Below are 115343 nucleotides of genomic sequence, written 5' to 3' on the forward strand. Positions count from 1 at the left end.
TCTGGTTGATCCGCGCCCTGCGCCGTTGGCTGGACAACGAGTTCCTGCCCAAGACCGACATGGACCCGGGCATGTGCGCATCGCTGAGCACGCTGTTTTCCAATATCGGTTACGCGTTGGTGATCTTGCTGACACTGTCGTCGCTCGGCGTGCAGTGGACCAATCTGGCGTGGATCGTCAGCGCACTGTCGGTGGGCATCGGTTTCGGTTTGCAGGAGATTGTGAAGAACTTCGTCTCGGGCCTGATTCTGCTCACCGAGCGCCCGGTGAAGGTCGGCGATTTGATCAGCATCAGCGGCGTCGAGGGCGACATCCGCCGGATCAATGTGCGCGCCACGGAAATCCAGCTCAGCGACCGCTCGATCGTGATCGTGCCCAACTCGCAACTGATCTCGCAGAACCTGCGCAACGTCACCCTCGGCGGCAGTGCCCAGGGCGTGGCGTCGCTGGAGTTGATGTTCCCGCTGGATATCGATCCAGAGGAGGTCAAAGAGCTTCTCCTCAACACCTACTGCGAGAACGAAAACATCCTCGACAAGCCGGCGCCGTTTGTGCGCTTCAGCCATTTGTCGCCGGACGGGATTACGTTGACGGTGACGGGGTATGTCGGCAGCCCGAGGATTGTCGGGGTGACCAAGAGTGATTTGCTGTTCGAGGTGCTCAAACGGTTGGGCGCGGCAGGGATTGCGTTGGCGAAGCCGGCGTCGAGTGCTTGATTACAGATTCCCGGATATTTAAAGAATCTGCGCCAGACGCCGATCACTCTAGGAGTGAGCCTGCTCGCGGTGAGGGCATTTAGCGGCTGGGGCCAGCTCCGCAGTCCATCGGGGGATGAATCCTCGCCACAACGCGGACACGAATAGAAATAATCACGCGCATTTTGTCCTTGTGGCCCGTAATCACCAGCCCTTATAAAACCAGCCTTTCCGTAACGAAATATTAGGACACGAACATGAGCGACACCTGGAACGAAGGGTATTTCACCGACGAAGGCTACACCTACAGCTATAGCCGGGAAATCAATCCTGTCTTCCAGCGTTATTGCTTGTTGCTGCGCGGCTTTGCCAGCCTGGAATCGAGCGAAAGCTATCATTGCGAACTGGGCTTCGGCCAAGGCGTATCGATCAATATCCATGCCGCCGCCAACCCCGGTTCCTATGTGGGTACAGACTTCACACCGTCCCAGGCCGCCTTTGCCAGTACGCTCGCCAGCGACTGGAACAGCGATGCCCGGCTGTATGACGACAGCTTCGCGCAACTGCTGGCCCGCAATGACTTGCCGCAATTCGACAGCATCAGCCTGCATGGCATCTGGACCTGGGTCAGTCGCGACAACCAGCAACTGATCGTCGAGTTTGCCCGTCGCCATCTGAAACCGGGTGGAATGCTGTACGTCAGCTACAACTGCTTCCCCGGCTGGTCGCCCGCAGCGCCACTGCGCAACCTGTTCAGCCTGCATGATCGCTTCACCAAATCGGCGTCTGCCGGCCCGGATCAGCGTATTGACGCCGCTCTGCAATTCTCTGAAGCGCTGTTGGCCGCTAATCCCAACTACGCCAGCGCAGCGCCGAACCTGGATGCCAAACTTCAGAGCATCAAGGGGCAGAATCGTCAGTACATCGCCCATGAATACTTCAATCGCAGCTGGGATTGCATGTATTTCACTGACGTGGTCGACGCCATGGCTCCCGCCAAACTTGACTACGTCACCACCGCTGTGCCGCTGGATTCGGTCGACCCGCTCAACCTCAGGCCCGAGGGCATGGATTTCCTGGAAGGGATCGAGCATCCGATCATGCGCGAACAAGCGCGTGACTATTTCGTCAATCAGAGTTTCCGACGTGACCTCTACGTGCGCGGCGCCACCCGGCTGTCGACCGCAGAGCAGCGCCAGGCATTGTTCAATACCCGTTTCATCCTGCTGCAAGCGCCAGAGAGCGTGCCTGTCCACGTTCGCGGGCCTGCGGGTGAAGCCTCGCTGCAGACGGAGATTTACGGCCCGGTACTTGAAGCGCTGACCGCCAACAACTATGCACCGAAAACCTTGCGCCAGTTGTCAGCCGCCGCGTCCTCGCTGGCATCTGACGATGTGCTACAGGCGCTCAACGTGCTGATCGGCATGAATGCCGTGGCACCGTGCCAGAGCGAAGCTGCAGAGAAAGGCGTGCAGGCGCGTTGCAACGACCTGAACCTGGAGCTGTGCAAGCGCTCGCTGTTGAGCGACAAGATCCAGGTGTTGGCCAGCCCGGTGACCGGCGGCGGCATCACCGTCAGTCGTTTCGAACAGCTGTTCCTGATAGCGATCAAGCATGGCCAGGAACACCCCGCCGAATGGGCACAACTGGCGTGGGCTATCCTCGGCGAACAAGGCGAGGTCCTCGTCAGGGACGGCGCGCCGCTGGCGAGCGCCGAAGAGAACATCGCTGAGCTGACGCTGAGTGCCCAGGTATTTGCCAGTAACAAACTGGTGATTCTCAGAGCGTTGAACATCGTCTGACAGGCACACGCGCGCAAAAGTATCGCGCATGAAAAAACCGGCTGAAGAGGCCGGTTTTTTTTGTCACTACAGGCTCGGTTTCATTCGCGGCAACCGCATTAGCTTCTTCGCAGCTCAAATCATTTGCACTTGGCCAACACCACCTGACAAGTATTCGGCGTGCCGCCTGAGCGACCGGCATAGCGAATACAGTTGTTCATGGATTTCTGCCGCGCCATGTTCAGGCTGGAGCCCCAGGCCAGACCGCCCTCGCCGACCGTCGGCATCGCTTTTGCGTAGCAACTGTCGCCTACGCCGGAGGGCGGATAGTGTTTGCGGTTCGAGCAGCCGGCGCTCAGCGTCAGGCTGAAAACGATGAGCGCAGGCAAGAGCCACTGCGAGCATCGGTGCCAAGGTGTTCCGATCATCGCGTTGCTCCTGTCGCATGAGGTTTGTGACTCATTCAGTCTAGCTGCACTGAACACGCCCCACTGTAGGAGCTGCCGAAGGCTGCAATCAAAATCTAAAGATCGCAGCCTTCGGCAGCTCCTACAGGGAGGTCGTGGCCTGGCGATACTGGCGCGGGGTGAAACCGGTCGAAGCCTTGAACTGGCGGGTAAAGGCGCTGTGATCGGTGTAGCCACATTGCAGTGCAACCTCGGTGATCGGCAGGTCGGTGTGCAACAGCCGATGCGCATGTTCCAGCCGTACTTTCTGGATCATCTGTCGTGGCGTCAGGTGGAATACCCGTTTGCAGTAGCGCTCCAGTTGCGCCACTGAAATGCCCGCAATGCGAGTGAGTTCGCCCAGCGTGACGCGCCGATTGAAGTGCTTGCGGATGTGGTCGTCGACTGCGGCAAGTCGCTGGAATGCCGGATGCGTTTCACTGGCCGACTGCAAATCGACCGAGATTCCGGCCAGCCCGATGATCGCGCCATCACCGTTGTACAACGGGTGTTTATGGGTCAGGCACCAACCCGGTTCGCGGCTGCCGTACAGATGCAGCTCGAGCTGATCCTCCAGCACGAAGCCCTCCTCCAGCACTTTGCGATCCTGTTCCGTGTAGCCCGGCCCCAGTTGCGCCGGGAAGACCTGCGCGCTGGTTTTCCCCAGCATTGGCCGCAGATCCTTCAAGCCACAACGCTGCACCAGCGTGCGGTTGGCCAGCACATACCGGGCCTTTACATCCTTGATGAAAATCGCCGCATTGGGAATCAGGTCGAGCATCGGCAACAGCGGCGCCGCGCCGGCCAGGAGCGCTTCCAGCGTTTGCGGGCGATTGCCTTGACCCTCCTGGCACAGGATTGAAAGCGCGTTGTACATCGAAGGTTTCTCCCTGTTCGCAGGTCGGCCGTGGGGCAGCCGCCTGCAGATTGCAGCAACGTCTGCGCCGTGTCGAGTGACGCCGTGCATCCACGCAACTGTGCCGATTTCGTCATCAATCGCACCGCAAAACATCAATCGCGCCAATGCCGATGAGTTCAAAGTCTGGCCGTCCCAGTGACACAACTGCCTATCCAATAACTCACAAGAAGGCAACGCCATGTCTGGTCAAGGCAAGTTCAAAAAACAGCTATCACTGATTGATCTCACGTTTATCGGCCTCGGTGCGATTTTCGGCTCGGGCTGGTTGTTCGCGGCCAGTCATGTGTCCGCCATCGCCGGGCCGGCGGGGATTTTTTCCTGGCTGCTGGGCGGCTTCGCCGTGTTGCTGCTGGGCATCGTTTATTGCGAACTCGGCGCCGCACTGCCACGCGCCGGCGGCGTGGTGCGTTATCCGGTTTACTCCCACGGGCCGCTGCTCGGTTACCTGATGGGCTTCATCACCCTGATCGCGTTTTCCAGTCTGGTGGCAATCGAAGTGGTTGCCTCGCGCCAATACGCGGCGGCGTGGTTTCCCGGTCTGACCAAAAGCGGCAGCAATGACCCGACCTTGCTCGGTTGGCTGGTGCAGTTTGGCCTGCTCTGCCTGTTCTTCGTGCTCAACTATCGCAGCGTGAAGACATTCGCCAAGGCCAATAATCTGGTGAGTATTTTCAAGTTCATCGTGCCGCTGCTGGTGATCGGTGTGCTATTCACTTTCTTCAAACCGGAGAACTTTCAGGTACAAGGTTTTGCGCCTTTCGGCCTGTCGGGTGTGGAGATGGCGGTCTCGGCAGGCGGGATCATCTTTGCCTATCTTGGGCTGACTCCGATCATCTCGGTGGCCAGTGAAGTGAAGAATCCACAGCGCACGATTCCCATCGCACTGATCCTTTCGGTGTTGCTGTCGACCCTGATTTACGTACTGCTGCAAATGGCCTTCCTGGGCAGTATCCCGACAGAAATGCTGGCCAACGGCTGGGCTGGTGTCAGCAAGGAATTTGCCCTGCCGTACCGCGACATCGCGCTGGCACTGGGCGTGGGCTGGTTGGCCTACCTGGTGGTCGCCGACGCGGTGATCTCGCCAAGCGGCTGCGGCAACATCTACATGAACGCGACGCCACGGGTGATCTACGGCTGGGCGCAGACCGGTACATTCTTCAAGGTCTTCACCCACATCGATGAAAAGTCCGGTATTCCGCGCCCGGCGCTGTGGCTGACGTTTGCGCTGTCGGTGTTCTGGACCCTGCCGTTCCCGTCGTGGGAAGCGTTGATCAACGTGGTCTCCGCCGCATTGGTGTTGAGCTACGCCGTGGCGCCGGTGACGGTGGCGGCGCTGCGCCGCAATGCGCCGGACATGCCACGACCGTTCCGGGTCAAGTACATGGGTGTGCTCGGGCCGGTGTCGTTCATCATCGCTGCGCTGATCGTCTACTGGTCTGGCTGGAACACCGTTTCGTGGCTGCTTGGCCTGCAAATCCTGATGTTTGTCGTGTATCTGCTGTGCGGCCGCTTCGTGCCAACCGCGCACCTGAGCCTGGCCCGCCAGGTCCGTTCTTCTGCGTGGTTGATCGCCTTTTACGCAGTCACCATCGTGCTATCGAAGCTCGGCACCTTCGGCGGCCTGGGCATTCTCGCCCACCCTTTCGACACAATCGTCGTGGCCGCGTGTGCCACCGGTATTTATTACTGGGGCGCCGCCACGGGCGTGCCGGCACACCTGCTGCGTCTTGAAGAAGACGATGAAGAAAGCGAAGTCGCCTCCCCCGCTACCACCGTGAACGCGCGCCCTGCCGGCGCCTACTGAACTCAGCCAACGGGACACCTCTCATGAAACGAGTACACGTCATCGATTCCCACACGGGTGGTGAACCCACGCGCCTGGTGATGAACGGCTTCCCTGAATTGCCCGGCAGCACCATGGCGGAAAAGCGCGATGCCCTGCGCAATCAGCATGATCAGTGGCGCCGCGCCTGCCTGCTGGAACCGCGCGGCAACGATGTGCTGGTCGGTGCGCTGTATTGCGCGCCGGCGTCGGCGGACGCCACCTGCGGCGTGATCTTCTTCAACAACGCCGGTTATCTCGGCATGTGCGGCCACGGCACCATTGGCCTGATCAACTCGTTGCAGTACCTGGGGCAGATCACTGCGGGCGTCCACAAGATCGACACACCCGTCGGTCCGGTCAGCGCGACGTTGCATGAAGACGGCATGGTCACGTTGGGCAACGTACCGTCTTACCGCTACCGCAAACAGGTGCCGGTGGACGTGCCCGGTTTCGGCCGCGTGTCTGGCGATATCGCCTATGGCGGCAACTGGTTTTTCCTGGTGTCCGAGCACGGTCAAAACCTGTCGATGGACAACGTCGAGCACCTCACCGACTACACCTGGGCGATGCTCAAGGCCCTCGAAGATCAGGGCATTTATGGTGAAGACGGTGCCGTGATCGACCACATCGAACTGTTCGCCGATGACCCCGACGCCGACAGCCGCAACTTCGTCATGTGCCCCGGCAAAGCCTATGACCGCTCCCCTTGCGGCACCGGCACCAGCGCCAAACTCGCGTGCCTGGCCGCCGACGACAAACTGCAGCCCGGCGAGCGCTGGGTGCAGGCGAGCATCACCGGCAGCCAGTTCGAAGGCCGCTTTGAATGGCAAGGCGACCGCATTCGCCCGTACATCACCGGCCGCGCCTACATGACCGCCGACAGCACACTGTTGATCGACGAAACAGACCCGTTCGCGTGGGGCATCTGAGCCACCGCGCCGACTTTTCAAACCCATCCGAATGATGTGCCAAGGAGTTAAAACAATGAGCGACAACATCTTCACCGGTTGCATGCCGGCCCTGATGACCCCGTGCACCGCCCAGCGCAAACCGGATTTCGACGCACTGGTGGCCAAGGGTCGCGAGCTGATCGATATCGGCATGAGCGCTGTCGTGTACTGCGGATCCATGGGTGACTGGCCGCTGTTGACCGAAGCCGAGCGCCAGGAAGGCGTGGCGCGGCTGGTGGCCGCGGGCATTCCGACGATTGTCGGCACCGGTGCGGTGAATACCCGAGAGGCCGTTGCCCATGCAGCCCACGCGGCAAAAGTCGGCGCGCAGGGCTTGATGGTGATTCCACGCGTGCTGTCGCGAGGCGCTTCGGCCGCCGCGCAAAAGGCTCACTTCGCCGCAATTCTGCAAGCCGCGCCGAACTTGCCGGCGGTGATCTACAACAGCCCCTACTACGGCTTTGCCACCCGCGCCGAGCTGTTCTTCGAACTGCGCCGCGAGTACCCGAACCTGATCGGCTTCAAGGAATTCGGTGGCGGCGCCGACTTGCGTTACGCCGCCGAGAACATCACCTCCAAGGATGACGACGTGACCCTTATGGTCGGCGTCGACACTCAGGTGGTGCATGGCTTCGTCAACTGCAACGCCACCGGCGCGATCACTGGCATCGGCAATGCTCTGCCCCGCGAAGTGCTGCAACTGGTGGCCCTGAGTAAGCAAGCGGCGAAGGGTGATGCCAAGGCGCGGCGTCAGGCGCGGGAGCTGGAATCGGCACTGGCAGTGCTGTCGTCGTTCGACGAGGGCTGCGATCTGGTGCTGTATTACAAACACCTGATGGTGCTCAACGGCGACAAGGAATACACCCTGCATTTCAACGAAACCGATGCGTTGAGCGACTCCCAGCGCCGCTATGCCGAAAACCAGTACGCGCTGTTCCGCCAATGGTACGAAAACTGGTCGGCGGAGCAGAACTTCGCCTGACCCCAGGCTTTGTTTTCTTGCCCGCCGGGTTTGCGGCGGGCGCTTTTTTCTCATCAGGAAGACACCATGACTCTGACGGGCAACATGCTGATCGGGCAGCAACGTATTGCGGGCAATCGTGAAGCCATTCGCGGGATCGACCCGGCCACCCATACCGTGCTGGAACCTGCCTATGCCGGTGGATCGGCCGCGCATGTCGAACAGGCCTGTGCCTTGGCGTGGGCGGCGCTGGACAGCTATCGCGAAACAACGCTGGATGCCCGCAGCGAATTTCTTGAAGCCATTGCCCATGAGATCGAAGCCCTTGGCGACGAACTGATCGACCGCGCCGCCGCAGAAACCGGTCTGCCCCGTGCGCGTCTGCTCGGTGAACGCGGGCGTACTTGTCAGCAACTGCGTCTGTTTGCGCGCACCGTGCGCAACGGTGAATGGCTGGACGTGCGCGTCGATACCGCACAACCGCAGCGTCAGCCGCTGCCGCGTTCGGATTTGCGGCAACGTCAGGTACCGCTGGGCCCGGTGGCCGTGTTTGGCGCGAGCAATTTTCCGCTGGCGTTCTCCGTCGCCGGGGGCGACACGGCGTCGGCACTGGCCGCCGGTTGTCCGGTCATCGTCAAGGCGCACAGTGCGCATCCGGGCACCAGTGAGCTGATCGGCCATGCGCTGGCGCGGGCGGTAAAAGCCTGTGATCTACCGCCGGGCGTGTTCTCGTTGCTGTACGGTTCCGGGCGCGAAGTGGGCATTGCGCTGGTCACCGATCCACGCATCAAAGCCGTGGGTTTTACCGGTTCGCGCAGCGGTGGTCTGGCGCTGGTTCAAGCGGCGCAGGCAAGGCCGGAGCCGATTCCGGTGTATGCGGAAATGAGCTCGATCAATCCGGTATTGCTGTTTCCGGCGGCGTTGCACAATCGCGCGCAAGCGCTCGCTGAAGGGTTCGTTGCTTCACTGACGCTAGGGGCCGGGCAATTCTGTACCAATCCCGGGCTGGTGATTGCGCGTAAGGGCCCCGCGCTGAACAGCTTTATCGCGGCCGCTGCCGAACGGTTACGACACAGCCCGGCGCAAACGATGCTGACGCCCGGGATCTTCAATGCCTATGAGGCTGGCGTGACTGCGTTGCTTGAAAACCCGCGCGCGCAACTGTGCGCTGAGGGCCTGATGAGCACAGGGCCAAATCAGTGTCAGGCCCGGCTGTTCGTCACTCAAGCCGGGGATTTTCTCGCCGATCACAGCCTGCAGGCCGAAGTGTTTGGCGCGGCGGCGCTGATTGTGCAATGCAGTGATGACGATGAAATCCGTCAAGCAATCGAACGCCTGGAAGGCCAACTCACCGCCTCGTTGCACCTTGACGACGAAGACCTTGAGCAGGCCCGCGCATTGTTGCCGACACTGGAGCGCAAGGCCGGTCGCTTGCTGGTCAATGGCTGGCCTACCGGCGTCGAGGTGTGTGAGGCGATGGTTCACGGCGGACCGTTTCCGGCCACGTCCGACTCGCGCACCACGTCGGTCGGCACCGCAGCGATCCACCGGTTCCTGCGCCCGGTCTGTTATCAGGACTTCCCCGACAGCTTGCTGCCCGGCGCGCTGAAACAGGCCAATCCGCTGCGGTTGCGACGCTTGCTCGACGGGCAAAGGGAAGCGCACAACAATGCCCAATAACGCCTCGCACGATATCGCCGTGGTCGGCGCCGGCATCATCGGCGTTGCCTGCGCATTGCGTCTGGCTCGCCAGGGGTTGCGAGTTGTCGTCATCGACCAACAGGAACCGGGCCACGGCGCATCGTTCGGCAATGCCGGGCATCTGGCGACCGAACAAGTGTTTCCGATTGCCGATCTGTCGATACTCAAGCGCCTGCCGGCCATGTTGATGGACCCGATGGGGCCATTGCGCCTGGACTGGAAATACATGCCCCGCGCCCTGCCCTGGTTCACACGGCTGTTATTGAATCTGCGTTCGGAACCCTTTCAGAAAACCGTCGCCGGACTGCGTGCGCTCAACGAAGGCAGCCTCGAAGCCTGGCATCGCTTGCTCAGCGACATCGAGCGTCCTGACCTGCTGAAAGTCGACGGTTCATTGCTGGTGTTCGAACGTGCGGAATCACTTCAGGCCATCGAAGCGCTTCAGGCACGCTTGCATCAGCAGCAGGTCCCCGTCGATTTCTGGGAGGCAGATACGATTCGCGACACCGCACCGCAACTCAGCGAGCGGATTCGGGGCGGTTTGTTCTTTCCCCGCACCGGGCATTTCATCGATCCTTATCGCGTGGTTTGCGAGTTGGTCAGCGCAGCCAAGGCCAGCGGCGTGCGTTTTGAGAAGCAGCAGGTTCAGGGCGGATATGTTCAGGAGCACGGTGTTTCACTGATCACCGGAAACGGTGGTTTGACCGCGAGCCGCGTCTTGATCGCATGCGGCGCGCACTCGGCCAAACTCACGGCCGCGTTGACCGGTAAAACCGTGCCACTGGACACCGAACGCGGCTATCACTTGATGCTGCCCCAGGAACACGACCGCCTGCCCTTCCCCGTCACCTCCATGGAACGCAAGTTCATCATGACGCCGATGTCCGAGGGACTGCGGCTGGCCGGTACCGTTGAGTTCGCAGGGCTTGAACAGCCGCCGAAGATGGAACGCGCGTGGCAGTTGCATCGGTTGAGCCAAGGGCTGTTCCGCAAAGATCTGAGTGCTGAAGCGGCGACACCGTGGATGGGGTTCAGGCCGTCATTGCCGGATTCACTGCCAGTGATTGATCAGGTGTGCGGTGGCAAGGTGCTGCTTGCGTTTGGGCATCAACATCTGGGACTGACGCAGGCGGCGGTCACCGCAGACATGATCGTGCAGATAGCGGGTGCGGCAACCACAAACCTGCCCAAAGACCTGCCATGCAGCGAGGCCTATCGACTGGCGCGCTTCTGACCTCGCGTCAAATGCGCTGAAGCGCGTCGCCTTGGTGCAGTGATCTTCGCTTTTAAACCAAGGTGTTTAAATGACACCTGAGGACACGGATCCGAGGCTACGCATCCTTGCGCAATTGCCTACAGCTAAGCCAGAATCCGCCGGCTTGTACGCCTTGAGGGCGGGTTCTATTGTGGTGCGGTCGCTGACGAATCAGTGATCGGGTTTAGCAGCTCGCCAATTTTCAAGGCACGTAAGTCCCGCCATTTCCCTATGGCGGCTTTGCGTGGGGCACTTCGGTGCGCCGGGATCCTTGAGCCTGGTCTGCTAACCCGCGCACAGCCGCCACCCTCTTCGTTTAGCAGCGAAGGCTGACGGCTCCATTTCTCAAGGAGCTTCACCATGATCAAACCAACACCAAACCCGCCCGAAACCGACCCCACCTCCCCCTACGAATCCCTCGATTCAAAAAAACTGAACGAAGCTGCCGACCGCGCCCTCGATCACTACCTCTGCCCGCCTGGCTCCACCCCTGCGCCACGCAAAACCCGCAGGATGTACGCCGTTAACGCGGATTTCAAAAACGAGGAACTGCTGGTCGATGCCTGCGAAACGCTCGCCTCGGCGAGAACCATCGCCAATGATTTCGCTGCTTTGGTGCCGGCATCGCAGCGTCGGACGCTGGTGGGGATTACGCAGTTGATCATGCTCGGGGAGCTGGCGGTGAATCGGGTGCTGGATAATCTGGAGTTGCCGGGCTGACAATCGCGGTCAATATCCGCAGCGTTATCCGGGGCCAATTCTGGCCCCTTCGCGAGCAGGCTCGCTCCCACAGTTGACCGCGTTCCAATGTGGGAGCGAGCCTGCTCGCGAAGGCTGACGAATAAGCAACGCAGTGTCATCAGGCAAAAAAACCGCCGTCCCGATCAACCAGGACGGCGGTTTTTTGTGACCGCATTGGAATTATGCGTCGTAGAACGGGGCGACTGAGACGCGACTGCCGACGAAGAAACTATCCGCCACCAGCCGCAGTGGCTGAAGGTCGAGGTCGCTGGCCTTGTCACCAATCAACTGCTGAAAGTGCCGATAGACTGCCGCATATTCACCCTCCTGCGAAACGGTCTGGCGCACACCGTCGATACTCAACAACGCGCCGCCGTTGTCCAGTCGCAACACCCCTTCGGCGCAACGGATCTCGATGCTCCAGAGTTCGTCGTGGCCGTGGTCGAAGTCGAACTCGGCACGTACATCAAGGTGGCGTGCATCTGACATTTTGATCGACGCGGCAATCGGTGACTGGCAGTTTTCGGGAACGCGCAGTTCGGCGGACTCGACAAACAACGGCAGCGCCAGCAAGTGCGTGACGATCGACAAGGCATTGATGCCCGGATCGAAGACGCCGAGACCGCCCGGCTGCCAGATCCAGGTCTGGCCTGGGTGCCATTTGCGCACGTCTTCCTTCCAGTCGATCTGCACGCTTTGCAGGGTGCGCGTGGCGAGCCAGTCGCGGGCGGCGGCAATGCCGGGGGCGTAGCGCGAATGCCAGGCGAACAACGCGCTGACGCCTTGCTGCCCGGCCAGGCTGACCAACGCCATGGCCTCGCCTAATGTGGCGCACGGCGGCTTTTCCACCAGCACATGTTTGCCAGCAGCCAGCGCCTCTTGCACCAAAGCAAAGCGCCCTTGCGGTGGTGTGCAGAACGCGATCGCATCAACCTGCGGGCCGTTGGCGAGCAGTTCGCTCAGGGACTGAAAGTTCTCAACGCCGGCGCAAGGCTTGCCCTGTGTGGCAACAGACACCAACTTGAATGCGGGATTGGCGTTGATCGCCGGGACGTGTTGATCCTGGGCAATCTTGCCGTAGCCCACCAGACCGAGACGGATCGGTTGCATCAATGACTCCTGTTTTTGTCTTGTTTTAGTCAGCGAGCCGGCAGATTACCCGCAATCACCGCGTTCGTCTGTCGGTGCAACGTCACAACGACGCACAGAATCAGGCAAGCATTGCACAGGATTGCACTACTTCACGGCAGCGCAGAACAGCAAAAATGGACGTCCGAAAAATTCATTGAGGACGTTCCCATGCTTGTACAAGCCTACGGTGCCCACGCTGGCGACAAACCCCTTGAGCCCATGCAGATCAACCGCCGTGCACCCGCGGCCCATGACATCCAGATTGATATCGCCTTCTGTGGCATCTGCCATTCGGATTTGCATCAGGTGCGCGCCGAGTGGGCAGGCACACAATTCCCTTGCGTGCCGGGCCACGAAATTGTCGGTCGGATTTCGGCGATCGGCGCGCATGTCGCGGATTTCAAGGTCGGTGATCTGGTCGGTGTCGGCTGCATCGTCGACAGCTGCAAACACTGCGACGACTGTGAAACCGGTCTGGAAAACTACTGCGACGGCATGATCGGCACCTACAACTTCCCGACGCCGGACGCACCGGGCTGGACGCTGGGCGGCTACTCGCAAAACATCGTCGTGCATGAACGCTATGTGCTGCGTATTCGTCATCCCGAAGCGCAACTCGCGGCCGTCGCGCCGCTGCTGTGCGCGGGGATCACCACCTACTCGCCGCTGCGTCACTGGAACGCCGGCCCGGGCAAGAAAGTCGGTGTGGTCGGCATCGGTGGCCTCGGTCACATGGGCATCAAACTGGCCCACGCGATGGGCGCGCATGTTGTCGCGTTCACCACCTCTGAATCGAAACGCGAAGCGGCGAAGCAGCTGGGTGCCGATGAGGTCGTGGTATCGCGTAACCCCGAAGAGATGGCGGCGCACGCGAAGAGCTTTGACTTCATCCTCAACACGGTTGCCGCACCCCATGATCTCGATGCTTTCCTGGTGCTGCTCAAGCGTGACGGTGCGTTAACGCTGGTCGGCGCGCCCGCCTCGCCGCATCCATCGCCCAACGTGTTCAACCTGATCATGAAGCGCCGCACAATTGCCGGTTCGATGATCGGCGGCATCCCCGAAACCCAGGAGATGCTGGACTTCTGTGCCGAGCACGGAATTGTTTCCGACATCGAACTGATCCGCGCGGACCAGATCAACGAATCCTACGAGCGCATGCTCAAGGGTGACGTGAAATATCGCTTCGTGATCGACAACGCGACGTTGGCCGGTTAGTGGTTTGACCCGATGGCGGCGCTGGCAAAACCGGCGCTGCCAGCGGATCGCAACGCGGCCCTTATCACGGGGATTTGACAGGCAACGCATAGCTCGACAAAGTCGCACCCCTTTTGCGGCCACCAGTGCCGCAAGTCAGTGTTGAACAGGGGTTGTCGTTGAACGAACACACATTGTCCATGCGCCTGGAGCGCGTGGCGGCGCACGTGCCCGCCGGCGCGCGACTGGCCGATATCGGCTCGGATCACGGCTATCTGCCGGTGGCGCTGATGCGCCGTGGCGTGATTGCAGCGGCAGTGGCTGGCGAAGTGGCGTTGACGCCGTTCCGCTCGGCTGAACGCACGGTGCGCGAAAACGATCTTGAACAGCACATCACCGTGCGTCATGCCAGTGGTCTGGCGGCAATCGAGCCTGGCGACGCAATCACCGCGATCAGCATCTGCGGCATGGGCGGCGAGACGATCCGCGACATTCTTGACAGCGGCAAAGCGCGGCTGAGCGGCGCCGAACGCCTGATCCTGCAACCCAACGGCGGCGAGCAACCCCTGCGCCAATGGCTGATGGATAACGGCTACTGCATCCTCTGTGAAGAACTGCTGTGGGAGAACCGTTTCTACTACGAAATCATCGTCGCCGAGCGTGCAGATTCCGTCGCCTATACGGGTCCGGAATTGTACTTCGGGCCACTGCAAATGCAGGCGCGCAGCCCGGCGTTTCTGAGCAAGTGGCAGCGCATCCTTCGTGAGAAACAAAAGACGCTTGGCCAGTTCGCCCGAGCGCGGCAGGCGTTGCCCGAAGCGAAAGTGCGAGAGATCACGCAACAAGCGCAATGGATCACCGATTTATTGGCTTGAGCGGCGTACGCCTGATCGTAATGACCGCTTCGCTTCAACCCCCAGCGCACATCCGTTGCGACCTAGGCTCCTGAACAACTTCCCCGTCAGCACCCTCAGTGGAAGGATCCCACAGGGTTCGCCCCTTTCGATTTGATACACCACATCACAAATGAAGTACCTCAAGGCGTATTTATCAATCGCGCGCCACTTCTTAAAGTTCACTTCAACAGCAGCCCATCATCCCGACAGGCTGGCTAGTGGAGTTACTCCAATGCCTTTCATCAGCGTACGCATCACCCGTGACGGCGTCACTCGCGAGCAAAAAGCCCAGGTGATCAAAGAGATCACCGAAACGATGGAGCGAGTACTCAACAAGGACCCAAAACTCACGCACATCGTGATTGAAGAAGTCGACACGGATAACTGGGGTTACGCCGGTATAACGACCACCGAGTACCGCCAGCAGCTAGCGGACGAACAGTCATGAGCCGCACGGTAAAAATCGACTTTGTCTCGGATGTGGTCTGCCCGTGGTGCGCCTTGGGCGCTACGGCCCTTGAGCAAGCGATTGCGAATCTGGCCGGTGAGATCGATGTTGAACTGACCTACAAACCGTTCGAGCTGAACCCGGATATGCCGGCCGCAGGTGAGCACGCCGTCGAGCACATGATGCGCAAATATGGCCGTAGCGCTCAGCAAGTGGCGGAACGAAACGCGATGATCATTCAACGCGGCAAAGACATCGGCTTTAGCTTCGACCTGGAAAAACGCAGTCACTTCTTTAACACGTTCAATGCACATCGCCTGTTGTTCTGGGCACACATGGAAGGCCGGCAACGTGAACTGAAGCAAGCCTTGTTACGTGCTTACTTCACCGACGGCAAGAATCCGGATGACACCCAGACGCTGTTGAAGCTGGCGGGCGAAGTCGGCCTCGACACCGGGCGTGCGCAAGAAGTGTTGGCGAACGGCGAGTTCAGTCAGGAGGTCCGCGAGCTTCAGCAGTTTTATCAGGCGCGAGGCATCAACTCGGTCCCGGCGATGGTGCTCAATGACCGAGAACTGATGTCCGGATCGCACTCGGTCGCCGAATACCAGCAAGCGTTACGGCAGGCGACACGAGAGACCTCTCACGCCTGATTTGCAGATTTTTCTACTCAATCTCTATCGATTCAATGAGGAATTCATCATGAGCACTTCCAATAAAGTCGTAGTGGTCACCGGCGCCTCGCAAGGCATTGGCGCGGGCCTGGTCAAGGGTTTTCGCGATCGCGGGTATCAGGTTGTAGCGACGTCTCGCTCCGTCAAACCGTCGTCAGACCCGGATATTCTGACCGTCGCAGGCGACATCGCTGATCCGCAAACCGCCGAGCGGGTGATCCGTGAAGCCGTTGCACGCTTTGGTCGCATCGACACACTGGTCAACAACGCGGGCATCTTCGTCGCCAAGCCGTTCACCGATTACAGCAAAGAAGATTACGCCCAGGTCGTGGCGACCAACATGAGCGGCTTCTTCTACATCACCCAACTGGCCATTGCCGAGATGGAAAAAAACCGTAGCGGCCACGTCGTCAGCGTTACCACCAGCCTGGTCGACCACGCGATTGACGGCGTGCCTTCGGTGCTGGCTTCGTTGACCAAGGGTGGCATCAACGCGGCAACCAAATCGCTGGCCATCGAGTACGCCAAGCGCGGCATTCGGGTCAACGCGGTTTCGCCGGGCATCATCAAGACGCCAATGCACGGCGTGGAAACCCACGAAGCGCTGGGCAATCTCCACCCGGTTGGCCATATGGGCGAGATTGATGACATCGTGCAAGCGATCCTCTATCTGGATAACGCGAACTTTGTCACGGGCGAGATCCTGCACGTCGACGGTGGCCAGAGCGCGGGTCATTGATCCAGCCGCTGTCCTCGCCACAACAAACGGCACCGTCGGTCTATACCGGCGGTGCCGTTTGTTGTGGTAAATACCGGAATGAAAGATCCGTTGAGCCTCGGTGTAATCGATTATGAAGCGCCACTTTGAAGACTTGCAGTTGGGCAGTATCGAACTCTTTTGCCTCGCCGCCGAAGCGGGCAGCTTCACCGCGGCCGCGCAACTCGCCGGGGTGACACCGGCAGCGGTGAGCCGGTCGATTCTGCGTCTGGAACAACGGCTCGGTGCTCGGCTCTTTGCGCGAACCACGCGCAGCATTCGCTTGACCGAGGCCGGTAGCAACTTCTTCGTCCAGTGCAACCAGGCGCTGACCCAACTGGTTGAAGCTCAACAAGAGGTCATGGGCGCACAGACAAGTGCGTCAGGAAGATTGCGCATCAGCCTGCCCACCACTTACGGGCATCACCGCATCCTGCCGCTGCTGCCAGAATTTCGTGCGCTGTACCCCGACGTCACCGTCGATATCCACTTGGGTAATCGCAACATCGACTTCGTCGCGGAGGGCTACGACTTGGCGATCCGCGTCCGCGCCCAACCGGACTCAACGATGATTGCGCGCCTGCTGGAGGACGCCAAACTGGTGGTGGTCGCCTCGCCCGAGTATCTGCGCAAGGCCGGTACGCCGCAGACGCTGGAGGATCTGGTCGAACACGAGTGCATCCAGTTCGAACTGCCCAGCAGCGGACGGCGGATTTCATGGCTGTTTCAGGAAAATGGCAGCGATCGAGAGATTATTTCGGACGGCGGTTATTCCTGCTCCGACGATGTGCTCGGTGGCGTGACCCTGGCCAAGCACGGTGCCGGGGTGTTCCAGACCTACAAATTCATTGTCGAGCAGGAATTGGCGGACGGCCGACTCGTCGAAGTCCTGCAGCCCTATAAAGGTCGTTCCCGGCCTTACACCTTGCTGTATCCGCACGGGCGCTACGTGCCGCAACACGTGCGGGCCTTCGTTGATTTTCTGCTGCAATACCGCGATCAATGGGCGGCGCTTTAGCCGACCGCCGAACTCAAACGCTGAGCAGTTGCCGGGTGGTCGCCATCGACGTGTTCAGCGACTGCCCGGTGCGCTGCAACTTGTTAAGAAGACTGGCGCCCAACCACATCTGGTACAAGGTTTCCGCCAATTGGCGAGCATCGCCGTCAGGAAGGCTGTTTTCAGCCTGGCCCTGCTCGATGCACAGGGTAATGCGCGACACCACTTGTTCGGCGCCATCACGCAAAGTGAGGCGCATCGACTCGGACAGGTCGGCGACTTCGGCGCTGAGTTTCACCACCAGACACTCATCGCCATGCCCTTCGAGCGTGCAGCGGTTCTGCCAGCCCAGCCAGTAATCCATCAACCGCTCATAGGCCGTAAGGCCCGGCAGCGTCAGGCGCCGCTCCATGTCGGCGAGATAACCGACGAAGTAATCCTCGAGCAAGGCCTGGCCGTAGAGCTCTTTGGATTTGAAATAGTGATAGAACGAGCCCTTGGGCACGCCAGCGGTTTGCAGGATTTCATTAAGGCCGACACTGGTGAAGCCCTTCTCAGCCATCATCCGGTGGCCGGTATCGAGCAAGTGTTGGCGGGTGTTGTCGTAGGTCGGTTTCATGGGGCGCAAATTACCAGACAATAGACCAGTCGTATATTTCCAGGGAACGGGAGTTTGCCATATCTGTCAGTGAAAAACCTGCGTAGAAAAAACTACTAGACGACTGGTCTAATTGGAATCTATGCTGCGCTCCGACAACTCATCTCCCGGTGTCGGCGTTTCGCAAATCCGTTGCGCAGCGACGCCACCTGATCAACCAAGGGTGCTTTATGAAAATCTTGATGGTTCTGACTTCGCACGATCAACTTGGCGACACCGGCAAGAAAACCGGCTTCTGGCTCGAAGAGTTCGCCGCTCCTTACTACGCCTTCAAGGACGCCGGCGCCGACGTCACGCTGGTGTCCCCGGCCGGTGGCCAGCCACCTCTGGATCCGAAAAGCGACGAGCCAGACGCACAGACCGCCGAGACCGATCGCTTTCGCAATGATCCGGCCGCCCAACAGGCACTGGCCAATACCGGGCGTCTGGCGGATGTTCGGGCGGATGATTTCGATGCGGTCTTTTACCCAGGTGGCCACGGCCCATTGTGGGATCTGGCCGAAGATAAACAGTCGATCGCTTTGATCGAAGCCTTCGACCGCAGCAACAAGCCGCACGGTTTCGTTTGCCACGCACCGGGCGTACTGCGCCACGTTTTGAATGCCGAGGGCAAACCGCTGATCCAGCATCGCCAGGTCACCGGTTTCACTAACGCCGAAGAGGCCGCGGTCGGTTTGACTGATGTCGTGCCGTTCCTGATCGAAGACGAGTTCCAGCGTCTTGGCGGTTACTACTCCAAGGTCGCCGACTGGCAAGTGCATGTGGTGGCAGATGGGCAATTGGTCACTGGCCAGAACCCTGCCAGCTCCGCAGCGGTCGCCGAAAAACTGCTGAAGATGCTCGGCTGATTTCTCAGGCCAAGCCCTTCGGGGGAAAAACCACCCGAACGCCGTGCGCGTCATGCACGGCGTTTTTTTTACGCTCACTCAATAGTTGACTGGTCTAATAAACCAGTAAAAAAGGTCATTCATGAACAACAGCAGTTTCTTCACTCCCACCCAATTGGGCCTGCACACGCTGAAAAACCGCATCGTCCTGCCGCCTCTCACGCGCCAGCGCAGTACCCAACCGGGCAACATCGCCAATGAATTGATGGCCGAGTATTACCAGCAGCGCGCCGGCGCGGGTTTGCTGGTGACCGAAGGCACGCAGATCGAGCCGCGGGGCCAGGGTTATGCCTGGACGCCGGGCATTCACACCCCCGAGCAAATTGCCGGATGGCGCAAAGTCACCGATGCCGTGCATGCCGTCGACGGGGTGATTTTCGCCCAGCTCTGGCACGTCGGCCGTGTGTCGCACAGCGCGTTGCAACCTGGCGGTGCGGCGCCGGTATCGGCTTCCGCCGTGGCGACCGACCGCGTCAGTGTGTTCATCGAAACCGCGCCAGGCAAAGGTGAGTTGGTGCCGCCGTCCGCACCGCGCGCGTTGAGCACTGATGAAGTTCAGGAGCTGATCCAGCTCTATATCCAGGCAGCACGCAACGCGATGGAGGCCGGTTTCGACGGCATCGAACTGCACTGCGCCAATGGCTATCTGGTCAACCAGTTCATCTCCGCCCACAGCAATCTGCGCACCGATCAATACGGTGGTTCGCTGCACAATCGCCTGCGTTTTCTGCGCGAAGTGGTGGCGGGCGTCGCCGAGTGCATTGGCAAGGAGAAGGTCGGCGTGCGCTTCGCACCGCTGTTCACTACCACCGATGAGGCGCGCACGTACCTGGGCCTGGTCGAGGAAGATCCGCACACCACCTATATAGGAGCGATCAAGGTGCTGGAGGACGTCGGCATTGCTTATCTGTCCATCGCCGAAGCCGATTGGGACGACGCGCCAGCGATGCCGCAAACCTTCCGCCAAGCGGTGCGCGATACCTTCAGCGGCGCGATCATCTATGCCGGGCGCTACAACGCCGAATCCGGTGCGCAGTTGCTCGACTCCGGTCTCGCCGATTTAGTCGCTTTCGGTCGGCCGTTCATGGCCAATCCGGATCTGCCTGCGCGAATCGCCAACGGCTGGCCGCTGAATGCGCTGAACCCGGCCACGGTGTATGGCGGCAGCGCTGAAGGTTATATCGATTACCCGGTGTACCCCGGCTAGCAAAAAAACCTATACAAAACCAACTTTCCGTACAACTATCTGAGTAAGGACTTTCCCACCACTGGCTACCTCTATTGCCTCTCATCAGGCTGATTGCGTTCGAATGAAGACTGTTAACCGCTTGTGCCTGGTCCTTGGTGACCAGTTATCTTTCGATCTCGCCTCGTTGCAAGGGCTTGATCGCGAACGCGACACCGTCCTTTTGGTCGAGGTGATGGAGGAAGCCAGTCATGTTCCTCACCATCCGCAAAAAATCGTTCTGGTGTTCAGCGCCATGCGTCATTTTGCTCAGGCGTTGCAGGAGCAAGGCTTTCAGGTGCAGTACGTCAGGCTCGACGATCCGCAAAACACCGGCGCTGTGCCGAGTGAGTTGCAGCGCTGGCATGCGCTTCTAAAGCCGGACGAGTTGCACCTGACCGAATGCGGCGACTGGCGTTTGGAGCATTCGCTGCGCGATTGTGGTTTGCCCATCCATTGGCACAGTGACAGCCGTTTTCTATGCACCCGCGCCGAGTTCGCCGATTGGGCGGCCGGTAAAAAGCAGCTGCGCATGGAGTACTTCTACCGCGAGATGCGCCGCAAAAGCAGGCTGTTGCTCAATGGCGACGGCACTCCGGTGGGTGGCGCTTGGAATTTTGACGCCGACAACCGCAAGTCGCTGCCCAAAGGCGTGAAGCCGCCCTACCCGCTCAACTTCAGCGCGGACCCTGTCACTCAGCAAGTCCTCGCTTTGGTGCGCGAGCGTTTCGCCAGTCACTACGGCGCTGTGGACGACTTCAACTACCCGGTGACCCACGCCGACGCCCAAGCGCTGTGGCAATACTTTCTGGATTTCGGCCTGGCCGGTTTTGGTGATTATCAGGACGCCATGGCCAGCGACGAGCCGTTTCTGTTCCATGCGCGCATCAGTGCCGCGCTCAACATCGGCTTGCTCGATCTGCGGCAACTGTGCAACGACGTCGAGTCGGCCTATTGGGCGGGCAGCGTTGCCCTGAACGCCGCCGAAGGCTTCATTCGGCAACTGATCGGCTGGCGTGAATATGTGCGCGGGGTCTACTGGCTGAAAATGCCTGACTACGCCGAAGGCAATTCATTCGGTAACACCAGGCCATTGCCGGAGTTCTACTGGACCGGCGAAACACAGATGAACTGCATGCGCCAGGCCATCGGGCAAAGTCTCAAACATGCCTATGCACACCACATCCAGCGGCTCATGGTCACGGGCAATTTCGCCTTGCTGGCCGGCATCGCGCCGAGCGAGATCTGCGAGTGGTATCTGGCCATTTACATGGACGCGTTCGACTGGGTCGAGTTGCCCAACACCCTGGGCATGGTCATGCACGCCGATGGTGGATACCTGGGCTCCAAGCCTTACTGCGCCAGCGGCCAGTACATCAAGCGAATGTCCGATTACTGCCGCGATTGCGCCTACAAGGTGAGTGAAAGCACCACCGACAATGCCTGCCCGTTCAATTCGTTGTACTGGCATTTTCTGATGCGCCACGGCAACCTGCTGCGCAGCAATCAGCGCATGGGCATGCTCTACAAAAACCTCGACCGCATGCCTGAAGCCAAACAGCAGGCCCTTTGGCAACGCGGGCAAATGCTGCTCGACACGCTGGATAACGGGCAGTCGTTGTAGATCCGCAAGCGCCGTCCTTCAAGGCTGCAACTTATGTAGGTCGCGCCGTGTCAATGGGTGACCCGTAGTGTTCGTTTGCAGCACGCTGAACGAGTCCGGACCACAATAATCAATCAGGCGTGAGTGGTGAAAATCCTGAAACATCTTACCCGCGAAGCGCTTGAGTCAGAGGTCATGCGCCTGCGCCAGGCGCTGGAAACCAGCGCAGGACAAACACTCGTCAACGGCGCACAGCACGATATCGCCGCGCAACTGGCCGCCAGCCGTGCGGCGCTCGCCGCCAGTGAAGCGCGCCAGCGTGCGATCTTCGAGTGCGCGATCGATTTCGCCATGGTCGCCACCGATCCGCGAGGCAACATTACCGAATGGAACGCCGGCGCCGTCAATGTCATGGGCTGGACCGCCGAGGAAATACTCGGTCAGAGCGCGGCGATTTTTTTCACGCCGACGGATCGCGCCACGGGCCGCGTTGAAATGGAAATGCAGCGCGCTCTGCTTGAAGGGCGCGCCTCCGATGAGCGTTGGCACCTGCGCAAGGACGGCCAATTGTTCTGGGCGTCGGGCGAACTGATGCCGCTCTATGCTGACGATCAATCCCATTTGGGCTTCGTGAAAATCCTTCGTGACCGCACCCAGGAGCATCTCGCTGGCCGTGCACTGTTCGAATCGCAAGAGCGCTATCGCCTGGCGCTCAAGGCCACACGCGATGCGGTCTGGGACTGGGATTTACAGACCCGGCAGATTGTCTGGAACGAAGCCCTGCAACAGGCTTATGGATTCCCGTGTGCGGCCATCGACTCGACGAGTGAATGGCGCTTTGCCCAGATCCATCCGCAGGATCGCGAACGCGTCGAGGAATCGATACGCTCGGCCATCGACGGCAGCGGATCGACCTGGAGCGCCGAGTACCGCTTCCGCTGCCAGGACGGTTCCTACGCCGAAGTGCTCGACCGCGGCCACTTGATCCGCGACGCCGACGGCCGCGCCGAACGCATCATCGGCGCGATGCTTGATCTGACGCGCTCGCGCAGTGCCGAAACGGCGCTGCGCCTTAGCGAAGAGCGCTTCAGCACCATTCTGGAAACCATCGAAGCCGCATTTGCCATCGTCAAGGTCAAATTCGACGCCGACGATCGTCCGGTGGATTACTACTTCGTCGAGGCTAATCCGGCGTTCGAACGTCAATGCGGGGTCAATCTACGGGGTAAATGGGTGACCGAGTTCGCACCCAACCTGGAAAAGTTCTGGTTCGAGACCTACGGGCACGTAGCCAAGACGGGCGAACCGGCGAACTTCGAAAGTTACGCCAACACCTTTGAGCGATGGTTCGACGTACGTGCCATACGAGTCGGCGATCCTGCCGACCGGCAAATTGCGATCCTCTTTAATGACGTTACCGAACGACGCGACGCCGAAGAGCGCCTGCGCGTCAGCGAAGCACTGGCGCGTGAAAACGTCGAGCGTGTACAACTTGCCCTCGCCGCCGGCGCCATTATCGGCACATGGCACTGGGACCTGCCGACCGATAGCTTTACCGTGGATGAAGCCTTCGCCAAGGTTTTCAATCTCGACCCGGCTCTGGGCCGCACCGGTCTGAGCCTGGAACAAGTGGTGACGACCGTCCACCCCGACGACCGGGACGGACTCATCGGTGCGATCAACGAAGCGATTGCCCGCGGCGGCGCCTATTCCCATCAGTATCGGGTGCGCGACGCTGATGGCAAATACAATTGGCTCGAGGCCAACGGGCGCGTCGAGTGCGCCGACGACGGTACGGCGCTGCGCTTCCCCGGCGTGCTGATCGATGTGGAAGAGCGGCGCAGTGTCGAGGCCGAGCGCGATCGGGCCAACGCGGCACTGCGCGCGCTCAACGACACCCTGGAACAACGTGTAATCGCGCGCACTGCCGATCTCATGCAAGCCGAGGAAAAGCTGCGGCAATCTCAGAAAATGGAAGCCGTCGGGCAACTGACCGGCGGCCTCGCCCATGACTTCAACAATCTGCTGGCCGGCATTTCCGCCGCCCTGGAGCTGATGCAAAAACGCATCGCTCAGGGCCGCTTCAAGGACGTCGACAAGTATTTGGCCACCGCCCAAGGCGCGACCAAACGTGCGGCGGCGCTCACCCATCGATTGCTGGCGTTCTCCCGGCGCCAGACTCTCGATCCGCGGCCAACGGACGTCAACACGCTGATTGTCGGCATGACCGAGTTGATCCAGCGCACCGTCGGCCCGAGCATTCGCCTGAAGACGTTGGTGGCACCCGATCTGTGGCCGGCGCTGGTCGATGCCAGCCAGTTGGAAAACGCTCTGCTGAATCTGTGCATCAACGCCCGCGATGCCATGCCGGATGGCGGCAGCATCACGGTGGAAACCGCCAATCGCGCCGTGGCCGTCGAGTCGGTTCGCACGCTGGACATTCCCGAGGGCGAGTACCTTTGCCTCTGCGTGACCGACACCGGCACCGGCATGAGCACTGAAGTTATCGCCAAGGCCTTCGACCCGTTTTTCACCACCAAACCGCTCGGTCAGGGCACAGGTCTGGGGCTGTCGATGATCTATGGCTTCACCAAACAATCCGGTGGCCATGTGCGCGTGCATTCGCAAGTCGGCCAAGGCACCACGATGTGCATCTACCTGCCACGCTATCGCGGCGAAGCCAAACAAAATCACGACGCCACCCGCAGTACGACAGCACCGCTGGTAAAAGCAGGCGAGACCATCCTTATCGTCGACGACGAACCCACGGTGCGCATGCTGCTCAAAGACGTGCTCAGCGAACTCGGCTATACCGTGCTGGATGCGGCTGACAGCATCGAAGGCCTTGAGACGTTGCGCTCCAACGCGCAGATCGACCTGCTCATCACCGATGTCGGCTTACCGGGCGGCATGAACGGCAGGCAAATGGCCGACGCGGGCCGGGAAATCCGCCCGAAACTCAAAACCCTGTTCATCACCGGTTACGCCGAAAACGCCGTCATCGGCAGCGCTCAACTAGGGCCGGGCATGCAAGTGCTGACCAAGCCTTTTGCGGTCGATACCCTGGTGTCGCGAGTCAGTGATTTGCTGTACGAAGCGAAAATGCCGTAACCCTCAACCGACCCGTGCAGGCGCTGCGGCATAGGCTTTGATTCTGCCGTTGAGCGCCCCGTGATCTCGGCTATCAACATGCCAGAAGCGCCTGCATCTTCAGAGGGGTTAGCAGATGTATCCAACCACGCCTGACGGCCGTTATTTCGTGGTCAAAGAACGGCTTTGGCGATGCAGTAACCCGTCTTTGGACCCGCAACAACGCCAGCATCTGGTCGACGACTTGATGACTGCGCGACGCGAAGTCAAAGCGGCGAAGTCGCTGGATGCCCCGCAAGAATTGAAAACAGCCAGGGCGCATGTGCAAGCCGCCAAAGTGGCACTGGGCGAACGTGGCCCGGTCTGGTGGGAGGATGGCAGTGCGGATTACAACCGATACAAAGTGAGCAACACGCCGTATGCCGAGTGGTATCAAACGCTGAAGCCGCAAAGCGATTAAAGCGTTCGGCACCTGCGCAATGCGTGCTGTTTGCCTTCGGCGAAAACAGTGATCAGGCGTTCATGCTGCTCATCCGTATCAGACGAACAAAAGCCTGCTGTTGAGGGCAGGCTTTTAGTAAGTCAGCGTCGACTTATTTTTGCTGCGCCGTCAGCGCCGCATAACCATTCATCAAGTTGCGATAGTTCGGAATCCGCTGCGACAGCAGATTACCCAGTCCTTCGATGTCGTTGCGCCAGTCGCGGTGCAGCTCACAGGCTACCGAGAACCAGTTCATCATCTGTGCGCCGGCCTGAGTCATGCGGCTCCATGCGGCTTGTTGCACCGTGGTGTTGAAGGTGCCGGAGGCGTCGGTGACCACGAACACATCAAACCCTTCGGCCAGTGCCGACAATGTCGGGAACGCCACACAAACATCGGTGACCACGCCGGCAATGATGATCTGCTTGCGGCCGGTGGCTTTGATCGCCTTGACGAAGTCTTCGTTGTCCCAGGCGTTGATTTGGCCTGGGCGGGCAATATAGGGCGCATCCGGGAACATCTCTTTCAGTTCCGGCACCAGTGGGCCATTCGGGCCTTGTTCGAAACTGGTGGTGAGGATGGTCGGCAATTCGAAGAACTTCGCCAGATCGGCCAGGGCTAAAACGTTGTTCTTGAACTCGTTTGGCGAGAAGTCCTGCACCAGAGAAATCAAACCGGTCTGGTGGTCAACCAGCAGTACTACGGCGTCGTCTTTGTTGAGGCGGTTGTAGGTTGGAGTATTCATCTGTGCAGTCCTTTTTAGTTGGGGAAGTTCTTGTTGCGTTCAAGATGGGCACAGATTACTGACACTCCAGCGCTGGATAAATCGGCTGAAAAGCGTTTCACCGTCAACCCAAAAAGGACAATCACGCGACACTGATCAAGGATTTCGCGGCGATCCCGACCTTCGCGGCGATCCTTGTCATACTGTTACCCGCTTCACGTGTGCAATAAACCCAAGGAGATGTTCATGCTCGGACGCCACTCGCCAGAGCGGAACACAAACAACCCCGCATCTCTACTCAGGCATCGCGCAAGTGCGCGCCGTCGTCGACGACACCGAGCGTTTGTATGGCTATCGCGCCCTCACGACCTATCCACTGGTGGTCGAGGCGGGTCTGTCGCGTGATTCAATCATCGAACCCTGGCAGCAGGATTTGCTGAAGAACGGCTTCGTGCTGGTGTTTCTGACTCTGGTGCTGAGCTGTTTCGGGCTCATCGTCCTGAGCCAGTTGCGCCAGCGTATGGCGATGGAACGACAAATCCGCCACGCCCATCAGACCATGCGCGACATGGCATTGACTGACGCCCTGACCGGGCTTGGCAACCGTCGACGCCTGGACAATTCGCTGGCCGATGAAATTCGATTGGCCCGTCGCCAAGGCTCGGCGCTGTCGTTGATCATGCTCGATGTCGACCACTTCAAACGCTACGACGACCAATACGGGCATGCGGCGGGTGATGATTGCCTGAGCGTGGTCGGGCAGGCGATCCAGCAAGCGGTCAAACGTCCGGGTGACCTGGCCGCACGCTATGGCGGCGAAGAGTTCACCGTGTTATTGCCCAATACCGATAGCGCTGGGGTGATTCAGGTCACCGAGGACATTTTGCAGAGTATTCGTGCGCTGAAGATGGAACATGCCGGACATCCTCTGGGGAATGTCACAGCCAGTGCCGGCATCACCACGCGTCATCCCGTCGACGACACTTGTCTCTACGAGGCCAAGCAACAGGGGCGCAACCGTTGGTGTTTGAGCGCAGCGGTTATGAGCCAATAACGCCTTCATCACGCCATCGCTCGCGCTGGTCACTTTTTCTTACACCTTTTGTCGCCCTGCGACACCCTGTCAGCCGATCGAAAACCGACTCGCCGGTTCAGTTTGTTATCATGCGCCGCTTTTACGGTTAACCCACCCCGCCGGTCCTGCCGACTGACGGGCTGCAAAAGGCGGTATTAGATGACGGCTTTGTTGACTCGCCGCAAGGTACTTGCGGGAATGGGCGTACTCGGGCTCGGCCTGCTCGCCGGCTGCGACACCCGCGGCCAACTGTCGTACAAGTACGGCAAGGATCTGAGTAACAAGATCATGGGCCGCACTTTCAAACTGAAGGACACCGACGGCGACACCATGACCCTGTCGAGCTTCCGCGGCCTGATGCCGATGGTGTTCTTCGGCTTCACCCAGTGCCCGGCGGTCTGCCCGACCACCCTGGCCCGCGCGGCAAAAATCAAAAAACTGATGGGCAAGGACGGCGATCGCTTGCAGGTGATCTTCATCACCCTCGACCCCGAGCGCGACACGCCGCAAATCCTCGACGCCTACGTCAAAGCCTTCGACCCGACGTTCGTCGCGCTGTACGGCACGCTTGAGGAAACCAAGGCCACGGCCAAGGAATTCGACGTGTTTTTCGAGAAGGTGCCGGCCGGCGACACCTACACCATCTCGCACACTTCCACCAGTTACGTCTTCGACTCGCGCGGCGAGCTGCGCCTGGGTCTGTCCACCTCGCTTTCGGCAGAAGAATGCACGGAAGATTTGCTTACTGTTATGGAGGTTTGCTAATGCAACCGGTTCTGAACAACATCAAACGTGCGGTACTCGGTCTGTCCCTGCTGGGCCTGGCCTTTCAGGTTTCGGCGCAGACCAAGGTCGACGATGCGTGGGTGCGTGCAACCGTGCCGTCCCAGTCCGCCAGCGGCGCGTTCATGACCCTCACCGCCGACAGCGACAGCAAGCTGCTCAGCGTCGCGACCCCAGTGGCCAAAGACGTGCAGATTCACGAAATGAGCATGAAGAACGACGTCATGAGCATGGGCCCGGTCAAATCGGTCGACCTGCCGGCTGGTAAAGCCGTCAAGCTTGATCCGAACGGTTACCACGTCATGCTGATGGGCCTGACCGGTCAGTTGAAAGAAGGCGAATCCGTGCCGCTGACCCTTACCGTGGAAAACGCCAAAGGCGAAAAAGAAACCGTTGAAGTGAAGGCCAGCGTGCGTTCGCTGACCAACATGGAAGGTCACGATCACAGCAAAATGCATTGACCTGACTAAGCGGTAACAAAAAAGGGGCGGCCTGATCGTTGATCAGTCCGCCCCTTTTTTAGCTTTAGCTGTGCACCGCATCAACGCTTGCGGGCCAATGCGTTGCGCACGCTCTCTCGTGACATACCCGATCCGGAACGGGGCACGGCTGGAGCTGCGGTTACCTGAGCCAGCTGTTCCTTGCGCTTTGCCACCTGGCGCCACTGGTAACCGAAATATCCGGCTGCAACGAAAAACCCCAGCCAACCGAAAACCGAACCGACGAAGAACCACAGCCCGAGGGTGATCAGCACGGTTTTCCAGGTGAACAACTTCAAGCTGTCATCGGCAGGCACGGGTTCAACCGGCGTCTGGTGCGCCACCGGTATTTTTTGCACTTCGTTCAGATCAAAGCGCAGCGCGAAGTCCGCGCCGGGAACCTGGACGTCTAGTCGATCGCCGACAGCGGAATGCACACGCACCTCGCCATTGACGATCGACACCGAGCTGAAACTGATCTGGCTTTCGTAGTGAATCTCGCCGTTGACCAGCGTCACGACCGTCCGTTGTTCGGCCTTTGGGGTTTCGCGCATGTCGATTCCTTGAGAATTGCACGTCGAAGGATGTGCACAGGGAAAGTCCGTTGAGCGCAAATGCTACTGAGTGGCCCTTACCCTGTCCAGAAAGCAAGACGTTAAATGCCAGGGATAAAGGGCTGTTGCCAAGCTGATCGAAAGCGCTGGGCTTCGCGGTTGCCGCTTCAGCGCTGCTGACCTTCAGCAACGGCTTTTTGGAAAACGTCGGCGCGCCGCACATCGCGTGGACTTGCGTGTGGCCAGTTATGGGCTTGATGTGGATCCTCGGCCTTCCAGATTGCCCGGGCGTTTGAGCTGTCGATTGAAAGCATTTTTGATGATGGCTTGAACTGAGCAAAAGTCGGTGCAGGCGGATCCCAGTTTCGGTTAAACAGCCTGAAACAAAAAAACGCCTGCACCGATTCGCCTGCCGTATTCCGGTTAATTGTCAGACACCCGCCCCTGACTGGGCTCCAGCTCGGTGCCCACGCTTACAAGTGCTCCCGACACCGGATCACCTTCAAGTTTTAAAAGGCGATCAGACAGCTCACCCTTGGTATCATCACCCACACTTTTTTGACGATTTAATGACTGGAAGGTCTTTTTTTGTGAGCGCTCTTTTTCGCTGGTTGCGGCAGCCGCATGCCCGCCTGTTCTCTCTGATTCTGCTGGTACTGATCGTGCCGGTGTGCCTGCGCGCGACGCTGGGCTGGTCGACACCGCTGGGTTATCTGTCGGACCTGGCCATTGGCAGTCTGTTGGTGGTTCTGCTGCATCGCCGGGCATGGTGGCTGGCGATGCCGGTGCTGGTGTTCTGGGCGCTGCTGGCGGTGGCAACGGCCGAGTTGGTCAGCGCTGTTGGCCGTTTGCCGAATCCTTCCGATCTGCATTACCTGATTGATCCGCAATTTGTCGAAAACTCCACCGGCGGTGGTTTGGCGCATCCGGCGCTGGGCATCACATTGCTGCTGGCCTTGGCGTTCTGGCTGCTGACGCAGTTCACCGGTCGCGGCATTGTCCGCCCACCCCTGCCCCGCGCGGTCTGGAGCGCGCCGCTGGTATTTTTCGCCGCGCACTGGGGCGCGCAGAATCTGTGGCCGAGCGAGGACGATCCGTGGCGCGCGTACAACCTGCCGCATCAATTGCTCGCCACTCAGGTCGCCGATATTCAGATTCAAGCCGAGGAATGGCTTGACGGTGATGTCGAAGAAGCCACACCGGCGATGGCCGGGCTCACCGACGTCGACCTTAACGGTCAAAAACTGCTGGCCGCGCCGGGGCAAGCACGCAACGTCTTGATCATTGCCCTGGAAGGCATTCCCGGGGCTTACATCCGCGCCAATCGCGAAGCCATCGGCAGCCATTATCAGGAAGACCTTATGCCCAACCTCAGCCGCTGGGCCGAGCGCGGCATGAACACTCCGGATTACGTTCTGCACACGCACCAGACCATTCGCGGTCTGTACGCGATGCTCTGTGGCGATTACGACAAACTCAACAACGGCACGCCCAAAGGCGTGGAAATGCTCACCCAGAAGGAACGCAATCAGGCCTGCCTGCCGGCGCAGCTGCGCGAACATGGCTTCAGCACCCACTACCTGCAAGGCGCCGGCCTGCGCTTCATGGCCAAAGACAAGATCATGCCGCACATCGGTTTCGATGCGACTCATGGCCTGGAATGGTTCACCAATGCCAACTACCTGGAGTTTCCGTGGGGCAAGGATGACAAAGCGTTCTTCGAGGGTGCGCTGGATTACGTCGGCCAACTGAACAAGCAGAAACAGCCGTGGATGCTGACGTTGTTGACGGTCGGCACTCATCAGCCCTACTCCGCGCCGGACGAATACCTGGAGCGCTACGAGACACCCAAGCAGGCCGCCGTCGGTTATCTGGACGATGCGCTGGACCAGTTCCTCGCAGGGCTTGAGCGCCAAGGTGTGCTCAAAGACACGCTGGTGGTGATCACCTCCGATGAATCCCACGGCATCGACGGCGTACGTCTGGCCTCGTCGTGGGGCTTCAATCTGACGCTGGCGCCGGAGCAACCACAACTGCCGCGACTAAATGCCGGGGTCTATGGTCATGTGGATCTGAGCACGTCGATCCTCGACTACTTCGACCTGCCCGTGCCCTCCGCGCTAAGTGGCCGTTCGCTGTTTCGCAACTACGATTCCGGTCGTGAAATCATGTCGTACACCAACGGCAAACTGCGCTATCACAACGGCCAGGGCATCTTTTCCGAATGTGACATGCCGCGCCGCTGCCGCTACTACGAAAGCGCCGGCTTCATCGCCGAGCGCGCCACGTTCAAGGGCAGCTACAGCGGCCAGCGCGCCCGGCAAGTCGCCGCCCGCGCCTCGGCACTCGACCTGTCGCTGCTGCGCACCCCACTCAACCATCGCTATCAGTTCGGCAGCACCAACGTCATTGCGCTGCAAGCACAAATCAACGACGACTGGGCCGACAACCTGATCGGCGCGCAATACCTGGAAATGCCCAAGGGCTCGCACACCCGCGTGCGCCTGACCGTGCGCTCTGTCGATCCGCAACAGGCGGCGTACATCCAGCTCAAGGCCAAGGAGTTCGAGCAGGACGTGCAACTGGGCTTGCCAGCAGAAATGGTCGCCACGGCGGATCAACCGCTGGAGATGGATTTCAGCTTTGATAACCCGCAGCAGCGCAAGGCGTTCTCGTTCCATTTGCTGGGTTATGGACTGGGCGCGGTGGAGGTTACGGATTTCAGTGTGATTACTGAAATACCGGGACAAGAGGACATTCTCGACGACGTGCTTGAGGACGAGGCCGCGCAGTCGAGTTGACTGCGCAATCCCGTGTAGGAGCTGCCGCAGGCTGCGATCTTTTGATCTTGCTTTTTAAAGACCAACGTCAAAAGATCGCAGCCTTCGGCAGCTCCTACAGGGGGTTATGCGCTATGCCGAGTGAGGGTTTTGCAGCAACATCTACGGTAAAAGACTCTGCCTATCAGCGTCCAATAGTCGGGCTATTAGCCGACTCGCCAACTCGGGTCTAGCCTTACAAGTCCGAAGTCGGCACGAGCCGGCCGTCGCAGACCTGATAAGGACCCGAACATGGCAAATGAATCGAAATGCCCGTTCAACCACGCCGCCGGTGGTGGTACGACGAACCGTGACTGGTGGCCGAATCAACTCAACCTGAAGATCCTGAGTCAGCACTCGCCCAAGTCCGATCCGCTGGGCAAGGACTTCGACTACGCCAAAGCCTTCAAAAGCCTGGACTTCCAGGCGCTGAAACAAGACCTGCGCGCACTGATGACCGACTCCCAGGACTGGTGGCCGGCAGACTTTGGCCACTATGGCCCGCTCTTCGTGCGCATGGCCTGGCACAGCGCCGGCACCTATCGCACCGCGGATGGCCGCGGTGGTGCCGGCTCCGGCCAGCAACGTTTTGCCCCGCTCAATAGCTGGCCGGACAACGTCAGTCTCGACAAGGCCCGCCGCCTGCTGTGGCCTATCAAACAGAAATATGGTCGCAATATTTCCTGGGCTGACCTGATTGTTCTCACCGGTAACGTCGCGCTGGAATCCATGGGCTTCAAGACCTTCGGCTTCTCCGGTGGTCGCGCGGATGTCTGGGAACCGGATGAGGACGTGTACTGGGGCTCGGAAAACGAATGGCTGGGCGGCGACAGCCGTTACGGCAAAAGCAAGGAGCCGATGCAGGAGCCCGGTGACGGTACGCTGGTCGCCGAGCCGGATTTGCATGGCAAAGAAGAAAGCCGCACCGACCAGGGTGAACGCAATCTGGAAAATCCGCTCGCCGCGGTGCAGATGGGGCTTATTTATGTGAATCCGGAAGGCCCCGAGGGCAATCCGGACCCGGTAGCGTCGGCCCACGACATTCGCGAAACCTTCGGCCGCATGGCCATGAACGATGAGGAAACCGTGGCGCTGATCGCCGGCGGCCACGCTTTCGGCAAAACCCACGGCGCCGGCCCTGCCGATAACGTCGGTGCTGAACCGGAAGCCGCCGGGCTGGAAGAACAAGGTCTGGGCTGGAGAAACAGCTTCGGCACCGGCAAGGGCGCTGACACCATCACCAGTGGCCTCGAAGTGACCTGGACCACCACGCCAACCCAGTGGAGCAACAACTACCTGGAAAACCTGTTCGGCTTCGAGTGGGAGCTGACCAAAAGCCCGGCCGGCGCGCACCAGTGGAAACCAAAAAATGGCGCGGGCGCTGGCACCATTCCCCATGCCCATGACCCGAACAAACGTATCGACCCGACCATGCTGACGTCTGACCTGGCGCTGCGCTTCGATCCGGCTTACGAGCAGATCTCCCGGCGTTTCCTGGCCAATCCCGACCAGTTGGCCGATGCATTTGCCCGCGCCTGGTACAAGTTGATCCACCGCGACATGGGCCCGCTGTCACGCTACCTCGGCCCGGAACTGCCGAACGAGGAGCTGCTGTGGCAAGACCCGATTCCCGAGGTCACTCATCCGCTGATCGACGATAACGATGTGGCCACGCTGAAAAGCAAAGTGCTGGCATCGGGGCTTTCCGTCTCGCAACTGGTTTCGACCGCCTGGGCGGCGGCGTCGACGTTCCGTGGTTCGGACAAACGCGGTGGCGCCAACGGTGGTCGCCTGCGTCTGGCACCGCAGAAGTTCTGGCAGGCCAACCAGCCTGAGCAATTGGCCAAGGTCCTGCAAACCCTCGAAGGGATTCAGGGCGAGTTCAATGGCGGCGCAACCGGCAAGAAAGTTTCGCTGGCCGACCTGATCGTGCTGGCGGGTAATGCCGGGGTCGAGCAAGCGGCGAAAAATGCCGGCCACGCGGTCACCGTGCCATTTTCGCCGGGACGTACGGATGCGACTCAGGAGCAGACCGACGTCGAGTCATTCGGTTTTCTCGAGCCGATTGCCGATGGCTTCCGCAATTACAGCAAGGGGAAATACACCGTAGCGGCCGAGGCGCTACTGATCGACAAGGCGCAATTGCTCACCCTGACCGCGCCGGAAATGACCGTGTTGCTCGGTGGTCTGCGGGTGCTGAACACTAACGTCGGGCAAACCCGCCATGGCGTGTTCACCAGTCAGACCGAAGCGCTGACCAACGACTTCTTCACCAACCTGCTGGACATGGGCGTGGAGTGGAAGCCGACCTCACCGGACGCGGACGCGTTTGAAGGCCGCGACCGTAAAAACGGTAGCGTGAAATGGACGGCGACGCGGGTTGATCTGGTGTTTGGTTCCAACGCGATATTGCGGGCGGTCGCGGAGGTGTATGCGAGTGCGGATGCGAAGGACCAGTTTGTTAAGGACTTCGTCGCAGCGTGGACGAAGGTGATGAATCTGGATCGGTTTGATTTGAAGTAACTGAAAAAACGCAAACCCCCTGTAGGAGCTGCGGCACGCTGCGATCTTTTGATGTTGATTTAAAGATCAGATCAAAAGATCGCAGCGTGCCGCAGCTCCTACAGGGTTTTGTGTTTGCCGAAGATATTGATTAGGCGAGCATTACGCCAGGCTCTTGCTCACCACCTCATACACATCACTGGACAGCGACCCCGAAGCCAGAATCCGCTCCAGTTCGCCTTTCATCAACGCCTGACGGGCGCTGTCGTATTTGCGCCAGCGCGTCAGCGGTGCCAGTTGGCGCGAAGCGATTTGTGGGTTGAAGCCATTCAGCTCGATCACCAGATCCGCGAGGAAGCGATAACCGGAGCCATCCGCCGCGTGGAAGTTGATCAGGTTCTGCCCGGCAAAAGCCCCCACCAGCGCACGCACCTTGTTCGGGTTCTTGATGTTGAACGCCGGGTGCTGCATCAGCGCTTTTACCCGCGCAAGACCGCCCGGCAACGTGCTGCCGGCCTGCACGCTGAACCACTGATCCATGACCAGCGGATTGTCCTTGAAGTGCTCGGCGAAACTCGCCAGCGCCAGGTCCTTCTGCTCATCAAACGGCGAGTTGACCAACACTGCCAGCGCGGTCAGGCGCTCGGTCATGTTGTCGGCCGTTTCGAACTGCTCCAGCGCCGCTGCCAGCACTTCCGGCTTGCCGCTGAGCATCAGGTACGACAGCGCGATGTTCTGCAGCGCACGACGGGCAAAGTGTTCGGCCTCGGCCACGTACGGGGTTTTCTTCGACAGGTCGCGGTTGGCCTGATAACGCAGCCACAGCGCCTCGAACAACCCTTCAGCCAGTTGCTTGCGGGCAAACTCACGCGCGCTATGGATGGCATCAACGTCTGCGACTTCGCTGATTTCGGTGAGGTACGCCTCACCCGGCAGCGAGAGCATCTCGGCAACCATCGCCTGATCCAGCGATTCATCGGACAGCACCGTGCGCAGTGCCGACACCAGACGCGGGTCGAGCTTCAGGCTTTCGCCCTTCTGCTGCTGGCCGATCAGTTCTTGCAGCACCTGTACCGACAGTTGCTGACCGGCATCCCAGCGGTTGAAACCGTCGCTGTCGTGCTGCATCAGGAACATCAGTTGATCGCGGTTGTACGGGAAGCTCAGTTTCACCGGCGCCGAGAAACCGCGCAGCAAGGATGGCAGCGGCTGTTCAGCGATATCGACGAAGGTGAACGTCTGCTCAGCCTCGGTCACCGAAATCACGCGGGTGGTGCCTTGGGCCGACGCTTCGCCGCTCAGACGCAGGGCAATCTCATTGCCTTTGCTGTCGAGCAGGCCCAATTCAACCGGGATCACGAACGGCAGTTTTTCCACCTTGTCCGGGGTTTCCGGGCAGCTTTGGCGGAAGGTCAGGCTGTAGGTTTTCGCCGCAGCATCGTAAGACTCGCTCACTGCCAGACGCGGCGTGCCGGCCTGGCTGTACCAGCGTTTGAACTGGGTCAGATCAACACCGTTGGCGTCTTCCATGGCCTTGATGAAGTCATCGCAGGTCACGGCTTGGCCATCGTGACGGTCGAAGTACAGATCGCTGCCTTTGCGGAAGCCTTCGGCACCCAACAGGGTGTGGATCATGCCGACCACTTCCGAACCCTTTTCGTACACGGTCAGGGTGTAGAAGTTGGAAATCTCGATGAAGCTGTCCGGGCGCACGGCGTGGGCCATCGGGCCGGCGTCTTCGGCAAACTGGTGGGTGCGCAGGTAGGCGACATCCTGAATGCGCTTGACCGTGGCCGAGTTCATGTCGGCGGAGAAGCCCGAATCGCGGAATACGGTGAAGCCTTCCTTGAGCGACAGCTGGAACCAGTCGCGGCAGGTCACGCGGTTGCCCGACCAGTTGTGGAAGTATTCGTGGGCGACGATCGCTTCGACCCGCTGGTGTGCGGCATCGGTGGCGGTTTCGGCACGGGCCAGCACGGCGCTGGAGTTGAAGATGTTGAGACCCTTGTTCTCCATGGCGCCCATGTTGAAGTCATTCACGGCGACGATCATGAAGATGTCCAGATCGTACTCGCGACCATAGACCTCTTCGTCCCAGCGCATCGACTTCTTCAGGCTGTTCATGGCGTGCTGGCATTTGTCGATGTTTTCCGGTTCGACGTAGATGCGCAGCGCGACTTCGCGCTCGGTCATGGTGGTGAAGGTGTCTTCAACGCACCACAAGTCACCGGCCACCAGCGCGAACAGATACGCCGGTTTCATGAACGGATCTTCCCACGTTGCCCAGTGCCGGCCGTCTTCGCCTGGCCCCGAGGCAATCGGGTTGCCGTTGGACAGCAGCACCGGATAGCTGTGCTGTTCGGCCACCACGGTGGTGGTGAACTTGCTCATCACGTCCGGGCGGTCGAGGTAATAGGTGATTTTGCGGAAGCCTTCGGCCTCGCATTGGGTGCAGAACATCGCGCCGGACTTGTACAGGCCTTCCAGCGCAGTGTTGGTTTCCGGGTGGATCCTGACGCTGGTGTCGACCGTGAAGGTTTCGCTGGTCGGCTGCAGGATCAGGTTGTTTTCGCTGAGCTGATAAGCGTCGGCACTCAGTTCCTGATCGGACAGCGTCACCGACAGCAGTTCCAGTTGCTGGCCATCAAGCACCAGCGGCGGCAGGCCCGCGCCACGCGCCGGGTTGCGGCGCATCACCAGTTGCGCATGGACCAGGCTGTGGTCCTCGAACAACTCGAAGGTCAGGTGCGTTTCGTCAATCAGGTACTCGGGCGCCTGATAGTCCTTGAGGTAAATCATCTTCGGTTGTTCGGTGCGCATGCTGGAATCCTTATTGATGCACGGCGAGCTGATAAGCCGTGTACTTGCGAATATTGATCACGCCGGTGTCGAAGATCAGGTACTGGCCCTTGATTCCCAGCAGCGTGCCTTCGGCAATGGGGTTCTTGTCCAGGTTGAAGCTGACGATTTTGGCCGGGTATTGCTCGACCGGATAGCGGATTTCGAGAGGTTCTACATCGGCAATCGTCTGAATGGCTTGTAGGCCGAATCGCTCTTGCAAGCCTTGCAGACCTTCGGCGCAGCTTTCAAACAACTGATCACGCACCTGCGCCAGATCCACAGACACCGCATCGCCCTTGAGCAGCGCACGCCAGTTGGTTTTGTCCGCCACCTGACTGCGGAACAAGTCTTCAACGAAGCCCGACTGCTGCCGCGTGGACACACGCATGATGGGCAATGCCTGACTGGCGCCCTGATCAAGCCAGCGCGTCGGCAATTGGGTAGCACGGGTAATGCCGACCTTAATGCCCGAGGAATTGGCCAGATAGACCACGTGGTCGGTCATGCAAAACTGCTGGCCCCACACCGGATCCCGGCAGGTGCCCGCATCAAAGTGGCAACGCTCCGGGCTCATGATGCACAGATCGCACTGCGCCAGTTTGGTCATGCACGGGTAGCAATACCCCTGGCTGAAACTGGTTTTGGTCTTGCGCCCGCAATGGGTGCAGTGGATCGCCCCCAGATACTCCAGACGCACCGTCGTGCCGATCAACGGATTGACCGGCACCTCGACGTCATCCAGACGAAACGCATATTGCACGTTCGGCCCGTCAAGGCGCGCCGACATTTTGCTGATTGCACCGCGGCCAATCTCAATCAATGGATGGCATCCGACTTGAACAGGATGTTCGGCACTTCGATCGACTTCGACGCACATTCTTGCGGGCCCATGTAACCGGTGCGCTGATCTTCAGGCAGGTTCTGGATTTCCCAGGCGATCATTGCCTGCAACGACAACTCGCGCTGTTCGGCGGTGAGCTTGCCACCGTCGGCCCACTTGCCGATTTCCACGGCCAGTTTCAGGCTCTCGTAGATGTCCGGGGTGATGTTCTTGATCATGTCGTTAAAAGAGGACATCTGGGTCTCCGTGCTCTTTATCTACAAACTAAAATTAGATGGCCAGTTTACGGCGGTTATACAAACCACCCAACAAACCGGTGAAGCATCCGATGAGTAACCCGCTGACATGCGCGGCGTTGGCGATTTCGCCGAAACCGATCATCGAGATCAGCCCGGACATGCACACCACCAGCCACACCAGCATCATCACCAACACGCCGCGCGGCAGGCGATAAGCCGGGTTCGGCGCCAGCAACTGGAAGATCCAGCAATGCCCGAGCAAGCCGTAAAGCACGCCGGACAGGCCGCCGAACAGGGTCGCGCCGCTCCAGACAAATTGCGCGTAGTTGGAAACGAGGCTGAACAATAAGGTCAGGCCGATCAGGTTGATGCTGCCCTGACGCGACTCAATGCGCCGCCCCAGCTCCCAGTACCACATGCCATTCATGGCCAGGTGCAGGATGCCAAAGTGAATCAGCATCGGCGTGACCAGACGCCACCACTGCCCCGCCGCGAGGCTGTCGGCCAATGGTGTGAAGTGGATGTACTCGCCGATCACGCGAAAATCGAGAAAGGTCAGCCAGCGAAGGGTTTCAAGATTTTCGCCGAGGAAGGTCAGGCCGCCGACGATCAGGCTCAGCAGCAGGATGAACCCGGTAGCCTTGGCATGCTTCAGTTGCTCGACAAACCCGGGGCGCTTGAAAGTCTGCGCAACCGGGATATCCAGCTGCTGATCGGGATCGCCCGCCGGAAAACGCTCGTACAGCGAACGCACGTCGTCGCTGATCTCCGCAGGTGCCCACAGCACCTGTTCGCCCGCCTCTTCACTGACTCGATGGGGCACTTGCATGCGTTGCAACAGCGTGACGAAACCGCTCAGATCCACCGCCAAGGGCAGACGCAATACCGCTACCGAACTCATTGCAGCACCTCCGGCCGCTCGACATCGACCCAGACAAATTTATGCGGATCCAGACGCGTTTCCTGATCCAGACGATAGGCGACGAGTTTGCCGTAGAGCACCGCGCTGTAATCCAGACACGCGAGGTTCGGGCGGATCGGCGCCGGTTTGCCGCTGCGCCAGTAGTGGCCGACGAACAGCAATGGCTCATCGACACCGTAGCGCAGCAGGGAATTCTTTTCCGTTGAAGTCAGCGGGGTTTGCGCCACCGGCTCCGGCAGTGCATCGGGCTGGAAGACAATGTCGCCGTAGGTTTTCGGATCGTCTTCCCAGAACTTGGTGCGGAAGAACGAACGCACCAGACCATCGCCACTGGTCATGGTCTGGCCGTCGGGCAGGCGCATGTCGGTACCGCGCAGCAAGCGGTCGAACACGGTGCAGGCGAAACTGCCCGGCACTGCCGAAGCCTGGAGGAAGTGTTCATCGATGCAGCCGTCGGGGAACAACGCGCGCAACGGCTCGATCAGGCCGGCATCCCAACAGGCATGCACCACGCGAAAACGTCCGGCATCAACGAACAGCGGCAGTTGATAGAACCACTGCTGGAAGTCATGCCAGTCGCCCGGATGATCTTCGAATTGCGTCAGGGTTTCATGCAGCAGGCGCGCATGGCGCGGCGTGTGTTCGCGCACAAACTGCTTGCCGCTGCCCGGTGGCGCCGGGGTGCTCCAGCCCAGAGCGTTGAATTCGTGGTTGCCCATGATGCACAAGGCCTGACCAGCCTCGACCATGTCGTGGACGATGTGCAGCGCCTCGCGAATCCGCGGGCCACGGTCGATGATGTCGCCGACGAACACGGCCATGCGCGATGGATGCCGCCAGACCCCGCCCTGCTTGTGATAGCCGAGGCGATCAAGCAAGTGTTCGAGGGTCAGCGCGCATCCGTGCACGTCACCAATCAAGTCATAACTGCGCGCGGGATCGAGCATCAGTCGCCTCCACCACCCAACTTGCTGCCCCAGCCGAGCTTGGTCCGGCAGACTTCGTAGTAGTTGTGGTCGAGCGGGTGAATCAGCCGCAGCTTTTGCGCTTTTTTGCTGACAGTGATGGTGTCGCCCGGCGCGCAGGTGAAGTGGTTCTGCCCGTCGCAGGAGACTTGCGGGTAGATCTGCATATCTTTGGACACGACGATTTTCAGCTCACTGTTGCCATCGACCACAATTGGCCTGCTGGACAACATATGGGGATACATCGGCACGATCACAATGGCGTCGAGCTTGGGATGCATGATCGGGCCACCGGCAGACAGCGCATACGCGGTGGAGCCGGTCGGTGTGGCGACGATCAGGCCGTCGGCCTTTTGGCTGCAGACGAACTGGCCATCGATGTACAGCTCGAACTCGATCATTCGCGTCGACTTGCCGGGGTGCAGCACCACATCGTTGAGCGCGTCGCCCTGTCCGATGGCCTCGCCGTGGCGGCGAACTTCGGCTTGCAGCAGAAACCGGTTTTCCACCAGGTAATGGCCGTCGAGTACTTTGGCGACTTCGACTTCCAGCTCATCCGGGCGAATGTCGGTGAGAAACCCGAGGCTGCCACGGTTGATCCCGAGCACCGGCGTATTGTGTTTGGCCAGCGCTCGGGCGGCGCCGAGCAGGCTGCCGTCGCCGCCGACAACGATGACCATGTCGCAGACTTCACCGAGCATCTTGCGCGACGAGGTTTGCAGGCCATGCCCTGGCAGGACTTCGGCGATGGTGTCTTCGAGGATCACATGCAGGTGACGATCGAGCAGAAACCGTTTCAGTCGGCGGACGGTATCCAGCACCTGAGAACTGCCCAGGCGACCGATGATGCCGATATTACGAAATTGCTCCATGGGACCTCTGCGGACAATCGAAAACGCGAAAAACCCGATTATGGGCGAAAGCCGCCGTTAGACAAAATCCTTTCAGCCTCAAGGGAGGGCGCGTGTTTAAGGCTATGCTCGCAAGATGATCCTATTTCCCGACCTGCTGCAGCTACCCCACCGATTACGCCATCCGCACGTGCGCGATCTGGCGTGGGTGATCCTCGCCCCGCCGATGCTCGCGACCACGCCGTGGCCGCAGCGCCATCCGCTGGCGGGCAGCGACTGGGTCAGCGATCCCGGGCGACTGGAGCAATGGCTGCGTCAGCTCGATCACGACAGCAGCGGTTTGCTGCACTGGTTGTCCCAGGCACGCACGCGGCGCCTGGGTTTGTATTACGAGCGACTGTGGCAGTTTGCCGTGCAGCACGCGCCAGGCATTGAGTTGATCGCGGCCAATCTGCCGATCCGGCGCCAGGGGCACACCCTTGGCGAGCTGGACATGCTGCTGCGTGATCGCGACGGCGTGCATCACCTGGAACTGGCGATCAAACTCTACCTCGGCCCGCAAAACGGCGACGGCCAGGATCCGGCGCAGTGGCTGGGGCCAGGTTGCCATGATCGACTGGATCGTAAACTGGCGCACTTGGCCGAACATCAACTGCCGATTTCGGCGCGCCCGGAAAGCCGTGAAACCCTGGCGGCACTGGATATCGAGGCCTTCAGTGCACAACTGTGGCTGGGCGGATATCTGCTGTACCCGTGGCCCGGCAAGTCGCAATCGCCGAATGGCGCGCATCCGCAGCATTTGCGTGGCAGTTGGTTGCATCAGAAAGACTGGCCGGCATTCCTGGCGCAGCGTCCGCCGGGACGTTGGCAACCCCTGCCCCGCCATGCCTGGCTGGCGCCAGCGCATTACCCGGCGGATCAGACCTGGAGCCGTGAGCATTTGCAGATGTGGCTCGAGGCGCTGGAACCCTTGGCGCCAGCGCAACTGATGGTGCGCCTGACCGAGAATGCGGGAGGGGAATGGGAAGAGGCGGAGCGGCTGTTTCTGGTGTCCGACCTTTGGCCGAATGTCCCCGGGCAACCCTGAGATCTGTGGTGTTCATACCGGCAACATCGCTGGCAAGCCAGCTCCCTCGGGTTCTTTGTGCACCGCGAATCCTGTGGGAGCCGGCTTGCCAGCGAACGGGTCAATCGGTCAAAGGGATAAGCGCAATGCCAACGCCGCCAACGTCACCAGCAACACCGGCACTGTCAGCACAATCCCCACCCGGAAGTAATACCCCCAGCCAATCCGGATTCCCTTGCGCTCCAGCACATGCAGCCACAGCAAAGTGGCCAGACTGCCAATCGGCGTGATCTTCGGCCCCAAGTCGCTGCCGATCACGTTGGCGTAGATCATCGCCTCCTTGACCACCCCGCTCGCCTGACTGGCATCAATCGACAAGAGCCCGATCAGCACCGTCGGCAGGTTGTTCATGATCGATGACAACAGCGCTGTCAGCACGCCGGTTCCGAACGCCGCGCCCCACACGCCATATCCGGCGAAACCATCGAGCCAGCCAGCCAGATACCCGGTCAACCCGGCATTGCGCAGGCCGTAGACCACCAGATACATGCCCAGCGAGAAAATCACGATCTGCCACGGCGCCTCTTTCATCACTTTGCGCGTGGAAATCTTGTGGCCACGGGCGGCGATCGCCAGCAGCAGCGCCGCGCAGACAGCGGAAATCGCGCTGATCGGAATGCCCAGCGGTTCCAGCGCGAAACAGCCGATCAGCAAAATCACCAACACCGCCCAACCGGCATAGAACGTGGCTTTGTCGTGGATCGCGGTTTCTGGACGCTCGAGCTGTTCGGGGTCGTAAGCCGCCGGAATATCGCGACGGAAAAACCACATCAGCATGCCCAGCGTCGCGGCCACACTGACGAAGTTCACCGGCACCATCACCGCCGCATAGCGGTTGAAGCCGATGTTGAAGAAGTCCGCCGAGACGATGTTGACCAGGTTCGACACCACCAGCGGCAGGCTTGCGGTGTCGGCGATAAACCCTGCACCCATGACGAACGCCAGGGTCGCTGCGGGCGAAAAACGCAGCGCCAGCAGCATGGAAATGACAATCGGCGTAAGAATCAACGCCGCTCCATCATTGGCGAACAGCGCCGACACCAGCGCGCCGAGCAGCACCATGAAGGCAAACAGCTTGCGCCCGCTGCCCCGCCCCCAGCGCGCCACGTGCAATGCGGCCCAATTGAAAAAACCGGCTTCGTCGAGCAGCAGACTGATAATGATCAGCGCGACAAAAGTGCCGGTGGCGTTCCAGATGATTTGCCACACCAGCGGGATATCACTCAGGTGCACGACCCCAAAGATCAGCGCCAACACCGCGCCCAACGTCGCACTCCAGCCGACACCTAGGCCTTTGGGTTGCCAGATCACAAGGGTAATGGTCAGTAAAAAAATCAGTGACGCAAAGAGCATTCGTAACAACCTTCAATGGGGGAAATAAGCCAATCCACAAAACCTGTGGGAGCGAGCTTGCTCGCGAAGAGGCCTTCAGCCACACATTATTGGTGATTGAAGGTCCGCCTTCGCGAGCAAGCTCGCTTCCACAGGGCTTCGGTTAAGAGGTCTTTACTTTTTGTGTTGCTCGACGAACTGGCCGTAGGCATCAATAAACTTTTGCAGGAACGGCTTCACCGACTCGCTCAATTTACCCGCCTCGTCAAATGCCGAGCCCGCGCCACCCAAATAGGCTTCCGGTTGCTGCATGCAGTGAACATCAAGAAACACAAACGACTGGCGCAGATGCTGGTTCGCGCCAAAACCACCGATTGCCCCCGGCGATACGCTCATCACCGCGCCCGGCTTGCCGCTCCAGGCGCTCTTGCCGTAAGGCCGCGAGCCGACATCGATGGCGTTCTTCAGCGGTGCCGGCACGGAACGGTTGTACTCCGGCGTCACAAACAACAACGCGTCGGATGAACCCACTTTTTCACGGAAAGTGCTGTAGGCTGCGGGCGGTGAATCACCGTCGATGTCTTCGTTGTACAGAGGCAGGTCGCCAATCTCGACAATCTCAAGCTTCAGGTTCGCCGGCGCCAGCTCAGCCAGTGCCAAAGCGACCTTGCGATTGATCGAAGCTTTACGCAGGCTACCAACCACTACTGCGACGTTGTAGACATTGCTCATGGAAACTCTCGACTGTCAGTGGGGGAGCCACTAGTTATAGATGATCCGATGACGATTTCACCAGCAGAGGAGGGAAATTCCCGCCTGCTGATTATTTTTTTCCTGTAGGAAAACTTACAGCACTTGATGACGGTCTACCAAGCCGCAAATCAAGCGTTTTATCTCCAGAGGTTCTAAGCAGATGGCAGCAGTACTCGTCGGTCAGTTCCATGCAAGAGATGCGGAAGGCCGCGTTTATTCCGTGCATGAGTTCCAGGAATCCACTCCGTCGGCGGACGGAATCACCGGCAAGGAGCCCGTCACCACTTACAAACTGGCGATTGGCGATCGCATCGAGAAACTTGATGACGCTGAATTCAAGCTGGTTCAGTCGGGCATTATCCTGACGCGCGAACCTGAGCCAATCGTCGCTTCATAAGCGTGCGTTATGAGCAGAAGTCATATGCGCAGACTTGGGGTAGGATTCGGCCTCTGACCCCACCTGCTGAACATGGACTTCACGCATGCGTTTACGCCATATCGAAGTGATTCAGGCGCTCTTGCAGACTGGTCACATGGGCACCGCCGCCGAATGGCTGCAGTTGCCGGTGACCGAAGTCGAAGAGCGTTTGCGTGAAGCCGAGAGTCAATTGGGGTTCATGCTGTTCGCCAGCGTTCGCGGGCGCCTGCAATCGACACCCGAGGCGCGGGCGTTGCAGGTGGAAATCGCGCACGTTTACGAAGCGCTGGAGCCGGTGCAACGCCTGGCCAGCAGCCTCAAGCAATACCTCGCACCGCCGCTGCGCATCATCGGCACCCCGCCGCTGGCGCAACAATTACTCCCGCACAGCCTGGCCGCCCTGCGTCGACGCCTGCCAGATGCACCGTGCAGCCTGCTCAGCGCGCCGACCCGCGACATCGTCCGCAGCTTGCTGCTGCGCGAAAGCGATCTCGGCTTGAGCCTGCATGATCCCGAACACCCCGACATTCATTGCCAGCCACTGGCCCAGAGCAAGCTGCAACTGCTCGCGCCGCATGGCTGGCTACAACCCAGACAAAAGTACATTTCCCTACAGGATCTGGCGGGCCAGGCGATGGTCGGACTCGAGGGTCAGGACCCGCTGAGCCCGGCGCTGGATAACAAACTCCAGGCCGTGCGCCCGGCGCCGAGTATCCAGACCCGCGTGCAAACCCACCAGATGATGCGCAGCATGGTCGAGGCTGGCGAAGGGCTGGCCATCGTCGACCCGTTTACCGCGCTCGGTGCACGTGCGACCGGGCTGGATGTCTGCCCGCTGTCGCCTGCCGTGCCGATCAGCCTCTACGCCCTGACCTTCAAACACGCCGCCCCCTCATCGGCGATTCAGACGTTACTGGCGATCATCACGGAACAAGCCGAGGCGATGTTGTCGAACTGAGCGGATTTTCCAGCGGGTTATCGAACAATCGATACCAGAACAGCGCCTCTTCGGCGGTGTTCGGATCAATACCGCGATAACGCAACTTGTCGACGCCGCCAATCACATACCCGCATCGCTCATACAGCCGACAGGCACCGAGGTTGTTGTTCTGGGTTTCGAGCATGATGCCCGGCAGCTTCTTCTTGCGACTCCAGAACTGCGCCACATCCAGCAATGCCTTGGCCACGCCATGGCGACGGGCCGGCGCGTGCACCGCCAGTTCATCGATATGGGCGAAGCCGTTCCAGTTGGTGCTGATCACCAGATGGCCCACTGGCTCATCATCGAGGTAGGCCATGAATATCGCGCTGTCGGCAGCTTTGTGAAAGCTGCTGAATTCCTCGGGATCAATACCATAGCACTTGCGGTACGGCACGATGGGCGTCACCCGCCACTGGTCGACGGGTTTGCCGATAACAGCGACACCATACGCCGCGACTTCAAAACTGAAGTCGCTGCCCCAGATATAAGGCGCAAAACCTTCATCGGCAACCCGCACCGACAGCCCTGGGTGTTTTGGATTCATGACCGGTTGCATGCTCGCGAAGCTCCTCATTCCTTGACGCAATCGACGGTGTAATGCCGCCCATTGCCTTCGTCTTCATGTTGCAGTCCATGTACATCGGCAACGAAACCCTGGAAGCTGCTATCGAACGTGCGGGCAAATTTCAGGTAATCGATGATCGAGCGAGTCGACTCGGTAAAGCGCTCACCCGGCATGATCAACGGAATGCCCGGCGGGTACGGCACCAGCATCACGGCGGCAATTCGTCCTTCCAGCTCATCGATCGGCACCGCCTCGACTTCACCGCGCACCAGATGATCGTATGCGTGGGCCGGCTTCATGGCGATTTCCGGCAGCACCGTGTACATGCGTTTGAGATGCCTGGCGGTGGCATTGCTGCGATAACAGGCGTGCAATTGATCGCACAAATCCCGCAGGCCCATGCCGCGATAGCGTGCGGTATCTTGCTGGGCGACACACGGCAGACACGTCGCCAGACTTACATTAGCGTCGTAACTGCGCTTGAACTCCAGCAACTCGGTGAGCAACGTGCTCCATTTGCCTTTGGTGATGCCCATGGAGAACAACACCAGAAACGAATACAGCCCGGTCTTCTCCACCACCAGCCCACGCTCCCAGAGGAACTTGCTGACCACCGCCGCCGGGATGCCCTTCTCGCTCAACGCGCCACCGGCGTTCAGGCCCGGCATCACCAGCGTGACCTTGATCGGATCGAGCAACACGTAATCGTCGCTGACCTCGCCGAAACCATGCCAGTCGGCGTCGGGCTTGAGCAGCCAGTCCTCGGTGTGGACGCGGTCGATGCCTTCGACACCCGGCGGCTGCCAGATCGAAAACCACCAGTCATCCGCCGCGATGTGCTGACGCAGATTGGCCAGCGCACGGCGAAAACTCAGGGCTTCGTCGAAGGTTTCCTGCAACAGCGAGCGCCCGGCCGGGCCTTCCATCATCGCCGAAGCCACGTCCAGCGAGGCGATGATGCTGTACTGCGGCGAGGTCGAGATGTGCATCATGAATGCTTCATTGAAACGATCACGATCCAGTTGCCGCGCGCCGCCGTCCTGCACATGAATCATCGAGGCCTGACTGAACGCCGCCAGCATCTTGTGAGTGGAATGGGTGGTAAACACCAGAGGGCTGTCTTCGCTGCGCGAAGTGTCCATGCCATAGCGCCCGGCGAAGAACTCGTGAAACGCCGCATAGGCGTACCAGGCCTCGTCGAAATGCAGTACTTCGACGCTGTTGCCCAGGCTTTGCTTGATCAGTTCGGCGTTGTAACAGAGCCCGTCGTAGGTCGAGTTGGTGACCACCGCCAGTTTCACTTTCGGCGCGCGCCCCTTGGTCAGCGGACTGGCGTCGATCTTGGCCTGGATCGATTCGCGGCTGAATTCGCTCAGCGGTATCGGGCCGATAATCCCCAGTTCATTACGCTCCGGGCACAGGTACAGCGGGATCGCGCCGGTCATGATGATCGCGTGCAGCACCGACTTGTGGCAGTTGCGATCCACCAACACCAGATCATCGCGAGCGACCATCGAATGCCAGACGATCTTGTTGGCGGTCGAAGTGCCGTTGATCACGAAAAAAGTGTGGTCGGCTCCGAAGTTGCGTGCTGCGCGGGCTTCCGCCTCGGCGAGCGGGCCGGTGTGATCGAGCAGCGAACCGAGTTCGGGCACCGACACTGACAAGTCGGAGCGCAGAGTGTTTTCACCGAAAAACTGATGAAACGCCTGCCCCACCGGACTCTTGTGATACGCCACGCCGCCGCCATGGCCGGGGGTGTGCCAGGAATAATTGGAGTCGGCGGTGTGTTGCACCAGCGCCTTGAAAAACGGTGGCAGCAAACCGTCGAGATACTTGCGCGCCGCCCGCGCCACTTGCCGGGCGAGAAACGGTACGGTGTCTTCGAACAGGTAAAGGATGCCGCGCAGTTGATTGAGCTCGGCCATGGCGTCGGCGGGGGCATTTTCCAGGGTGACTTGCTCGCCCAAGGCGAAGATCGGCAGATCCGGCGCCCGCACCCGTGCGAGGCTGATCAGTTCGGCCATGTTCTGCAAAAGATGCGAGTCGGTGCTGGCGTCCTCAGCGGCAATCAACACGCATGCCAGACCATGATGGGTCGAAGCCACCAGACGCCCTTCTGCGTAGTCGGTGGCCGAAACGATACTGAAACCTTCCTGCTCCAACTCCCGGGCAATGCCTCGGACACGATCGCCGGCGACCGTGTCGGCCCTGATATCACGATGGACAATCAACACCGGAAATTTCAAGTCTTTGTACATGAGGCTCAGAGTCCTGAGGCGGCGGATTCGAATCCGCCAATGCATTCAGGGTAGAGGGTTGCAGCGAAAGTGGCGAGGGTGGCCAGTTGTCAGCAACGCGATCTTTTGATCTTCAAGCCTGCGCGTCAGCCTCGGCAATCTGCGTCCACAATGCCGGTCCACCGGCCGACTTGGCAATGATCTCCAGCCGCACCAGATGCGCAGCCAGTTCATCTTCAGTCGCACGAATGATCCGTGCTGGCTGGCGATCAGCCGGCAAGCGACGAATCTCGGTAGCGGAGTTGTCCGAACCATCGCCGGTGCCATTGCCGTCGGAGGCGTTGCCGGCCAGCGACAGGCTGGTCTGGCCACCGGTCATGGTCAGGTAGACGTCGGCGAGGATCTCGGAGTCGAGCAAGGCGCCGTGCAGTTCACGGCCGGAGTTGTCGACGCCATAACGTTTGCACAATGCATCGAGGCTGTTGCGCTGACCCGGGTGACGTTCCCGGGCCATCATCAGGGTGTCGAGGATCGAGCAGTGTTGCGTGATGTCTGCGAGATCCTGTCGCCCCATCAAGGCGAATTCGTTGTTGATGAAGCCAACGTCGAACGCCGCGTTGTGGATGATCAACTGCGCGCCTTTGATGAACTCGAAGAACTCATCGGCGACTTCGGCAAAACGCGGCTTGCCGACGAGGAATTCGTTGGTGATGCCGTGGACGCCGATGGCGCCTTCGTCACTCTCGCGATCCGGTTGCAGGTAGACGTGGAAATGCCGGCCCGTGAGGCGCCGACCGATCAGTTCGACACAACCGATTTCGATAATCCGGTGACCATCGGTCACCGGCATGCCGGTGGTTTCGGTATCGAGTACTACCATTCTCTGAGGAGAAAATTTGTCAACCATGGTACTGCTCTTCCTCGAAAACCTTTAAATCAATGATATCACTCAGCATTTCCTACAGCTACCTGTAAAAAAAATGTAACCGACAATTGTGTAACCATGACATACCGGACAAAATGTAAACATGACTTTTCAAATCAAATCCTATATCGCCCGCAACGGCGAGCGCTTTTCACTCCTTTTCAGCCCAGACGCACCAGGTATCCCACTTTTCTACCCTTCAGCCTTCATGTCCCGCCACCTCAAGCCGAACAATACTCACCAAACCCAGCTAGCGGCTCTGGATGGAATCCGTCGATTGAGCGAATGGGAACGCGACCGTAATTTTAGCATTGAGGACAGATTTCTTGCGGGTGAATTGCTGGCCGCGAATGAAATAGATAGCCTCGCAGAGAACGTGCGAGCTCGTCGGAGGGGCAAGACAGACAATGTCATCGGTTCGTCAAAATTCAATTCCTACTGGGCCCACATCTGTTCGTATATTGCGTGGCTAACAGACGAGCTCCTACCAAATCGAAACGATATCGAGATCCGAAAGCTTGTTGACGACCAAGCCAACCGTTTGAAGTCAAAAATTATAAAGCGCACCGGATCAAAGGCTAGACGTAAACAGAGACTTTTAGACGAGAAACTACCTGAGCTCGCCCGAACACAACTACTTTCCCTATTCTGCAATCCTTTTCAGGGGCTAAGCACCCCATTACATCGTGGCACTCGATTGCGCAATATCGTTATGCTTAGGATTCTCTACGAGACCGGCATGAGGCGTGGAGAGCTGTTGTCTCTCAAGCTCAAAAATTTTGTTGAGGCAAGTGGTGGCCAAGGCGCCTACCTTGTCATTGAGCGAAATCATGACGATGAACTTGACCGTAGAGCTAATCAACCAGTGGCTAAAACACTGGGACGCTCTGTTCCGATTTCAGAAGAACTAGAACAGCAACTTATTAAATATCGTATCGAATACCGATCAGAGCTGAGAAATGTAGGATACAGCGACAATGCCTTCATTTTTTGCGTTCACCGAGCTGGGCGCACCGAGGGGCAGCCAATAACAGTAAACGGCTTCAACTCGGCCTTTCTATATCTACGAAACTCTTTTCCGTCCATCGCTAACAGCATCCACCCGCACGCTTTTCGTCACGACTGGAATTATAGATTTTCACTTTATGCAGACGAATTCGGCCTAACCGAAACAGAAGAGGCGGAGTCACGTGAGGAATCGATGGGCTGGGCTCCTGGATCAAATATGGCAAAAGTCTATAACCAGCGACACAGGAAAGAGAAAGCAATGAATATAGGCAGAGTTGTGGCTCGTGACACGGAACGACCAATAAAATGAAAAAATCGGCCACAGCTCTACCATTGCTTAATCTGGATGAAAAGAATTTCAGTATTGATGGAGACACCATAAGCTCGGAGGATATCGCCTTAGATCTTGATGCCACCGCCCGATCTGCCGTTGACGGTAGAGTATTTTGGGATGGAGACCGCCTAATCCATCTAGGTAGGCGCGATATCGACTGCGAGTTATTTTTGAGTAATTTAGATCCTGAGACAAAAAACTCCTTCAAGCAAGGCTTGCTGACGTTTATTGACAGTCGCCGCTTCTCGACATCAGTAGTTATGGATCTTATTTCGACATTTTGTGTTTCTTCAAAAGACTGCCCACCAAATGTTTTTGATGTACAGTGGGCAAGTTATGCCCTAAATAATAAATCTATGCGCCCGCGAAAATACCCAGCCCGTATTTTTCTTGAGTATTGGCGAGCTCGCTTCCCGACGGCAGTTACAGATGATGCGTTGAACTTTTTGGCGCAAGCGGCTGCGCCTCAAACCACCTCGAACAACGTTGAGTCAGATGACCCCATAAAAAGCTGGCTGACGGATGAAGAATATGACGATGTACTACGCGCAACATGGGACAACTATGACCTTACCGGATCAACTCAACCAGCTCTAATTCGACTCCTATCTCTTCAATACGCCCGTCGCCCGAGCCAACTAAGCAGCTTAAAATTTGAAGACTTGAAGCCTGCCAACAATAAAGCGCCAGTTAAACGAAGCGATAATGAAATCCATTTTCCCGGAGCAAAGGAACAAGGGTTGGACACTGAGTTTAGAGGAGGAAAATTCGAAGCTCATCCAATTGCCGATCATCTGTGGAATATGCTTAAGATTCAAAAAAAAGAAATCACATTTGTTTTCGAGCAAGTCTTTGGTCTAACCCTTAGCGCAAAAGACATCGACCAACTTCCTATTTTCACGACTCAGCTTCGCATCATTAGGTCAGCGAAAATTCTCAAAGACACGCTCGGACTGGAACCTTCAAAGCATTTGCATGATGAGCTTTTTCACCTCGCACCTACGCGGTTAGGGCGAGTGATTTCTTTAACCTACAATATGAGCATCGGAGGCCCCTTCCCCCGTAAGAAAGCTCTACCGGAACGCCCCATTAGCCGAAGAACCGGTAGGCCACTGCTCTTAAATGCAATACGACTACGCCACACCAGAGTTCGTCAATTGGCCAGGCAAGGCGTACCAAAACCCGTACTTTCGTATTGGCTCGGCCACAATAATGACGATGCTTTGAAATCGTATCATAACGACCCGGCAGAAACGGCTCGTGAGCTTGACGAAAAAATGTCCACTGGATTAGTAACGATCGCTCAAGCTTTCCACGGGAAAATTATCGCAACCGATGCAGAATCTACCCACCCTAACGATCCACTTAAGCGCCTCGAATTTGCTAAGGACGATAAGCTAAATTACGTTGGCCGGTGCGGAAAATTCAGCTTTTGCGCAACAACGTCCATTCCGATCCCTTGTTATCGATGCAGAAGTTTTGAGCCCTTAGCCGACGCGCCACACGAGGAGGTGCTTGAAGCTCTGCGCTACCGACAGGCTCAGGAGCAAGCGATAATCAGGCCGGGCAGCATGCGCAACTTGCTCATCCCGATTGACCTCTCAGACGACATCCGAGCAGTAGAGCGGTGTATTGAGCTCTGCAAAATTAAACGTGAGCAGCAATAATGTGCGCCGATCTCAAACTCGTCAGCTTTAATCCTAACCCCAAACTGAGCCCACAAACTAATCTAAAACAATTCATTAAGTATTGCCGGGAAGAGCTAACGCTCTGGGCGGACGAAGATAGCTTTACCTGGGGGGCGGCCTCCTGGCCTGACACAGCTAAAGATTCTCGCTTCAGATTCACTAATTTTGAAAGTGTCGGGCTTCATTGGTCAGTGGAGCCCACTGAAGATCAGCTTATTCATCCGGCGCTCATCGAGGTAATCAAATCTTACTTGCGCTACCGTCATAGCCTGAAACCACATAAAAATCTTCCACGTGAGATGCAAGCATTTCGGGCATTAGAAAAAGCGCTTGTAGAGGACATGGCCTTTCCTGATATCACGAGAGTACATACCCGGCACTTCAACAGAGCCACTGAGCTCTTGTCGGATTTCGCCGGTAGGCAGGCTATTGTTAATTCTCTACTACAGATTCTAAGCTTGCTGTCTGAAAAGTTAATCGTACCTGCTGAAGTCATTCGCTGGCAAAATCCCTACATAAGAGGCGACTCCTACCACCATCTTCGGGGAGCGAATGCACCGTCCGATGTCAAGGCGAAGAGAGTCGCTAATCAAGACGCACTTTTCACCATAGCCGACGTGTTCAGCCGTCCAATAGCTGAGCTGGACGATAGCGACATAATGGTAACATCGGTGACAGCCTTGCTTCTTTCGGCCCCTATGAGAATTGGAGAAACCCTCCGTTGGCGCAAAGATTGCCTTCGATCCGATAAAGACAAGCATGGCACCCTCCAGCGCTACCTCGCATACTACGTTCCGAAGACTCGCAGCTACACGCGAAAAGCTGTGCCAACAACTATGTCGGAGGTTGCCCAAGAGGCCACCGATAGACTCACCACGATTACCGAGGAGGGTCGCCGGCTCGCCATGTACATGGAGACAAATCCAACCAAGTTCTACAGGCATGCTAACTGTCCGAATGTCTCTGATGATCAAGAACTCACGCGCGATCAAGTTGCCCAAGCTTTGGGATATGCTCACCGCAAAGCCTGCGAGGACTTCATCAAAAAGTATACCGGCACCTATTCACTTACTGGCTTTACCCTCAATTCTCTTTGGCAGATTATCCTGGCAGCACATCGCAAGCTGAACCCTTATTTTCCGTATCAGGAAAGACCTCAAGCGGAGCTCAAACCACTTAAAATGAGCGAGTCTTTGATGTGCTTTAGGCGCTTGCAACTCGGTGCATGTTCGAGTACGAGTCCGGTTCTGCTGGCGCCTTTCAATCCTGATTACTACAGAAAGCGATTGGATGGAACGGTTAAGGCTGACAGAAAAAATCAGCGGCCTCTTTGTTTTTTTACCAAGCATGGATTTGATCCGCTACGACTAAATCCTCATAGCCTACGACACTTCGTAAACCGACTTGCCAAACAGCATGGGGTATCGATAGAGCAAATTACTGAATGGAGCAGCCGTGCTTCCATACAGCAGAGTCGGACATACCTGCATGAGACGCCAGAGCAACGACTGGTAAGAGCTTCCTCAATCATGCAGACCAAGCAGGAGCATGAAACACTCCCTCCGGTGTCGGAGGATGAAGCCGCCAACTATGGTCAAGGCCCTTATCACCGCAGCCGGTACGGTATATGTCGACGCAGCTGGCGTGCTGGGCCCTGTATCAAGTTTGCCGATTGCACGAACTGCTCAGAGCTGCTGGCCTGCAAGGGCGATAAAATCGCTCTGGCAGCCGTAAAGAACGACCGGGACAACATGGTGCGTACTTGGGAAGCGGCACAGCGGGCGATTGAAACTGGTGAGCGGTCTGCTTCACTCTGGATGGAAAAAGCCACTCCTCAGATCCAGAGACTCATCGAGCTCGTCAACATCATGGAAGACCCTAACATTCCGGATGGTTCGCCGATCCAATTGATTGGCGCAGACTTCAACCACGAAGCGCAGATAATACAGAAAAACGCCAAGCAAGCAGGCGTAGAGCTGCTGGACAAAGAACAGCTCGCTCTTGAGTATGGTCAAGAGTTGGTCGAATACCTGGAAATGCTCGTTTAATGAATCCAATAGGAATACTTCTTTATGCCTAAGGTAATCTCCGACCGGCAAAGTCGCGACATTTGCCGAATGATCAACAGCTGGGATGTTCAACATAAGTTAGATTGGAATTCGATTTGCTTGGGCGCTCAAGAAATACTAGGTTGGGAAACACCTCCGACCCGACAAGCCCTAAATAAAAGAACGACAATCAAACTTGCGTATCAAGCTAAGAAAGACTCGCTTCGTAAGGAGTTGGAGAGAGTGAACAACCTCCCCCGCCCCAAGACAATCAAAGAAGGCGCGGAACGCATTGCTCGACTTGAAAAAGAAATTGAGAGACTAAATTTTCTTAATTCTCAGCTCTCCGAACTCTTCCGTGTGATTACTCATAACGCAAGCCTAGCAGGATTGAAGAAGCATGATCTTATGAAGCCAATTCCATCGTCAAAAAATTCTTCAGATAATTGATCTTTTGGAGAATCGGCGAATGAGCAATTATTGACTACATTCTGACATTTTGCTATCGAGACAGTAACCTTCCTCGTAAGATTCGGCGTCCCGTCACCCTGCGAGCACCTCGAATCAGCAACACTAATGATGGCGAAATTCTATCACGGTGGTTGGAGCGCGGGGCAGGCTCAGCTAGAGTTCCAGCATCTATAAGCTTGGCGCTCAGTCGCTGAGCAGTCATCAGGGAAGAGACTATGCAAATTCAGCATCTGGAAATCGCGAACTTCCGCAAGCTCCTGTCAGTACGAATCGATCTCGCAGCCGAGACAACCCTTCTCGTTGGAGCCAACAACAGTGGTAAGTCCTCTGCCATGTTGGCCTTACGCAAGTTCCTACTGTCGAAAGCATCGGTTTTCAGACTGCAAGATCTGACTCTGAGTCATCTCGCCACAATCGATGCAATTGGCGAAGCTTGGGAGGCTGCAGATAATAGCTTTCAAATGCCCGTTGCAAATGACTGGGCTGACTGGCTACCAACGCTGGATGTATGGCTAGAAGCATCTCAGGGTGAGCTTCACCACATCCGTGATCTCATTCCTAACTTCGCGTGGAAAGGCGGCCATGTTGGCATGCGGTTCCGCTTGGAGCCGGATGACATGCCAACGCTGTTCGCTGATTACCGTAAAGAACGAGCACGTGTGAAGCTGCTTCAGCAGGAAATTCAGAAACAGACAGCCCAAGGTACTGAACCGCCCTCGCTTCCTCTTTGGCCGCAGAGCCTGCATGACTACCTGAATCGAAGAATTGGTAGAACCTTCAAGATCCGATGGTACCGCCTTGATCCAAACCTGCTCCAAGCCCCTGACCCTGAAACTCGTAAAGCGAACCAGCAGCCACTGGCGACCTCTGCAACGCCACTTGAGCATAATCCACTCACTGACCTGATTCGAGTCCACGAAATTAACGCTCAACGCGGCTTTGGAGATAGTGCTGACGAGGGCATGTTGGAGGGAGGACATGGGTCAGGTAAAAAGCTTTCGGAGCAGCTGCGAGCGTACTACAGTCGACACCTCGATCCTGGCGATAGCCCAGACGTCTCGGATCTTGAAGCACTCAGAGCAATCGAGGCTGCTCAAACAGCGTTCGACACGCGCTTGAGTATGAGCTTCGCTCCTGCGCTCAGTGAAGTGGCGGGCTTGGGCTATCCGAATAACTCCGATCCCTCTATCCGAGTCGCAACCCGCCTCGCCCCTACGGACGGAATGAACCACGAAGCGGCTGTACTTTTTGAGCTGGATTCCGTCGGAGGAGCGCCTGGAGCACCAGCTCTCAGGCTTCCAGAAACGTCCAACGGGCTGGGATATCAGAACCTCATTTCAATGATATTCCGATTGATGGCGTTTCGAGATGAATGGCTGAAGAAGTACAGGAGCCTTGAAGAGCAGAGCGCAACCGGTGTTGAGCCTATCCACTTGGTTCTCATTGAGGAACCGGAGGCTCACCTGCACGTCCAGGTTCAACAAGCATTCATAAAACACGCCTACCATGTGCTATGCAGCGACCCACTGCTAGCAAAGTACCCCAACCTCAGAACACAGCTAGTGGTCAGTTCTCACTCCAGCCATGTGGCTCATGAGATTGACTACGAAAACCTAAGGTACTTCCGCAGACTCCCCTCTGGCATGGCCGGGGTACCAATTCCGGTCTCTACCGTGTCGAACCTTAGTACCGTCTTCGGGAAGCCCAATCAAACAAAGGAATTTGTTACCCGTTACCTTCGCGCCCAACATGCCGACCTATTCTTTGCGGATGCAGTGATCCTGGTCGAGGGAGCTGCCGAGCGCATGATGCTTCCTCATTTTTTGAGGCAGCACTTCCGCTTTCTTGACCAGTGCTACATCACCATTTTGGACATCGGAGGAAGCCACGCGCATCGTCTCCGGCCACTGATTGATGCATTGGGTATTGTCACTCTGGTGATAACCGACTTGGACGCCGGCATACTTCAGGTTGGCAAACCTGTCGAGCGAAAGAAAGGCCAATCCACTAACAATCCAACAGTGCGCCATTGGATGCGAGCAGCAGGCCTTGGACATGATGTGGATTCACTACTGGATCTGGCCTTCGACAGTAAAGCTCAGCAAATTGACGATCTGTTTTCGATCAGGATCGCTTATCAAACGCCCATTACAGTCCGCTTACCCAAAACCGGGATGGACGTTGAGGCATTACCAAATACTTTTGAAGATAGCCTCGTGCTGAGCAACACCGAGCATTTTTCTGGCAAAGCAGGACGCGGACTGATGCGATCCTTTGCCAAGGCGATACGTGAAGCTGAGACATCCCACGAGCTTGGCACAGAGCTGTTCACCAAACTTAAGGATGGTGATAAGGCTGAGTTTGCCCTGCACGTTCTCGGCGACTCTAATTTTGCCCAATTGACCGTCCCGGCCTATATCCATGAAGGTCTGACGTGGCTGCAGTCCAAGCTCGAAAGAAAAAGCAAGGAGCTCTTGGTCATCCCATCAGCGATTGTCGAGGTGACGCCATGAGCCCCCAGCCAGAAGCTTCTATGGATGATGTTCCAGATGCCGACCAGATTATTCAGGACTGTCTGAATCTCGACCATCCGAAGAGTTTTTTCCTATACGCCGGTGCTGGCTCTGGAAAAACCCATTCGTTAGTCGAGGCCGTGAAAAATCTAAAGAATAGAGAGCGGCAACGACTGACGTTTGAAGGACGTCAAATCGCGATCATCACTTATACCAATGCGGCATCCGAGGAAATTTCCCGGCGTCTTGAACACGATCCCCTAGTGATTGTGTCAACCATCCACGCCTTCTCTTGGAGGATGATTCAGGGCTTCGATGACGACATTCGCGAGTGGCTTCGAGTAAAGCTGACCAACGACATTGGTGAACTGGATGAAAGGCTTGGGAAGGCCCAACGGCAGAACAAGACATTTCTAGCAAACCAAGCCTCGAGAGATAGCAAAGCTCGACGGCTCGATTCACTGGGTGAGATAACGACATTCACTTACAGCCCTACTGGTGACAACCGAGGTAGGCAGGCTCTGAATCACAGTGAAGTCATCCAAATGGCGGCTGCGTTTATTCAACAGGCACCACTGCTGAACGTTATGGCAGATCTGCACCCGGTACTTTTGATCGATGAGAGCCAAGATACCTACGGGCCGCTCATGGACGCTTTTCTGCGAGCACAATCCCTCGTCCCTGACCGGTTCTGTCTTGGGCTTCTCGGCGATACCATGCAGCGCATCTACACCGATGGGAAGGTGCGTTTGGAAGACGCGATCCCTCGAGACTGGGCCGTGCCCGAAAAACGTGTGAACCGTCGCTGCCCCACACGAGTCGTTGATCTTATCAACGTAATCCGTGCGGGCGGAGACAGTCACCAGCAAACGCCAAAGCCGGACGCTATAAAGGGCACGGTTCGAATGTTTTGCACCCAACAGCCACCAGGTCAAGGTTTCGGGTTGGAGGAAGACATAGCCCAGCGCATGGCAGCCATCACCGGCGATGTTCATTGGGCAGGTGGTAAGGATGGAAGGAAGACCCTCATCCTTGAACACAAGATGGCTGGACGTCGAATGGGGTTCGAGGGTGTGTTTACACCGTTGTCTAGGGTAGAGCACCTACGAACGGGGTTACTGGACGGAACACTGCCGATCTTGAAACTGTTTTTCGAACGGCTGGCCCCTATTCTTCAAGCTGCCAAGACGAACGATTTCAGTCTCATGGAAGCTGTGCGACTTCAGTCTCCGCTTCTCGCCCCTAAATCCATGAAAGAGGCGCCTGACCAGTTAGCCTTGCTTAAGAAAGCAGGAGACGCTACTGAATCGCTGTGTGAGCTGTTCAATGACAACGATCCCCTGATAGGGGACGTCGCTCACGTGCTGCTCCAAACAGGCCTTCTAGATCTCCCTGACCGACTTGTAGCCGCTCTACGGCTGGGCGCTACGACTGATGACCCTCCCGATACATCGGATCGTGATGCATTAGAAACCCATGCGTACCAGGTTCTACTGGGGCGTCCCTTCTCGGAAATGGCTGCGTTCGCTGGCTATACCGAGGGGCTATCCCCCTTCGACACGCACCAAGGTGTGAAGGGGCTGGAGTTCCCCAGAGTCATGGTTATCCTCAATGACGAAGAAGCAGGTGGTTTCCTTTTCAGTTACGACAAGCTCTTAGGGGTCAAGCCAGCTTCTGACAGCGACGTAAAAAATCAACGCGAAGGCAAAGATGATTCCTTGGCTCGCACTCGTCGCCTGCTGTATGTCACTTGCAGCCGGGCCGAAGAAAGTCTCGCGATTGTGGTTTACACCGCTCAGCCTGGAATAGCGAAACAACGAGTAATCGAGGCTGGATGGCTCAAGCCCGAAGAGGTCGATCTTCTGTGAAGCCCACTACCAATAGCATGACTTTTTTTACGGATGTACTGAAGAGACAAGTGACACAGGGCCTGGCTTCAACTAGGTGATTAGCCGTACAGCGCTATTAGACTTGATAACAGGAGAAATAAAGCCAGTGAAAGAATTTACCAGTCCTGTGACAAACATTGCCACGTTCCATGATGAAGAAAGGCATTTTCTCGAAGCATTGACTAGGTGGAATTACTTCCCAAATCAGAAAGACTCAGCCACTGAACTACCGCCCTGCTTTTCGACGAGCCGGTTTACGCCAGAAATAGCGGAAGAATTAGCAGGCATCAAAGTAAGTGACGCACGAAAAAGTGTTTGGTTCGATCTTGTTGAATATCGGGCCACCCGCTTCAATAACGTACCAAGGATTCTGAGCCTAATTCACCCACTCGCTTATTCCAGAATTTTTCTACAGATAAAAGAACACAGGGAAGAAATTCTCAATCTGATAAAAGATGAAAATAGTGCCATCACTGCGCAGCAACACAATGATGGACGTATCTTCATAATGAATTATGAAGATCATGAAACCAAAACGAAAAACATAATTGAATTAAGCTTTGCCGCCAGTTTCAGAGCACACGCTGACGTAGCTAACTGCTTTGGATCAATCTACACTCATTCGCTTGAATGGGCTATCCAAGGTTACGAAAAGGCAAAGGAAAGCCTTCGTAGTAAAGATAAGCATTGGAGTTCCAAGCTCGACACAGCATTACGCAATGCTAAACGCAACGAGACTGTTGGATTACCAATTGGCCCAGGATCATCCAGCATTGCGGTGGAAATCATTCTTGCTGAAGTTGACAGGGAGCTAGCCAAACAATTTCGATTCGTGCGCTACATTGATGACTATACAGCGTACTGTGAAACCCACATTGAAGCTCAGAACTTTACTCGCGCTCTCAACATTGAGTTATCTCGGTACCGTCTGAGTTTAAATCTTAACAAAACCAAAATTACCGAACTACCCGAGCCACAGATCGATTCATGGGTAACATCCGTGACCAATGCGCTTCCTAATAGAACCGATTCGAATGGCGCGCTAACATTATCTACACACGAAGCAATTAACTTTTTGGATTTCGCTATAAATCTGAATAAATCTGTACAAGATGGAAGCGTTTTGAAACTGGCTGCTGGATTAATTGCCCATCGAGCGCAGGGCGACACAGCAGCAACAGTCTTCCAATACGTACTCAATCTCAGCTGGCACTACCCTATCCTGCTACCAATCCTTGAAAAAATAGACGCCACTTCAGAGTATTACAACAAGGATGATGTCACTGAGAAATTCAACAAAATTCTAGCCGTTAACGCTCTCCACCGACGCTCGGATGGAATGTGCTGGGCTTTATATTACCTGAAACAGCTCAATACCCAACCAACCCCTGAAAACGTGGTTAAAATTATCGAGTCCGCTGATACAGTCGCAATCACCTTGCTGAGTAGCTTTGAAAACGGCGAAGCAGCCGCTATAGCATATGCAATGCAGATTGTAGACAACAGCACACTTTACGAACTCGACCAAAACTGGATTCTTTTATACCAGCTTTATTACGCGGAAAAAATAGAAACCCCATACAAAGATGAACCAGTATTTGAAACACTCAAAAAATATGATGTTCAGTTCATCCATTCACAAAAAAAATCCTCTAAAGCAGAGGACTATTGTTTTTATTTCTCCAATCCGTTCCAAGAAGATGGAGAAAGGCTTGGATTTCAGCAGTATCTTCAAATGAGATAGCGGAAATTAGGATTTAAGGCAGGCGACGTGACTATCTGTTGCCTCAGCCTTCAGTGAAATAGCAGCGAGTTTCGACCGCCAGTCGCTTGAGCTTTAACCTTTCCAGCGCTGGCTGGCGTTCGATTTGCTACAGGGCCCCGAACACTCGGGCTCCTGGCGCACGCGCACTTCAATCACCCCGGCATAAAAACCGAAACTATTAAAATTTCTGCGGCCATACACCCTTATTCAAGCGCCGCATACCTTTGCACTGAATTTTTCCCAATCGCAAAGCACTCTTGAATCAAAGCATCTAGAAGCTCGCTCAGCTTAGAAGTGTCGTAGGAGCCATTCAGGATGGATTCATTGGTCTGCTTAAAGAAGGCTCTAGCATAGCTTTCTTTATGTTCAAGAGCCCCGTGATATGCATTCAAATCTTTTTTGTAGGTTGTCCATACTACTTTAGCTTGAGGGTAGCCACTGAGAGTCAAATCCAAATAACACTCAATCGCGGCTGCTCGTTTATTGATATTAGCCAATGATTCTCCACTCGGCCCTTTCGTTAAAAATGATTCGAAAGCTTTTAACTCTGGCAGCAACATAACTCGCATATTTGTCAGCAATGGCATTTTTGCTATTTTCAAATATGCTTCATAGCCCTCAGCATCGTTATCAAAAACGAAAATAACATTATTCTGGATATCAATCTTTATCAGACCATCAGCAAATTTCACCAACCCTCCCGTCCCCGGAAACGGATGGCTTTCACTAACGTCGATAAATCTGAAAAAGTCCTCAATCTCTGGCTTTAATAGATGGAGGGCATGTTTAATTATATGAACATCAGAACTACCTTCAGTGGCGATCAGGAATGCATGCTTTCGGCCAGCTCCTGGCTGAAAATCAGCCTCTTCAGCATAACCCTCCTCAACAACTGGCCCCCAGTTCCAAAGGACTTCTGAATCCAAATTCTCCTCACATTCAGCACAAACTCGTATCAGTGCATATGGATGAAGAAAGCCAATAAGAGCACCAAAAAGACTTGTCTCAGAATAGGCAGCATTATGAGTATTAACAGGCAGCCTTGAAGTCCTTTTGTCGTTGACAAACCGTTCTGTCACAACGAAATTAGTATCGTACGATCCGTCGAGTACTTTCAGAGGATGGCTTCTTACAAAATCGCAAAACTCGTCAAAGTCCAAATAACTGGCAATGACTTCCGCCTCCTCGGGTTCGAGAATCCTTTGCATACTTTCTTCCCAATCCGAGACATAGAAATCGTATTGATCTCGAATTGATTCCAATGTGAACCCTAGAAGTTCTAATCTGGGAAATACTTCTTTAATCGAGGCACACATTGATCTTTCCATTGAAGCAACGAACCCAAAAGGGAGGTCTGGATAGCTATAATCTAGCTGCTCGCAAGTTACTCGCTTCTGGTGATGAGTTTGGAAAAGTTGTCCATGATCGTTTCCTGGCCCATTTTTGCTCCAATCGATGCATACACCTCCCATTTTGAGTGTAACTTCCGTACCCATTGTGTGTCTCTCCCTTCAAAAAACAAAAATTATCATTTCATGACTCATAAAAGGACATCCTGCCCGTCGCCTAGGTAGTCCGTGGTTGACGGTAGAAGTGCGTCCTACAAGGTCGTCGACAGTACAGACATTTAAGACGCCTGCTGTGAACGCACTAGCCCAGTTCATTGGCTCCCAACTGCCCAGCTCTTCATTTCCCTCCCTATGGTCAGCTTCCACAACGGATGAACAAGGAAGAACTAAAAACTGCGCTGGTTGGCCTTGCGATGGGCATTCTGAGAGGCTACATCGTCTTGCTGCTCCGCAGCCTAGCAAGCCCCCCCCCGAAAACAGAACCTCAGCTACTTCCACGGCTCATGCACGTACAGCATCAGGATGCCGGCACACGCCGGCGGCCTGGTCTAGGTGACAATACGGTGAAAGCCCGACATCAAATCCCATTGCTCAGCCCGAGAAGCCTGGCTTAGATTGACCGGCTCCAACATTGGACAAACGCACTGCCGCCATATGAATACTCAGGTAACGATTCGAATGAACGCAACACCTAAATGGAAAGCCCAACTTAAGCATCTCGTCAGCGGTCGCCTATGAGGCCAGCCTGCATACGCAGCCTAATTGCTTGAGTTACGCCAGCTGCATCAGCGCATCTTCCACTGCCGCTACCACGGTTGCCCTTGGCCCTTGGAAACCTCCAGGCCGCGATTGCTATGCCAAGTGAAACCGATTGATTGATAGGTGCAACAAGTTCGCCATTGTCCAAATACCTCTGGACGAGGCTCCGGCGTCCAATTAGTACACCTGCAGCCAGCAATGCCTGTTGCACGGCGATGGAGTACAAGGAAAAACCGGGCCCACGGGCTACGAATTTCTGACTGGGCATTACTGATCGAGTCCATATCTCCCAGTCATTCCATCCCACAAGAGAAGGAATCAGACCGCCAGTCAGAGCGAACGCGACGAGCTGGCCCGTGGTGACTTCCCGGTTAGTAAAGTGCGTACGAATATCATTAGCGTGCATCAGTTCGTGTGCATCCCGATAACTAAGACTGAAACGGAAAAGCAAAAAAATATGGCTCAGTAATAATTATTGCTGAGCCATAATTTGTGATAATTCAACTTTGCCGTTTCCTCGAACCGTGCTCAGCTTTCCATTCCTTCAGCGTTTTGTAATTGCCGCCTTTGGTTTCGACGAGTTCGCCGGCACACGGTGTTTTGTTGACTTTCACCCCCCCCGTGGTCACGTCCGGATACAGGATCGGGGCTTTACCGCTGATGTAGCGCGCACGCGTACCCCGAGACAGGGCGAGGTCGAACAGGGGTTGATTCATGCTGGCAATTAATCACCGCACCCACGGGCAGAGAGCACGGTTTGACTCCAAACAGGGCCGCAGACAAGATGGCCTTTTGGCATTGACGACTACATGAAGCCAACACATTTTATTGACTTCGAGGCTTCCGGGATTGCTCCCGATAGCTACCCAATCGAAGTAGAGGTTGTCTTCCCTAGTGGTGAGTACCAAGCCCTGATCCAGCCAGCCTCATACTGGGATCATTGGAGCTACGACGCGCAGGACATGCATGGCCTCAGCCGGGAACAGTTCATGAGCGAAGGCCAGTCTCCCCTCGAAGTCGACAAGACCATGAGCCGACTGTTTGACGGCAAAATCCTGTGCTCCGACAACCCAGCCGACTGCTATTGGCTGGACGTGCTGTACGAAGCTGCGGGTCTTGAGCCAACTTTCGGTGTCCGCCCCTTGAGACATTCATTGGGCGGGAGCCGGCCACCAAGGCCCTTGCTCTGCGTCCAGCCTTTCGCTACCGCCGTGCCTTGGGCGATGTTAGAGCCATAGAAGCTTGTGTAAGCCATTATCTCCAAGAAGGAAGTCGCTCGATTGAAGAGTGAAGAGATCAAGAAAAACAATCACTACGTTTGGGCACACTACCTCAGGGGTTGGGCAGAAAACGGTAGAGATGTATACCGGAAGACAAAAAAGGGCGTGGAGCTTTACAGTGTCCGTGGTGTAGCCTGCGAGCCTCACTTCTACAGGATAACTCCCCTGGATGACCAAGACGTAGAGTTTATCCAGGTTTGGCTTGACAAAGCAGATGAGCACCTTCGAGCGTTCCACTACAAGATGCTCGAAAAGATGATCTATTTGTCATGCGCCATCGAAGTGCTAGACAGAGAAGATCAAGCTCACAAACGTGAATTGCTTTTAGCGAATACCTTAGAGAACATTCACACTACGGTCGAAAATGACTTCAGGCCTATTCTCGACTCACTCCGAAACGGCGATCTGTCAGTTCTTAAATCAGCTCAGAACAGAAATAACCTACACAGTTATATCGGTCATCAGTTTGCCCGAACAAAGTTTCTCAGGGATACATTTATCGACTCGTGGCGTCACGCAGGCGACGAGTATGTGAGGATCGCCAAGAAGACCTGGTGGTTCATGAGCCTAGTTTACGGTGTCAACGTCGGCTTTAATCTTGACCGGTTCTACTATCGAAAAAATGTGGTATGGCTCGTCAATAAAACTAAAACCCCTTTTTTAACCAGTGACCACCCTGTTATCAGTGTTCATCCCTCAGTAGTTGATACTTCCTCAGGGCCACCACCAGAACACTCTGATTTCTATTTCCCCATCTCGCCAACTATGGCATATATGGTCAATGACTCTGAAATGTACGGCAGAGGGGTCATGGAGGCGACGGAGGAATGCGTGGCAATCCTAAATCGAAACATGCTACTTCGGTGCGGTCAGACGGTCTTCGGCTCAACCGCAGCAGTTGTACAGAACACCAAGAGACCCAAACCGAAGACAGCATAAGCCCTCCAGGGCCATTTTCTTTGCCCGAGGTTTGCCAGCAAAGTGAGTGCTTCCCACGTGGAGGTATGAGTATCGACCCAGAGGAACTTCGCGATCAGATCAAAGCAGATCGCGAACGCTGTAAAGGCTTAACGCGGCGGGATGAGCATTGAGTTAAGCGCATCTAGGTAGTCAAGCTGCTCCGGCGTAAGCGACTCGCCGAGTCTAAGCGCGCTTATGTAGTCTTTAGATAGCAGCTTTCCACTATCCTTGTGATAGCGCTGCCGAAACTCCACTATTCCGGACGGATGCAGGGCGTACTCGCTGATTCTATCCGGATTGAGAGTTTCAACGTCTTTATCTTTATAAAATCTGTCATAGATCGCTTCCATGCTCTCCAGTGTCAGGGATGTATGGTCAACTATATTGGGATAACAGATTACTGTGTCATTTTTTCTTACTACATTAAGATTGCTATACACGCCTCTCAATGTTATTGAGCCGTCCGAGTTTTCCTGGTAACCATTGCGACTCAAAAACTTGATTACATTCAAGTCTGTGTGAAAAGCTTTTCCGCCAGCCCGATCGAGCAATAATTTGAAATCTGCTATGACATCACAAGAAGCTACACTACTGAACTGAAAACCATAGCGCGTTTCCTTTAGTTGCAATGATAGGTACTTTCCGACTAAGTCAGCAATCTGCGAGCCACTGGATGTGTACAGTTGATAGATCTTGTCAAACGCTTGGTCGGTTTTTCTGGTTGGTATTAGCTGGGTCGCACGAATATTCCCGTCCAGCTTGAGCGCGAATAACTCATAACCGTTTCCCGTTCTCTCAACGGCGGCGCTAGATACTTTGTAGACATCCCTGGTCATGCAAACCACCTGCAGTGTGTATAGCTTCTACAAAGGGCTCCACAGGGCCCAATGCACTCAAACAGACATCATACTGCTAGCACAGCCTGGTCAGTCAGCGGCGACCTGCAGGTTCATGTGTTCCAGAACCTGGTTGAGGAATTTGCGCTCCTCGCTGTAGAAGAACGCAGAGCGCTCATGAACCGCCAGATGCCTGATGTCCTCCTCCCACTCACCGTACCAGGTATCTTGCTTATCAACGTAGATGGATGGTCGGCCAGGGAATTGGTCACCCGTGATGTCGACGATCAAGCCGCTGACTTCGAGCCAGGCGTGTGACGCGCCGTTTTTCATCGAGCAGATGTAGTGGAATTCGCCCAGGTCTAGGGTGTTCAGGTAGTCACCCATGAGTTCGGAAATGATCCCGCAGCAAGCGCGTGGGAAGCGCTCAATGTGCATCGGTGCTCCCGAGGTTCTGATGACATGCTCCACCGCAGCGCGGAAGCGGGTAACAAGTTGGATAAGAGAATCTTGGAAATGGGGTTGTTGCTGGCTTTTCTCTGTGTCCATGAGTTGTTTCCTTGATAACGAAAAGGGCCCGCAGGGCCCTTTGCACTCAAACTGGCATCATTTTGCCAGCCAACTCTGCCAAGAAGTGGCGTGGGTTCCAATTACTTGTGGCTTGGGTATCCCGAATCCAGCTAGCAGATCGCTTATTTGTCTTCGATCTTAATCAGAGAGGCCATCAGCCCCTCATCCAAGCCAGCGTAATGATCTTCTAAACCTCTGAACGCCACATCGCCACTAACAGTGAAGTCACCACAATACAATGGTGGATATTTAAGCTGGAAAATAGTCGGTGCAAGTGTTTTCCGCTCAAGTATCTGCTTGTTATTACTGATAAGAGCAGCCTTGGCATCTTCAAAGTATTCCGGTGCAATCGTAGCGGTGTTAGCAATCTCAGCTAAAAAGCCTTCATGACTCCTTTCAAAGTAATCAGCTCTGAAGGTCTTCCAGCAGTCGAAAAGCTCATAAACCAGCTCCTCTCGAAGGGTGCCACGAACAGAAAGCGGAATTGTGCGAAGTTTATTAAGCGCACAGACAATTATTGATTCGTATGGCCAGTTCTTCGCATAGTGAGCCAAATAATCATCACCAGTGTGTTGCCGACTCCATGCACAAGCCTCGGTAACGCTGGTTTTCAGCATGTCATTTGGCATATTGAGCAACCAAAAACAAAAGGAAGCTGCGAATTGATAAGTGGCCAACATGTCTGGCTCTTGGACAGAGGCTGCAAAAGCATGGGCAAGACAGTGGTACTCAGCAAGACTGGAGTTGTAAACAAAGTCCTTTTCTTCTTTTGCGAATAAGTGTTTGTCAATCGCCCAGGTGCCGGCCTTGTGCATATTGGGCGCAGCATCTCTCAGCTCTTGAAAATAAGCGCAGCATTCGAGCATGCTTCCCAGATATATGGGTGACTTAAACAAATGATTTTGCCCCTGTTTATCATCTGCCTTGTAGAAGCACACAGAAAAATGCTCAATATCTTCAGCGAAAATAGGCTTACTTATCCTTACAGAATGGCGCCAAGGGAAAGGGACGCCTTCTGCCGCCTCCATGATAAAAAATTTTAGCCCTATGTCTTTTTTAAGCTGGACGACGGAGGGATTATCTGGGACAGGATTTTTTGTCAGATTGAAGATGTGCCATAAAGCCTTCATGCCACGGATTGAGCAATTCATATCAACCCAGTGACGTAGCTCATGCACCATAGGACGAAGTAAGTCCTTGGTTCCCTGTACTACCTCAATGCCTTGATTTGACGGGTCACGCAATGCTTCCCTAAATTTAAGCATTGCATCACGTTCGACCGTATGCAGATGTACTGTTTGCGTAAAATGATTATATTCTGCAACGCTGGACTTCAGAATATGCGATCTTCCATTATCAATCATTTCAAATCCTTAATATAGAAAAGGGCCACGCAGGGCCCTGATTCTTTGTATTCAAAAGTCTTACTGAGTGCGCCACGACTCAACAACGTCCGCGCCGAATTCGTTTTTCCACTCTTTCAATTGGCGATGGTTACCGCCCTTGGTTTCGATCAGTTCACCGGAGTTCGGATTCTTGTAGATCTTGATATCACGTGCCTTGCGCACAGCCTTTGGAGCGGCTGCGGTAGGAGCGCGTGCGGATAATGCCTGAGGATCAAGGATAGCGATTACGTTGCGCAGGCTGTAGCTGTACTCAGCGAGCAGTGCGCGGAGTTTGGTTTCGAACTCGACCTCTTTCTTCAGGCCTTCGTCGCTTTTCATAGCCTCAAGAGCGGCCAGTTGCTCAGATAGGTGTTTTTCAAGCTGACGGAATTCTGCGAGACGAGACATTTTACGCTCCTGTATGTTGATAGGCCATTATCCGGTGATGGCTACGACTAAGTCTAGCAATCGGCAAACTGAAAGGGAGCTTCAATGCATTATTAATGCTCGACACCTGCGTCAGGCTTGATATGTCGTCCCAAAAGGTCGAGCTTCCTATGCTTACCGCCCAAGTCCAGGATGACGCTGTCAGCGCTGGGTAGCGCTGACGCGCTACCTGGACGATGGGCCTGTACCCATCGACAACAGTCCGGCAGAGAACCAGACACGGCCATAGGGACTCGGTCGCTCGAACTGGTTGTTTGCCGGATCGCTGCGCAAATAGGTTCGACGTGAAAGTTAGCGATGGGGCCACCCTTACATTGGCCACATAGCTCTGGCTCAATCGACGCGAGGCGCGTCTTGTTTCGCCTGCTGCATTGCAGTTTCATTTACATCCAAGACTGCAGAGAAGAAAATTGTACTCTCAGATGTGAACCGTGGATGAATTTGGTAGGTCAGGTGATCAATGATGAGTTTCAACTGAATAGGCAGGGCTAGGTAGTCAAGCAATTCTTGAGCAGTTGGTCGATTACCCGACCATAACCGATGAATGACTTTTCTTACTTTTTTCTTGCCATTTTTCCAATGAAATTCAGAAATGGTACTTTCAGTTAAAAATTTGCTGAACGCCGAATAATCCGAAATGTAAACACCATCGATTGGCTTCCTAGAGTAAGGCAGGGAATTCAATATCATTGGCACCAGATTAAGCTCCTCCAGCTTTCTACCGAAGAGATTCTCTACAATCTCCGGGCGCGCTCGTAGGCCTTGTTCCAAACGCTTGACCTGCTTGACCGTATCGCTGATAAATTTTCCGTAGCGCAACGCCTGCACTGCATGATTCCCTGACAGCAGATTGTTTTTGCACTCAATCAAGAACAACGTGTCGTCAATCAGAAGCAGGGCATCGTACTCATACTGCGCGCCGTCGATGGTGAATTTCGTCGGCTTACATTGGTAGTTGAGCCCTTGAAGGAACATGACAGTTTTGTCTTCGAAGCCCTTCCCTTTTTTGTCGATCTGCGTATCAAGAGAGCCCAGCCTAGAGAGAATGACGTTTGGAAGGTTGCAGGTGATAAGTACTTCCGCGAGTAGAGCATACTGATCATTCTGCGAGCGAATCAGCGGCGAGTCATACAGATCGCGACTGTTAGTACCAAATGTCAAATGGTCGATCAGCTCCAAAACGCACGACTCAGGGACACGATAATCAATGAAACCTTGCTCCAACTCCGCCTTATCAAACGAGATCAAACTAGAACCTGACTTCATTCTCTTGGCTTTGGCCATGAGCTTGAGTGCGCAATAGCCACGTACCCATTCGCGTAAGGTGAGACCGTGATGACGGTCTTGGTCAGAGAAAACATCAAATGACAGAATCTCTGTAAGGGTAGTCAGAGTAACTCCCTCATCCTCCGATACGAAGCCGCCCCCCGTCAGCTCTGGCGCTTTCGCTCCCTTGGCTACGACGGCATTGCGTAGTTTCGTACCTTGCATGAGTTGAATAGTGTTCTGAACGCCCCAAGAATGCTGCCTACGGTTAGCCAGGAAGTCGTAGGCCTCTTCATCAGCGGGCTCACGTTGAAAAAAAATCGGATTCGGAAACTTTTTGTAAACGTGGCTCGGCAAACTTTCGCGGGGAATGCCAAGGGCCTCCATTTCGCCGATTTGGCCGCCGAAGAAAAGCGTGCGAGCGCCTATATCTTCAAGGGTGTTCCACGACATTGCGTAGAACTGAATGGATCCCGCTTTGAAAGTATGATCGGTAGAGATCTCCGGCTTTACGGGAGCCACGACCTTCCCATCTACTAGCATTTTATACTCAAAAGACAGCATTTTTAGCGTCAAGCTGAGCATGTTTACTATGTTCGAATATGCAATATCCAGATTTACTTCAATTCCGTTTTCGAGCTTAACCATAGTCATTTCTGGCATCACGAATCGCTGCCTGGCTTTGACTTTAGCCTTGAGTGCATTGATTGCTTTCATACCTGCTGCGTCTAGCTCCTTCAATTCTCCAGCAGCGCGTTCGACTTGACTCCAAAACTGGATGTCTTGGGGGTATTTAGATATGGCACATTGCGGCAGAGATGCGCGGATGTCGTCGAAGCATTGCTCAATAATTTTGATCTTTCCGTTGAGATCGAGGGCGTACGACTGCGCAGCCGGATGTTGATCCATTGCAGGGTCATTCAGAAGTGAGTCGTAGAATTTATTCCGTTTCGCTCGATCCGCCCGCAGTTGAAAAGCACCAGGCTGTGCCATTTTTCCTGCCAGGACTGCTTTAAGGGCACTAGACTCGAGTTGTTTCAGAGCATCAAAGGCCTTCTTGAGATCAAGCTTATCTAGTGCATTTTTTAGCTGTAGGCGCGGTTCGTCGTGTTCAGCACTCATAGATCGTCCTTAACATCATGTAATAGTGGCTAGGGCACCGTAACCAGCAAGACTAACCACCTTGCGTAACTGCGTCGGGCACTCACCCGTGGTGGACTTGCCCCTACAAAACCGGACACCAACTTCCTGTTAAATTGATGCGGCTGCCAAGCGCCTGAACTCCCTCGGAGAGCGAAATTCAATGCGCTGTGCGGATGCTGCTCGTTGTAGTGTTCGAAGGCAATTGCCAGGTTGCGTAACGCCGTTTCTCGATCCGGATTGGGCATATGCGCCACGTAATCGCGCTTGATCGTCTTCACAAAGCTCTCAGCCATGCCGTTGCTCTCAGGTTTAACGCTGAATCGCCCCAAATTCCGTAGAGAAGACTGACTGCTTCTGGCCGATAGCTACGAGGATCATTCATGAACCAACCTTATCGGCAGTTCGAGGTCGCAGCAACTGCGGGAGGCTCCGCCTGTTTTGATGTCGACGTGTTGCTCCGATGCCTGAACAGAAGCGTTTCAAAATGAGAAATTATGGCTCAGCAATAATTATGGCTGAGCCATAATTTGAAATAATCCAGTTTCGCCGCTTCTCCACCGATGGTGTAACTCGGATCTCCTGCCGTAGACCGTCCAAAGCTGATCGGCCTGCGTCACGATGCGCCTCTATGGTGACAAAACAAGCCGTGGGCCAAGATCTTGAAAAGCTCTGCGAGCATTCGCGCGTCGAGCAATGCATGGTGGGGCGGATCAGACAGCTCTACATGTTCAAAAGCTTCCGCATCGACCTCATTAAAAAGGATCGCGAGATTGGTCGGTTGATTCAAAACCTGGACTGGCCATGGTTGATGATCTGCACAAACGAGATCACGGAAAAACTCCCAGTCCCGATGGGGCGCATCTGAACACACCTCAAGCTTCTCGTCGAAGCAGCCTAGAAACCTTCGAAGCGAGGTCTGGGATTCGATAAGCGACTGACCATGCTGCAAAGGATCAAGCTGCGGTAAAACGTTCTGGATGACGAAATCACTGCAGTTTTCAATCGAATAGGCATCCGTCAACTCAACGTAAAATTCTTTGCCTGACTCCGACACCAGCGCTAGAGATATCAGCTTCGAGTGCTAATTGAGCTGGGTAAATTCGCAATCTAGAAACATTTTCAACGCCCTATCCTTTTCAACGAGTGTTAGCGTGGGCTGTCATTGGCGCCCACCCTGAGTGCACTGCTGAGTCTCTTGCAAAATCGCACACGTCAAGAACTCTTGGTCGACTTGATGTCCGTCATTTACACGCGAGTATCCGGCGCTGGTGACCTGTAACAACTCACTAAGGCACGCGACAGTTTGTGGCGCGATTAAGCCGGAGAGGCCTGCTATTTTCAGCCCGAGCCAACGTGCGCTGTCTAGTGCGGAAGTCGGGGCGCGTCGACCTAAGGCCGAACGACACCAGAGATCATATTTCATCACTGTGATGGGTACCCCCCACACAGAGCGTGAAGTGTTCAAACCCACCCTCGCATGAAACGAATGATCTGCAAAGGCACTGGACTTGCCTCTTCATAACCGGACACCAACTCCCCGTTAAATTGATGCCACTGCCAAGCGCCTGAACTCCCTCGGTAAACGGTAGTTCAAGGCGCTGTGCGGATGCTGCTCGTTGTAATGCTCGAAGGCAATGGCCAGGCTACGTAGCGCCGTTTCTCGATCCGGCTTGGGCATGTGCGCCACGTAGCTGCCCTTTCGAACTGTAACGCACATGGGACAGGGCTACCGATAAGCCAGTCAGCAGCAAGCGGTTAAGTGTGCGCATGGTAGCCTCGACTCAGACATCACTGTTCAAATCTCGATCTGAAGATCCGGGTCGAAACCAGTCTGTTGGCTCGGATAGCCGCGAGGATTTGAAACAACTCGGCATCCACGCGTTACGAAATCCGCTGCGATGTGGGTATGTCCGTAAACCCAAAGATCAGCCTGCGCAACGAGCTCTGGCCAATTATTCGCGTAGGCTGCGATCAGGTGTGCGGGTAGATCATCACCGACGAAATCCAACACCGGCGCATGGTGCGTAACTACAACGGTTTTGCCATCAAATGGCTTGTCCAGTTCCTGTGTGAGCCAGGCATAAGCTGCTTTAGATTTAGCGATCAGGTCATCGGGACGAAGGCGTCGGTAACTCTCCTCTGTTCTGATGACGGTGTAGTCGTTCATCCAGTCCCAAGCAATGCGTTTCGCGGCAACCACATCACCGGTAGATGAGTAATCTGTCCACGCTGTCGTGACCAAAAACCGGGTTTGATTTAGGATAAGTACTTCGTTTTCGAGTACGTGGACATGTGGCGCTGCTGCCTCCTTCATCTTCCGCAGCGTGTGGTCAATGTGGCCGCCGTAGTACTCATGATTACCGCAGACGTAAATCACCGAGCACTGGAATGTGTCGTTCGCCCAAACCACGCCGCGCGATTTAATATCAATGTCACCAGCGAGAATGACTACGTCCGCGTCGCTTGGGACGGGCTCGAATCGAGCGAAGCCCAGGTGCAGATCTGAGTAAATCTGAATTTGCATAGCAGACGACCACTTTCGATTTAGTTGTACATTGCATACAGCTGCGGCGGGCGGCCTCCGAGCATGGCGCGCCTTGCCAGGAGAGGTTGCGATTTACGTACTCAGATTAAAAAATCACTCGAAGCCCTTTGAGAGAGCGAGGGTCAACAAGACGTCCTGCGGCATCGGTATAAGCCTTTTCATCGCCTATGTTATGAATGCAAACACGAGCTCCATTGGAGTCATATCCGACCAACAGCCCCGAAAGCATTTCCATCTTCCACTTACCAGTTTTGTTCATCCACCCAGGCGTGACGACCTGAATTTCTGTAACGACAAAATCGCTGGTTTGTTGGGAAAGTATTTCTTCGAGCATATCGACGTCACTAATCATCATGGTGCGTGTCTATACCCTGCCCTCCAATCGCTCCTGAAGGACGACGTGATACCAAGGATGAGCCAAGTGGCGTTCAAACATCCGCCAGTTCGAATACCCATCCCCAAAAAAATCAGGAGTGCCCTCGGCAACGGTTTCATGACTTCTAAACATTTCACATTCCCGTGGATCTACAGACCGGAGTTGCAGTTGACATTATTGATAAAGAGACAGTATCGCGGCGAGATTGGCTGACTTTTCGTCGCCGTCTCCCGCCAAAACGTACACAGTGTTTTTGGTTTCAAAGAGAAAGCCATCTTGGAATGAAATGGCCATGGTGCTGCGTACCCAGTTTCCATAATCGAAGCGTCCTCGGCTGTCTAGGATGACTTTTTCGGCGAACACAAAGAGCGGCAGGTGACCATGAACGTGGATTTTGGTGAGATCCGTATCGCTCGCTTTCGCGCGCACGATCGTCCACTCCTGAACGATGCAAAAGCCTTTGTCAGGGAAGCGGGCTTGGACGATACGAATTAACGCCTCTTGGTTTTCACCGGAACCAAATCGTGGTTCTCCTGGGGTGTTGAACAGCTCGTTGGCTGCTTGGATTTCTTCGAACTCCATGCTTCATTCCCGTCAATACATATCATATGTTTAAACGCATCACCGCCAGGAAGCTCACGGAAGCAACGCCATCTCGGGCATTACTTTCTCATGAATGAAGAAGCCGGACGACCCATAACGAGGATTATATGACGTGTTATGGATCGGCGCAATGTGGCTTTATCCTCCGTTTTGTAGAGGATCATAAATGTCTCTCAGCGAAGCATTTGCGGTCGTTATCCGGGCCTTGAGGCAGAATTCAGGAATGTCCCAGGACGACCTATCTTTATTAGATCGCTCTTATCTGAGTCGCGTGGAGCGCGGTAAGGGGAACGTTTCAATCGAAATGCTCCTGAAAATTTCAAAAATGCTGGACGCTGAGCCGACTCTGCTAATGCTCCTGACAACTTCTTGCCTTTCTGAGGAGGCGACAGATGCGGCATTGCAGCGGATCTCGAGGAAGTTAGAGACTCTGAAAGAGACTGGTGTGATCGAGCTGATCTCCAGTGGTGGTAGACCACGCCGACATGGACGCCCCTCCAATCTCGCAGCGAGTGAACGACTAAAACTTGCTCCACAGCTGAAGCAAAAAGGCCTATCTAATTCAGAAATAGCTCGAGAATTGGACGTTTCTAAATCAACGGTACAAAGATTTCTAGCCAAGGCTCCTCATTAACGGTAGACACTGAAGCTACTGCATTACCATTACAGGTCAAGCGAAAATGAATTCAAAGGACATAAGAGCATGATTAAGGTCGACATTTCAAAACTAAAAAAAGGGGACATAATCCTTTCAACCTCAACCAAATTTCAAAGCAAAGTAATTAAATTCTTCACCAACAGCGATATATCGCACGCCATGATTTGCGTGGCTAACGGATCTGTAATGGACTCTACGGGAGACGGAGTCCATGCACGAAATATTGAAAAAATGTTTTATGATGACAGTTGTGCAATTTACGCCTACAGACTAAAAAATGGCATTTCAGAAACAGAGATGCAAGCTGTTTTGGCGTATGTGCGAAGTGAGACTGGGGCTCCATATACAACCGCAGGTGCGATGTCCTCAGTAGTACTTCCGAAAGTCAAAGGGGGTGAACTGCAATTTTGTTCGAGACTCGTCGCGCGCGCCTATGAAAAGGCCGGAATTCATCTAACCGCAAACCCTGACACATGCACTCCTGCTGACATTCAGAACTCCCTACTACTTGAGCTGATACCAGGCGCCGTGATCCCTGTAACAGATGCTGACATTGAGAACCTGAAGACCCAGGGCGATACAACAGTGACTTATCGCAGCGTAGAAGCTGGGTTACTGCAAAGCCTTAGAGAAATAAGGCCCAACATCAGAAATATGAATGACATCGATCGAGTGCTGAAAGATGAACCATTATTAGACGACATATTTTCGAGCATCTTTGAAGAGTCTGGTTATTTAGAGTTTTGGCAGGTCGAAAGAACTAGATTTCCATGGCGATATGACGAAATCGAAATTGTTAAACTCTATAACGAAATGGAGAACAAAGAAGATCTAATTGGTTATTGTGAGAGCACCATCACCAATGATGCAGGCGGGAAAGGCGATTTCATGCACTGGGATCAAAACCTAAAGCGCTACACAGACTACGAGCGAGAAACAGATCTGAGGACATTCTCCTTGATCAAGGGCTTGTACATAAACCTGACTTCAGGTCATAAATTGCGTGTAGAGTCAGCCAAGATCTTAGTCACAAAGTACAGAGAGCAAAATCAGGCTGAAGTCCTAATTTGATTCTTCTCATACATCTTGGCAAGGTCGCCTCACGGGCGACTTTTTTTTGAATTAGCATCTGTCTGGAATTCGCGCCCTCCAAAAAATCCTTACTAACAACTCGGTCTGCCTTGCCCAACAAACTGCGTAGGTCTGCCAGGGCAGAATCGTATGAACACGCAACTGCTGCAGCGTTCATCAAGGTGATCACCAGACGCACCACGGAGTCCAGAGATTGCTCGACTTGTCCTAACCTCAGACTCACTAAAGCCCTAAGCTCTGTACAAAATCCCGAGAAAACCAATCGTCGCCCCTAGGACGCTGAGATTTTATAGAGTCACCCGCCATCAGCGGAAAGGAACTCTGTGATGGCAAAGTGTTAAAAGCTCTGTAAGTAATAGGGCATCCCATCTTGCGTAGCTAGGCCGGTTGCCACCGATCCGGCAACAACTCACCAATTTCACTCGCCCGCTGCGTCTGCAGGCGAGTCAGAACGTCCTTCAGATAGGCATACACATCGTGCCCGTTGAGCTTGGCCGATTGGATCAAACTCATCAGCGCCGCCGCGTTGACCGCTGCGTAACGAACCCGCAAAGAGCCATTTTTTGCGTCCGAGCGCCCATTGTTCTTAGTGATCTATGTTTCTACGGAAAACTTCCCACGGCTGTGTAACTCCTATATTAAACATGTTGAAAAAAGCAACTACAAAGACTTTGACGACGATTCACAAAATGAACTACAACTTATAACAACCCAAGGGAATAGTTTTAACGCCACATATTATGAGGAAACACGCAAGGTCAATCAGGCCGACGTAAACATCCACCACCATTTATTACACTTCAAACCATCAATGGACAGTTATGAAGGATGATAACTCCACTACAGCGGAAGCAAGCTACAAAACTTGAGTCGGCGACCACATTCAGGTGCACCTACTGGAAGCCACTCATCCAAAAACCGCATCAGCCATGAACTTTCTTACGCAAAATGCCAACCACATTTCCGATTTGGTTTAATAGCTCCTTAGCCTCATTTTTTTCAAGCCCTTTTATATAATACTGCAATCGCTCAACCTCAGAAGCTGCTCCCACATAATCCTTACAAAGCGCAAGTATTTCTGCATACTGCCCCCTGACCTGAACCATCCTTCCGATTAGACCCATCTCAGAGACGACCCGCAAAACCTGTTGCTCAAGGATTTCTCTCGCTCCCACATAATCACCTGCATTCGCAAACTCTTCAGCTGCATCCTGCCCTAACCTCACGAAGGAATCGTAAGCATTAACCATATTGTAAAATTTCATGGCATGTATGCGAGTAAAGCCCGACCTGCGCCCCTGCGCACTCAGAATTTTCGCATACAAATCCAAAGAGTCCGCAAGGTGCTTGATGTCCTCACTCACGTTGTCTGATCGCTTTATAACTTTCCAAAGCACATCTGGATTCTTGCCGATAACATCATTCGGTTCAATCCCCAAAATCTCATAATATTCGTCCATAACTGCCTTACACAGAAGCTCCGCTGCGTTATAGCGTTGAAGCTTCCACAGTGCTAAAGCATGGGTGTAATCGAATATCCGCCTATGAACCGAATCTGGGATTTTTGCGGCAGCAGACTCAACCGCTATGCTTACATCTTTTTCATGGCCGAGGTGTGCTGCAAATAACATTTTTTTCATCGCTAGCGATAAATGCTCGCGAAACTCAAATCTGTGAGAATCTAGAATCTGCTCCATCATTGACAAGTGGCTTGACGCGTCATTATAACGACCATCTCTCATCAGAGAGAATACAAGTCCGTCAAGCGCCCAGAACACTTGCCCTGGTTCCAAACTTCCCGAATCTACTGCACGCGCCAAACTAGAGGCTATATCTACCAAAATTCCCATCTCATAAAAAGTCTCCTCACCAGCCAACTCGATAAGCGGCTCGACATCATTGAGTTTAATGAAAACTTGAATTAGAAGTGAAATCCGCGAGGTGTCACGGTTTTTCTCCAGGCTCTGGATCAGCAATTCCTTCAACGTCAGTAAGGCAGTAGTGACCGCAGGCTCCCCCATGAGCTCCAGATGACGTAAACCTAGAGCACGGACGGCATCATGGACTTTGAGTGTTTTGGCGCCAAACACCTCAACTGTCCCCGTGGCCTGGATTTTCTTGATTGCCGCAGCAGCGCCACCCGGTGACAGCTTGAGGGTGCCTTGGAGCAGGCGAACCACTTCTTCTTGGGTCAGCCCGGTGTCGGCCAAGCTGACGACTGCTAAGGCATTCTGTGTAACTGCATCATAACCCTCGTAAACACGCGCCAGGATAATCTCCTGAGCGGTCTCAGCGACGTTTGCCTGCTGGGCAAGGTCAGCGCAGAGCGTTGCAATGTTTCCATCGTATTCAGCTTTGGCAACCGCAATGGCACTGTCTACGTACAACGGGAGACCACCAGAATAGGCCCTGAGCTGTTCGAGTGCCTGAGGACTACCGTAAGCGCCCGCGCTATTGGCAACCTGAGCAACCGTATCGAGATCCCAGCCCTGCAAAGTCTCACGACGTAACGCCATCACGGCTTCGAGCTCACGTACATTTTCATGAGGCTGGCAAAGAAGAATGAAGCGGATGTGCCGAGTCGCGTTCAAGAGATCGCGGATGTTCGCTACAGGTACACGATGGGCGTTGTCGACAACAACAAGCAGAGGTGCCTCAGCCTGTTCTAGGAACCTGTCGAACGCCCGAATCGCCTCGTAACCACTCGCTCCGGGCAACAGTATCTTCCGAATACCATCTGGGTCTCGCTTCATGTATTTGGAGGCAAGCTCCCGCACAATCGAGCTTGCGAGAGCGGGCCCTGGTAGGTCACCTACATCGTAATAAGCGTATGGTTCAGGACTGTGCAGAGCAGCATGAGCAACCCAGGCGGTCTTACCAGCACCGGACAACCCACAGATTATGCGCACTCGCTCCGTTGAAGAGAGCTCAGGCTCATTCTGTTGCGGCCTGTATGAGGGAGGCGGAGTTGGAAAGTCCTGCAGTTGCACAATCAACTGCTCAAAGAGGCCCGGCAAATCTGAGGTGTGGAAAACATGCCTAGAGTTTCCTTCCCCAGCAGCACACGCGAGCATCACCAGGCCCGCCATTTTCCAAGTCAGGGAGGAAGGCGATAGCAGCGAAAAATTCAACTTTTCGGCCTCTGCCGTACACCACTGAGCGGCCTCCTCCAGAGATGTCCAGGCAGGAGGAAGACAATCAGGGCGCAACGCGTTTGAACCAGGGGAAAGGTAGAGCAAGTCAGCAGGCGTCTTCTGCTGGTCAACCTCACACCGGAGGGTTTCCCCTAACATCTGGTTTGCGACGATGACGAATTGGGCTACACCAAGCCGCCGCCCTGTCTCATGCTCTTGCTTGAGGAGCTCGAAGCGCTCCAGCGCCCCAGAAACGTCAACCGGCATAATGGGTTTTGAGCGCGTTTTTACCTGGACGTACACCTGGCCGGCTTCAGTGTTGAGTTCCACATCCTCGTCCCGCTCGACCAGCACTTCACGTACGCCGGAAGATTGCGCCAGGAGTAGGCAGCCCACAGCATACAAATGCTGATAAAGAAAGCCCTTATGAACAGACTCAATGCGCTTAAGCTGTGCCGGGTCTAGTACGCCGTCGTGAGGGGTCTGGTCATTCGGTTGCATGGCAATTCCATTTGGCATGGGGTAGAGAAGCTCTGCGCAAGAAGTATTGGCTAGGCGACAGCGGGCGCTGCAACCATTGTTGGTGACCGATAGAGGCAGGCGGTACCGGCCCCTTCTCTAACCAAATCACCACTAAAGTGCCTCAAGCGACAGTAGCAGCTTTCTGATTTCAGAAAATTGGTCTGACCCCAGGATGTCGTAGTCCCCAACACTGCTAAGTCTATAGACATCGCGGGCCTTTTTGATCCGATCAAGAAGCGGAAGAATCTGACTCGATGCCAGCTCCAGAAAATCGTTGATGTCAGCCCTCGACCGGGGAATTTTGTAGCCCTTAGGGGCGCTGGCGATGATCACTTCAGCATCACGTAATTTCGCGATCCCACTGGATCTGATCTTCTGCTCGGAGAGCCCTTGGAAGCCCCTGTCGGCAAGATGCTTGGCGATGTCCCCGGTAGAGACGTATTCGTCGCCGACGAATTCGCTTCTGAAGCGCAGGTAGTCCAGGATGCAGAGCTGAAGACGCTCGTCCTCGTCGGGATGCTTGCCCACCTTGGTGAGGAATTTATCCGCCTGCTTCAGCGCCTGCTGATGAACACGATGGTCTGCATACGCTGATTCATCCATGGGAGGAGGAATCAGCGACTGGTAGCGCAGCGGCCATTCCAAGAGGCCTATCGTGCGGTAGCGCAAGATGTTCTTGTACACCTCAATGACCTCGCCGCCGGCCTTCCCCTCGTAGATATGGGCGACTGTGCCGGCGAAGAAGTCTGCAACCTGGATCAAGACATCGTCCTTGCTGCTTTTAGTCGTGAATGCCGAGTCACGAAAGAGATCGCCCGAGTATCGCTCAGCAACATACTTCCTCAGGCTGGCCTGGAACTCCGGGCCACCATGCTCATCGACGGTCAGGTGCAGATCCGGGCAATGATCGAACAGGCGCGAATACAATAGATTATTCACGTGCTTGATGAAGGATTTTTTGAATTGCAGGCCACCGTCTTGATAGACCCGGCTTTTATCGACGACGGTGAAATATAGCTTGAGCGGCAGCTCGGCAAGATCCACCAAAATCCTTTTGCGGCGATCCGCGCCCTTAGATTTAAGCCTGCTGGACTTGATCTCCCCAGACTGGAAGTGTGTGGATCTCACCCCGCCAGCAAGCTCGTAAGCCCGAGGCAGATCCTGCTCGGTAATGATGATCGAGCACACCACGAAAAAACCTGAGCTACCCGATTTGGAGGTATCCAAGTCGTGATTGCCCGACTCATCGACAAACGCGAACGTCCTTCCCACGCAGCTACTCCGTAATCCCAAGCGCATAGCGCGCCTATGGCATGTCACCTAGCCGCCAAATAGTGCCTGGAAAGCTAACCCGTCAAGTCCCATACCTGTCACGCTGATAGCTTTATGCCACAATGTCGACAGCTACGCGAGAGCCGGTACTGGGCATGACTATCCAGGGTTTGATGGCGCTGCACCCTGTGCTGCCCTGTGCCGAATAGTGGTCGAGACGTAGAGTGCCAAAGCCGAAGGATCAGGGAGTTGAAGGTCGAGATGACGCATAGAGTTTTGGATTGGCGCAATCGACGCGCATGGTTACAACACATCCAGTTATACGCAAAACCGCTGTTGACACCGAAACTGGTAGCGGAACTGGAGCGGCGCAGACCCCAGTGCTGGTCGGACGTCATGGACTGGCTCCCGGATCACCATGACCTGGTGCCGGACTTCTGCGACCGGATGTCCTCGTACTACACACATTTCAAAGCCTTTCATGGCTGCCGCCCAGAATCGCTGTCGAGCTACTACGACCAGGGGCTTCGGGGACAAAACGCCGACTCGATCATCAAGAAATTTCGACAGCTTTTTGCAGATCTCCCGCCGGCCAGCCTCGACCTGGCCATCGAGAAGATGCAGCACCGTGAGTCAAGTGAACGGGGCAAGACTTGGCTGTCCGGGGATGACCGCCAGATGGTTAGGGACTTCGGTCACTACATTATCAACGGCAGCGAGTACCTCCTGGCACTGGCGGCGAAGCTGAGCGGAGGACATTATGAGGAGGACTACAGGCTCCGGTTGCGGACAATTGGCATTCCGACCGTACTGGAGGTCGACATTCCCATCGAGCTCATTCCACCTGCGCAGAGGCTGGAAGTAGCGAAAATGATACTGTCGGAATGGGGGCAGCTTCGGACAAAACGCCCTTTGGGGATATCGTCGTCACCGTGCTACGTAGTGCGCTCAGACATTCCTGCAGAGTGCATCAAAGCGCATTACCATCCGGCAAGGATTCGGGACTTCCATCACTGCATCCCTACCTACGTCAACAAGACGGTGCGATGTGATCACTGCCCTCCAGCCTCCGAGCTTGCTTAGGCCCGAGCCTCAATCCGCGCACAGATCTTGGCCCCGGCGTTCTAGGCAGACATTCAGAGCCTACTTGCCTGAGTAGGCCTGGTCGTGAAGGAAGACGATAGCCGACGCCGTCATGTTCATCGCATACCTGGCAACATGCTCAGGCACTACCTTCGCGTTTTCTCCTGCGCCATGGGCTGAGCTCAGCTTGTTGCGAAGCGTGCCCACAACCATCAGCGGTGTCTCCCAAAAGCCCTCCATCTGCGTCTGGGCCATGATGGTTCTCAAAAGCTTTGCAGTGCTATCGCCCTCGCTGTAGCCGAAACGCTTCTGGCCGCAGATCACTTTCATGACGCTCTCATAACTGGCGTTGCACTTGGTGACACAGTCACCGAATTTCCGGTGCCTGTAGTCTTCAAGCGCGGCCATGAACTCGGTGTTGGCATAGCGAAATGCGGGTTGCCGGAGCAACTGAAGTACCGGCTCAATTGCCGTTTCATGGATCACCTGACTGTCCTTGGGGATCACCTTCGATTCTTCAAGAAGCCTTATTCTCTGGCTGCTGCGAAAATCGTCGCTCTGCCAAGGCTCCCAGAACTGTTTGGTGACAAAGTAAGGCAGGTCATCAATGCTCAAGAACTCGTTCAGTTGAGTCACGACGTCCTCTTGCCGCCCGCCTAGGCACATGTGTGCGTCTGCCTGCAGGATGTACTCCACTGCGTCCAGAAAGTGGGCATCACTACACGTGGTTAGGAACTGGAGGGTATCGTCCTGAGGAGACATGCCCTGACGTTGGCTCAAAGAGACACGACCCACCAAGTAGCTCAGCTTTCCATGAAGATGTTCAAGAGCCAGAAGAAGGCTCCCGTCGCCAGCGTCGCGCAGCAGCATGAGCGTCCGTTGCCTGAATCCTGGGGTCAGTGGTTTTCTGACTGCTGCCTGGTTTTCCTTCCTGCGGGAAAAAACGTTGAAAATATTCCCTATCACACCATCTTCCTGCTGCAAGTTAACTGAGGATCGTACTGCTCGCCCGGCAACCGTTCCTATCAAACAGTTAGGTCTATCAGGGAATGTTCAACGGGTGCAGAACCATCTACCGACCGTCTCTAAGCGATCAATCTAAACCCCGGCCACCTAGCACCTAGCTACGGCGTTCACTTGACGATTAGCGTCTCTTCACCAGTATTAGTGTCACGAGACCACTTAATGTCGCAAGGGTCATCATTTCCGACTTCGCGGAATAACGAAATCACCTCATCAATACTGATGAAGTACAAGTGTTTGTCTTTGTCGAGATCGGAGCTGAAAAATGCTCCGTACAGCCCACCATCCTCGGACTGACAAGGCGCGAAGACGAAGCTATGAATGATCCGCCCGCAAACAAACAACACGTCTCGCACCTCGTGGCCACCCTTGGATAGGTCATAGAGCTCCTCAAGCCGGTGGTTGTTACGCCATGTCACGCGCTTCAGATTTGAGTGCTTGCGAAGGGGAATAGAAAGGCTGCGGGTCTTGTCTGTGATCTTGGCTGGGGCCTCTAGGAGCTTCCTGACAGAGTAGAAGCCAATAAAGATGTCACGCTCTACTTGGGCAACTTCTTCGTCGGACAGATCATTGGAGGCCTTAAAGTGCGCAAGACGATCTGCCATTTCCAACAGCGGTTGCTTCCAGTACCAGCTCTCCCAGATCATCTTGTGCGTCCTTTTAAGTCACTTCGATTTCTTGATCAAATAGCTGCTGACCGAGGCGCACAGGCCAACTACGAGCTCTGCGTCTTCGAAAGACGGCTCACGCCCTTCCTGGATGTGCCGTCCGAACTCCGAGGCGTACGCCCAAGTTTTGATGACAGCCTGATCCAATGGAGCTGGAATCAGCGTTCGGGAATCATTCATGATCTTCCCGAGGGTCGCTTGTTGGTCACCAGTGACCTGCCGAGCGACACACTCCAGCGAAGCCATGGCATGCTGTATCGCCCCCGTCGGGTCTGGAGACGGTCGGCGTGAGAGATCAGCAATCGCCTGGTGCAATTCCTTGCTGGCCGTGACGTGCCCATGTTGATGCTCAGTTTCTTTCGCCGAGGTCAAAACCTGCTCAAAGGATTCAGAACCACGGATTTCGATGCGACCTTCCAGCAGCTTCCACCCTATGCCGTGCTCAATAAAGAATTCGTTCAGCTCAGTAGTGAAGTGCTCGTACACGCCAGAGTCATAGTTACAGTTGCCGAGGTAATCATCGAGCCGCTCAATGACGTCATACACCTTGAACCACTTGCACTGCTCAAGCCGCCGAACGTTTTCCTCGTGGATATTGGGCCTCTCACTCCAGTTCTGCTTGTCGGGCAAGACCTTCAATGTCTGGCAGATTATTTGGCGCAGGTCTGATGGCTTGAGACCACATTCGTAGCACAATTGAATCAGATACTCCTGCAGCGCTTGCGGTGCGTCTTCCCGGACAGTGATTTCGGCTTCATCGACCTGCGAGAAACCGTGACGCCTTGAAAATGAGTCCTTCATCTTTACCCTCCGCCTCACCTAGTCCACCGGCAAATCGCCATAGCGATCTGGCTCGATAATGCCTGACATTCCGGGCTTGGGATAGGTAACGGGAATCGACGCTTGACTTGGCCTGAAGACTGCGAACTCACCCGCAGCGGTCGATTCAAGCCACGACCTTTGAGGAGCGGCCTCAGGTCTTGCCCGAGCTACAGTGAAGGGTGTCGTCACTTTCGCCACCGTCTCATTAGACACCTTAAAGCTCAGCCTAATGCCAGAAAACTTCGTACCATCCGCCGCTGATCACACTCACTTGCTAGGAAGACCAGTGGCAGCCAGCCCTAAGTACTCACGTTTTTTTGAAAAACAAGTCTCTAACCGCGACTCTACGCCGGCGTCACAGTCGCCCCCTAAAGCCACATGGTTAGCAAAAGCCATGACTTATTCAGGGCTGATGGCCAACGCCTCTCAGGTCTTGATGCTAGCTGTAGTCGTAGTTGGCTATGTCTACACGGTGCGGCCAGTCTTCCAGAAAGAGGTGGTCTCCGAGGATCTCGCTCGCCTGCAGCTTGAACAACGAAAGCTTCAGCATCAAATGGAGGGGCAAGCGGAATCCCTGCTAGCCGGGGAAGCGAAAAATAAGGATTTGGCTGATCAGCGAGCTTCAATCGAGAAGCAGATTGTGACCCTCAACCAGAAAGTAGGGGACGCTGAGAAATCTGCCCGCGATGCCATGCTTCGGGCACAACGGGCAACAGCTGAAGCCAAAACGGCTGAATCGACCCTTGCCGGCCTTCAAGCGCAACACTACGGGCTGAAAGTGCAAAGCCTCCTAGGCCAGACAGCGCTGCCAAGCAGCATGATTCATGTCCTGAACAGATCAACAAGCACACTACCTTTTGTGGTCTTCAAGGATGAGAAAGCAGGCTCTATCGCACAAAAATTACAATCGCTGGAGCTTCAGCCCCTCGATCTAGCGAAGTCGACACTCTCTCAACTGCAAGAGCAAGCCAGCAAGCAATCCCGAGCGCCCAGTGCGGCCATCGATGCATTGTTGGTGCGCAATTATGAAAAGGGCATGTTCGAGCATACTCAAGACCTGACATGCCCCACGCCTGCATATGCGGACTGGCAGTCTGCATTTCAGTCGGCAGTACAGGCAAGCGAAGGGAACATTCGGGACTGCGTGCGCGAATCTTGGGCCGATCGAGTAGAACGGGAAGGCTGGTCACCTTTCGATATTCGCAACCTCCAAAAAACCGACTCTTGGAAACAGCTCGAAAGCAGCTTCAACGCCTCATGCAAATTGTCCTACAGCTATCTGATGCGCACAGCGTTCGAAGACGCCTGGAAAAAGGCTGATGAGGCCTGCGACGAGCGTCGGATGTACGTTAATCAGCTCGTGATGGGCACGCCCTTCAAGTTACGCCTGACAGAGTTTACGGTGGTCACACCGCCGTCAACCGAAGAAATCGCCAAGCTGTTCCGAAATCGCAATGCCAAGGAGCCTGCGGCTCAATTGTGAGAGCCGTCAGGGCATCCAGCTCTGCGTACTTGCCCCCACGGCTGGTAGGCCATGCAGCCGACCAAGTATGGCGAGCTCGCCTCCATGCCCCCAGAGGTGCCGCCATGGGTTGCTATGCCCCGGACGAAATTGGATGATGCGGTATCAGATCGCCACCTCGGAATAGGCAGCACCTATGAGCAAGACGAACAACATATCGGTCGACACCGGAGCTCAGGCCAGCCTAAACGTGAACGAATCCAAAACCGACATTGAAATCATTGAACATGCCACAGCAATTCTAAGAGACGTGACTGAAGAAATTTCTGAAGCCCTCTACTCCCCGAAATCTGGCAAGCTAACGATCACATGGTCAGCCGACAAAGAATTTAATGCCGGTGCCTATTCTGCTATACACCCTAGCGCTGGCCCCGAACATAAAATTGTCATCAACTACACCATAGCGATTGAGCTTTATCGTTACGCTGAAAAGTTATTCAAATTTACGCAAAGCGATAAACTGAAAAATTATTTAGAGACCTACCCAGAGGACTACATTCCGCTCCCATTGATTCCGCTAAGCACCCCAGGCAGCCAGTTCATAAACAACATGTTCATGGGTGCTCTAACATGGGTATTTTTTCACGAGCTTGGTCATGCAGCGCAAGACCACGGGGTGATACGCAAAAACAACTGCGAAACTGTCTGCAATCTGACCAGCTCAGCTAACAATGACCCAGTCCATGATGACGGGTACTCATACACCCAAGAAGTCAATGCACAAGCAGATAAAAAGCTGTCTCACCACGATTCTTTAATTCATCACGTCACAGAGCTAGCGGCGGACAGCGAAGCTACCTGTTTAGCAGTGTACGAACTCCTTCGGCATGCAGTACCTGCCGAGGATTGGGACATCGGCTTGAAAGACTTCTCAAAGCTTAACTGGCAATTCATCGTCGACAACTGCTATCTGATGATCGCAGGGATAGCGTGCACATTCTTCCGGTTTAACAATGGTAGAGCGACCCCTGAGCAGGCGTCGGCCACCGGGTCGCACCCCAATGCCTTTTTCAGAATGGAAATGACGGTTCGCCAAATCTGTAGGCAGCTGAAGTTTGTTGCCATGGGAGCTGGCCATGAGATTACCGATCTTGAAATTCTTATAATTGCAAAGCAAGCAGCAGATTTATCGGCCCTGTTTTGGTACTACGAAATCTCAGACCAGGCCATGCCTATGGAAGACCTGCTCATCAGAGGCCTAACCGAAAGGCCCGAATTCAAATCCTATACCGCAGAAATCATCAACGCCTGGGACGATCTTACGCCTCAAATTTTTGAAGTCCGTAGTTTTGGCTCAAAGCTTGGGATCTTGCACTTCGACGAAGAACATCGTGAATACATTTTCGGTAGAGACCACCTCCGAGACTAATAGTCTTATCCTAGAAATAACTCGCTTGCGCTGAGCTTAGGTGGTAAAGCCTGATGATCTTAGGGGTCGATTTACGACCCCTATAGCTTGAGATTCGGCCTCTAGCCCACCCCGCTGATCTTCGAGCGGCAGGTACGAGTGCATTGCTATAAAACCGACCTGACCTCACTGGCAGTTCCACAAGCTCCCAGAAAAGCGGGGCCGATCGCCTACCAAGTACTTTCCCTGTCGCCAGAAGGTTCCTAGAACGGAGTGTCCTGATCGAACCCAAGCTGGTCGTTCTCAGGCTTGGGAGCAATCGGCACGCTAGCTGGAGCCGCGACGGCACTGCTGGCTGGTAGTGGGGCAGACTCAGGAACGACTAAGGGCAGGTCAGCATCGACTGCAGTAACAGCGATAGAGGCCTCATTTCCCCCAGCCTCTGTCTCCGCTTGCTGCTCTGCCGGCTCGTCCGGATCCAGATCGACATAAGCATCGCCCATCATCATTTTGTAGTGAGCGTCATGCTTAGCAGCCTTGAATATTTTGAAGAAAATCTTCAGGTAGCTTTCTGCCATAGCGTCGCTGATAGCCACATACAGCTCATCCGGAGCGTAATGCGAGCCGTCATTCACCCAGCTCATTAAAGACTGGCACTGCGTCTTTTCGATACCTTCAAACTCGTCAACCAAATGGTACGTATCGACACCACCCAGGATTTTGAAATAATTCTCCAAAATCCGGCGCATGGTGTTCTGCAGCGTAAGCACTGGCAACGGTGTTCTCTTCAGTTCCGCCCAGAGCAGCTGATAAGAGGTTCTGATGGGATTACTCGGGTGAAATTCAATCACCGAGTACTCGTTGGGCTTGCGGACGATCCAGAACGTCTCGTCACCGAGGGATTTGTCGGGCTTACGACGCTGATCGTAACTAACCTCTTTATGAAAATGTATATTATGGGTGAGCACCACAACCTGCTTAATATGACTGCCAGGCTTTCTAACCTCAATAAACAGCTCTTTAACCAAGCTACTCACGATAAACAACACATCACTATCAAGGCTCGAAACAGGATCATCGATAACCACGATTCGATCACTAGTGATACCCGAGGTCGTAACACTTCCTCTCAGCAGGTGGTAGAAATACAAGAATGTTACGAAGGTCTTCTCACCCTCGCTCAAGGTTTGCTTTGCATCTTTCCCATCTGCTCGGATCAGCCTATACGAATTACCTACACACGCAGGATCGAGTGAAAAACCTCGGAAGCCGAAATTTCTAAGAATATTATTGATGGCTGTCACTGTCGGCTTCACGCTTGTGAGCTCGGTTTCAATCTTATCGATTTCGAAATCTGCAGCATCAATGCTATTCGAAGCCCTATCCCGACTCGATGCCATCCCGGCAATGGCCTTCTGCAACATACCCATCTGAGAGGCATAATCAGCCAAAGTATTCTTTAGCTCGACATCTAAAATATACCTCCACACTTCGTCAGTGAGTTTGCTCTGCTCAGCAGTGAAACTAGCAACAAGTCGGTTGTGCTCGGTGATTTTCGCGTTCGCGGCGTTAACAATACTGACAATCCCAGCATGGATATCTGCGAGCCCTTCAAGACCGACCTCCGTGCTTGGACTGGCGAACTTATTGTCAATTCGCCCTTTATTAACGAGAATAACAGCTTCCAACGCCTGAATTTCAGGACTAAGCTTTTCTTTATCCAACTCAGCACAATCCAAAGCCAGCAGAGCACGCGCCTGGATCAATAGATCTTCTGCAGCTTGGTAATAATTATTACGCAGAGCGGATACTGCCTTTGAATCGGCTTCAAAGGTCTCATCAAAGTACTCAGCAAGTTCCTTTTCGAAGTCGTGAGGTAGATCCTGCTGACAGAACGGACACTGTTCGTCCGTGTGCCCCAAGAATTTCATACCCTGCCTGACCCAGTCGCTATTGCCCAACCGCTGAATGATGCCTGATATGCTTACGTCATCTTTACCAATAACTTTCTTGGAGAGAACTGGACTTGTCTCGAATGAGATCAGTCGCGATAAATCAAAAGTCGAAACAGGCGCTATTTTCGAAGGTTGATCGCCGTATAGAACTGCCGCTCTAGCTTGGAGATCTGCCAAGTCCACCAAGGCAGACTTGTTACTCGTATATTCCTGCAGAACCCTTGCCTTGAACGCTTCCTTGTTATTCCTCAGACCAGTGAATGCCCCTTTAAAATGCTCATCATGCTTTACCTTCTGCTCCCAGCATCTGCCCATCAGTTTTGTATCCAAAGAGGCCAGCTCAGCATTTTTTCCGGGTTTTCCATCTTCGCCATCCAGAGAAATTATTGATTTGGCCTTCATCTGCTCGTGACGCTTTCTTTCATCCTTAAGGTCTTTGAGTCTGTCGAGCTGATCCTTCTCGACCTTCCCTAGTGTAAATACCCCCTGAAACTCTTTGGAATCTGTGAAGTTGGCAGCAATGAAGTCGTTGTTGTAGATCATTGCTGGCACTGGCGTATTTCTGAGCCAAGTGATGCTGGAATCTACTGAGATGCCAGGCTTCTCGATGAGCCGGCTGATTGTGGTCTTGCCAGCCCCATTCGGCCCATAAATGAAGTTGACCGGTTTGAGTTTGATTACTTCGGACTTAGCGGCGCTGTAGGTGGCGATATTGGACAGACTAATCGACTCGATCATAGCGGGGCATCCCAGCATGCCGGGGCAATAGGTGGCCCCTGCTCAGTGAAAATCTATAAGGTTTAGGCGATGGAATACCTACCTAACCGTTGCCCGATCGCATGATGGCGATTGGCCGCATAAGCGTAGACGGCGTGGCAATTTATGCAAAAGCAGGCTGTGCAGAATGTCTGCTGGGGGGGTGCGGTGGGGGCACTGGAGGTATGGGAGGACAGGGAAGAATGTAAACCATGAGCTCTGAATTTAGGCCATGGTTTACAGAATTTCTTACCGTACGGTATCGTAGTGAATGATGCGGGGCTACGACCCAGTATTACCGGGCTTGGAGGGCGTGGGGTTTAAGTTTACATACCTCCCCTAAAAACGGTCCCACACAACGGATCTGGTGGCCATCAGTGCTCAGCTCTCAACGGGTCAATCGGGCAAAAACGCGGATCTTAACACGCTCACGGGGTGTATCTGCCTTGGCGCGTTATCGTTCTTCGCCAGCAGGCTCACTCCTGCAGGGGGATTTGTGAACTGCACAAATCCAATGTGGGAGCGAGCCTGCTCGCGAATGGGCGCAACGGTGGAACTGGAAAGAATCAGCTCTGCTTGTAACCGCGCACTTCATCAACGCCACGGTTCGCCAACTGGTCAGCCCGCTCGTTACCGTGATGACCAATGTGCCCGCGCACCCACTTCCAGGTGACCTTGTGGCGGTTGACCTGCTCGTCCAGCTCTTTCCACAGATCAGCGTTCTTCACTGGCTCTTTGGCAGCTGTCTTCCAGCCGCGCTTCTTCCAGTTGACCATCCACTCGTTGATGCCCTTCATCACGTATTGCGAGTCGGTCACCAGCAGCACTTCACACGGGCGCTTCAAGGCTTCGAGGCCGCGGATCGCGCCGAGCAGTTCCATGCGATTGTTGGTGGTGTTGGCCTCGCCGCCCCACAGTTCCTTTTCGACGCCCTTGCACACCAGCAAGGCGCCCCAGCCGCCCGGGCCGGGATTGCCCTTGCAGGCGCCATCGGTGAACAGTTCTACGCTTTCGACGGTTTCGCTCATGCCAATCTATCCAGAAAAAATGCGTGCCTCGCCAATCGCGGATCGACGATGACCGCGGCCGAAGCAAGTCCGGCCACTATAAAAAGAAGGGTTTACGGTTCGATGCGGCGGCGGTTGACCTTGGCCATCGGCAGCGGAATCAGCTTGCCCATCGGCTCGCGTCGCTCCTGACGCAGTGGGCGTAGCCCGACAACAATCTTGCGCGCCACCAATAAGTAGAAGCCGCCTCCCGACAGTTGCCAGTCACCGGCCTTGCGTTCCCAGCCCGCCAGACGGGCCTGCCATTTGGGCGACGCGAGCGGCGGACGATAGCACCCGAAGCGGCGTTTCTCCAGCGCAAAGCCCAGCAGATTGAGCCAGTCGGCAACCCGCGATGGCGAGATGCAGCGTGCCTTGCGCAAGGCGTCGTGAGCAAATGCATGGCGCAGGCCCCAGGTGCTCCAGGGGTTGATGCCGATAATCAGTAAATGCCCGCCAGGGCGCACGCTGCTCGCCGCTTCGCGCAACAGACCGTGAGGTGACAGACAGAAATCCAGACCATGCTGCATCACCACCACGTCGGCGGCGTGCTCGCTCAATGGCCAGGCCTGCTCTTCGCAGACAATCTCGACCCCCGGCAACGGCGCACCGAGCCGCACGTTGCGCTGCACTTGCGGCGCTGACGGCGGGGTTTCGGCCGAGGGGCCGTAGTGCACCAGATAGCCACCGAAGAACCGGGCCAGCTCGTCTTCGAGCATGCGCCGCTCTTCATCCAGCAGAAATTGCCCGAGCGGGCCCGACAGCCATTCACGGGCGGCGCTGATCAACGCCAGCCAGTCGGGATCTGCCTGAGCGAACGCTTTATCGGTCATGTCATTCTCCAACGCGCCAGGAACTACTAAGATGCGCCAATGTTTTCCGCTTGGCGAATTCCGACGATGATACAGATCAGTGCCCTGCCCGCGTTCACCGATAACTACATCTGGTTGTTACAGGATCACCGTACCCAGCGCTGCGTGGTGGTCGATCCAGGCGATGCCGCGCCCGTGCTGGCGTGGCTCGACGCCCATCCTGGCTGGGCGCTGAGCGATATCCTGATCACCCACCATCATCACGATCATGTCGGCGGCGTCGAGCGCCTGAAGCAGCTCAGCGGCGCCACCGTGTACGGCCCGGCCAGCGAAAACATTCCGGCACGAGACGTGGCGCTCAAGGACAACGACAGCGTCAGCGTGCTCGGTTGGGACTTCGATGTCTACGCGGTGCCCGGTCACACATTGGGACACATTGCCTATTATCACCACGGCTTGCTGTTTTGCGGCGATACGCTGTTTGCCGCCGGTTGTGGCCGCTTGTTCGAGGGCACGCCTGAGCAGATGCACCACTCGCTCAGCCGGCTCGCCGCGCTGCCTGAAGATACGCTGGTCTATTGCACCCACGAATACACCCTGAGCAACCTCAAGTTTGCCGCAGCGGTTGAACCGGGCAACCCGGACATTGCCGCCCGTCTGGAAAAAGTCACCCGGCAACGGCAAAACGGTGTCATGACCCTGCCCTCGACCCTGGCGCTTGAAAAGCTCACAAATCCGTTTTTGCGCACCACTGAAACATTGGTTACACAAAAAGTGGACGAACGGGACGGCGCTCAAAACCGGGCCCCGAGTGAGGTTTTTGCGGCTCTGCGGGCATGGAAAGATACGTTCTAAGTGCCCCATGGCCTGATACAAAAATTCTGAATGGTTGACCGCGAGGGGTGCACTTTCTAGAATCGCCCGACATTTTTGCCCGGAACTTACTTCCAGCCAATGTCGTCATCCATACGTAAGTCCGTCAATTCAGATGCGTTGACCCGCCTGGCGCAAGCCATCGCGGTGGCTGTGTCCGCCACGCTGGCGGGCTGTTCCAGCCATGCCCCGCAGCCTGAAGCGACCCATACGCCGAACATTGCTGCGCGAGCGAAGCAGAAGCCGATCTGGCTGACCGAGAAGCCCAGCCCACAGGTTCCCCAGGATGTCTGGGAGCGCATGCGCCAGGGTTTCCAGTTGCAGGAAGGCCTGGGCGTGAACCCGCGCATCGAGCAGCAGCGCCTGTGGTTTGCCAGTAACCCCTCTTTTCTCGAGAACGCCGGCGAACGCGGCAGTCTCTATATTCATTACATCGTCGAACGCCTCGAAGAACGCAACATGCCGCTGGAACTGGCCCTGCTGCCAGTGATTGAAAGCTCCTACAACCCGATGGCCTATTCCCGGGCCAATGCGGTAGGTCTCTGGCAATTCATTCCTTCCACCGGTCGTTACTTCAACCTGCGTCAGACCCGTTTCTACGATGGCCGTCGCGATATCACTGCCTCGACCACCGCAGCGATGGATTACCTGACCCGTCTGCACGATATGTTCAACGGTGACTGGCTGCTGGCGCTGGCGGCCTACAACGCCGGTGAAGGCACAGTGAGCCGCGCGATCGAGCGTAACGAAAGGCTCGGCCTGCCAACCGACTACTGGAACCTGCCGCTGCCAGCGGAAACCCAGGCCTATGTGCCAAAGTTGCTGGCCCTGTCGCAAGTGGTCCTGGCGCCGGAAGCTTACGGCGTCAATCTCAATCCGATCGCCAACGAACCGTACTTCCAGGTCGTCGAAATCAACCAGCGCATGGACTTGTCGAAAGTCGCTGCGGTGGCCAACATCGACGAAGACGAACTGTTCCAGCTCAACCCGGCATTCAAGCAGCGCACGACCATCGACGGGCCTCAGCATTTGCTGGTGCCGACCTCCAAGGCGCAACTGCTGACCACCAGCCTGCAAACCATGCGCCCTGACGAGCTGATCAGCCCACGCTCGCTGAAACCAGTGTTCGACGGTGCCGATCCTGCCGAAGTGGCGCAGCTCAAGCGCGCCTACCGCGTGAAGCGTGGCGACAACCTTGGCACCATCGCCAAGGCCAACAAGGTTGAAGTCAAGGATCTGCAACGCTGGAACAAACTGACCGGCAAGAACCTCAAGGTCGGTCAGACCCTGGTGATGCAGGACAACACCAAGCGCAGCCCTTCGCGCAAGAGTGGCCGGGTCAACACTGTAATTGCGGCCAACAGCAAGACCAAAGGCAAGGCCGAGAGCGCCCAGCAGACCCAGTACAAGGTCAAGCGCGGCGACACCTTGTATGTAGTGGCCAAGCGTTTCAACGTTGAGATGCAACATCTCAAGCGCTGGAATCCGGGCGCAGGCAAGGCATTGAAGCCAGGGCAGATGCTCACGGTTTATTCGCCGCATTGATTGATAAAACAGCCCCTGAAATTCAGGGGCTTTTTTTTCGACGGTTGTCTGGCTTGAACGCGGGGTGACTGGTAGATCCATCCCCTCTCCCTTCTGGAAAGGGTCAGGGTGAGGGGTTCTTCGGCAAGAGGATTAACAGCCCATTAACCCGCTATCTTTTTCCTGTCCAGACAAGCTGTTACTGTACGGCCCACAAAGCCCAAGCCGCCTGGATCAGATCTGACTTGAAGCGTCCCCTCCTCCTGCTCCTGATCAGCCTGGCCTTGAGCTCACCCGCAAGTGCGACGATTACCGAAAGTCACGGTTATGCGCAATTCGGCACGCTCAAGTACCCGGCCAGATTTACCCACTTCGACTGGGTCAACCCGCAAGCGCCCAAGGGCGGTACGTTGCGGGTAATGGCGTTCGGCACTTTCGATACGGTCAATCCGTACACCTTCAAGGGCACCAGCCCGGTTTCCACAGGGAATTTCCTTCAGTACGGCATCAACGAGCTGAACGAACCACTGATGGTCGGCACCGGCCAGTATTCGCCATCCGGTGACGAACCGGCATCCAGCTACGGCTTGATCGCGCAATCGGTGGAGTACAGCGAAGATCGCAGCTGGGTGGTGTTCAATCTGCGCCCGGAAGCACGCTTCCACGACGGAACTCCCATCACCGCCTACGACGTGGCGTTCTCCTACCGATTGCTGCTCAAGGAAGGTCATCCGCTGTATCGCACCGCGCTGCAGGAAGTGCTGCGGGTCGACATCCTCAACAAGCAGCGCATTCGTTTCGTGATGAAGCGCTCAGGCAACCCGCTGTTGATTCTGCGCCTGGGCGAATTACCCGTGCTGCCGCAACACTACTGGAAAGACCGCGACTTCAAGGCCACCACCTTCGAACCGCCGCTGGGCAGCGGCCCGTACCGCATCACGTCGGTGACGCCGGGGCGCCAGTTGATCTTCGAGCGGGTCAAGGATTACTGGGGCAAGGACCTGGCGGTCAATCGCGGCAAGTACAATTTCGATCGCATGCAAGTCGAGTTCTACCGCGACAGCGACGTCGCGTTCGAAGCCTTCAAGGCCGGCGAGTTCGACATCTACATCGAGCATCAGGCGAAGAACTGGGCCAACGGCTACAACTTCCCGGCCGTGCGCCGTGGCGAGGTGATCAAGGCGCAGATCGCGCATCAGATCCCGACCCAGAGTCAGGGCCTGTTCATGAACACCCGCCGAGCGACCTTTGCTGACACCAGAGTTCGCGAAGCGTTGGGCCTGATGTTCGACTTCGAGTGGACCAACCGCGCGCTGTTCAGCAATGCGTACAAGCGCACCACCAGTTACTACCCCAACAGCGAATTTTCCGCCAGCGGCCTGCCGGTCGGGCACGAATGGCTGATGCTCAAGCCGTACAGGGAGCAACTGCCAGCGAAGCTGTTTACCGAGCCGTTCACCCTGCCGCAGACCGACGGGCGCGGCGTTCCTCGGGACACCATGCGCAAGGCGCTGGCGTTGCTTGCCGAGGCGGGCTGGAAACTTAATGGCCAACGCCTGCAGAACGCCGCTGGCCAGCCATTTCGCTTCGAGCTGTTGCTGGTCAATCCGAACCTGGAACGCCTCCTCCAGCCGTACATCGAGAACCTCAAAAGTATCGGCATCGACGCGCACCTGCGCACCGTGGATCGCGCCCAGTACAAACAACGACTCGATCAATTCGACTTCGACATGATCCTGATGACGCTCAACCAGACCCTCAGCCCGGGACTTGAGCAATGGCAGTACTTCCATTCCAGCCAGGTCGGGATCAAAGGCAGCAAGAATTACGCGGGCATCGCCAATCCGGTGGTCGATCACCTGCTCGAACAATTGCTCGCCGCGCGCACCCGCGACGAGCAGGTCGCCGCCGGCAAGGCCCTCGACCGCGTACTGCTCTGGCAGCACTACAGCATTCCCAACTGGTACCTCAATTATCATCGCCTGGCCTACCGCAACCGGTTGGCCTTTGTCACCACGCCGCCCTACACCCTGGGCCTGAGCGCATGGTGGCTGAAGTCTTCGGAGAAAGATCAATGAAACCGATCCGCGCCCTGCTCGTGCAGGCCAGCGGCCTGCTGTTCGCCGGGCTGGCGTTTGCCGCCCCGCAGCATGCCTTGACCCTGTACAACGAGCCGCCGAAATACCCGGCCGACTTCAAGCATTTCGACTACGTGAACCCCGACGCGCCCAAAGGCGGGACTTTTCGCCAGGCCGGGTCCGGCGGCTTCGACAGCCTCAACCCGTTCATCAGCAAGGGCGTACCTGCCGAAGACATCAGCCAGATCTACGACACCCTGACCAAACACAGCCTTGACGAGCCCTTCACCGAATACGGCCTGATCGCCGGCAAGATCGAAAAGGCCCCGGACAACAGTTGGGTGCGGTTTTACCTGCGCCCCGAAGCGCGCTTCCACGATGGTCACCCGGTACGCGCCGACGACGTCGTGTTCAGTTTCGAGACGCTGACCAAGGAAGGCTCACCGCTGTTTCGCGGCTACTACAATGACGTCGCCGAAGTGATCGCAGAAGATCCGTTGAAAGTGCTGTTCAAATTCAAGCACGCCAACAACCGCGAACTGCCGCTGATCCTCGGCCAGTTACCGGTGCTGCCCAAACACTGGTGGACCGGGCGCGACTTCACCAAAGGCAACCTGGAAATTCCGCTCGGCAGCGGCCCCTACAAAGTCACCGAAGTGAAGGCCGGGCGCTCGGTGCGCTACGAGCGGGTCAAGGATTACTGGGGCAAGGACTTGCCGGTCAATCGCGGCTTTTACAACTTCGACACGATGACCACCGATTATTACCGCGACAACACCGTCGCTCTCGAAGCGTTGAAGGCCGGTCAATTCGACTACTGGCTGGAGATGACCGCGAAGAACTGGGCCAACGCCTACAACATCCCGGCCGTCACCGAGGGTCGGTTGATCAAGGAACAGATCGCCAACGGCAACCCCACAGGCATGCAGGGTTTTGTCTTCAACCTGCGCCGCCCGGTGTTCCAGGATGTGCGGGTACGTCAGGCGCTGGGGCTGCTGCTCGACTTCGAATGGACCAACAAGCAATTGTTCAACGGCGCCTATGTGCGCACCCGCAGTTATTTCGAAAACTCGGAAATGGCCGCCACCGGCCTGCCCGACGCTGATGAGCGGGCGATTCTCGAACCCTTTCGCAGCAAACTCCCGGCGCAGGTGTTCAGCGAAGCCTTCGAGAATCCGAAGACCGACGCCAGCGGCATGATTCGCACCCAGCAACGCGAAGCCTATCAACTGCTGCAAGAGGCCGGCTGGAAGATCGTCGACGACAAAATGGTCGACGCCAGCGGTAAACCGGTGGTCATCGAGTTTCTGCTGACGCAGACCGACTTCGAACGCGTGCTGCTGCCGCTCAAGCGCAACCTTAGCGACCTCGGCATCGATCTGGTGATTCGCCGTGTCGACGTTTCGCAGTACATCAACCGCGTGCGTTCGCGGGATTTCGACATGATTGTCGGCAGTTTCCCGCAGTCCAATTCGCCGGGTAACGAGCAGCGCGAATTCTGGATGAGTGCCGCCGCCGACAAGCCGAGCAGCCGCAATACCATGGGTTTGAAAGATCCGATCGTCGATCAACTGGTCGAGAGCCTGATCAACGCTGATACGCGCAAAAGTCTCGTGGCCCATGCCCGCGCGCTCGACCGCGTGTTGCAGTGGGGCTATTACGTGATCCCCAACTGGCACATCAAGACCTGGCGCGTCGCGTACTGGAACCACATCGGCCACCCGAAAGTCTCGCCCAAGTACGACATCGGGATTAATACCTGGTGGGTCAAACCCGACGCGAAACCGGCGATAGAAGTCGAAACCAAACTGCAAGCCGACCCTGCGGGCACGGAGTAATCAGATGCTGGCGTATATTTTTCGGCGACTGTTGCTGATCATCCCGACCCTGTTCGGCATTTTGCTGATCAACTTCGTGATCATTCAGGCTGCGCCCGGCGGGCCGGTCGAGCAGATGATCGCCAAGCTCGAAGGCTTCGAAGGCGCCACCAGCCGCATTGCCGGCGGCGGTGCCGAAGTCTCGGTGGCGGGTTCCGCCTATCGCGGTGCGCAGGGTCTCGACCCGGCGCTGATCAAGGAAATCGAGCACATGTACGGGTTCGACAAATCGGCCCCGGAACGTCTGTGGATCATGGTCAAGAACTACGCCTCGCTGGATTTTGGCGACAGCTTCTTTCGCGACGCCAAGGTCATCGACCTGATCAAGGAAAAGCTGCCGGTATCGATCTCGCTGGGGCTGTGGAGCACGCTGATCATGTACCTGGTGTCGATCCCGCTGGGGATCGCCAAAGCCACGCGGCACGGCAGTCACTTCGATGTCTGGACCAGTTCGGCGATCATCGTCGGCTACGCGATCCCGGCGTTCCTCTTCGCGATCCTGCTGATCGTGGTGTTTGCCGGCGGCAGTTATCTGGACTGGTTTCCGTTACGCGGCCTGACCTCGAACAACTTTGACGAATTGAGCCTTGGCGGCAAGGTCCTTGATTACTTCTGGCACCTGGCGCTGCCGGTGACGGCATTGGTGATCGGCAATTTCGCGACGATGACCCTGCTGACCAAAAACAGCTTCCTCGACGAGATCAACAAGCAGTACGTGGTCACCGCCAAGGCCAAGGGCCTGACCCGTCACCGCGTGCTCTACGGTCATGTCTTCCGCAACGCCATGCTGCTGGTGATCGCCGGGTTTCCGTCAGCGTTCATCGGTATCTTCTTCACCGGCTCGTTGCTGGTGGAAGTGATTTTCTCGCTCGACGGCCTCGGTCTGATGAGTTTCGAAGCGGCGATCAACCGCGATTACCCGGTGGTGTTCGGCACCCTGTTCATCTTCACCCTCCTGGGGCTGGTAGTGAAACTGATTGGCGACCTCACCTACACCCTGGTCGATCCGCGCATCGACTTCGAAAGCCGGGAGCATTGAGATGAATCTGTCCCCTCTCAACCGCCGCCGCTTCGAACTGTTCAAGGCCAACAAGCGCGGCTGGTGGTCGCTGTGGCTGTTTCTGATTCTGTTCGGGCTGAGCCTGGGCGCCGAATTGATCGCCAACGACAAACCGCTGGTGGTGCACTACGACAACAACTGGTACTTCCCGGCGATCAAGCGCTACCCGGAAACCACCTTCGGCGGTGAATTTCCGCTGGAAGCCAACTACAAGAGCCCGTACATCCGTGAACTGCTCAAGGCCAAGGATGCGTGGGTGCTGTGGGCGCCGATTCCGTACAACTATCAAAGCATCAACTACGACCTGAAGGTCCCGGCCCCTGCCCCTCCGTCGGCGGACAACCTGCTGGGCACCGATGATCAAGGTCGCGATGTGCTGGCACGGGTGATTTACGGCTTCCGCATTTCGGTACTGTTTGCCCTGACGCTGACCATTCTGAGTTCGATCATCGGCGTGATCGCCGGGGCCTTGCAGGGCTTCTATGGTGGTTGGGTGGACTTGGCCGGACAGCGTTTTCTGGAGATCTGGTCAGGGTTACCGGTGCTGTACCTGCTGATCATTCTGGCCAGTTTCGTCCAGCCGAATTTCTGGTGGCTGCTGGGGATCATGTTGCTGTTTTCGTGGATGAGTCTGGTTGATGTGGTGCGTGCCGAGTTCCTCCGTGGCCGTAACCTCGAGTACGTACGCGCAGCGCGGGCGCTGGGCATGCAGAACGGGGCGATCATGTTCCGCCACATTCTGCCCAACGCCATGGTCTCGACCATGACCTTCATGCCGTTCATCCTCACTGGCGCCATCGGTACGCTCACCGCGCTGGACTTCCTCGGTTTCGGCTTGCCGGCCGGCAGTCCGTCGCTGGGCGAGCTGGTGGCACAGGGCAAATCCAACCTGCAAGCGCCATGGTTGGGCATGAGCGCGTTTGCGGTGCTGGCGCTGATGTTGAGTTTGCTGGTGTTTATCGGCGAGTCCGCTCGCGATGCCTTCGACCCGAGGAAGTGAAATGAATCAGGACAATCTGATCGAAGTGCGCGACCTCGCCGTCGAATTCGGTGTCGGCGAGCGCCTGCACCGGGTGGTAGAGGGCGTGAGCTTCGACATCAAACGCGGCGAAACCCTGGCGCTGGTCGGCGAATCCGGCTCGGGCAAATCGGTGACCGCCCACTCCATCCTGCGTTTGCTGCCGTACCCGATGGCGCGGCATCCGGCCGGCAGCATCAATTACGGCGGGCAAAACCTGTTGGGCCTGAGCGAGAAAACCATCCGCCACATCCGCGGCAACCGCATCGCGATGATTTTTCAGGAGCCGATGACCTCGCTCAATCCGCTGCACTCGATCGAGAAGCAGATCAACGAGGTGCTCGGCATCCACAAGGGGCTGACCGGCAAAGTCGCGACCAGGCGCACGCTGGAGCTTTTGGAAATGGTGGGCATCCCCGAGCCGCACAAGCGTCTCAAGGCTCTGCCCCACGAATTGTCCGGCGGCCAGCGCCAGCGGGTGATGATCGCCATGGCCCTGGCCAACGAGCCGGAACTGCTGATCGCCGATGAACCGACCACGGCGCTGGACGTGACCGTTCAGCTGAAAATCCTCGATTTGCTCAAGGAACTTCAGGCCCGATTGGGCATGTCGCTGCTACTGATCAGTCACGATTTGAACCTGGTGCGAAGAATTGCGCATCGCGTATGTGTCATGCAGCGCGGTTGCATCGTCGAACAGGCATCGTGCGCAGAGCTGTTCCGTTCGCCGCAGCATCCGTACACTCGGGAATTGCTCGGCGCGGAGCCCAGCGGAGGCCCGGCGACCAATAAAATCGGGGCGCCGCTGCTTGAGGTCGAGGACTTGAAAGTCTGGTTCCCGATCAAGAAAGGCCTGCTCAAGCGCACGGTGGATTACGTCAAGGCAGTGGACGGCATCAATTTCAGCCTGCCTCAAGGTCAGACTTTGGGCATTGTGGGCGAAAGCGGTTCCGGTAAATCCACGCTGGGTCTGGCGATTTTGCGGCTGATCGGCAGCAAAGGCACGATCCGTTTTGAAGGCAAGCAGCTAGACTGCCTGACGCAGAACGAGATTCGCCCGTTGCGCCGGGAGATGCAGGTGGTGTTTCAGGACCCGTTCGGCAGCCTGAGCCCGCGGATGTGCGTCAGCGACATCGTTGGTGAAGGCCTGCGGATTCACAAGATGGGTACCGCCGCCGAACAGGAAGCGGCAATTATTGCGGCATTGAAGGAGGTAGGTCTGGATCCGGAAACCCGGCACCGCTATCCCCACGAATTTTCCGGTGGGCAACGGCAACGCATCGCCATTGCTCGAGCGTTAGTGCTCAAACCGGCGCTGATCCTGCTGGACGAGCCGACTTCAGCGCTCGACCGGACGGTGCAGCGGCAAGTGGTGGAGCTGTTGCGTTCACTGCAAGCCAAGTACAACCTGACGTATTTGTTCATCAGCCATGATCTGGCTGTCGTCAAAGCGCTGAGCCACCAGTTGATGGTGGTCAAGCATGGCCAAGTGGTCGAACAGGGAGACGCGCAAGAAATCTTTGCCGCCCCTGAACATCCGTATACACAGCAGTTGCTGGAAGCCGCTTTTTTGGCACCAGCCACTGCGCAATAACCTGAAAGAGGAGCAACACATGGGTTTTCTCGCCGGTAAGCGCGTACTGATCGTCGGTGTCGCCAGCAAGCTGTCCATCGCATCCGGCATCGCTGCCGCCATGCATCGCGAGGGCGCTGAGCTTGCCTTCACTTATCAGAACGACAAACTGAAAGGTCGTGTTGAAGAATTCGCCCAAGGCTGGGGTTCGAGCCCTGAGCTGTGCTTCCCGTGCGACGTGGCCAGCGATGAAGAAATCGCCAAGGTCTTCGAAGCACTGAGCAAGAAGTGGGACGGCCTGGACTGCATCGTGCACTCCGTTGGCTTCGCCCCGGGCGACCAACTGGACGGCGACTTCACCGAAGCCACCACCCGTGACGGTTTCCGCATCGCTCACGACATCAGCGCCTACAGCTTCGTGGCCCTGGCCAAAGCCGGCCGCGAAATGATGAAAGGCCGCAACGGCAGCCTGCTGACCCTGTCGTACCTGGGCGCCGAGCGCACCATGCCTAACTACAACGTAATGGGCATGGCCAAGGCTTCGCTGGAAGCTGGCGTACGTTACCTGGCCGGTTCCCTGGGTCCGGACGGCACCCGCGTCAACTGCGTATCGGCTGGCCCGATCCGTACGCTGGCCGCTTCCGGCATCAAGAACTTCCGCAAGATGCTGGCCGCCAACGAAGCGCAGACCCCACTGCGTCGCAACGTCACCATCGACGAAGTCGGCAACGCCGGCGCGTTCCTGTGCTCTGACCTGGCGTCGGGCATCAGCGGTGAAATCATGTACGTGGACGGCGGCTTCAACACCACCGCCATGGGCAACATCGAAGAGTGATCTCGATGTAGAAAAAACCGCCTTCCGAGGCGGTTTTTTTTCGCCTGCGCAAAACTCGCGCACGAGCGATAACTATGTACCACCGGAGGTTCTCCTCGTCGTTCGACAATCGACGCTCAGCGGTTTTCAACCGCCTACAGGAGAACACTGATGGACGAGACCGAACTGCAACCGCAACCGCAACCGCAACCGCAACGCGACCGGCGCGAACAGGCGCTGATCCGATGCCTCATCGATGAATTGACCGCCGTGCCGGTCGCCAGCCCCGGCGCCCCGCTGCGCACCCTGGAAATTCCGCGCGAGTGCCTGCTGCATGAGTGGACAGAGCTTTATTGGTCCGCACTGGAGCGCCCGGAGTTTCTCGACTGGGCCAGCCGGTTCCACATCGACCTCGACACCCTCAATCTCAAGGACGACACGTTACAGGTCCTGACTGCCCCGAACGGCACGCGCACCCTGCACACATTCACCCTGGAGGACGACTCCGGCTGGTGGCAAATGGCACCGATCCTGTGGTCGATCTCCCAGCGCATCGATACGGCCGGATTCGGCCTGCCGTATGTCGGCGGCAAGTCCGCCAACCCGCTGCATCGCTTTCCGCGCCGCGTGGTGCTGGCGTTTTACGGTTATCCGGAACCGCAAAACGTGCAGCAGGCTCGCGCATTGATCAATGAGCTGAAACACAGCGGCCTCGCACGCATCAACGCCGACGGCCACACGACGTCCGCGCTGGTCGTAGAGCGCAGCACTCAGCTCCAGGATCTTCGCGACATTGCGACGACACTCGAACAGGCCCTTGCGGACGACGAGCAACGGCAGCGGCCGTTTGACCGTGCGAGCATTGCCGGCCTGCCGATTACCCTCACGTCAGGCTCGCTGCTGTCCAACGCCGCTTTGGCCATCGACCTCGACCACGTATTGAGCCGGTACGGCTACCCATTGCCGCAAAGCAACCAGCAAGCCCGCACACTGGTCTCGCGTTTGCGCCAGCAGACCTGGCCGCCCCTGCCCTACGTCAGTGAGTATGTGCAGACCACGCTGCCCATCCTGCGTTACCAACAGGCTTTCGGCGACGTCGAGAACTGCCAGCACATCATTCGGCGGCTGGAGGCGTTGAGCCGTAACAAAGACGCCACGGCGCCAATTGATCTGACGGAACAGAGCCAACCGATGCCGGTTTCTTCATTGGGGTACCGGGTGGCTGCTGACAAGGTGACCTTGGCGGCGTTCAGGGCCAATGCTGCGTTTCAAGCGATTCTCAGGCGCGAAAACCTGCGGGCGAACAGCCCATTGTTGGTAAGCGAAAGGGGCCACGTGGGGACGCCAGGCAGGAACGACAGTTGGGTCAACCTGACGGCAAAGGTGAAAAAGAACAGGGAGCTGAATGCCATGCTCGAGCGGCTTAAATCACTGGCGGCCGAGGCCGGTGGCGCCATGCGCAGCAACGGCAAGGTCAGCCTTAGGCAAATGATGCGTTTCTATGAAATGAATCTGCCCGACAACGTCGAATCGGCGCGACGCATCGCGCAGTGGGAAAAAAATCTGCTGGCCCTGCATCCCTCTTACATGGATCACTGGTACCTGTTAGGCCACCCCGGCAAAAACGCCGAGCGATTTACCGTGGAGCAACGCCAACTGATCATCGACACCACCCAGGCATTCGTCCCCCCTGACAGCGCACCGCTGATCGACTACCTGAGCGAAGGCGTCGACACCGACCTGCCCCGCGCAACACTGCTGGCCAAAGCGGATTACCGGATCAGCCAGATCCTCATCACGCCCCGTTCGCATGCGCTGGGCAACCAATTGTTGAGTGCGTTCAAGCAGGCGTACAAAGAGAAGGCATTGATTGCCGTCAACCGCGAACGTCTGATACTGGCGGCGCTGATCCTCAGTCTTGACGCGAACGTCGGCGAGCAGCTCGACCGGGTCGTGGGCCAACCGTTGAACGACCGCTTTTTCTGGGGTGAAAGTCTGAGCGAGGTGCGTCGCTTCATCGAGCATCAATCCGGTCTGGCCGCGATCACAAACAAAACCCTGGCCACCCACTTGCTGTTGTCGGGCATTGCGCCGGAGTTTCTGATTCGCGGCATCCCGGACTCCGTCACGTACATCAGCTCCATTGACTGGGTCAAACTGAAACAGACGGTGCTGCATGTCGAGCACCTCAAGTCAGGCCTGAGCCGACTGATGTCGTTCGACCAACTGATGACCCTGGCCAGAATCCCGATCGCGCTGACTGCACAGACGTACGAGAGCAAGTACGCGAGCGCTGCGCTGGTCGCCGACTGGGCCATCGCCCGAGGCCTGATCCAGCGTGATCCCGAGCTTGCCGGCAACACCTATGACGCAGCAACGCTGGGACAGGCTGCCGCCCGGTTCAGCGCGCACACGCAAGCGTTGGACCGGCTGCGCCAGGAAGCTTTCGACTCAGGGTTCGCCACGCCTTACACCGTGGCACTGGCCGATCTGCAGACTGTCTTCCGCCATCACCTGCACCTGGAAGACAGGGTTCTGGTCGCGAGCGACGCCAGCGCCAATGCGCACAACCAGGCGCCTTTTTACTCCCTCGTCGAGCTGCACATGGCCGACAGGTTGAAGCCCGACATGACGCACTGGCGCTCGACGCTGACAGCGTTGAATCTGCAAACGATGGCGCCACAGTTTTCCCGACTTAGAAAGGTATCGGGGCAATTTCAGTCTGCACTGGCCAGCCGCCTGACGCGTTTGAAAAACGCCTACGTCGCGCTGATCAAGGAAGCGTTCTGCGAGCTGCCGTTGCAGCAAAGGCTCGATATCGAAGACGGTACGCTGCAACTGTTTGCGCTGCACCCGGTAGCAGAGCCGCAGCAGCCTGCCGGTGCGGGGTCGTTCGCCATCATCGCGTTGCTCGAGGGTTTTAACTCGCGGATTTTCGAAATTTTCGTGCGCCACTCGCAGGTGCGGTTGCGCAGGGACATTCCCCCCTCACTGTTGATGTCAGCCGCTCAGCGCGAGCTGCCATTCGATGACGAGGCCTACCGGCGCGGCACGCGTCCTCGTGAGCAGGCGATCTGTCAGGGCATCATTGAGCGTCTCGACGTACCGGGGGCGCCGTTCACGCGGCAGTCGGCCGCGATTCCCGACACCTACGCCTCACCCGCAATCAACGCCATCGCCCAGGCCGCAGTCGATCACATGTTCAAGGAGCGCGAAGCATCAGCCCTGGAGCGTGCCGGGGCTACCCTCGACCTGAAAGATGCCGAGACCTGCCATGCGGCCTGGTTGGCGTTCTATCAATCCTTGAGTGCGTAAGAACGATGACAACGCGCCGAACGTCACCGGCGCCATTATGTTTTGAGCGGTTTGCTGGAGTTCAGGCATGCCGCCGCCAGTGTGGGCGCGGGCACTGCGCTTCAGGTCCTTACTGGATACGCTTCAACGCCTGTTTGTGCGCGTACATCGCCGCGTCCGCGTCGGCCAGCAGGCGGTCGACGTTGTCGTGGCGCTGTGCGTCGTATTCGATCTGGCCGACGCTGAAGCGGATGGCGTAACCACGGTGGAGCGTGGCGTTGCGTTCTTCGAGAATTTCCTTGAGGCGTGCCATGACCGCTGTGGTCTCGATGTGGCTGGAGCCGGTCAGCAGTGCGACGAATTCATCGCCGCCCAGGCGTCCGACCACATCGCTCTCACGAAAGGCGATACGCAGGACGTCGGCGAAAGTCTTGAGCGCACTGTCACCCTCGGCGTGACCGTAAAGGTCGTTAATCTGTTTGAAGTCGTTGAGGTCGAAAAACAGCAGCGTCGCCGGCCGGTGCAACCGCGCGCAAGCGTCCAGCGCATGCTGAGCCAGTTGCTTGAAGCCGCGACGATTGGACAGCAGCGTCAGCTCGTCCATGCTCGCCATCTGCACCGCCGTCAGCTCTTGCTCGGCCATTTCGGCCAGATCACGTAGCAGTGCACGCTCCTCTTCGTCGAGATCACGGGGCTTGGTGTCGATCAGGCACAACGTCCCAAGTTTGTTGCCAGTGGGCACGGTCAGCGGGTAGCCGGCGTAGAAACGAATGTTCGGCTCGCCGGTCACCAACGGATTGTCATGGAAGCGCTCATCCTCGCGGGCATCGCGCACCAGCAGGAGATCATCCTTGAGAATCGCGTGGCCGCAGAAGGAAATGTCCCTCGACGTCTCGGTAGCATCGAGCCCGACACAGGATTTAAACCACTGACGGTCCTTGTCCACCAGCGTCACCAATGCAATGGGCACATTGAACAGGCGTTTGGCCAGCCGCGTGAGTCGGTCGAAACGCTCTTCGGGGGCCGAATCCAGAAGATTGAGGCCATGCAGCGCCTGAATGCGCGCCTCTTCGTTGGCAGGTTTTCGGGGAACCAGCATCACACACTCCATTGGCATCAATGTTCCTAAGAGTAGCGCTAATTCTCCTCGGCCTCACCCCATCAACCACCCACTACAGGACATGGCCCCCCAGCATCGGCCCAGAGCTTGAACTGGTTCACGAATATGTCGTGCGGCACCGGCACTGGCGCGCGGCCGGTGCCGGGATTCCAGCCCCAAAGCACCAGTTTGTCCTCGCTGACATGTTTGATCAGCGCGGCGAAATCGCGGTCGCCATTGCTCGAACGGTCTTTGATCATCGCGCACAGCTTGTCCGGAGGCAGGCCGATCCAGGCCATTTTGTGCGCCGCTGGCGGCAGGCTCCAGTGCGGCGCCCCCGGAGGGGCATGGGGGCCGTAACTGGCCGGCGGATTATTTTCAGCATGACAAGTGGCACAAGGCAAGCCGGCGGCGCCCTTGCCGTCCATACCGCGCACCACGCTCATCGCATGAGGAATGCCGGCGTCGAATTGCAGCGGCGAATCACCGGGAATGTGGCAGTTCTGGCAGCGCGGACTCTGAAAGACTTTCTGCACCGTGGCGAAGGCTTTCAAGGCCTCCTGCTCGTCGGCGAACAAATCCGCGGCGTAGCCGCCCAGACCGACCAACACCATCGTTCCCAAGACCAGATGTCGTTTCATCTCATACCCCCGACAGTTGCAGCGGCAGTTCGCGCAGGCGTTGCCCGGTCAGGGCGTACACCGCGTTGGCCACCGCCGGTGCGGTCGGCGGCACACCGGCCTCGCCGATGCCGCCAGGTTTGTCGCTGCTGGGTACGATGTGCACCTCGACCACCGGCATTTCGTTAAGCCGCAGCACCTGATAATCGTGATAGTTGGACTGCACGACAGCACCGTCCTTGAGCGTGAGCTTGCTGTGCAGCGCCATGCCCAGACCGAAGGTGATGCACGATTCCATCTGCGCCGCGATGCTCTGCGGGTTGACCGCAATCCCACAGTCCACCGCGCACACCACCCGATGCACGCGAATCGCCAGATTGTCCTGGGACACCTGCGCGACCTGCGCCACATAACTGCCAAACGATTCGTGCACCGCGACACCCAGGGCATGGCCCTCCGGCAGCGGCGCTGTCCAGTTGGCCTTCTCAACCGCCAGATTGAGCACGCCGAGATGACGCGGATGCTCCTTGAGCAATGTTCGCCGGTATTCGACCGGGTCCTTGCCCGCCGCCGTGGCCATTTCGTCGATCAGCGATTCCATGACAAACGCCGTGTGGCTATGCCCCACCGAACGCAGCCACAGCACGTTGATTCCGGTCTGCGGTGAATGCAGATCGACCTGATGATGGGCCAGATCTTTGACGTACGGACTGTCGCTGACACCTTCGACGGACGTCGGGTCGATGCCGTTCTTGACCATGGTCGCTTCCAGCAACGTGCCAGTCATGATCGACTGGCCGACCAGCACATGCTGCCAGCTCAGGGGCAGCCCATCCGCGCCGAGGCCGATTCGCGCCTGATGCAGGAACATCGAGCGGTAATAACCGCCGCGGATATCATCCTCCCGCGACCACACGGTTTTCACCGGCAGACCCGCCGCTTTCGCCACTTGCACGGCTTCAGCGACAAAATCCGAAGTCGGATTGGCCCGGCGGCCAAACCCGCCGCCGAGGAATTCCGTGTGGATTTCCACCTGCTCGGGCTTCAACCCGGTGATTTTTCCGGCAACCATTTGGTCGAGCGTCTGAAACTGCGTGCCCGTCCAGATTTCACATTTCTGCTCGCTGATTTTCACCGTACAGTTCAACGGTTCCATCGGCGCATGCGCCAGGTAAGGCACGCTGTACTCGACGTCGATCTTCTTCGCCGCTTTGCTGAAGTTGCCCTTGGCATCACCGGCCTGACTGGCTGATGTGCCCGGTGTGGTGGCCAGTTTGCGAAAGCTTTCCAGTAGTTTTTCGCTGCTCAGATCCGCGTGAGGCCCCAGGTCCCAATCGACTTTCAGCGCATCGCGGCCCAGTTTCGCCGCCCAGTAATGCTCCGCAATTACCGCGACGCCACTCGGCACCTGCAGCACTTTATGTACGCCCGGGATCGCCAATGCTTGAGCGCCTTCGAAAGACTTGACCGTCGCCCCGAAAGCCGGCGCACGGACGACCATGGCGGTCATCAAACCCTCGAATTGCACGTCCATGCCGAACTTGGCGCGGCCGGTGATTTTCTCCGGGGTATCGAGGCGTTTGGTCGGTTTGCCGATGACTTTCCAGTCCTTGGCCTCCTTGAACGTGATGGATTTCGGATCCGGTACCGGCAGTTGCCCGGCGGCGTCCGCCAGTTCGCCGTAGGTTGCACGTTTATCGCCAGCAATCACTACACCCGATTCGGTGCGAATCGTCGAAGGCGCGACGTCAAAGCGCTTGGCCGCCGCTTCGACCAGCATCTGCCGGGCCGTTGCACCGGCCAACCGATAGCGGTCGAACTCCATCCAGGTTGACGTCGAGCCGCCAGTAATCTGCATGCCGCCAAAAGCGGGCATGCCGTAATCCGCCGCCGACGCGGGCGAATGTTCGACGCGGATGGTCGACCAGTCAGCGTCCAGTTCTTCGGCGATCAGCATGGTCAGGCCGGTCCAGATGCCCTGGCCCATTTCCGAATGCCCGAGCAGTACGGTGACGCTGTTGTCGGCGCCGATGCGCAGAAAGGCATTCGGCGCAAAGACTTTGCCCTCACCCTCCGCCGCCATGGCAAACCGGTGGCCGCCAGGCACGGCAAACGCCACCACCAGACCGCTGCCCAACAGGGCACTGCCTTTGAGAAAACCCCGACGCGATACGGGACTGTTCATCGTTTATCTCCCCGTCAGGTTCAACCGATCTCGGCCGCACGTTTGACCGCTGCACGAATTCTTGGGTAAGTGCCGCAGCGGCAGATGTTGCCGGAGAGCGCCTGATCGATATCGCTGTCGGTAGGTTTGGGGATTTTCGCCAGCAAGGCAGCGGCCGACATGATCTGCCCGGACTGGCAATAACCGCACTGCACCACATCGAGTTCGGCCCAGGCCTGCTGCACAGGGTGCGAGCCATCCGTGGACAAACCTTCGATGGTGAGGATTTTCTGCCCATGGGCGACGGCCGTGGCCGGGGTGATACAGGCACGCAACGGCGCGCCATCGACATGCACGGTGCACGCGCCGCACTGCGCCATGCCGCAACCGAATTTGGTGCCGGTCAGGTGCGCGACATCGCGCAGGACCCAGAGCAACGGCATGTCCGCAGGGACGTCGAGCTCCTGATCCTTGCCATTGATATTCAAAGTCAGCATCGGGGTTTTCCTCAGACTCACGGTGTTCTGAAGGGACGTCACTGCGGCTGTAAAGCCTGCGCGCGCCTCGGCTTATCCCTTTCAGCAAAGCCTAATTTGCGCCTCAAGCCAGACGTGGCGACCACCGGTCATGCACATGTCGACTTTAATCCTACAGTTGATAACGGCTCGCACTGCGCCGCCAGAGGAACACTCGTACCAGCGAACCGATTCGCGAACATCTCGCGGATTGCCCTCCATATGTTTCAGGAGTAGCGAACATGGGATTTGTCACCACCCAAGATGGCGTCGAAATTTTCTACAAGGACTGGGGACCGAAGGACGCCCCGGTCATCCACTTTCACCATGGCTGGCCGCTCAGCTCCGACGACTGGGATGCACAGATGCTGTTCTTTCTGGGGCAAGGCTTTCGGGTGATTGCCCATGATCGCCGTGGCCACGGACGTTCGAGCCAGGTCTGGGACGGTCACGACATGGATCACTACGCCGACGATGTCCTGGCCGTGGTCAACCATCTGGGCGTGAAAAAAGCCGTGCACGTCGGCCACTCCACCGGCGGCGGTGAAGTCATCCACTACATCGCCCGCCATGGCCAGGACAAAGTCCTCAAAGCCGCGATCATCAGCGCGGTGCCACCGCTGATGGTCAAGACCGAAAGCAACCCGGGTGGTTTGCCGAAATCGGTGTTCGATGACTTGCAGGCGCAACTTGCGGCCAATCGTGCGCAGTTCTATCGAGATGTACCGAGCGGTCCGTTCTACGGCTATAACCGACCGGGTGCCGAGGCGCAGGAAGGTGTTATCGCCAACTGGTGGCGCCAGGGCATGATTGGCAGCGCGAAGGCGCATTACGACGGCATCGTGGCGTTCTCGCAGACCGATTTCACTGACGATCTAAAGCGCGTGACGGTGCCGGTGCTGGTGATGCATGGCGAAGATGACCAGATTGTTCCCTATGAGAACTCGGCGCCTTTGTCGGCGAAATTGCTGCCAAATGGCACGTTGAAGTCGTATCCGGGGTTCCCGCACGGGATGCCGACGACGGAGGCGGCGACGATTAATGCGGATTTGTTGGCGTTTATTCGCGGGTGATCATTCCTGGAGTCAGAGACTTGGCCCTGTAGAAGCGAGCTTGCTCGCGAAAGCGGTCTGTCAGTGAATATCAAGCTGACTGACCCACCGCTTTCGCGAGCAGGCTCGCTCCCACAGGTTCTGAGTGCATACAGTGAAATATGGCAACTTGAGTGGTGAGAAGCGCAGGCGGTCGGCTTTGGGGCTCGTGATGTACTCGCCCCTCACCCCAGCCCTCTCCCGAGGGAGAGGGAGCCGATATCTGGGCTTTTCAACACTTGAGTTCGACTCGATATCCCACGTCGGTGTACTTCTCGCCAACACCTCGGTCAGTTACCTTTCCCTTTGGGAGAGGGTCTGCTTTTGGCTGTTTAAAAACGTGCCGACGGTGCACACCGCTCTTGATCTTGTCCTGCGGCCCCGTCACGCACTAGTCCTCGGAACGCCCACGACCCTCGCGATCCCGTTCGTAATGGTGAGCAACAGGAAGCGCCGGCAGCCAGGACTCACGCCGAATCGTCCAGAGCTCATAAGTGGGTTTGAATTGATCAGGCTGATCGAGCGATCCCACGTTCACCTCAACTTCATCAGCCGAACGCGTAAACACGGGAGAACCACAGCGTGGGCAAAAAAACCGCCCATTGTAGTCATGCGTTTCGCCAGTAACCGTCACTGCGCTCGCAGGAAAAATCGCCGAGGCGTGAAACAACGCGCCATGGCGTTTGCGGCAGTCGAGACAATGGCAAAGTCCCACGCGGTAGGGTTGCCCCGAGGCTTCGAAGCGAATGTCGCCGCACAGGCAGCCACCCGTGAATCGGTCCATGGTGGATCTCCTCTGTTCACCCATGTGTACCGTGCGTAAACAAATTCCCGCACACCAGTTTAAATCGATCTACGGCACCACTAATCGACGAAGGACTGACTACGCTGTTAATCCAGCATGTCTTACCTGCCGAGGACGACTGCCAGGCAACGCTTTCAAAAACTCACACCGTGCCTGTGGTTCGACAATCAGGCTGAAGCCGCCGCGAGGTTCTACTGCTCGATTTTCGATCACGCGAAAATTACCAGTCTGACTACAGACTGCAACGAGCCTTTGCCGGCCAGAGCTAATACACTCGGGCGCTGGCCTGCCGGGAAGGACGATGATGAAACACGCTGCCGCCAAAAACCCTGAAAAAGCCCCGCGCTTCTGGCGTGATGAGGCCCTGCCGTTCATTGAGGCGCGGGCCATCGCCGATGGTCGCGAGGTGTGTTACGCGCGGCATTCCCACGCGCATTTTTCCATTGGTGCGATCACTGCCGGGCACAGCACGTATGTGCATGAGCAAGCACAGTTCGAGGTCGCCGCCGGCACTGTGGTGCTGATGAATCCTGGCGATGTGCACGCGTGTAATCCGATTGATGATCAGCCGTGGTCGTACCTGATGCTGTATGTCGAGACACCTTGGCTGACCGATCTGCAACATCAATTGGGTTTCGGTGTGGAGCTTGAGTTTCGCCGGTTTGCGACCACCCATGTCAACGATGCCAGCCTGTTCGACGACCTCAACGATTTGTATGAAATCCTCGTCGCCCCCCAGCAGGATGCCCTGCGCAAACAGAGCGCAGCGGTGGAGTTTTTCACCGATTTGCAATTGCGCCTGAACCCGGCGCAACAGCCGGTGCGCGAGCCGAATTTCAAGCTCGAACGTGCCGCCGACTACATCCGTGAACACTGCACCGATCTGCTGAGCCTGGATGACATTTGCCGCGCGGCGCAGCTGTCACCGTCCTACCTGATCCGCGCCTTCAAGCAACATTTCGGCATGACGCCGCATGCTTTTCTGGTCAACCAACGCATCCAGTTCGCTCGCGAGCGATTACGCAGCGGACAGTTGATTGCCGATGTGGCGCTGGAGGCGGGGTTTGCCGATCAGGCGCATTTTCAACGGGCATTCAAACAGCATCTGGCAGCGACGCCCGGCCAGTATCGCGGCTGACCGGGTCGTTCAGAATCAAAAGATCGCAGCCTCCGGCAGCTCCTACAAGGATCGGTGTAGGAGCTGCCGGAGGCTGCGATCTTTTGATCTTCAAGCAACTACGGTAGCAACAGATAAACCGCACTCACGACCAACAACCCCGCCATCAGCCGATTGAACAAACGCATCCCCGCCGGATTGCCCAACCATTCGCGCAAAAACGTCCCGGCATAGACCCAGCAGCCCACCGACACATAGCAGATCACCAGATACACCGCCGCAAACTGCCAAACCAACCGTGCCTCGCCATCAGCAACAAACGCGCCCATGCCGGCGACGCAAGCCAGCCAGGCCTTCGGATTGAGCCATTGCATGACGGCGCCATAGAGCATGGATGGGGCACGCCCCGAGTCGCCGGCATTCAGTTGCCCGTCATCGGTCGCGAGCTTCCAGGCCATGAATAGCAGAAACGCCACCCCGGCCAGTTGCACCACGCGGGTCATGAATGGCCAGAGCTTGAGGATTTCGTGCAGGCCCAATCCCATCAGCACCAGCAACAGCACAAACCCCAACGTCGCCCCGGCGACATGTCGCTGGCTGGCGCGAAAGCCGAACTGCGCACCGGAGCTCAGCGCCACGATGTTGACCGGGCCGGGGGTAATGGACGCTGCCAGAGCAAACGCCGCCATCGAAAGAACAAGACTCATCGCACACCTGCTTCAAAACGAGGAACAAGGTGCTCACGGTAACCAGCGACTGGTCACCGGTATTGAAGAAAATCACCCTGACACTGAAACGACTAACCCCTGTAGGAGCTGCCGCAGGCTGCGATCTTTTGACTTTGTTTTTTAAAATCAAGATCAAAAGATCGCAGCCTGCGGCAGCTCCTACAGGGGCGAAGTGCAGGCAATTGGATCAGTCGAGGCGCGGCACGGTGAAACGGAATTCGCTGCCCTGCCCCGGCTCACTGTCGGCGAAGATCTGGCCGCCATGCGCTTCGACGATGCCTTGGCTGATGTACAAACCCAGGCCGGTGCCAGTCGGATTACCTTCTTTCACCGTCCAGTAACGGTCGAACACGTGAGGCAGGTGTTCCTTGGGAATGCCTTCGCCGCTGTCGCGCACGATGAAGACGATTTCATTGCCGACTGATTTCGCGTGCACGCCAACCGAACCCAGGCGCGGTGTGAATTTGATGGCGTTGCCCACCAGATTCGACAACACCTGAAACAGCCGCTCCGGGTCGGCATGGATGCGCAGATCCGGATCAGCCGCGAAGGAAATGCTGATGTCTTTGTCCAATGCCAGCGGCGCGAGCAAGGCTTGCGCCTCTTCGAACATCTGGCTGACGTCGAGTTTCTGCGGCGTGATGCTGTATCGCCCGGCGTCGATCTTGGATGTATCGAGCAAGTCTTCCAGCAGCGTATTCATACGCCCGGCCGCCTGCTGCATGGTGTCGATGGCCGTCGAGATTCGCCGCGAGGTGTGCGGGCCGTCGGAGCTGAACGCTTTCTGCATCATGCCGCAGAGCATCGAAATGACGGTCATTGGATTGCGCAGGTCGTGGGAGACCACCGCCACCAGTTCATCGCGGGCACGCACGGCTTCCTGCTCGCGTC

General features: G+C 56.4%; 94 protein-coding genes and 8 pseudogenes (2 of these 102 only partly in view). 56 read left to right on the top strand and 46 right to left on the bottom strand.

Translation table 11 applies throughout. From position 1 onward, the window contains the following. Both AB4P92_RS03190 and AB4P92_RS03195 read left to right on the top strand, forming a co-directional pair. A protein-coding gene (locus AB4P92_RS03190; protein ID WP_261736893.1) for a DUF3772 domain-containing protein crosses the window boundary here: on the top strand, positions 1 to 716 show its end. It extends 1666 nt beyond the left edge of the window; only the last 716 of its 2382 coding nucleotides appear in the window; its start codon lies off the left edge, out of view; its stop codon occupies positions 714 to 716. A 236-nt stretch (positions 717 to 952) separates the two neighbouring features. Further along, positions 953 to 2497, top strand: a complete 1545-nt coding sequence (locus AB4P92_RS03195) for a class I SAM-dependent methyltransferase (protein WP_395598849.1) — start codon at positions 953 to 955, stop codon at positions 2495 to 2497. Between the two features lie 119 nt (positions 2498 to 2616). On the opposite strand, the gene AB4P92_RS03200 is transcribed toward AB4P92_RS03195, so the two are convergent. After that, positions 2617 to 2904 (bottom strand): hypothetical protein, encoded by a 288-nt coding sequence (locus tag AB4P92_RS03200; protein ID WP_047300797.1) that lies wholly within the window; start codon positions 2902 to 2904, stop codon positions 2617 to 2619. 121 nt (positions 2905 to 3025) lie between these two features. Continuing rightward, positions 3026 to 3799, bottom strand: a complete 774-nt coding sequence (locus AB4P92_RS03205) for a helix-turn-helix domain-containing protein (RefSeq protein WP_395598850.1) — start codon at positions 3797 to 3799, stop codon at positions 3026 to 3028. A gap of 220 nt (positions 3800 to 4019) precedes the next feature. On the opposite strand from AB4P92_RS03205, the gene AB4P92_RS03210 reads away from it, so the two are divergent. From AB4P92_RS03210 to AB4P92_RS03235, 6 genes are all read left to right on the top strand, one after another. Continuing rightward, complete coding sequence (locus tag AB4P92_RS03210) at positions 4020 to 5645, top strand: APC family permease (RefSeq protein WP_395598851.1); 1626 nt, start codon at positions 4020 to 4022, stop codon at positions 5643 to 5645. A gap of 23 nt (positions 5646 to 5668) precedes the next feature. After that, positions 5669 to 6595 (top strand): 4-hydroxyproline epimerase, encoded by a 927-nt coding sequence (locus AB4P92_RS03215; RefSeq protein ID WP_395598852.1) that lies wholly within the window; start codon positions 5669 to 5671, stop codon positions 6593 to 6595. A gap of 55 nt (positions 6596 to 6650) precedes the next feature. Continuing rightward, positions 6651 to 7598, top strand: a complete 948-nt coding sequence (locus AB4P92_RS03220) for a dihydrodipicolinate synthase family protein (RefSeq protein WP_395598853.1) — start codon at positions 6651 to 6653, stop codon at positions 7596 to 7598. Positions 7599 to 7664: 66 nt separating this feature from the next. Next, positions 7665 to 9257: an aldehyde dehydrogenase (NADP(+)) gene (locus tag AB4P92_RS03225; RefSeq protein ID WP_395598854.1), complete on the top strand. Its 1593-nt coding sequence runs from the start codon at positions 7665 to 7667 to the stop codon at positions 9255 to 9257. Further along, positions 9247 to 10512, top strand: a complete 1266-nt coding sequence (locus AB4P92_RS03230; protein ID WP_395598855.1) for an NAD(P)/FAD-dependent oxidoreductase — start codon at positions 9247 to 9249, stop codon at positions 10510 to 10512. Before AB4P92_RS03225 ends, AB4P92_RS03230 begins: the two co-directional genes overlap by 11 nt. A gap of 381 nt (positions 10513 to 10893) precedes the next feature. Then, on the top strand, positions 10894 to 11253 hold the full coding sequence (locus tag AB4P92_RS03235) for a DUF6124 family protein (RefSeq protein WP_200615950.1): 360 nt from the start codon (positions 10894 to 10896) through the stop codon (positions 11251 to 11253). Between the two features lie 201 nt (positions 11254 to 11454). On the opposite strand, the gene AB4P92_RS03240 is transcribed toward AB4P92_RS03235, so the two are convergent. Further along, complete coding sequence (locus tag AB4P92_RS03240; protein ID WP_115146870.1) at positions 11455 to 12384, bottom strand: Gfo/Idh/MocA family protein; 930 nt, start codon at positions 12382 to 12384, stop codon at positions 11455 to 11457. A gap of 189 nt (positions 12385 to 12573) precedes the next feature. On the opposite strand from AB4P92_RS03240, the gene AB4P92_RS03245 reads away from it, so the two are divergent. The 6 genes from AB4P92_RS03245 to AB4P92_RS03270 all read left to right on the top strand — a co-directional run bounded on the left by AB4P92_RS03245 (position 12574) and on the right by AB4P92_RS03270 (position 17395). Beyond that, positions 12574 to 13623, top strand: coding sequence for an NAD(P)-dependent alcohol dehydrogenase (locus AB4P92_RS03245; protein WP_047300781.1), 1050 nt, complete (start codon positions 12574 to 12576; stop codon positions 13621 to 13623). Positions 13624 to 13781: 158 nt separating this feature from the next. After that, on the top strand, positions 13782 to 14477 hold the full coding sequence (locus tag AB4P92_RS03250) for a tRNA (adenine(22)-N(1))-methyltransferase (RefSeq protein WP_395598856.1): 696 nt from the start codon (positions 13782 to 13784) through the stop codon (positions 14475 to 14477). Positions 14478 to 14730: 253 nt separating this feature from the next. Then, a complete protein-coding gene (locus tag AB4P92_RS03255; RefSeq protein ID WP_042558834.1) occupies positions 14731 to 14946 on the top strand; it encodes a 4-oxalocrotonate tautomerase family protein in 216 nt (71 codons plus the stop codon). Further along, the gene (locus AB4P92_RS03260) at positions 14943 to 15599 is read left to right on the top strand and encodes a DsbA family oxidoreductase (protein WP_395598857.1); all 657 of its coding nucleotides are present in this window, start codon (positions 14943 to 14945) and stop codon (positions 15597 to 15599) included. The genes AB4P92_RS03255 and AB4P92_RS03260 overlap by 4 nt, the downstream gene beginning before the upstream one ends. A 49-nt stretch (positions 15600 to 15648) precedes the next feature. Next, positions 15649 to 16359 (top strand): SDR family NAD(P)-dependent oxidoreductase, encoded by a 711-nt coding sequence (locus AB4P92_RS03265; protein ID WP_042562036.1) that lies wholly within the window; start codon positions 15649 to 15651, stop codon positions 16357 to 16359. 112 nt (positions 16360 to 16471) lie between these two features. Then, positions 16472 to 17395, top strand: coding sequence for a LysR family transcriptional regulator (locus tag AB4P92_RS03270; protein ID WP_395598858.1), 924 nt, complete (start codon positions 16472 to 16474; stop codon positions 17393 to 17395). A gap of 13 nt (positions 17396 to 17408) precedes the next feature. On the opposite strand, the gene AB4P92_RS03275 is transcribed toward AB4P92_RS03270, so the two are convergent. After that, on the bottom strand, positions 17409 to 17993 hold the full coding sequence (locus AB4P92_RS03275) for a TetR/AcrR family transcriptional regulator (RefSeq protein ID WP_261736881.1): 585 nt from the start codon (positions 17991 to 17993) through the stop codon (positions 17409 to 17411). 209 nt (positions 17994 to 18202) lie between these two features. On the opposite strand from AB4P92_RS03275, the gene AB4P92_RS03280 reads away from it, so the two are divergent. The 5 genes from AB4P92_RS03280 (at position 18203) to AB4P92_RS03300 (ending at position 25297) form a co-directional block, all read left to right on the top strand. Further along, positions 18203 to 18880: a type 1 glutamine amidotransferase domain-containing protein gene (locus AB4P92_RS03280; protein ID WP_042558830.1), complete on the top strand. Its 678-nt coding sequence runs from the start codon at positions 18203 to 18205 to the stop codon at positions 18878 to 18880. Positions 18881 to 19001: 121 nt separating this feature from the next. Further along, positions 19002 to 20126, top strand: coding sequence for an alkene reductase (locus tag AB4P92_RS03285; protein ID WP_395598859.1), 1125 nt, complete (start codon positions 19002 to 19004; stop codon positions 20124 to 20126). Positions 20127 to 20229: 103 nt separating this feature from the next. Next, positions 20230 to 21768 (top strand): cryptochrome/photolyase family protein, encoded by a 1539-nt coding sequence (locus tag AB4P92_RS03290; RefSeq protein ID WP_200615934.1) that lies wholly within the window; start codon positions 20230 to 20232, stop codon positions 21766 to 21768. A gap of 174 nt (positions 21769 to 21942) precedes the next feature. Next, positions 21943 to 24858 carry a PAS domain S-box protein gene (locus AB4P92_RS03295; RefSeq protein WP_395599652.1) on the top strand — a complete coding sequence of 972 codons (2916 nt, stop codon included), beginning with the start codon at positions 21943 to 21945 and terminating at the stop codon, positions 24856 to 24858. Between the two features lie 115 nt (positions 24859 to 24973). Further along, positions 24974 to 25297, top strand: a complete 324-nt coding sequence (locus tag AB4P92_RS03300) for a hypothetical protein (RefSeq protein ID WP_261736877.1) — start codon at positions 24974 to 24976, stop codon at positions 25295 to 25297. 133 nt (positions 25298 to 25430) lie between these two features. Here AB4P92_RS03300 and ycaC read toward each other — a convergent pair whose 3' ends face one another. Continuing rightward, positions 25431 to 26063, bottom strand: a complete 633-nt coding sequence (gene ycaC, locus AB4P92_RS03305; RefSeq protein ID WP_042558826.1) for an isochorismate family cysteine hydrolase YcaC — start codon at positions 26061 to 26063, stop codon at positions 25431 to 25433. 265 nt (positions 26064 to 26328) lie between these two features. Here ycaC and AB4P92_RS03310 point away from each other — a divergent pair. The 3 genes and pseudogenes from AB4P92_RS03310 to AB4P92_RS03320 all read left to right on the top strand — a co-directional run. Beyond that, positions 26329 to 27096: pseudogene (locus AB4P92_RS03310) on the top strand (GGDEF domain-containing protein); the annotation flags it as partial. A gap of 180 nt (positions 27097 to 27276) precedes the next feature. Then, positions 27277 to 27882 (top strand): SCO family protein, encoded by a 606-nt coding sequence (locus AB4P92_RS03315; RefSeq protein ID WP_210555184.1) that lies wholly within the window; start codon positions 27277 to 27279, stop codon positions 27880 to 27882. Then, positions 27882 to 28361 carry a copper chaperone PCu(A)C gene (locus AB4P92_RS03320; protein ID WP_042558824.1) on the top strand — a complete coding sequence of 160 codons (480 nt, stop codon included), beginning with the start codon at positions 27882 to 27884 and terminating at the stop codon, positions 28359 to 28361. Before AB4P92_RS03315 ends, AB4P92_RS03320 begins: the two co-directional genes overlap by 1 nt. 80 nt (positions 28362 to 28441) lie before the next feature. Here AB4P92_RS03320 and AB4P92_RS03325 read toward each other — a convergent pair whose 3' ends face one another. After that, positions 28442 to 28933: a hypothetical protein gene (locus AB4P92_RS03325; RefSeq protein WP_042558823.1), complete on the bottom strand. Its 492-nt coding sequence runs from the start codon at positions 28931 to 28933 to the stop codon at positions 28442 to 28444. 590 nt (positions 28934 to 29523) lie between these two features. Here AB4P92_RS03325 and AB4P92_RS03330 point away from each other — a divergent pair. Next, positions 29524 to 31734 (top strand): LTA synthase family protein, encoded by a 2211-nt coding sequence (locus AB4P92_RS03330; RefSeq protein WP_395598860.1) that lies wholly within the window; start codon positions 29524 to 29526, stop codon positions 31732 to 31734. A 270-nt stretch (positions 31735 to 32004) separates the two neighbouring features. Beyond that, positions 32005 to 34275, top strand: coding sequence for a catalase/peroxidase HPI (katG, locus tag AB4P92_RS03335; RefSeq protein ID WP_395598861.1), 2271 nt, complete (start codon positions 32005 to 32007; stop codon positions 34273 to 34275). 141 nt (positions 34276 to 34416) lie between these two features. Here katG and pepN read toward each other — a convergent pair whose 3' ends face one another. From pepN to AB4P92_RS03365, 6 genes are read right to left on the bottom strand one after another with little or no spacing between them, the layout of a single operon-like run. Next, positions 34417 to 37074, bottom strand: coding sequence for an aminopeptidase N (gene pepN, locus AB4P92_RS03340; RefSeq protein WP_395598862.1), 2658 nt, complete (start codon positions 37072 to 37074; stop codon positions 34417 to 34419). 10 nt (positions 37075 to 37084) lie between these two features. Beyond that, on the bottom strand, positions 37085 to 37915 hold the full coding sequence (locus AB4P92_RS03345) for a DUF2797 domain-containing protein (protein WP_047300760.1): 831 nt from the start codon (positions 37913 to 37915) through the stop codon (positions 37085 to 37087). Further along, positions 37912 to 38172, bottom strand: a complete 261-nt coding sequence (locus AB4P92_RS03350; RefSeq protein ID WP_042558818.1) for a YeaC family protein — start codon at positions 38170 to 38172, stop codon at positions 37912 to 37914. Before AB4P92_RS03350 ends, AB4P92_RS03345 begins: the two co-directional genes overlap by 4 nt. A gap of 34 nt (positions 38173 to 38206) precedes the next feature. Then, positions 38207 to 39076, bottom strand: a complete 870-nt coding sequence (locus tag AB4P92_RS03355) for a rhomboid family intramembrane serine protease (protein WP_042558817.1) — start codon at positions 39074 to 39076, stop codon at positions 38207 to 38209. Beyond that, entirely contained in the window at positions 39073 to 40047 is a 975-nt protein-coding gene (locus AB4P92_RS03360) for a metallophosphoesterase (protein WP_390896401.1), read from the bottom strand. The genes AB4P92_RS03355 and AB4P92_RS03360 overlap by 4 nt, the downstream gene beginning before the upstream one ends. Then, positions 40044 to 40934, bottom strand: coding sequence for an NAD(+) kinase (locus AB4P92_RS03365; protein WP_042558815.1), 891 nt, complete (start codon positions 40932 to 40934; stop codon positions 40044 to 40046). Before AB4P92_RS03365 ends, AB4P92_RS03360 begins: the two co-directional genes overlap by 4 nt. A 115-nt stretch (positions 40935 to 41049) precedes the next feature. On the opposite strand from AB4P92_RS03365, the gene AB4P92_RS03370 reads away from it, so the two are divergent. After that, complete coding sequence (locus AB4P92_RS03370; protein WP_395598863.1) at positions 41050 to 42000, top strand: DUF1853 family protein; 951 nt, start codon at positions 41050 to 41052, stop codon at positions 41998 to 42000. A 108-nt stretch (positions 42001 to 42108) separates the two neighbouring features. Here the strand turns inward: AB4P92_RS03370 and AB4P92_RS03375 are convergent, their stop codons facing one another. Both AB4P92_RS03375 and AB4P92_RS03380 read right to left on the bottom strand, forming a co-directional pair. Further along, the gene (locus AB4P92_RS03375; protein WP_042558813.1) at positions 42109 to 43392 is read right to left on the bottom strand and encodes an arsenic transporter; all 1284 of its coding nucleotides are present in this window, start codon (positions 43390 to 43392) and stop codon (positions 42109 to 42111) included. 153 nt (positions 43393 to 43545) lie between these two features. Beyond that, positions 43546 to 44103 (bottom strand): NADPH-dependent FMN reductase, encoded by a 558-nt coding sequence (locus tag AB4P92_RS03380; protein ID WP_042558812.1) that lies wholly within the window; start codon positions 44101 to 44103, stop codon positions 43546 to 43548. Positions 44104 to 44284: 181 nt separating this feature from the next. On the opposite strand from AB4P92_RS03380, the gene AB4P92_RS03385 reads away from it, so the two are divergent. Then, on the top strand, positions 44285 to 44521 hold the full coding sequence (locus AB4P92_RS03385) for a hypothetical protein (RefSeq protein WP_042558811.1): 237 nt from the start codon (positions 44285 to 44287) through the stop codon (positions 44519 to 44521). An 85-nt stretch (positions 44522 to 44606) separates the two neighbouring features. After that, positions 44607 to 45500, top strand: a complete 894-nt coding sequence (locus tag AB4P92_RS03390; protein WP_395598864.1) for a LysR family transcriptional regulator — start codon at positions 44607 to 44609, stop codon at positions 45498 to 45500. Here the strand turns inward: AB4P92_RS03390 and AB4P92_RS03395 are convergent. The 3 genes from AB4P92_RS03395 to dnaQ form a co-directional block, all read right to left on the bottom strand. After that, on the bottom strand, positions 45466 to 46080 hold the full coding sequence (locus tag AB4P92_RS03395) for a GNAT family N-acetyltransferase (RefSeq protein ID WP_047300753.1): 615 nt from the start codon (positions 46078 to 46080) through the stop codon (positions 45466 to 45468). The two genes, AB4P92_RS03390 and AB4P92_RS03395, sit on opposite strands and share 35 nt — an antisense overlap. A 14-nt stretch (positions 46081 to 46094) precedes the next feature. Further along, positions 46095 to 48350 (bottom strand): Orn/Lys/Arg decarboxylase N-terminal domain-containing protein, encoded by a 2256-nt coding sequence (locus tag AB4P92_RS03400; RefSeq protein ID WP_042558808.1) that lies wholly within the window; start codon positions 48348 to 48350, stop codon positions 46095 to 46097. Positions 48351 to 48462: 112 nt separating this feature from the next. Then, complete coding sequence (gene dnaQ / locus AB4P92_RS03405; RefSeq protein WP_395598865.1) at positions 48463 to 49236, bottom strand: DNA polymerase III subunit epsilon; 774 nt, start codon at positions 49234 to 49236, stop codon at positions 48463 to 48465. Between the two features lie 121 nt (positions 49237 to 49357). On the opposite strand from dnaQ, the gene AB4P92_RS03410 reads away from it, so the two are divergent. The 7 genes from AB4P92_RS03410 (at position 49358) to drt4 (ending at position 60949) form a co-directional block, all read left to right on the top strand. Continuing rightward, positions 49358 to 50572, top strand: a complete 1215-nt coding sequence (locus AB4P92_RS03410) for a site-specific integrase (RefSeq protein ID WP_395598866.1) — start codon at positions 49358 to 49360, stop codon at positions 50570 to 50572. After that, the gene (locus AB4P92_RS03415) at positions 50569 to 52263 is read left to right on the top strand and encodes a site-specific integrase (RefSeq protein WP_395598867.1); all 1695 of its coding nucleotides are present in this window, start codon (positions 50569 to 50571) and stop codon (positions 52261 to 52263) included. The genes AB4P92_RS03410 and AB4P92_RS03415 overlap by 4 nt, the downstream gene beginning before the upstream one ends. Next, a complete protein-coding gene (locus AB4P92_RS03420) occupies positions 52263 to 54332 on the top strand; it encodes an integrase (RefSeq protein WP_395598868.1) in 2070 nt (689 codons plus the stop codon). The genes AB4P92_RS03415 and AB4P92_RS03420 overlap by 1 nt, the downstream gene beginning before the upstream one ends. 24 nt (positions 54333 to 54356) lie before the next feature. Then, positions 54357 to 54782, top strand: a complete 426-nt coding sequence (locus tag AB4P92_RS03425) for a hypothetical protein (RefSeq protein ID WP_395598869.1) — start codon at positions 54357 to 54359, stop codon at positions 54780 to 54782. Positions 54783 to 55018: 236 nt separating this feature from the next. Beyond that, positions 55019 to 57316, top strand: coding sequence for an AAA family ATPase (locus AB4P92_RS03430; protein ID WP_395598870.1), 2298 nt, complete (start codon positions 55019 to 55021; stop codon positions 57314 to 57316). Then, positions 57313 to 59184 carry a UvrD-helicase domain-containing protein gene (locus AB4P92_RS03435; protein ID WP_395598871.1) on the top strand — a complete coding sequence of 624 codons (1872 nt, stop codon included), beginning with the start codon at positions 57313 to 57315 and terminating at the stop codon, positions 59182 to 59184. Before AB4P92_RS03430 ends, AB4P92_RS03435 begins: the two co-directional genes overlap by 4 nt. 127 nt (positions 59185 to 59311) lie before the next feature. Continuing rightward, positions 59312 to 60949 (top strand): antiviral reverse transcriptase Drt4, encoded by a 1638-nt coding sequence (drt4, locus tag AB4P92_RS03440; RefSeq protein WP_395598872.1) that lies wholly within the window; start codon positions 59312 to 59314, stop codon positions 60947 to 60949. A 224-nt stretch (positions 60950 to 61173) separates the two neighbouring features. On the opposite strand, the gene AB4P92_RS03445 is transcribed toward drt4, so the two are convergent. The 3 genes and pseudogenes from AB4P92_RS03445 to AB4P92_RS03455 all read right to left on the bottom strand — a co-directional run. Next, positions 61174 to 62466, bottom strand: a complete 1293-nt coding sequence (locus AB4P92_RS03445) for a HEPN/Toprim-associated domain-containing protein (RefSeq protein ID WP_395598873.1) — start codon at positions 62464 to 62466, stop codon at positions 61174 to 61176. A 925-nt stretch (positions 62467 to 63391) separates the two neighbouring features. Further along, positions 63392 to 63505, bottom strand: a pseudogene (locus AB4P92_RS03450) (nickel/cobalt efflux protein RcnA); the annotation flags it as partial. 73 nt (positions 63506 to 63578) lie between these two features. Beyond that, positions 63579 to 63692: pseudogene (locus AB4P92_RS03455) on the bottom strand (transcriptional regulator); the annotation flags it as partial. Between the two features lie 195 nt (positions 63693 to 63887). On the opposite strand from AB4P92_RS03455, the gene AB4P92_RS03460 reads away from it, so the two are divergent. Together AB4P92_RS03460 and AB4P92_RS03465 are read left to right on the top strand one after the other, a co-directional pair. Further along, a complete protein-coding gene (locus tag AB4P92_RS03460) occupies positions 63888 to 64316 on the top strand; it encodes a hypothetical protein (RefSeq protein ID WP_395598874.1) in 429 nt (142 codons plus the stop codon). A 42-nt stretch (positions 64317 to 64358) separates the two neighbouring features. Further along, positions 64359 to 65297 carry a DUF4238 domain-containing protein gene (locus tag AB4P92_RS03465; RefSeq protein ID WP_395598875.1) on the top strand — a complete coding sequence of 313 codons (939 nt, stop codon included), beginning with the start codon at positions 64359 to 64361 and terminating at the stop codon, positions 65295 to 65297. A 128-nt stretch (positions 65298 to 65425) separates the two neighbouring features. On the opposite strand, the gene AB4P92_RS03470 is transcribed toward AB4P92_RS03465, so the two are convergent. From AB4P92_RS03470 to AB4P92_RS03485, 4 genes are all read right to left on the bottom strand, one after another. Beyond that, positions 65426 to 66154 carry a hypothetical protein gene (locus AB4P92_RS03470; protein WP_395598876.1) on the bottom strand — a complete coding sequence of 243 codons (729 nt, stop codon included), beginning with the start codon at positions 66152 to 66154 and terminating at the stop codon, positions 65426 to 65428. Positions 66155 to 66244: 90 nt separating this feature from the next. Further along, positions 66245 to 66703: a hypothetical protein gene (locus AB4P92_RS03475; RefSeq protein ID WP_395598877.1), complete on the bottom strand. Its 459-nt coding sequence runs from the start codon at positions 66701 to 66703 to the stop codon at positions 66245 to 66247. 143 nt (positions 66704 to 66846) lie between these two features. Next, positions 66847 to 68088: a hypothetical protein gene (locus AB4P92_RS03480; protein ID WP_395598878.1), complete on the bottom strand. Its 1242-nt coding sequence runs from the start codon at positions 68086 to 68088 to the stop codon at positions 66847 to 66849. 60 nt (positions 68089 to 68148) lie between these two features. Next, the gene (locus AB4P92_RS03485) at positions 68149 to 68517 is read right to left on the bottom strand and encodes a histone-like nucleoid-structuring protein, MvaT/MvaU family (RefSeq protein WP_395598879.1); all 369 of its coding nucleotides are present in this window, start codon (positions 68515 to 68517) and stop codon (positions 68149 to 68151) included. Between the two features lie 181 nt (positions 68518 to 68698). On the opposite strand from AB4P92_RS03485, the pseudogene AB4P92_RS03490 reads away from it, so the two are divergent. Further along, positions 68699 to 68782: pseudogene (locus AB4P92_RS03490) on the top strand (transposase); the annotation flags it as partial. Between the two features lie 107 nt (positions 68783 to 68889). Here AB4P92_RS03490 and AB4P92_RS03495 read toward each other — a convergent pair. Both AB4P92_RS03495 and AB4P92_RS03500 read right to left on the bottom strand, forming a co-directional pair. Further along, a complete protein-coding gene (locus AB4P92_RS03495; RefSeq protein WP_395598880.1) occupies positions 68890 to 70944 on the bottom strand; it encodes a hypothetical protein in 2055 nt (684 codons plus the stop codon). Between the two features lie 129 nt (positions 70945 to 71073). Beyond that, positions 71074 to 71273, bottom strand: a pseudogene (locus AB4P92_RS03500) (integrase core domain-containing protein); the annotation flags it as partial. Between the two features lie 320 nt (positions 71274 to 71593). On the opposite strand from AB4P92_RS03500, the gene AB4P92_RS03505 reads away from it, so the two are divergent. Continuing rightward, positions 71594 to 71830, top strand: a complete 237-nt coding sequence (locus AB4P92_RS03505) for a hypothetical protein (protein ID WP_395598881.1) — start codon at positions 71594 to 71596, stop codon at positions 71828 to 71830. 675 nt (positions 71831 to 72505) lie between these two features. On the opposite strand, the pseudogene AB4P92_RS03510 reads toward AB4P92_RS03505, so the two are convergent. From AB4P92_RS03510 to AB4P92_RS03525, 4 genes and pseudogenes are all read right to left on the bottom strand, one after another. After that, positions 72506 to 72664 (bottom strand): annotated as a pseudogene (locus AB4P92_RS03510) (integrase core domain-containing protein); the annotation flags it as partial. Between the two features lie 96 nt (positions 72665 to 72760). Then, on the bottom strand, positions 72761 to 73489 hold the full coding sequence (locus tag AB4P92_RS03515) for a metallophosphoesterase (protein ID WP_395598882.1): 729 nt from the start codon (positions 73487 to 73489) through the stop codon (positions 72761 to 72763). A 106-nt stretch (positions 73490 to 73595) separates the two neighbouring features. Beyond that, positions 73596 to 73865 (bottom strand): hypothetical protein, encoded by a 270-nt coding sequence (locus AB4P92_RS03520; RefSeq protein ID WP_395598883.1) that lies wholly within the window; start codon positions 73863 to 73865, stop codon positions 73596 to 73598. A gap of 195 nt (positions 73866 to 74060) precedes the next feature. Further along, on the bottom strand, positions 74061 to 74468 hold the full coding sequence (locus AB4P92_RS03525) for a DUF6957 family protein (RefSeq protein ID WP_395598884.1): 408 nt from the start codon (positions 74466 to 74468) through the stop codon (positions 74061 to 74063). A gap of 187 nt (positions 74469 to 74655) precedes the next feature. Between AB4P92_RS03525 and AB4P92_RS03530 the strand changes: the two genes are divergently transcribed. After that, a complete protein-coding gene (locus AB4P92_RS03530) occupies positions 74656 to 75123 on the top strand; it encodes a helix-turn-helix domain-containing protein (protein ID WP_395598885.1) in 468 nt (155 codons plus the stop codon). A 69-nt stretch (positions 75124 to 75192) separates the two neighbouring features. After that, positions 75193 to 76218 (top strand): YiiX/YebB-like N1pC/P60 family cysteine hydrolase, encoded by a 1026-nt coding sequence (locus AB4P92_RS03535; protein ID WP_395598886.1) that lies wholly within the window; start codon positions 75193 to 75195, stop codon positions 76216 to 76218. Between the two features lie 399 nt (positions 76219 to 76617). Here AB4P92_RS03535 and AB4P92_RS03540 read toward each other — a convergent pair. From AB4P92_RS03540 to AB4P92_RS03550, 3 genes and pseudogenes are all read right to left on the bottom strand, one after another. Continuing rightward, a pseudogene (locus AB4P92_RS03540) lies at positions 76618 to 76819 on the bottom strand (transposase domain-containing protein); the annotation flags it as partial. A 343-nt stretch (positions 76820 to 77162) separates the two neighbouring features. Continuing rightward, entirely contained in the window at positions 77163 to 79874 is a 2712-nt protein-coding gene (locus AB4P92_RS03545; protein ID WP_395598887.1) for an ATP-binding protein, read from the bottom strand. Positions 79875 to 80006: 132 nt separating this feature from the next. Beyond that, positions 80007 to 81167 carry a DUF3800 domain-containing protein gene (locus AB4P92_RS03550; RefSeq protein WP_395598888.1) on the bottom strand — a complete coding sequence of 387 codons (1161 nt, stop codon included), beginning with the start codon at positions 81165 to 81167 and terminating at the stop codon, positions 80007 to 80009. 249 nt (positions 81168 to 81416) lie between these two features. Between AB4P92_RS03550 and AB4P92_RS03555 the strand changes: the two genes are divergently transcribed. Then, positions 81417 to 82250: a hypothetical protein gene (locus tag AB4P92_RS03555; RefSeq protein WP_395598889.1), complete on the top strand. Its 834-nt coding sequence runs from the start codon at positions 81417 to 81419 to the stop codon at positions 82248 to 82250. 60 nt (positions 82251 to 82310) lie between these two features. Here the strand turns inward: AB4P92_RS03555 and AB4P92_RS03560 are convergent, their stop codons facing one another. After that, positions 82311 to 82886: an abortive infection family protein gene (locus tag AB4P92_RS03560; RefSeq protein ID WP_395598890.1), complete on the bottom strand. Its 576-nt coding sequence runs from the start codon at positions 82884 to 82886 to the stop codon at positions 82311 to 82313. Between the two features lie 177 nt (positions 82887 to 83063). Between AB4P92_RS03560 and AB4P92_RS03565 the strand changes: the two genes are divergently transcribed. Further along, on the top strand, positions 83064 to 83243 hold the full coding sequence (locus AB4P92_RS03565) for a hypothetical protein (RefSeq protein WP_395598891.1): 180 nt from the start codon (positions 83064 to 83066) through the stop codon (positions 83241 to 83243). A 140-nt stretch (positions 83244 to 83383) separates the two neighbouring features. Here the strand turns inward: AB4P92_RS03565 and AB4P92_RS03570 are convergent, their stop codons facing one another. Further along, positions 83384 to 83920: a hypothetical protein gene (locus AB4P92_RS03570; RefSeq protein WP_395598892.1), complete on the bottom strand. Its 537-nt coding sequence runs from the start codon at positions 83918 to 83920 to the stop codon at positions 83384 to 83386. Positions 83921 to 83938: 18 nt separating this feature from the next. After that, positions 83939 to 84742: an AbiJ-NTD4 domain-containing protein gene (locus AB4P92_RS03575; protein ID WP_395598893.1), complete on the bottom strand. Its 804-nt coding sequence runs from the start codon at positions 84740 to 84742 to the stop codon at positions 83939 to 83941. 193 nt (positions 84743 to 84935) lie between these two features. Here AB4P92_RS03575 and AB4P92_RS03580 point away from each other — a divergent pair, with 193 nt between their 5' ends. Beyond that, on the top strand, positions 84936 to 86246 hold the full coding sequence (locus AB4P92_RS03580) for a hypothetical protein (protein WP_395598894.1): 1311 nt from the start codon (positions 84936 to 84938) through the stop codon (positions 86244 to 86246). A gap of 175 nt (positions 86247 to 86421) precedes the next feature. Beyond that, positions 86422 to 87654 carry a hypothetical protein gene (locus AB4P92_RS03585; protein WP_395598895.1) on the top strand — a complete coding sequence of 411 codons (1233 nt, stop codon included), beginning with the start codon at positions 86422 to 86424 and terminating at the stop codon, positions 87652 to 87654. A 242-nt stretch (positions 87655 to 87896) separates the two neighbouring features. Here the strand turns inward: AB4P92_RS03585 and AB4P92_RS03590 are convergent, their stop codons facing one another. The 3 genes from AB4P92_RS03590 to AB4P92_RS03600 form a co-directional block, all read right to left on the bottom strand. Then, positions 87897 to 90326 (bottom strand): AAA family ATPase, encoded by a 2430-nt coding sequence (locus tag AB4P92_RS03590; protein WP_395598896.1) that lies wholly within the window; start codon positions 90324 to 90326, stop codon positions 87897 to 87899. A gap of 584 nt (positions 90327 to 90910) precedes the next feature. Then, a complete protein-coding gene (rnhA, locus tag AB4P92_RS03595) occupies positions 90911 to 91372 on the bottom strand; it encodes a ribonuclease HI (protein WP_042558800.1) in 462 nt (153 codons plus the stop codon). 92 nt (positions 91373 to 91464) lie between these two features. After that, positions 91465 to 92223: a class I SAM-dependent methyltransferase gene (locus AB4P92_RS03600; protein ID WP_042558799.1), complete on the bottom strand. Its 759-nt coding sequence runs from the start codon at positions 92221 to 92223 to the stop codon at positions 91465 to 91467. A gap of 66 nt (positions 92224 to 92289) precedes the next feature. Between AB4P92_RS03600 and gloB the strand changes: the two genes are divergently transcribed. The 9 genes from gloB to AB4P92_RS03645 all read left to right on the top strand — a co-directional run bounded on the left by gloB (position 92290) and on the right by AB4P92_RS03645 (position 106334). Then, positions 92290 to 93057, top strand: a complete 768-nt coding sequence (gene gloB / locus AB4P92_RS03605) for a hydroxyacylglutathione hydrolase (protein WP_395598897.1) — start codon at positions 92290 to 92292, stop codon at positions 93055 to 93057. 99 nt (positions 93058 to 93156) lie between these two features. Then, positions 93157 to 94620: a transglycosylase SLT domain-containing protein gene (locus tag AB4P92_RS03610; RefSeq protein ID WP_395598898.1), complete on the top strand. Its 1464-nt coding sequence runs from the start codon at positions 93157 to 93159 to the stop codon at positions 94618 to 94620. Positions 94621 to 94844: 224 nt separating this feature from the next. Then, on the top strand, positions 94845 to 96677 hold the full coding sequence (locus AB4P92_RS03615) for an extracellular solute-binding protein (RefSeq protein WP_261736867.1): 1833 nt from the start codon (positions 94845 to 94847) through the stop codon (positions 96675 to 96677). Further along, positions 96674 to 98515, top strand: coding sequence for an extracellular solute-binding protein (locus AB4P92_RS03620; protein WP_261736866.1), 1842 nt, complete (start codon positions 96674 to 96676; stop codon positions 98513 to 98515). The genes AB4P92_RS03615 and AB4P92_RS03620 overlap by 4 nt, the downstream gene beginning before the upstream one ends. A 4-nt stretch (positions 98516 to 98519) precedes the next feature. Beyond that, the gene (locus AB4P92_RS03625) at positions 98520 to 99593 is read left to right on the top strand and encodes a microcin C ABC transporter permease YejB (RefSeq protein ID WP_042558795.1); all 1074 of its coding nucleotides are present in this window, start codon (positions 98520 to 98522) and stop codon (positions 99591 to 99593) included. Between the two features lies 1 nt (position 99594). Beyond that, a complete protein-coding gene (locus tag AB4P92_RS03630) occupies positions 99595 to 100614 on the top strand; it encodes an ABC transporter permease (RefSeq protein WP_042558794.1) in 1020 nt (339 codons plus the stop codon). Position 100615: 1 nt separating this feature from the next. After that, complete coding sequence (locus tag AB4P92_RS03635; RefSeq protein WP_273876358.1) at positions 100616 to 102226, top strand: ABC transporter ATP-binding protein; 1611 nt, start codon at positions 100616 to 100618, stop codon at positions 102224 to 102226. A 19-nt stretch (positions 102227 to 102245) separates the two neighbouring features. After that, positions 102246 to 103040: an enoyl-ACP reductase FabI gene (fabI, locus tag AB4P92_RS03640; protein ID WP_007910591.1), complete on the top strand. Its 795-nt coding sequence runs from the start codon at positions 102246 to 102248 to the stop codon at positions 103038 to 103040. A 150-nt stretch (positions 103041 to 103190) separates the two neighbouring features. Then, positions 103191 to 106334, top strand: coding sequence for a hypothetical protein (locus AB4P92_RS03645; protein WP_395598899.1), 3144 nt, complete (start codon positions 103191 to 103193; stop codon positions 106332 to 106334). A gap of 109 nt (positions 106335 to 106443) precedes the next feature. Here AB4P92_RS03645 and AB4P92_RS03650 read toward each other — a convergent pair whose 3' ends face one another. The 4 genes from AB4P92_RS03650 to AB4P92_RS03665 form a co-directional block, all read right to left on the bottom strand. Further along, positions 106444 to 107412, bottom strand: a complete 969-nt coding sequence (locus AB4P92_RS03650; protein ID WP_042558791.1) for a diguanylate cyclase — start codon at positions 107410 to 107412, stop codon at positions 106444 to 106446. 62 nt (positions 107413 to 107474) lie between these two features. Then, positions 107475 to 108053 (bottom strand): hypothetical protein, encoded by a 579-nt coding sequence (locus tag AB4P92_RS03655; protein WP_042558790.1) that lies wholly within the window; start codon positions 108051 to 108053, stop codon positions 107475 to 107477. A 1-nt stretch (position 108054) separates the two neighbouring features. Continuing rightward, the gene (locus tag AB4P92_RS03660) at positions 108055 to 110217 is read right to left on the bottom strand and encodes a molybdopterin cofactor-binding domain-containing protein (protein ID WP_395598900.1); all 2163 of its coding nucleotides are present in this window, start codon (positions 110215 to 110217) and stop codon (positions 108055 to 108057) included. A 20-nt stretch (positions 110218 to 110237) separates the two neighbouring features. Continuing rightward, positions 110238 to 110693: a (2Fe-2S)-binding protein gene (locus AB4P92_RS03665; RefSeq protein WP_007965305.1), complete on the bottom strand. Its 456-nt coding sequence runs from the start codon at positions 110691 to 110693 to the stop codon at positions 110238 to 110240. Positions 110694 to 110953: 260 nt separating this feature from the next. Between AB4P92_RS03665 and AB4P92_RS03670 the strand changes: the two genes are divergently transcribed. Then, on the top strand, positions 110954 to 111784 hold the full coding sequence (locus AB4P92_RS03670) for an alpha/beta fold hydrolase (RefSeq protein WP_261736860.1): 831 nt from the start codon (positions 110954 to 110956) through the stop codon (positions 111782 to 111784). Positions 111785 to 112193: 409 nt separating this feature from the next. Here AB4P92_RS03670 and AB4P92_RS03675 read toward each other — a convergent pair whose 3' ends face one another. After that, positions 112194 to 112586: a GFA family protein gene (locus AB4P92_RS03675; protein WP_261736859.1), complete on the bottom strand. Its 393-nt coding sequence runs from the start codon at positions 112584 to 112586 to the stop codon at positions 112194 to 112196. A gap of 117 nt (positions 112587 to 112703) precedes the next feature. Here AB4P92_RS03675 and AB4P92_RS03680 point away from each other — a divergent pair. Both AB4P92_RS03680 and AB4P92_RS03685 read left to right on the top strand, forming a co-directional pair. Then, positions 112704 to 112841, top strand: a pseudogene (locus AB4P92_RS03680) (VOC family protein); the annotation flags it as partial. A 70-nt stretch (positions 112842 to 112911) separates the two neighbouring features. Then, on the top strand, positions 112912 to 113745 hold the full coding sequence (locus AB4P92_RS03685; RefSeq protein ID WP_395599653.1) for a helix-turn-helix domain-containing protein: 834 nt from the start codon (positions 112912 to 112914) through the stop codon (positions 113743 to 113745). Between the two features lie 98 nt (positions 113746 to 113843). On the opposite strand, the gene AB4P92_RS03690 is transcribed toward AB4P92_RS03685, so the two are convergent. Beyond that, positions 113844 to 114431 carry a LysE family translocator gene (locus AB4P92_RS03690; RefSeq protein ID WP_395598901.1) on the bottom strand — a complete coding sequence of 196 codons (588 nt, stop codon included), beginning with the start codon at positions 114429 to 114431 and terminating at the stop codon, positions 113844 to 113846. 208 nt (positions 114432 to 114639) lie between these two features. Further along, positions 114640 to 115343, bottom strand: the 3' portion of a protein-coding gene (locus AB4P92_RS03695; protein ID WP_047300739.1) for an ATP-binding protein. It continues 1534 nt past the right edge of the window; 704 of the gene's 2238 nt are visible here — the last part of the coding sequence; its start codon lies beyond the right edge, outside the window — the gene reads right to left on this strand; the stop codon is at positions 114640 to 114642.

Origin of the sequence: Pseudomonas sp. A0308, from assembly GCF_044218815.1 — a bacterium.
GTDB classification, from domain to species: Bacteria; Pseudomonadota; Gammaproteobacteria; order Pseudomonadales; family Pseudomonadaceae; genus Aquipseudomonas; species Aquipseudomonas iridis.

What these genes read in the sequence shown, in the direction of transcription:
- AB4P92_RS03430 (WP_395598870.1), top strand. Translation starts at nt 55,019, where the DNA reads ATGCAAATTCAGCATCTGGAAATCGCGAACTTCCGCAAGCTCCTGTCA.
- AB4P92_RS03600 (WP_042558799.1), bottom strand. Translation starts at nt 92,223, where the DNA reads ATGACCGATAAAGCGTTCGCTCAGGCAGATCCCGACTGGCTGGCGTTG.
- AB4P92_RS03460 (WP_395598874.1), top strand. Translation starts at nt 63,888, where the DNA reads ATGAAGCCAACACATTTTATTGACTTCGAGGCTTCCGGGATTGCTCCC.
- AB4P92_RS03220 (WP_395598853.1), top strand. Translation starts at nt 6,651, where the DNA reads ATGAGCGACAACATCTTCACCGGTTGCATGCCGGCCCTGATGACCCCG.
- AB4P92_RS03295 (WP_395599652.1), top strand. Translation starts at nt 21,943, where the DNA reads ATGCGCCTGCGCCAGGCGCTGGAAACCAGCGCAGGACAAACACTCGTC.
- rnhA (WP_042558800.1), bottom strand. Translation starts at nt 91,372, where the DNA reads ATGAGCGAAACCGTCGAAAGCGTAGAACTGTTCACCGATGGCGCCTGC.
- AB4P92_RS03565 (WP_395598891.1), top strand. Translation starts at nt 83,064, where the DNA reads ATGAAGATGTTCAAGAGCCAGAAGAAGGCTCCCGTCGCCAGCGTCGCG.
- AB4P92_RS03545 (WP_395598887.1), bottom strand. Translation starts at nt 79,874, where the DNA reads ATGCAACCGAATGACCAGACCCCTCACGACGGCGTACTAGACCCGGCA.
- AB4P92_RS03520 (WP_395598883.1), bottom strand. Translation starts at nt 73,865, where the DNA reads ATGATGATTAGTGACGTCGATATGCTCGAAGAAATACTTTCCCAACAA.
- AB4P92_RS03630 (WP_042558794.1), top strand. Translation starts at nt 99,595, where the DNA reads ATGAATCTGTCCCCTCTCAACCGCCGCCGCTTCGAACTGTTCAAGGCC.
- AB4P92_RS03400 (WP_042558808.1), bottom strand. Translation starts at nt 48,350, where the DNA reads ATGTACAAAGACTTGAAATTTCCGGTGTTGATTGTCCATCGTGATATC.
- AB4P92_RS03575 (WP_395598893.1), bottom strand. Translation starts at nt 84,742, where the DNA reads ATGAAGGACTCATTTTCAAGGCGTCACGGTTTCTCGCAGGTCGATGAA.
- AB4P92_RS03585 (WP_395598895.1), top strand. Translation starts at nt 86,422, where the DNA reads ATGAGCAAGACGAACAACATATCGGTCGACACCGGAGCTCAGGCCAGC.
- AB4P92_RS03390 (WP_395598864.1), top strand. Translation starts at nt 44,607, where the DNA reads ATGCGTTTACGCCATATCGAAGTGATTCAGGCGCTCTTGCAGACTGGT.
- AB4P92_RS03395 (WP_047300753.1), bottom strand. Translation starts at nt 46,080, where the DNA reads ATGCAACCGGTCATGAATCCAAAACACCCAGGGCTGTCGGTGCGGGTT.
- AB4P92_RS03265 (WP_042562036.1), top strand. Translation starts at nt 15,649, where the DNA reads ATGAGCACTTCCAATAAAGTCGTAGTGGTCACCGGCGCCTCGCAAGGC.
- AB4P92_RS03260 (WP_395598857.1), top strand. Translation starts at nt 14,943, where the DNA reads ATGAGCCGCACGGTAAAAATCGACTTTGTCTCGGATGTGGTCTGCCCG.
- pepN (WP_395598862.1), bottom strand. Translation starts at nt 37,074, where the DNA reads ATGCGCACCGAACAACCGAAGATGATTTACCTCAAGGACTATCAGGCG.
- AB4P92_RS03435 (WP_395598871.1), top strand. Translation starts at nt 57,313, where the DNA reads ATGAGCCCCCAGCCAGAAGCTTCTATGGATGATGTTCCAGATGCCGAC.
- AB4P92_RS03505 (WP_395598881.1), top strand. Translation starts at nt 71,594, where the DNA reads ATGGTGACAAAACAAGCCGTGGGCCAAGATCTTGAAAAGCTCTGCGAG.
- AB4P92_RS03195 (WP_395598849.1), top strand. Translation starts at nt 953, where the DNA reads ATGAGCGACACCTGGAACGAAGGGTATTTCACCGACGAAGGCTACACC.
- AB4P92_RS03530 (WP_395598885.1), top strand. Translation starts at nt 74,656, where the DNA reads ATGTCTCTCAGCGAAGCATTTGCGGTCGTTATCCGGGCCTTGAGGCAG.
- AB4P92_RS03325 (WP_042558823.1), bottom strand. Translation starts at nt 28,933, where the DNA reads ATGCGCGAAACCCCAAAGGCCGAACAACGGACGGTCGTGACGCTGGTC.
- AB4P92_RS03255 (WP_042558834.1), top strand. Translation starts at nt 14,731, where the DNA reads ATGCCTTTCATCAGCGTACGCATCACCCGTGACGGCGTCACTCGCGAG.
- gloB (WP_395598897.1), top strand. Translation starts at nt 92,290, where the DNA reads ATGATACAGATCAGTGCCCTGCCCGCGTTCACCGATAACTACATCTGG.
- AB4P92_RS03420 (WP_395598868.1), top strand. Translation starts at nt 52,263, where the DNA reads ATGTGCGCCGATCTCAAACTCGTCAGCTTTAATCCTAACCCCAAACTG.
- AB4P92_RS03215 (WP_395598852.1), top strand. Translation starts at nt 5,669, where the DNA reads ATGAAACGAGTACACGTCATCGATTCCCACACGGGTGGTGAACCCACG.
- AB4P92_RS03230 (WP_395598855.1), top strand. Translation starts at nt 9,247, where the DNA reads ATGCCCAATAACGCCTCGCACGATATCGCCGTGGTCGGCGCCGGCATC.
- AB4P92_RS03635 (WP_273876358.1), top strand. Translation starts at nt 100,616, where the DNA reads ATGAATCAGGACAATCTGATCGAAGTGCGCGACCTCGCCGTCGAATTC.
- AB4P92_RS03425 (WP_395598869.1), top strand. Translation starts at nt 54,357, where the DNA reads ATGCCTAAGGTAATCTCCGACCGGCAAAGTCGCGACATTTGCCGAATG.
- AB4P92_RS03670 (WP_261736860.1), top strand. Translation starts at nt 110,954, where the DNA reads ATGGGATTTGTCACCACCCAAGATGGCGTCGAAATTTTCTACAAGGAC.
- AB4P92_RS03320 (WP_042558824.1), top strand. Translation starts at nt 27,882, where the DNA reads ATGCAACCGGTTCTGAACAACATCAAACGTGCGGTACTCGGTCTGTCC.
- AB4P92_RS03475 (WP_395598877.1), bottom strand. Translation starts at nt 66,703, where the DNA reads ATGGACACAGAGAAAAGCCAGCAACAACCCCATTTCCAAGATTCTCTT.
- AB4P92_RS03620 (WP_261736866.1), top strand. Translation starts at nt 96,674, where the DNA reads ATGAAACCGATCCGCGCCCTGCTCGTGCAGGCCAGCGGCCTGCTGTTC.
- AB4P92_RS03485 (WP_395598879.1), bottom strand. Translation starts at nt 68,517, where the DNA reads ATGTCTCGTCTCGCAGAATTCCGTCAGCTTGAAAAACACCTATCTGAG.
- AB4P92_RS03645 (WP_395598899.1), top strand. Translation starts at nt 103,191, where the DNA reads ATGGACGAGACCGAACTGCAACCGCAACCGCAACCGCAACCGCAACGC.
- katG (WP_395598861.1), top strand. Translation starts at nt 32,005, where the DNA reads ATGGCAAATGAATCGAAATGCCCGTTCAACCACGCCGCCGGTGGTGGT.
- AB4P92_RS03470 (WP_395598876.1), bottom strand. Translation starts at nt 66,154, where the DNA reads ATGACCAGGGATGTCTACAAAGTATCTAGCGCCGCCGTTGAGAGAACG.
- AB4P92_RS03370 (WP_395598863.1), top strand. Translation starts at nt 41,050, where the DNA reads ATGATCCTATTTCCCGACCTGCTGCAGCTACCCCACCGATTACGCCAT.
- AB4P92_RS03495 (WP_395598880.1), bottom strand. Translation starts at nt 70,944, where the DNA reads ATGAGTGCTGAACACGACGAACCGCGCCTACAGCTAAAAAATGCACTA.
- AB4P92_RS03675 (WP_261736859.1), bottom strand. Translation starts at nt 112,586, where the DNA reads ATGGACCGATTCACGGGTGGCTGCCTGTGCGGCGACATTCGCTTCGAA.
- AB4P92_RS03205 (WP_395598850.1), bottom strand. Translation starts at nt 3,799, where the DNA reads ATGTACAACGCGCTTTCAATCCTGTGCCAGGAGGGTCAAGGCAATCGC.
- AB4P92_RS03315 (WP_210555184.1), top strand. Translation starts at nt 27,277, where the DNA reads ATGACGGCTTTGTTGACTCGCCGCAAGGTACTTGCGGGAATGGGCGTA.
- AB4P92_RS03240 (WP_115146870.1), bottom strand. Translation starts at nt 12,384, where the DNA reads ATGCAACCGATCCGTCTCGGTCTGGTGGGCTACGGCAAGATTGCCCAG.
- AB4P92_RS03445 (WP_395598873.1), bottom strand. Translation starts at nt 62,466, where the DNA reads ATGGGTACGGAAGTTACACTCAAAATGGGAGGTGTATGCATCGATTGG.
- AB4P92_RS03480 (WP_395598878.1), bottom strand. Translation starts at nt 68,088, where the DNA reads ATGATTGATAATGGAAGATCGCATATTCTGAAGTCCAGCGTTGCAGAA.
- AB4P92_RS03365 (WP_042558815.1), bottom strand. Translation starts at nt 40,934, where the DNA reads ATGGAGCAATTTCGTAATATCGGCATCATCGGTCGCCTGGGCAGTTCT.
- AB4P92_RS03690 (WP_395598901.1), bottom strand. Translation starts at nt 114,431, where the DNA reads ATGAGTCTTGTTCTTTCGATGGCGGCGTTTGCTCTGGCAGCGTCCATT.
- AB4P92_RS03610 (WP_395598898.1), top strand. Translation starts at nt 93,157, where the DNA reads ATGTCGTCATCCATACGTAAGTCCGTCAATTCAGATGCGTTGACCCGC.
- AB4P92_RS03270 (WP_395598858.1), top strand. Translation starts at nt 16,472, where the DNA reads ATGAAGCGCCACTTTGAAGACTTGCAGTTGGGCAGTATCGAACTCTTT.
- AB4P92_RS03280 (WP_042558830.1), top strand. Translation starts at nt 18,203, where the DNA reads ATGAAAATCTTGATGGTTCTGACTTCGCACGATCAACTTGGCGACACC.
- AB4P92_RS03375 (WP_042558813.1), bottom strand. Translation starts at nt 43,392, where the DNA reads ATGCTCTTTGCGTCACTGATTTTTTTACTGACCATTACCCTTGTGATC.
- AB4P92_RS03245 (WP_047300781.1), top strand. Translation starts at nt 12,574, where the DNA reads ATGCTTGTACAAGCCTACGGTGCCCACGCTGGCGACAAACCCCTTGAG.
- AB4P92_RS03590 (WP_395598896.1), bottom strand. Translation starts at nt 90,326, where the DNA reads ATGATCGAGTCGATTAGTCTGTCCAATATCGCCACCTACAGCGCCGCT.
- AB4P92_RS03200 (WP_047300797.1), bottom strand. Translation starts at nt 2,904, where the DNA reads ATGATCGGAACACCTTGGCACCGATGCTCGCAGTGGCTCTTGCCTGCG.
- AB4P92_RS03410 (WP_395598866.1), top strand. Translation starts at nt 49,358, where the DNA reads ATGACTTTTCAAATCAAATCCTATATCGCCCGCAACGGCGAGCGCTTT.
- dnaQ (WP_395598865.1), bottom strand. Translation starts at nt 49,236, where the DNA reads ATGGTTGACAAATTTTCTCCTCAGAGAATGGTAGTACTCGATACCGAA.
- AB4P92_RS03625 (WP_042558795.1), top strand. Translation starts at nt 98,520, where the DNA reads ATGCTGGCGTATATTTTTCGGCGACTGTTGCTGATCATCCCGACCCTG.
- AB4P92_RS03665 (WP_007965305.1), bottom strand. Translation starts at nt 110,693, where the DNA reads ATGCTGACTTTGAATATCAATGGCAAGGATCAGGAGCTCGACGTCCCT.
- AB4P92_RS03570 (WP_395598892.1), bottom strand. Translation starts at nt 83,920, where the DNA reads ATGATCTGGGAGAGCTGGTACTGGAAGCAACCGCTGTTGGAAATGGCA.
- AB4P92_RS03515 (WP_395598882.1), bottom strand. Translation starts at nt 73,489, where the DNA reads ATGCAAATTCAGATTTACTCAGATCTGCACCTGGGCTTCGCTCGATTC.
- AB4P92_RS03235 (WP_200615950.1), top strand. Translation starts at nt 10,894, where the DNA reads ATGATCAAACCAACACCAAACCCGCCCGAAACCGACCCCACCTCCCCC.
- AB4P92_RS03660 (WP_395598900.1), bottom strand. Translation starts at nt 110,217, where the DNA reads ATGAACAGTCCCGTATCGCGTCGGGGTTTTCTCAAAGGCAGTGCCCTG.
- AB4P92_RS03285 (WP_395598859.1), top strand. Translation starts at nt 19,002, where the DNA reads ATGAACAACAGCAGTTTCTTCACTCCCACCCAATTGGGCCTGCACACG.
- AB4P92_RS03355 (WP_042558817.1), bottom strand. Translation starts at nt 39,076, where the DNA reads ATGAGTTCGGTAGCGGTATTGCGTCTGCCCTTGGCGGTGGATCTGAGC.
- AB4P92_RS03415 (WP_395598867.1), top strand. Translation starts at nt 50,569, where the DNA reads ATGAAAAAATCGGCCACAGCTCTACCATTGCTTAATCTGGATGAAAAG.
- AB4P92_RS03655 (WP_042558790.1), bottom strand. Translation starts at nt 108,053, where the DNA reads ATGAAACGACATCTGGTCTTGGGAACGATGGTGTTGGTCGGTCTGGGC.
- AB4P92_RS03380 (WP_042558812.1), bottom strand. Translation starts at nt 44,103, where the DNA reads ATGAGCAATGTCTACAACGTCGCAGTAGTGGTTGGTAGCCTGCGTAAA.
- AB4P92_RS03650 (WP_042558791.1), bottom strand. Translation starts at nt 107,412, where the DNA reads ATGCTGGTTCCCCGAAAACCTGCCAACGAAGAGGCGCGCATTCAGGCG.
- ycaC (WP_042558826.1), bottom strand. Translation starts at nt 26,063, where the DNA reads ATGAATACTCCAACCTACAACCGCCTCAACAAAGACGACGCCGTAGTA.
- AB4P92_RS03290 (WP_200615934.1), top strand. Translation starts at nt 20,230, where the DNA reads ATGAAGACTGTTAACCGCTTGTGCCTGGTCCTTGGTGACCAGTTATCT.
- fabI (WP_007910591.1), top strand. Translation starts at nt 102,246, where the DNA reads ATGGGTTTTCTCGCCGGTAAGCGCGTACTGATCGTCGGTGTCGCCAGC.
- AB4P92_RS03275 (WP_261736881.1), bottom strand. Translation starts at nt 17,993, where the DNA reads ATGAAACCGACCTACGACAACACCCGCCAACACTTGCTCGATACCGGC.
- AB4P92_RS03225 (WP_395598854.1), top strand. Translation starts at nt 7,665, where the DNA reads ATGACTCTGACGGGCAACATGCTGATCGGGCAGCAACGTATTGCGGGC.
- AB4P92_RS03300 (WP_261736877.1), top strand. Translation starts at nt 24,974, where the DNA reads ATGTATCCAACCACGCCTGACGGCCGTTATTTCGTGGTCAAAGAACGG.
- AB4P92_RS03385 (WP_042558811.1), top strand. Translation starts at nt 44,285, where the DNA reads ATGGCAGCAGTACTCGTCGGTCAGTTCCATGCAAGAGATGCGGAAGGC.
- AB4P92_RS03685 (WP_395599653.1), top strand. Translation starts at nt 112,912, where the DNA reads ATGAAACACGCTGCCGCCAAAAACCCTGAAAAAGCCCCGCGCTTCTGG.
- AB4P92_RS03535 (WP_395598886.1), top strand. Translation starts at nt 75,193, where the DNA reads ATGATTAAGGTCGACATTTCAAAACTAAAAAAAGGGGACATAATCCTT.
- AB4P92_RS03210 (WP_395598851.1), top strand. Translation starts at nt 4,020, where the DNA reads ATGTCTGGTCAAGGCAAGTTCAAAAAACAGCTATCACTGATTGATCTC.
- AB4P92_RS03525 (WP_395598884.1), bottom strand. Translation starts at nt 74,468, where the DNA reads ATGGAGTTCGAAGAAATCCAAGCAGCCAACGAGCTGTTCAACACCCCA.
- AB4P92_RS03350 (WP_042558818.1), bottom strand. Translation starts at nt 38,172, where the DNA reads ATGTCCTCTTTTAACGACATGATCAAGAACATCACCCCGGACATCTAC.